The following is a 111,865-nucleotide window of genomic DNA, read 5'->3' on the forward strand; positions in this document are numbered from 1 at the left end:
CCTTTTTCTCCAAGAGTAACTTCTCCGGCCTGACCTCCGGGTCAGACCCAACCCATTCTTAGTCGAAAAAGGTGCTGAGGCACCTTTTTCTCCAAGAGTAACTTCTCCGGCCTGACCTCCGGGTCAGACCCAACCCATTCTTAGTCGAAAAAGGTGCTGAGGCACCTTTTTCTCCAAGAGTAACTTCTCCGGCCTGACCTCCGGGTCAGGCCTCCGAACTTACTCTTTCCCAAAGAACCCGCGCATGAACGGGTACATCTCCATGATCTGCTGGCTTGCAACCTCCTCGTAGAGGCGGTAGGTGATACTCACCGCAAGCAGCAGACCCGTCCCCCCGACCGCGCCTATCACACCGAAGAGGTTCGCGACGACCGAGAGAAGGCCGATGAACACACCGCCGATGACGGTGATCCTCGGGATGTAACGGTCGAGGTACTTCACAAGCACCTGCTCACTCCGCCGATAGCCGGGGATCTGCATCCCACTTCTCTGGATCTGCCGGGCCACGTCCTTCGAGTCGAGACCCGCGGTCTTGACCCAGAAGAGCGCGAAGATTGCGCCTCCGACCACCATGACGGTGATATCAATGCCCATACGCAGCATGATCTCCCATGGAGCGTGCCCAAGCTCGGAAAGCCACCACATCCAGTCCTGCGGCTGGTTGATGGGCGCGATGTACCACATCAGGCCGTTTACCGGCATCTGCCCCTGGAACTCGCCGAAGATGGTTATCCCGGCGTTCGAGAGGAACATCCCGATCATCTGGATGTTCGCCTGCAGCACCCGGACGAGGATCATCGGCAGAACGCTCGCATAGATGAGCTTCACCGGGAATCGCGCACGGGCGCCGCGAACGGCGGTGTGCGCAAGCGGGATCTCAATACGGGTCGACTCCACGTAGACGATGATCATGAAGATCGCTATCGTCGTGATCAGTGCCAGGAGATCCGTGCCGAAGTACTCGAGGAAGTTCGCTCCCGAGGTGCCGATGGCGAACAGCCGCGGGAAGAACCCGATCGGGAAGGGATCGGTGCCCGTCTGCCAGTTCAGGAACCCGTTCACGAGACCCTGCGAGACTCCTGCAACGATGAAGAGCCCCACGCCTGAACCGACACCCCACTTGGTGACGACCTCATCCATCATCACCACCAGCAAACCGCCGAGGCAGACCTGGAGGAAGATCAGGAGCGCGACCGTGAACGCGTTTCCGCCGAAGAACTGCGCGGCCACCGTTGCGTCGGGCATCATCATCCCGCTCGCGACCATGGGGAACGCTTCAACGACGATCATCACGAAGATGAGCAGTTTCTGCAGGCCCATGTATATGACCTGCCCGCGTGCTTCACTGGTATCGATCTGCAGGAGTCCGGCACCCTTGAGCAGCTGCAACACGATTGACGCGGTGACGATCGGCCCGATACCAAGATGCAGGAGCGAACCGCTCGCACCAGCAAGCAGGGCACGCCATAGTCCGAAAATATCCTGCGACTCAGGAGAGAGCCCGAAGATATTGATGTTGGTCAGTGCAAAATAGAGGAGCAGAATCGCAAGCGTCCACATGAGTTTATTCTTGAAGTGGACGTGCCCCTCCGGCCCCCTGACTGCAGGCATCGCTGCAAGGATGGGTTCAAATCTATCCAGCAGATCTCCCATAATTTCACCTGGAAAAGAAGATCAGACGGTCGTTGCCTGACCGCCCATCTCCTCAATTTTCGCCCGGGCGCGTTCCGAGAACTCCCGGGCAGAGATACTCATTTTGTGGGTGACTCTTCCACCGCCGAGCACCTTCTCGATGCCGAGTTCAGCGGCGTCGAGGGCGATGATATCGCCCTCTTGCGTGGCAAGCCCTTCACGAAGCAGCGCTTCGGCCATCTGGTCGATCTCACCGACATCGAGAGCAGATACCGGCACGGAGGTCTTGTTGATAAAACCGTGCTTACCGTTGGCTATCTCGCCCTTCAGGTAGAAGTGAGAGAAGCGGTGATCGCGCTGCCCGGCTCTACCCCGTCCACCCCTGTTGCCGGCGCCACGCCGGTTCTTGTGCGTACCGCCGCCGCAGGTTCGTGAACCCCTGTATTTGGATCTTTTGTTTACGGGCATCAGTCTCACCTCATCTTGTAGAGGAGATCGTTGATCTGGGGGCCGTAGTAGCCGAGAGCTCCACCCTGCTGAAAGGTTCGCTTGATGGTTTTATAGCCCTTTCGTGGGGGGTGCAGTCTCAGCACCGGTTTAATCTCCACCAGATCACGGAAGTTCGTCTCGCCGTTACAGAGCGCTGCCGCAAACTCGTCGATGTCGCCATACGGAGTACGCGCGCGGACGTACTCGTCGGTCAGCTTCTCGTCCCCGGTCAGTCTGCCCCGGGTACGCAGGAGGGTGGCCAGAGTGCCGGCGTCAACCTCTCCATACGCCACGAAGTCCTTCACCTTGCGGATCATGCCCAGGTACGCGGGGGTATCGGGCACGATGACGCAGTGGTTCACGTGGTGCAGGCGGAGCATCTTCAAGGTGTCCTTGATCTCGCGGTTGGTCTTGACCACGCCGCGCACCTGTACTACCGCGTACATCACTCCGTCCCTCCGATCCGAACCATGTTCGTCTGCTTGAGCGCCTCAAACGTCGCCTTTGCATAGTTAATGGTCGTCCGGGTCTGTCCCCGGTTGAACGCCCAGACATCCTTGATGCCTGCAAGTGTCAGGACTTTCTTCGGGATATCTCCGGTCACAAGACCGATACCCTGCGGGGCGGGCTTCAGCGTCACCTTGACACTGCCCGCCTTGCCGGTCACCTCGATCGGGATCGAGTGGGCGGTCTCGCAACCGCATTCCCAGCTCCCGCAACCGCGGGAGACCTTGATCAGATTCAATTTTGCGTTTACGATTGCCTTCTGGATCGCGTTGCCCACCTGGACGTCTTTCCCCTGGCCGAACCCGACGTAGCCGTTTCTGTTGCCGACCACCACGACGGTGCGGAACTTCACACGGCGGCCTGAGTCCGTCATCCGCTGAACCATGTTGATGTCCAGCACCTCGTCCTCCAGGTCGGGCAGAAGGAGATCGACGATCTGGGGCTCCTTGATCGGCCTGCCGCTCGCGAGCACTTCATCGATATTGGTGATCTCGCCTGCGGCGACCATGCGCCCGAGACCGGTGAGCGGAATCCATTCTTCCTGTACGTATGCCATGTCACACCAGCTCCTTCTTGATGGCCTGAGCCACAGCCTCTACATTCGCTACCAGGTTGCCCGCCCGTTCGGGAGCATACTCCGCGATGTGGGCACCTTTGAGCCGTTCTTCATCGGGGAGGATCGGTTCGCCGTAGGGGACGTCGAGACCCGCATCCACCGCTCCCTTGAGGGCGGCAAAGACGCGCGCTCCGGGTTTCGCCCGGGCAAGCCCGATGTCGAGGATTGCCTCGTCATACCCCTCGTTCAGCGCCTTGACCGCGAAGAGCATCCCGGTCAGGTAGGCGGCCGGGGTGCTCGCAGTCGATCCCTCGTAGCCGTAGTCGGCGAGTTCAGCCGAGTATGCAGCCACCAGGGTGCGATCCCCTTTGACCTCGGGAACGACCAGTTGTACGATGACCTGCCGGTTCGTCTTCCGGACGACCATTCTCGGCGTTCCCGACGACAGGAGCGACATCCGCTTGTAGTAGTCAGTTTTGCCCTCGTGCCTTCTCCGGAAGGGCACAAAGTATCTTGGGCCGGTTGCCATTATTTCATCCTCCCTGCCGTTATCTCAATCTGAGCCTCAAGGTGCGACACGCTCCGGAACTGGCCTCCGGAAGCCCGCCGATACATCAGGCGGTAGAGACTCCGGTCGATTGTACCTTCTTCGCGCATCTCGCGCAGAGTGCGACGCTGTGCCCGAATCTTGCGGATCCAGGTCCGCTTGCTGGCGTTCCGGGCTCCGCCGGCACCCTTCCTCCGACCCGGACCTTTCCGGTGACCGTAGGAACGCTTTGCCATCCTTACGCGAGCCCGACCGCGGCTGTTCCCCTTCACGGGGTGCGCGCTGATCGCACCTTCCCCGATAAGGTCGCGCAGGTCGTTTCTTGAGATCGCTGCCTCGATATCGGCCTGACGCTCGGGATCGAACCAGACACGGTTAATCCCGCACTTGAGAATGGCGGCCGCCATTCGCTTCTGGCTGGCGAGATCACTCATCCTCATTCACCTCTTCTTCTTCTTCGGCTGCGGCAGGTGCCTCAGCCGCAGGGGTGAGGTCTTTTGCGTTCAGGACTTTGAGCCCGAGTTCCAGTGCCCGCTCCTGAATCGCTCCACGCTTCCTGTTGCCTACGGAACCCGCGATCCGGATAGCCTGGGTTTCCGGGTTCAGATCCACGAGATCCGTCGGTGTAAAGACCCGTACCTCAGCATACCCGCTCGGGTGCATGCCGCGAACTGCGGCAGGGCTGCCGTATCCCGGCCGGGGGAGGGCACCCTTCGCCCTGAACTGCCGCCTCTGCTTGCTCTGCAGACCGCGCGGACGCCGCCAGACATCTGCCAGTTTCGCTTTGCGGTGAAGGCCCCGCCTCTTGAAGGCAGGCTTGTTGTGCCGGGTGCGGACGCGGATCAGTCTTCTTGTTTCGTCCATTGTTTTCACGCCCTCTCGGTGATGTAAATGCCGTCCTGGAACACCCGGGGATCGCGTTTCGTGATCCTTGTCGCGTGCTCTATGTTTGCGGCCGTGTTGCCCACCTTCTCCTTGTCGATACCGGTGAGAGTAACCTCGTCGTTTCCAATCTTGACGGTGACACCCTCGATGATCTTTGCGATCCGGGGCTGTTTCTCGCCGAGGAAGTTGGTGATCTCGAGGCGGTTACCCTGCTGCTTGATCTGGATCGGGAAATGGCTGTAGACCACCTTCATCCGGTACTCGTAGCCGTCGACGACGCCCCGGATCATGTTCTTTGCATGAGCCTCGAACGTGCCGGTCATGGCAAGGATCCGCTTCTTGTCGGATGCCGTGGAGACGACGACTTCACCGCCTTCGACCTTGAGGTCGATCTGCGGGAAGCGCATGTCGCGGACCAGCGTGCCCTTCGGCCCGGAGACCGTAAGCACACCGCCGTCGAGCGTGACGTCAACGCCGGGAGGGATCTCGACCTGTCGTGTTATTGCCATACTCATCTCCCTCCTTAGTAGACGTAGCCCAGCAGCTGCCCGCCGATCCCCGCGTCCCGTGCCTCTGCATGGGAGATGACTCCCTTTGAGGAGGAGACGATCAGGATGCCGAAGTTCTTCGCGGGAAGGTACTGCGACTCCCAGTATTCCATATCAGCCATCTTCACCGGGAACCGGGGGCTGATGGCGCCACACTTATTGATCGTTCCGGAGAGTTGGACCCGAAACTGGCCGCCGCGGCCGTCGTCGATGAACTCGAAGCCGCTGATAAAGCTGTTTTCCTGCATGACGCGGAGCATTGCGCCGAGAAGTTTGCTGGCGGGTTCTACAATAACCTCGCTCTTGCCAGCGTCTCCGGCATTCTTGATTGTGCTCAGCGCGTCAGCGATTGGATTCAGTCGTGCCATGTTCTCTACCCCTAGTTCATCTTCTTGAAGCCCATCTTGCTCGCCCACTCGCGGAAGCACTGGCGGCAGAAGTAGATGCCGTACTTCCGTACAAGGCCCTGCTTCCGGCCACAGATGCGGCACTCGTTCGCGCCGCGGCCGAACTTCCGTACGTTCTCACCCGTTGCAGGCGCTCCTGACTCTTCCGCCATGCCTTACACCTCCACCTGGTAGCGCTCGCGCATGAACGCGATGGCTTCCTCTTTGTTCACTTTCTGGTCGGCCGGCAGTTTCCTGCGCTCGACGCTTCTTCTTGCAATCCGCACGCCCTTGTACTCGAGCACCAAGTTGACGTCCATGCCGTAGATCCCGATTGTCGGATCGTACGACATGCCCGGGAAATCGGTGTGCTCCTCGATACCGAAGGAAACGTTCCCGGTCCGGTCGAACTGCGAGGGTGAAAGCTGCCGCTCAATGATGTCGAGAGCGGTCGTGATGAACTTCTCGGCGTTCTCCCGGCGCAGGGTGACCTTGCACCCGATGGGTGCGCCCTTCCGGATACCGAACGCCGGCTGGGTTCGCTTCGCGATGGTGCGGACGGGCTTCTGGCCGGTGATCTGTTTTACGAGATCCTCTGCCTTGACCAGCCGCTCACCGCTCTCCCCGACACCCATATGCACGACAACCTTGTCGATGTAGATATCCTTCATCGCGGTCATGCCGAGACCTCCAGTTCGGGTGCTATCGCGGAGCGGCCGACCATGAAGACGTACTCCTCGATGGTCTCGAACCGCTCGCCGGCCGAGTCGTCCGCAAGGATGACACGGTTCGGGACGGAACTTGCCGTCCTGGTGATCTCGATGATTCTCGCGACCTTGCCGGAGTGCTTACCGCCGACGATCATGGCCACGTTGCCTTCCGCGAAGGGGAAGTGGTCGACGATCCTGAACCGCTCTTCGCCGTCTATCCCGAGGGTCACGACGACGGAGTCCTTTGCCTTGTAGGTGTTGTCGGCGAGGATGTTTGCACCGAACGCAAGGTTCAGCTGCACTTTGCCGCCCTTGACCGTGGTCTTGTTCCGGATCTTGCAGAGCCGGGTCTTTGCGGACTCCGCCGGGATCTCGACGGCGCTCAGGTTGCCCCGCACGTCGAACTGGATGCGGTAGTGCTTCCCGAGCTTCGGGATCGAGACGATGTCAAAGACACCAAGGCCCATCCGCGGGTCTTTGCAGGCCCGTCCGTTGACGAGCACGTCCCGCTGGTGCAGGACTTTTTTAACTTCGCTCGCGTTCTGTGCAAGCCCGACATGCTCGCGGAGCCAGACACCGATCGGCAGAGCGTCGGCGTTGTGGGGGCCGGGAGCGGTCTTCATGACGAATTTCTGTACTTTCTTCGGGATGTGCCAGGAGCCTGGCGCTACCAGCCGCTTGAGATATTTGGACATTATGCTCCGCCTCCGAGCCTCTCCTCACGTAGTTTGTCTTTCAGGTTGAGCTTCGTGATCTGCACGTTCGAGGGATCGACCGGCCGGGGAACCTCGGTTCCATCCGCCTTCGTCACCATCACGCCGTGCACGACCAGCCGGCACGTCTTCATGTCAACCGCATCGACGACGCCTTCATCGCCGGTAAAGTCTCCACGGAGCACTTTCACGGTGTCGCCCTTGACCACACGGGTTCTCCGGATGTTGTACTTCCCGCGGAGTTCAGGGGAGAGTGATGCGGAGAGGAAACGGCCCCGGGTGTGGTTCGGTGCGTTGTAACGCGCCTTGCGCTGTTTTCTCGGCTGTTTGCTAACTATGCGTACCATTCTTACCACACCTTACACGATTGTCGTCGCCATCGAGGCGATCTTCGGGAAACGTTCCGCGATCTCGCGGGGCACAGCCCCCTTGATCTCGGTTCCCTTCGGCTCGCCGCGCTCGTTGACGAGCACCATGGCGTTGTCCTCGAACGAGAGACGGATACCGTTCGGGCGGCGGATCTCCTTCTTCTGCCGGATGACCACCGCCTTTTCGAGTTTCCGCCGCATGTCGGGGGTGCCCTTCTTGACGCTCACGGTCGCGATGTCGCCGAGGCCCAGGCAGGGCTGCCGCCGCCGGACACCATGATAATAGTCGACCGAGACGACCTCCACAAGCCGTGCCCCGGTGTTGTCGGAGCAGACCATCCTGGAGCCGGTGGCGAGGGCGCGCGGAATCTTTGCCTGCATCGCCTTCATTCCTGCATCACCTCGACCACAACAAAGTTCGTTGTCTTTGAAAGCGGACGGCACTCCGCAATCCTGACCACGTCACCCACGCCGGCGTTGATGCAGGGCGTGCTGTGGGCATGGTACCGGGATCTGCGTTTCTCGTACCGCTTGTATTTCTTGACGTAGTGGAGGAACTCACGCTCCACAACGACAGTACCGTTCATACGGGCGCTCACGACTTTGCCGGTAATCACCTGGCCGCGTACCGGCAAAGTGCCGTGAAACGGACAATTTGCGTCCTCACATTCCGATTCCGGAATAGGGACGTCCAACCCAATGTTTCGTGCCATTATTCATCCTCGTTTATCTGATGCGCATGCCGATCCGCCGTTCCGGCTGTATCTCCAGGCTCGACCCGTCGACGTCGACGGTCGTGCCGTCGGGGAGCCGGAAGCGGAACACGCTGAACCGTTTTGGTATCTGCTTTTCTCCCCGCCCGGTCAGGATGACCAGGGTATTCCGGGTCTCATCAGTGACGCGACCGGATACCCCGGCATGACCCGGGTTGCTCGCACGGACCACCAGAACGTCCAGCCCGATCAACTCATGGCGAAGGACGTTCTGGGGAGAGATCATGCGTTCCTCCGTGAATTCTTCTCGGTTCGGATGCGCGCAATCGTCCTCCTGACCTCCCGGATCCTTCCGGGGTTCTCGGTGGCACCGCCGGCGCTGACCTTGCCGCGCTCCTGAATCAGTTCAAGAGAGAGTTTCTGCTCCTGCTCGAGGAGTTCGGTGTCGGAGAGTTGCTTCACTTCATGTGCGCGAAAGATTGCCATCTAGCTCTCCTCCTCGTACTCCTTGCCGGAGGTCTCCTCGAACTCTTCCTCGAATACGTCTTCACCGACTTCTTCGGGCTCGACGGGTTCCGCCGGAACCTGCTTTGGTTCGGGTTCGAGGACATCGAAAGCATCTGGCAGCCGTGCATCCGGCGGGACGATCTTGACCTGAACTCCGATGGTTCCGAGCTTCTTGACCGCAAGCGCGTAGCCCTTCTCGACGATCGTCTCACTGGGTTCGCCGCAGTGCTTGATGTAGCCCGCGGTGAACTTCTGCGTCCGTGACCGCGCGCCGGTCAGTTTCCCGGCGACGATGACCTCGCAACCGAGCGCACCGGACTCCATGATCCGGCGGATCGTGCTCGATCCGGCCTTCCGGAAGTACCAACCGCGCTCGAGAGCGTTTGCCAACCTCTCCGCCATGATCTGGGCGCTGAAGTTGGGGTTCTGGACCTGCTGGACTTCCACCTGCGGGGACTCGATATCGTAGTCGGTGGCAAGGTCCTGCGTCAACTGGCGAACCTGCTTGCCGCCCTTCCCGATCACAATACCGGGCTTCTCCGCAAAGATCGTCACCTGGGTGCCGAGCGGCGTCCTGGCGATATCCATGCCGCCGTATCCTGCCCGCTTGAGTTCCTTCGTGAGGAACTTCTCGACGCGGACGTTGCGTACGCCGTCAGTGATAAACTTCTTCTCGATTGCCATTACGCCACCTCGGTCACGACGATCTCGATGTTCACGGTCTCCCTGCGCTTTGGAGTAGCGCGACCCATCGCACGCGGGAAGAACGCCCGGAGGCCACGGCCGGCGTTGGCTGCGGCGTGGTCGATCCGGAGATTTTCGACATCAAGGCCGATGTATTCGGCGTTCTTCTCAACGGATTCAAGCAGTTTGAGGTAGGCCTCTGCCGCCTTGACCGGGTACCGGCCGGCGGGCCACTTCGAGAGCCCCCGCTTGTGAGCGACGTTCCGGTTGAACCGCTTGAAGGGGATGGCCTTCTTCAGTTCCACCACGTCGGCAAGGTATGCCTTTGCTTCGGTGGTAGTCATGTTCTTGATGAACCTGGCAATCTCGATCGAGTGCTTGGGAGAGACGGGAAGTTCGTTCGCTTTTGCGCGAGCGACGTTCTCGCCCTCAATCCTTGCTGAATAACCTGTTCTTGCCATATCCATCACTTCAGCGGTACGTATTTACTCGACCGGGTTGCACCGATACCGGCGCTACCGTGAGCGATCCTCCTGCGGGTCAGTGCAAACTCCCCAAGATAGTGGAAGACCGCCTCGGGCTGGATCTCCACCTTCTGGAACTCCTTGCCGTTGTGGATCTCGATGGTTCTCCCCACCATCTCGGGCATGATGATCATGTCGCGCAGGTGAGTGCGGATCTTCTCATCCCCGGACCTGAGATCGGCGAGGAGTTTCTCGTGCTCCCGGGAGAGGCCCCGGTCAAACTTCCTGCGTGCCCTTGCCGGCATGAGCGGCAGCAGCTCGGAGAGAGCCATCTGCTGCAGGTCCGCAACGGAGTAGCCGCGATAGGTGAACTCCTCGCGGCGCCGCGGCATTCTCTTCTGTGTCTTCTTTGCCATGCTTCACCCCTCACTTCTTCCACTTGCCGGTTCTCCGGGCGGCAACATTCCCGACCTTCCTCCCCGGGGACGTGCCACGGGCGACGGTCTTGGGGCGTCCGCAGTGCTGGTGTCCACCGCCACCGAACGGGTGGTCGATGACGTTCATGCAGACACCCTTGACGCGAGGCCATTTCTCGGCAGAGGACCTGACGTGGAAGTGCTTCTTTCCTGCCTTGACGAACGGTTTTTCGCCCCGTCCGCCGCCGGCAACGATACCAACGGTTGCCATGCAGGCACCGTTGAACCACTTGTTCTTGCCGCTCGGCATCCGAACGCCGACCCTGCCGTCGTCGGCCTTGCCGATGACGAGAGCCTGGACACCGCTCGAACGGACGAATTTACCGCCGTCGTTGGGCTTGGCTTCGACGTTACAGACGTATGCGCCGACCGGGATCTCCCGGAGCGGCAGGGTGTTGCCGTTCTTCACCGCGCCCCCCGTGCCCCAGGAGACCGCATCCCCGACACCGAGCCCTTCGGTGGCGAGGACGTAGACCTTCTCGCCGCTCTCAAGTCTGGCGAGAGCGACCGGTGCGTGGCGGGCCGGGTCGTGCTCGATGTCGACGACGCTCCCGGAAACCAGGACGTCGGTCTTTCCTGCATGTCGCAGTGCTGCCTTATACCGGTGCGACGGTGCACGGTAGGTTGGGCCGCCTTTTCCACGGTTCTGTGCTATGATTCTGTGTCCCATCGTCACTCACCTTACATGATTCCCAGTCGGCTGAGAATCTCTTCAGCCGCCTTCTCGTCCGCAAACGTTACAATGGCCTTCTTCTCGCCCTTCATGGTCATCATCGTACGGACGTTGGCCACTTCCTGCTCGAAAGACGATTCCAGTTCGCGCTTGATGTCCTGCTTGGTGGCATTCCTCTGTACGATAAACTGGAGCTTGCTCTCGCCTTCGAGCATCATCGTTGCTTTTTCAGTAACGAACGGGTGTTTCAGTATCATGAGAACTCCTCCAGTCTCTTGATTGCAGATTCCGTCCAGACCGTCAGGCGCCCAGCCTGCGTGCCGGGGGCCAGCAGCTCGGTGTTGAGCTGGCCGACCGTCACGGCGTCGACGCCCGCAAGGTTCCGGGCCGCCCGGAGCGGTTCGCCGCCGGTGACGATGAGAACGCTCTTGCGCTGCTTGTAGCGGCGGCCACGCATGGTGCCCCGCCCTGCACGGACCTTCCGGCTGCCCTTCGCCCGCTCGACGTCGGCATAGACACCAAGCGCGGTGAGCGCCGTGATGACGTCGCCCGTACGGGTGATCCCCTCAAACTGGTCTTCGCAGACCAGCGGGAGGTCGCCCTCGAAGAGGTGCCCGCGTTCCCTGACGAGGTCAGGGTACGTGCTGGCGGCGACGGCGGACCGGAGAGCTTTGCGCTTCTCCTTTCTGTTGATCTCTTTGACGAGGATCTTCTCGACCTTCGGGGGGTGCGCTGCACGCCCGCCGGTTGCCTGCGGAACCCTGGCCACCTTGCTGCCGTTCTTCAGGCGGGGAACCTGGGCGACACCGCGGCCGCTGCCCCAGGACTCTGCCGAGGTCCGCATGCCCGCGTAGGGGTTTGTCCCGTGCGGCTGGAACCGGGTGCTCTGGAGCGCGAGGACTGCCCGCTTAATCAGGTCGGGTCTGTATTCTTCTTTAAAGATCTCCGGGAGATCGATCTCGTGGGCGATCTCGCCCGTCAGTGTTCGAACCTGTGCCTTCATCGCTGCTCACCCCTGCTGGCTCTGCACGCTGACGAAGTTGATCGTCGGCGTGCGGGCGGTGTGTTCTCCCTGCCGTATCGCGGACCGTATCCGGACCAGCCGCTTGTTCGGTCCCGGGACGGAACCCTTGATCAGCACGTAGGGGCCGCGCACAAGGCCGTAGTGCAGGAATCCGCCTGCCGGCGTTATCTCGTCGCCGTCAGTGCCGACCCTTAAGATCCGCTTGTTGAACTCGGTGCGCTGCTGGTAACCCATCTGGCCTGACTGCGGGACCTGCCACCTGACGTGGTGCGGGTGCCAGGGACCGAGGTTGCCGATGTGGCGCTTCTTGCCGCCGCGGGAGTGTTTCCGCTTCCGGACCTGAACACCCCACCGCTTGACGGGGCCTTCCGTGCCTTTGCCGGTGGTGACGGCGGTCACGTCGACGTACTCGCCGACCTCGAGGTTCCCGGAGATCATGATCTCTTTGCCAAGAATCTCGCTGGCATAGGCGATCTGTTCGTCGAGGCTTCCGCCGGCGATCCGCATTTCCATCAGGTCGGGGACCTTCTTCGGGACGCCGGTGAGTTCCATGGGCCGGGTGTAGGCCAGAGCGTAGAGTTCCGAGACCTTGCCTTCGCCGACGGCGGCCTTGACGGCTTCGAGGGCGGCGGCGGTATCGTGGTTCTTCGGGACGTTGATCCGGCGGGACAACTCCTCATCGAGATCGGTCGTCCACGCTTCGGTCAGCGCGTGCTTTCCGTAGGTGTCTTCACCGTATGCGCGCACGCCGGCCACCCGCATGGGCGGGACTTCAACCACGGTCACCGGCACCATCACGTCCTTGCCTTCGGTGGGGCTGCTCTTGTGGTCATCGACCATGATGACGTGGGTCATTCCCACCTTGTACCCTGCAAACCCCTGCACGGCCGGGGATCCCGTATACTCCGGCCATGAGCCGTAGCGGGGAACCGGGCTTTTTGCCCGCTTTCTCGGGCTGTACGCGAGGGATCCTCTGCGTGGTCTGTGTAAATTCGCCATTTTTCAATCAACCCTTCATGCGTTATAGCGTGCGGCACCGACTGCAGGCTCACTGCAGTGCGATGCGTGCGCCGGGCAGCCGTGCCGGACGGACCGGCACGGAACCCCTCTGGCGAACCCGGATGGGGCGGGATATCGAACGCCACGCCATTGTCGGCGTGGCGTATGGGAAACAGTTGATGGAGGCAGCGGGAACGTGAAGTCACAGGGACGTTCGTCTCCGTGCGCCTCGATCGCTCTCTCTGCTGCCGTCCCGGTGTGCACCGGGTGCATTCCAGTCGTCGCCAATAGATCCTGACACTTCGACGCTCCCGGGAACACTCTTCCCGGAACCGGGCGCGCTGCACTGGCGTTGGCCCAGCGTCTCGATCAGATCCAGCCTGTCATCCCGTTGTGACGAGCACAACTCCATATCGACATCGGCCCTCCGTGAGGAGGGTTCGACCTTCGCTTTGTCTGGTACCTCCTGCACTCTCCGCCGCGAGTCCTCGATCCACATAGGTGCGATATGAGAACCCATTCCGGGAATCAGAGGCGCGTGAGGCGCTTGATCTCCCCCGGATCCGGGCGGAATCGTGCAGAGCGGTTTCTTAAACATTACTTAAAATGGGATATAAACCTTGTTATCGGATCTTTCGGGATTTTGCGCAAAGCGCTTCACCGCTGCAGGCACGGTATCGGTTCACCGGGCTGAACAGCAGGGGAGGGATGAATGAAGGGCTGCAATGACTGCGTTTCCGGTGCATGGCACGAGGCATGCTCCCACGGGTCCCCTGCTCCTGCACGGAACCCGTGTGCGCGCCCGCTAACCCCTATCATCCGAAGTAGAGATCGCCGTCTTTGTTGATGTAGATCTCAACGTCCTCGCGGACCTGCCGCCCCCTGAACCGCTCGGGATTTGCATCCCGAAGCCTGTTTATCAGCGAGATTGTGTCGTATTTGACCTTCAACCCCTGTTTCTCCGCTTCGGTATAGATGTACTCCGGTGCCTTGAGCAGGTCGAGGCCGCTTTTCAGCGTGCAGAGATGCACGGCGTCGAGAGTATAGAGGAATTCAAGCGTTTCACGTGCACGCGAGATGTTCTCAAGAGCAGCTTTTTCGATAGTGCAGACGTTGGCTTTTGAGGTATGGATGATCTCCGCAATCTGCTGTTGCGTCAACCCTTTCTTCCGGTAGCGCAGCACTTCCTTCTGGCGATCGGTGAGCAGACCTTGTTTCATCAATTATATATGGACGGTGTAAATTTAAACACTTTCCCTTAACCCATCCCGTCATTGGACGGGGTTTTCGGGCCATTTCAAAACGTTTATATGAGAACTTGGTGATACTATCGTGTTCTCAAATTTTGAGAGGTGTTAAAGTGGTTGTAAAAGTTGGAATTGCGAAACTGGGAAATATTGCCAGTGGTGTAATGGGTGAACTTCTTCTGGATGAGCGCGCCGACCGTGAGGACATGATCACCTTCATGGCGACCTCCGGTACGAAGCTGCAGCCTGAGGATATCGACCGTGTGGTCAGCAATATGAAGGCATGGGGCCCGGACTTCTGTATCGTCGTTTCCCCGAACGGCGTTCTCCCCGGACCCACCCAGGCCCGTGAAGACCTCGCAGCGGCCGGGATTCCCTGCATCGTCATCACCGACGATGTCACCACCAAGAAGGAGCAGTTCGAAGCGCTCAAGGCGAGCAACTTCGGCTACATCATCATGAAGGCCGACGCCATGATCGGCGCCCGCCGTGAGTTCCTCGACCCCATCGAGATGGCGGACTACAATGGAAACCTCGTCAAGGTGCTCGCCATCACCGGCGCGTTCCGCAAGATGCAGATGGAGCTCGACAAGGTTATCGACCAGGTGAAGGCAGGCAAGAAGGGCGCGGACCTCGCGCTGCCAAAGGTCGTCATGACCTCCGACAAGGCGGTCGACGGCGAGTTCAGCAACCCCTACGCGCTCGCAAAGGCCCGCGCGGCCTACGAGATCGCGCAGTCGGTCGCGGGCGTCAACGTCAAGGGCTGCTTCATGACGAAGGAGTGGGAGAAGTACATCCCGATCGTCTCGAGCGCCCACGAGATGATGCGCCAGGCCATGATCCTCTGCGAGGAAGCACGCGACCTCGAGAAGGGCGCGGACGGCGTCATCCGCAAGCCGCACAAGAAGACCGGCGAGATCGTCTCGAAGACCGCCCTCATCAGCAAGCCCGAGTAATCTCGGCACCACTTCTTTTTTCCGAGTTTGTAGAGTGCGTTACCCGGTAGAGGGTATGCCGTCTGTCTTCGCCGGGGAGCGGGCGAGATCGTGGTCTTCAGGGATTATCTCGATATAGGTGCCTCACATAAAGTGCGACGGGTCAAAAGGCTGGAGCATGAGCACCGCTATGTGCGAGTCACGACGGTTCGGAGCGCGATGGTTCGTAACGCGATGGTTCGTAACGCGATGGTTCGTAAGAACCGGAGCGTGAGCGCCGTCAGGTGCGAAGAACCGGAGCGTGAGAAACCCGAAGGGTTTCGAGTGCTGGCAACAACACAACTGAAATAAAGAAAGAACCCCGTGCAGTGGGCCGTGGGACTATCGCCATAGGGGGGAACGACTGCCGGGACGGCAGGAGTTCGAGCACCGAAGGTGCGAGGCGCGAACGCAGTGAGCGTGAGCACCGTCAGGTGCGAGGAGGGGCTGACGGGGAGTGCGACGTTCCGCAGGAACGGAGCTCGACCACCGTCAGGTGGGGAGGGGGGGGTCTCCCCCCTCCCCTGTCTCCACCTCATAAGAGATATCTAACCCCCACCCCGCCCGGCCTCCGGCCTCCTCCTCCGCACCTTCGGTGCTCAAACTCCTGCTGTTCCAGCAGTCGTTCCCCGCCCCTTGGGGCGGGGGCAGTCATGGCGATATCCGGTGGAAAGCCGTGCCCCAGAGTACCCCTGGGTTGTGACCAGTTGGAGCAGACGAGTGGAGTTCAACAAGACCGAGGGGTAGCCTTACGCCAAAAACTCCATTTTCTGCAGGGTGCGGCAGTTCGTTCCATGGCCGACCGGAGGATGCGGCGGATAGAATATCCAGAACTTGAGTAATACCAGGTACGAACTCATCGCCCAGTAACTGCCACATTCCACCTACGGCGAAAAGATCATCATCCGCTCTTCGGTCATCTCCTCGATTGCGTACCTCGGCCCCTCGCGCCCGATGCCCGAACCCCTGACCCCACCGTAGGGAGCGTGGTCCATACGGAACGTTGATGCGTCGTTGACCACCAGGCCGCCGACCCGGAGTTCCTCAAACGCCTGCGCGATCCTCCGGGAATCGTGGGTGAAGATGCCCGCCTGCAGCCCGTATTCGGTGTCGTTCGCGAACGCTATCGCTTCTTCGAAGGTCTCGTAGGGGGCGACCGTCACCACCGGGGCGAAGACCTCGGTCCGGTTCACCGCCATATCCGGTGTCGTGTCGACAAGGATCGTCGGCTTGAAAAGTGGGCCGTCGCGGGTTCCGCCGACGAGCACCTTCGCGCCCGACGCGACAGCCTCCTGCACCTTTGCAAGCGCCGCGGCGGCGGCATCTTCCGAGATCATCGGACTCACGTCGGTGCCGGGCTTGCGCGGGTCGCCGGTGGTAAGGGCGCGGGCCCGCTCGACGAGCAGCGCGAGCGCCTCCTCGTAGATCGGGCGGTGAAGGTAGACCCGCTGCACCGCGATGCAGGCCTGGCCGGCGTTCGAAAAGGCACCGGCAACGATCCGGTCGGCGGCGAAGGGGATGTCGGCATCTTCGTGAACGATCACGGCCGCGTTGCCGCCAAGTTCCAGCCCGACGCGCTTTTGGCCGGCAATCCCCCTCAGGTGCCACCCGACAGCCGGGCTCCCGGTGAAACTCACGCAGGCGACCCGGTCGTCCCGCACCATCCGCTCCGCAAGATCGGTGTGGCAGGGGACGACGCTGACCGCTTCGGGCGGGATGCCGGCATCAAGAGCCATCTCACCGAGCATCAGCGAAGAGATCGGGGTGGCCGACGCAGGTTTGAGGACGACGGAGTCCCCAGCGCCGATGGCCGGTCCCAGTTTGTGGCAGGCAAGGTTGAGCGGGAAGTTGAACGGCGTGATCGCGAGCACCGGGCCGAGCGGGAACCGGCGAAGGCAGCCGACCCTCCCTTCCCCGGCCGCGTTCCAATCGAGAGGAAGGATTGTGCCGTCGATCCGGCGCGCTTCCTCGGCGGAGACCTCGATCGTCTCCCGTGCACGCACGACCTCGCTTTCGGCGAGAGCGCGGGTCTTCCCCGCTTCGAGCATGATCGTCCCGGTAAGTTCGGCGGACCGTTCCCGGATGAGATCGGCGAGGTTGTAGAGGATCTCAGAGCGGCGGTGAGCCGGAAGGCGGCGGGTGAGGGAGAACCCGCGTTCTGCACAACGGAGGGCGTCCTCAACGTCGTCGCTCCCGGCAAGGCAGACCCGGCCGACGATCTCTCCAGTGCAGGGGAACCGGACGTCCAGGACATCGGTGCTCGTCCGCCATTCTCCGCCGACCAGGAATCCGCGCGGCTCTGTCATGGGAGAGAATTGATGCGGCTCAAAATTAATTTTTGGCTCCGTCAGAGCGCTTCGCGCACCCTCCGGGCGATACCCGGTTGTCGGTAGAAGAGAGGCCCTTGCCGGGATAGTGACAGGTCTTCACGCGAAATGCGACTGCCCGTAGGACAGGAGTTTGAGCACCGTCAGGTGCGAAGTGCGCGAAACCCAAAGCGAGAATGACAACTCCTTCGCGTTCTTCGCGCCTTCGCGTGAGCCGTCGGTGTATGGGTAAACCCGGAGATATTCAACAAACCTTACTCTTTCTCCCGGAAGAGCGCGCCGAGGTCTTCGGGGAGCGTCAGGACGATCGGCTCCAGGTGCAGCCGCTCCATGAACGCCGAGTCGCACATGGAGAGGCTGTTCGGGTTTAACCGTGCGATGATTGAGCAGAAAGCACGATGGCCCTGCCCGGCTGTTCCGGGGGCATCAAAGAAGATCGAGGCGTTGAAGGCGTGCGTGCCGAGGCTCCGGTAAAAGTCGACGACACGGAGGATTCCGTCGGCCAGTGGCTCGATATATGGTTCGAGTTCCTCAAGCGTCGATATCGGGAGGATTCCCCGCACCTCACGCTCGCCGAGCGGGACGGGGTTTGCCGACCAGAAGATCTCGTTCTCGAAGAGAAAACGCTCCGAGCAGCGTTCGCGCTCTACGAGATCGTCCCAGTAGAGACGGCCGCGATCGGCGAGATAGCGGCGACCGCCGGAGATGTAGAGCTCCGCAAGGTGGGTGGGCTCCACATCGGCGATGCCCTGCAGGTGCGGGTGGACGATGCTCGCACCGGCCGACGGGAGGTGGTTCCAGTTGATGCTCGCATATCCAGGAGTTCGAGCAAGGGCCTCTGCCGTTCCGGATATGGCATCGGCGAGACACTTCGCGTCGAACCGGCCGGGCCCGTGATCAGGGGTGATCACCGTGACCACGTGATGCCCGGCGAACGGGTAGAGGTTCGGGAACGTCACGCTCTTCCCGCACCGGAGCCGGCTCCCGTCCTCGAACGTCGGGGTGGAAGTATCTATAGCATCGGGGCAGAAGGGGCAGCCGTCGCGGGATGAAGGCATGGCAGGAGCGGCGTCGATCTGCCTCTCAACCCGGACAGGACTGATCCGGCACCGGATGCCGGTGAGAGATTCCCGGCGGTACTGGAGAATCCCCCGCTCCGTCAGGATCTCGCGGGTAGTGAACATAGCCCTTCATACTCCAGTTGGCGCGCCGAGCGTATAAAACCCTGTCAGGGTTGGCGGCGATGGAGGGCTGAGGCTCGGAAAGAACGCACAAATCGCGGAGATAATCGTGAATACCCGTGAAGCCGGCTCGCATACCGGTACGGCGATGCGGTTCAAAAAAAGGGATAGGCGTTTTCCGTCTCAGACAATGTGCTTGCCGAGGAGGCGGATGGAGTTGGTCATGTCGGGGCCGAGCGGCGAACCGAAGATGATCTGGGTAACTCCAGCCTTTGTGAGGTCTTCGCACTTCTGCTTGACCATGTCGGGGGTTCCGGCGATGGTGAAGGCGTCGATCTCCGCGTCGGTGACAAGTCCGCCGACGGTCTTGAAGTCGAAGCGGCCGAGCGCTTCCTTGATCTTCTCAACGTTGTCCAGGTTGAGTCCGTGGCGCTGGAGAAGCGCGGGCGGGGAGCCGGCGGCGATGAATGCGGCAACAATCTTCGCGGCGTTCCGGGCCTTCTTCTCGTCCCTGTCGATGGACATGGCGGTGTAGGCGCCGACGTCGAACTTCTTCTTGCCGGCCTTTTCCATGGCTCCCTTGATGATCGGGATGGCGACCTCGAAGTCCTTGGGGTTCGAGGCGTTGATCAGGGCACCGTCACCGACCGTTCCGGCGAGCTCGAGCACCTTGGGACCCTGGGCGCCGATGTAGACCGGGATGGCCTTCTTGCCGGGCAGGGTGACACCGGTCAGCTTGGCGCCGTCGTAGTCGAAGAACTCCAGGTTACCGGACTTCTTGACCTCTTCACCGGCGAGGAGTTTCCGGATCTGCTCGACACCCTCTCTCAGGTGACCGACGGGCTTGACGGGGTCGATCGCGAGCTTGGGAAGCGTCGAGAGGTCGCCGGGCCCGATACCGAGGACGGCACGTCCGTCGGAGATCTCGTTTAAGGTAGCCATAAAGGATGCAATGGCTGCCGGGGTGTCGGTGAATGTGTTCATGATGCCCGGGCCCATCTTGATCGAGTCAGTGTTTGCTGCGATCATGGCGAGGGTCGGGTATGCATGACGGTTGTTGTAGTGGTTCGTGATCCAAGCGTAGTCGATATCCTTCGACTCTGCAAGCTTGGTGTACTTCACCACCTGCTTGACGTTGATTGCTCCGGGCACAAATTCAATTCCATATGTAGTCAAGGCTATACACCTCATTGAGTAGTTACGTGCCGGGAGTTATATATATTATCATTTTGTGCTCTCCAAACGACACGTACCGCACAGGTAGTGCAAAATAGAAGGGCGTAACGAGTTCTCCAGGACATCAGGTGAATCCTCTCCCTTACCCGCGAGGAGGCTTCAGCAAGGGGGAGTTAAACCGGAATGCTTAAGTAATGACTTCCCGTGATTGGGCGGAACTCCGCCCCCCCAGAACGTACAGAAATATATATGTCCGTCCGCCCACATATTTATCAGTAGTTTTGGATGATATTCATGCTTCTTTCGCGGCAAAGGCCACTTTGGATATGCGAAGGTGTCTGGTGGGGAGTATAATCTTATGCGAGTGCTGACGATAGGGTTGGGCGGCGCCGGGTCGCGTGTTGTGGATCAACTCTATGACCATGACCGGCGTAGTAAGGTCTACTGCATGAGTGCGGTAGCGATTGATATCGACCCGAACTCCCTGCTGCAACTCCGCCATCTCCCCAATCCCGCAAGGATCTTCTTCCCACGGGTCGATATATCGGGCCGCGCTCATGTCACGGACGTGATCGATATCGAGGAGGTGATGACCCGCCTCCAGAGTATGGATACGATGGAGATCGACGCCATCCTCTTCTGTTGCGGGCTCGGGGGCAGCGTCATCGATATTGCGCCGCCTATCATCGCCGAGATCCGGAAGTCCTACGTGGAACCGATCTTCGCCCTTGCCATACTGCCGTGCCTGGAGGAAGGGAAGCGGGTCTCGGCCAAGGCCGCCGACGACCTCGAAGTGCTCCAGGAACTCGTTGATGCTGTCATCCTCTTCGACAACGAGACCTGGTCGCAGAAGATCAAGGCAGCCGCCGCTGCAGCCGAGGCCGAGAACACCGGCGTCATGGGCCAGCTGCGCCAGATCCCCATAGGGTCGGACCCGAGAACGCACTACAGCATGCTCAACGAGAGGATTGCGCGCCAGATCGGCCTTCTTCTTCGCGCCGGAGAATTCAACGAGTCCGGGCTCGACGTCGCCGAGGTCGTTCTGGATGCCGGAGAGGTCTTGAACACCCTGAAGGGGAACGGGTTCGTCGCGGTCGGCTACGCCACGGAGCGGCTGCCGACCGGATGGCTGAACATCTTCCACCGCCGACAGTCGCTCAAAGACTTCATCCAGGGTTCGCAGGAGAAGGCTGCCCGGATCATCTCCCTCGCAAAAAAAGCGGTCTATGAAGATGTATCGGTTCCCTGCGACCTCACGAGCGCCGATAAGGCGCTGGTGCTGATCGCCGGCCCTTCAGCCGAACTCTCGATGAAGGGGTTCCAGACCGTCCGAAAATGGATCGACCGGAGCATCGCCGGGCTCGAGATGCGGTCGGGGGACTATCCGGTGAAGAACACATCGTTTGTGGGGATCATAATCGTGCTCTCGGGGATATCCAACATCCCCCGGGTCGAGGAGATCCAGGACATCCGGACGGAATACCAGCTTGAATGCGAGGAAGAACGATTGAGGGCGGAAGAAGAAGTGCGGCTGTGTGAAGAGGAGGCGGCCGGCATCGTCCCCGAGGTGCCGGATGACGAGGGCGCCCGGGACTTTGCCTCACCTCTTGAGTCGGCATATCTGGAGGAGATCGGATACATGGTAGAACCAACCACACCGGAGAAGGATGAGATGATCGCGCTCCCGGGCAACGGCGGAAGCGACCAGAAGCGCAGGGATGATACCATCGACATGCTCCCGAAAGCCGAGAAGAAGCAGGACGAAGATCCCGTCGTCCTTCCCCCGAAGCAGGGCGGGAGGGAGATCGATCTCACCGGGTCGGCCTCGATCACCTCGTCGGTGCCCGCCCCGAAGAACGCTACCTTCGGCCTCAAAGGGATCAACATCGAGAAGACGGGCCCAAAAGACGATGCGGTATCATACTCCACAGCCTTAAAGCCCGTGCAGCGGCCGAAAGAGGGGTCGCTCTCCGCAGATGCGGGCACCCCTGATCGCGGGATACAGCGGCCGAAAGAAGGGGTGTTCACGGGCGATCACGTCACGCTCGGCCACGGGATACAGCGGCCGAAGGACAACCTCTTCGATGAAGCCGGCCTGCACATGCGCGAAGGGATGCCCTTACCGAAGGACGGTTCGCTGGGCCAGAAGGGGTTCGCCCGATCCGGCCCCCGCCCGAAGGAGGTCGGTCCCTCGCGCGGAAGGCTCGAGGTGATCGATACGGCCGCCCGGCAGAAGAGCAGTGAGGAGAAAAAAACGGACGACGACACGGACGGCGGGATCACCTGGATCCAGTAGCGTCCGCTATTTTTTCGAACGGTATGGTTCCTGCACCAACCTCGGTTTTGATAGCGTAACCTTTCTCAACGGCGTTCCCTACCATGTTCATGCCGCTGAGCGCAATGACGGAGAGGCGGTAGGGGTGTTTCGGAAGGTTGAACTCGCCGATGCCCCCTCCGGCAGGGAACGTGAAGCCGCACTCCTCCATCAGGCCGACGGTCACCTCCACCCGATACCGTGCGGCCGCCGGCACCGCACGGACGTTTGCAAGCGCGACGCCGGCCCGGGTCGTCACCAGCCGGTTGATCGAGGTGAGTCCGGCGGATATGAAGAGGTGGAGCGGGTCGACCGACGTCCCGCGGTAGCCGATGAGATCGAGGAACCCGGCGGAGCCGTCCTCATCGACGGCAATCCTGCCGGCGTATTCGAGCCTCGTCGGGATACCCAACTTCTGGAGGATGCCGTCCAGGGTGATGCTGCAGGCCGTCATGATCCCGATGTGACCGTCGGGTATGCGGGGATCGGAATCGACGATCCGGTAGGCGTTGAGGAACCCGTAGCCCGTTGCTGCCACCTCGTCGAAGGCTGCCGTGACGCCCGGGAGGTCTTCTTCCCGCACGAAGGAGAGGTTGTAGGCGACGCTGCCCGTGCTGGTCGACGGGTCGAAGGTGCTCCGGAAGGCGAGCTGCTCGAGCCTCGATATGATGAAGCCGAGCCTTTGATCGACGAGCGCGCTTTCGCTCTCGGCGATCCCGGCCTCGGTGAGGAGACGTCCCCGGTTCCCGACCTTCTCCGTAAATCCCATCTCGTCGAGGTACTGGAGATAGTACTGGACGGCGCGGTCGCTCAGGACGAATCCGCGTTCACCCATCTTCTCGCTCAACCGTTTTGCGCCCAGGGGTTCGTGCGATTCCGCGAGAATCCGGAGGATCTCAAGATATTTCCGTTCTGAACGTATCGAGGGGGTCATCGGGTACGCACCGCACCAACACTATCCTGATACCGGCCCTGGTACAGCCGGTCACCGTTCAACACTTCCTGCAGGATCATCTGCACGATTCGGTCGCCTTCAAGAAGGCGGATCTCCTCTGCGCCGGAGTTCGTCAGGCAGAGCGTCAACTGGCCGCGGAACCCGGGATCGACGAACCCCCCGCCGAGGAGGACGCCGCGACGCGCAAGCGAGGAGCGGCACCGGAGGGTCGCCGCGACGTCGTGCGGGAGTTCTACCCACTCGATCGAGGGGACGAGGGTGCATGCGCCGCGCGGGAGCACGGTCTCCTCGGCCGCGCGGAGGTCGTAGGATGCGGGCTGCTGGGATGCATCGTGGTACGGCTCGATGACGAGATCGCCGTTTTCGCGCCGGCAAGCGATTTCGCTGGATGAGAGGATCATTGTATAGGGTACTGACATAAAAACGCTTAATAACTTACGATAGAAACCGAAGAGGGGACCCATGGGGTAGTGGACATCCTTTTGGGCTTCGAACCCAAGGACGCGGGTTCAATTCCCGCTGGGTCCGTTGTTTTTTGAGGGGCGTTGTCCACGCACCCGAATATCGTTACATGAGCCGGATGTATGCCCTGTGCCGCTCTCCGACCGGGATGGGCGCAAAGAGCAATCCGGCACCGGGTACGTCGTCTGCCAAGGCGCGTAGCCAGATCCGGTATTCGTCCGGGCAGTGAACCCTGCAGGGATCCTATGTCTTTGGGGGTACAGGCCCCGGAAGAAGAAGGGTTCAGGGGCCCGGGGACGCACCCCACCTGTTGAAAATAGGTGTCGGGGCCCCTCACTGGATACGGATATACGCGTCTCCGGTCGCCCCGGCACGTACATCCATGGTAATCTTGTCCGAGGAGTCCGCGGTATCCGGTGCGGAACCACGAACCCAGATGATGTACTCGCCGGGCGGGAGGCCCCGCACGTCCAGCGTGGACGTTCCGCCCGTCGTCGTATTCGTGGCGGAGAGCGTGTCGAATTTCACCCAGGTGTACTCGTTGTCGTTGGAATAGAAGACATCCTCCGTCACGTCATATAGACCGGTGTAGTTGAGATCCCAGGCGACCGGGAAGAACTCATCGATCGGCCCCGTGCCTGTGAACACGAGGTCTTTGATCTCCAGCGCCGCAAAGTCCATCCCGGTGTTGTTCAGGGGTACGGCCGTGATGAAGGTGTCGGGGAGTTCAAGCGAATCGGTGCCGTTGTTGAACGAGATCGTCGAACCGGGGCCGAAGATATTGATGTTGCCTTCCGTCTTCACCGCGAGCCTGAAGGTCGTCTCCCAGGTCTGGCCAAGGCGCACGGTGCCGATGTTGAAGGGGAGGTGCGGGTTTGCCGCGGTCCAATTCGGCGTGTCGTCGCGGGTATAGCGGGGTATGATCTCATAATGATCCACCGTTTCGTTGTCGATCCAGCTCTCGATGGTGGTCGATACATCCTCTTCGTGGACGTAGTCGAACACACTGGTCCCGGTGGTTAAATTCCCGTTCACCTCGACGTTCTCAAAGACGACGTCCAGTTCGGTATCGACGCCGGCCTCGGTCTTGAGTTCGCCGGCAATACGCTCGTATATGTCGGTGAGATCGTCAGCGTCAGGGGCATGCTCGTAGAACCCGTCGGTGGAATTAGCGAGTGTTTCCATCGCAGTACGGACATTATCTGGATTATAAGCAAACGTGATCGTATACAATGAGATATTATTTGCAATTGCATAATTTGACATGTTCTGGTTTGTTACCTCTCCTATGCCACTAGGGCAATAGTCAGTTTTTTCATTATTGTAGTAATAGCCATCATAACCGACTTTCGGCACAGTAATCCACCCATACTCAAGCGTACCCCCGAGACCGTCGTAGTATTCATAGTAATCGTACGTAATCGTATTACCACTCCAGGTCCAATCCTGTAAGCCTATGCCGTGCCCCAAGGGAGTTCCATGGTAATTCCAGTCGCCATCGGACATCAAGATAACGGCTTTCACCGCTTCCGGTCGTCCATTATCACGAAGGTGTGATATTGCCGTATAGAATGCCTCTCTCATGTTCGTAGCACCTGTTGGTTCAAGGTCATCGATCTTTGACTCAAGGGCAGCCTTGTCGTTTGTGAGAGGGGCATCCAGACGGGCATCCGACGCGAATGAAACGAGCCCCACCCGGTCACGAGTAGAGTTCATCTGAGCGACAAAGTTGTTCGCTGCATCCTGTGCTGCCTCCATCCTTTCGTTTGAGGTACCGCTGTTCCTGGCGATATCATACTTCATACTCCCCGATCGGTCGATCACCAGCACCACGTCGATCGGATCCGGTTGGAGCGCCCAGCCGTCCCCTTTCAACCGGATTGTGACGTCGACCGTATCGTTCACCGCCACCGTCTCGGGGGAGACCTCCGTCTCCACCGAGAGGTAGGGGTAGTTCTTCCAGGTGAGTTCGATATCCCGGCTGACGTTGCCCCACGTCGCCCGGACGATCGCCGTCCCGGTCGCGGTCTCGCTCCAGCCCGCGACATCCGGATCGGTCGTGAACGCACCAGGGTGGAACTCCACAGTCGCATACCCATCGATGTCGGTCACGCCCGATGCCGCCGCCAGTTCAGGACCCCGGGTCTGCACGTACGGCGTGCAGTCCGTCGATACGATCTCGAACGTCACCGTCTCGCCCTTGACCGGGTTCCCCCTGATATCCATCACCTTGGCCCGGAGTTGCGAAACGGAACCGTCGTTGACGTCCCGGCTCGGCATCGACTGCGGGCTTGCGGAGAGGAGCATGTTCACCGGTTCGGTGCTGGTGAACTCGACGTCCTGCGATGCGCTCGCGCTTGCGTTCGCGGCTGCCGTCGCGGTGATGATGGCTCTGCCGACGGAGTCCTCGGGCCCGTAGGTGATCATCGCCCGTCCCAGTGAACTGGTGTTGAGGAGACGACTCTCCTGCTCATCCGGTTGGTTCAATCGAATCAGTGTGGCGTTCACCCAGATGCCGTGCCCGGAAACAGGGTTTCCGTACTCGTCCAGCAACGTGTAGGTACACGAGACCCTCGTCTTCCCGTCGGCCGGAACCGAACCGCTCTCCGGAACAACAACCTGCGTGATACTGACCGGGTATCCTCCTATCCCGGCGATGGAGATCATATCGCTTCCGATCGGTGCCGGAGGGCGAATCCAGACGAGGTTCTCCCCGGCCACCGTATCGACCCGGAGCGTCGCGGTAGCGTTCCCGACCGCATCCACCGATACTGAAAGCACGTCCACGAGGGACTCCCCATCCACAAACCCTGCCGGCGGGCTCACCGTGAAGAGCACCCTCTCGATCACGTTCCGGCCGTCCACCACATTCCCATACCTGTCCTCCATCCGGACGATGATCTCCGTCGTCTCCCCAACGGTCACCTCAGGGTCGTACCAGGTATTGACGAGCTCATACGGCGCCGCGTGGTCGATCTGCTGCTCACCACTCCCGGTCAGGGGCGCGTCCACCCCATCTGAGACCGTCGCCGCGATCGTTGCTGTCCCGCTCCGTGTCCCGGGCCTGAAGGTTGCCGCCGCCGTTCCGTCACTGGCCGTGATCACGTGCGCGGGCGAGATGCTCCCGTAGGCGCTGTCGACCGCAAGATTCACGACAACACCGGAAACTCCATCGCTGCCGTTTGTGACCAGCACCGTGATGGTCGCGGTCTCCCCGCTCCCCGCCGTCAGCCATTCGCTGCTCGTAACGACCTCAATCGTATCGGGCACCAGGGCAGCGGCCGGAACGGCAAGAAGGAGCAGTCCGGTGATGATTATGCAGGTGCGTATCCACGTACTCATAGATCTCAAAGGGGTCATTTAACCAAACCGACATATAAACATATCTTATTAGTGAAAAACATATTAGATCAAAATAGTAAGATTTTGAAGCCAAATATTAGCTGGATGTGAAAATAATTTGAGATTTACGCGTTCGACTCGAACAACCATGCAGCCGGGCAGGAAATGCTGCAGAATTTGTTTCCCTGCAGGAAAAAACCGTTCTCCTGCTCGAACAGGGCCGGTTCCAGAAGAGGTCGGCACAGGGAGCCGGCAGGGTTCGCTGGTAGGCCGGGTTATATCCGGCCACAGTTCAACTAACTCCGCAAAGAGTCCCCGGTCTTTAGGGCGGGGAGGAATTGCGGCTTCACACCCATGGTAGCAGAGACGACTCCTAGGCCGCTGGTAACCAGTTCGTCCCCGGAAAAGCAGCCTGCCACGATTCTTCGCGGTCAGGCCGGGATGAATGATGCACCGAACGCCAAAAAAGGAGGTGTTCACTCGATCTTGATATAAGCGCGCGATGTGTTTCCGATGTGAACCGGGATGGTCGTCGTATCCACGGCCTCGGGTGCATCTTCGGCCGAAGCCACCAGCCGGATGAGATACTCACCGGCGGGCAGGTTGCTGACGTCCATCAGGGTCTCGCCCTCCGTCGTCGAGCGATTCACCGTCCTCGCCCAGAAGAGCGTCCACGAGAGACCGTTGTCGTTTGAGTAGGCAAGCGCTTTGTCGATATTTCTGGTGCCGTTGTAAGTGACAGTCCAGGTCAGCGGGACGGTGTCGGTGAATGGACCCAATCCCGGATCAGCGAGTTCCACCTCGAGCCAGCGGTTGGTGATCCCCGTGTTGTTCAGGTCGGGGATGGCTGTGATGAAGGTGTCGGGGAGGGTCAGATTATCGTCGTCATCGAACGTGATCGTCGAGCCGGGGCCGAAGATGTTGATGTTGCCGTCGGTGAGAACTTTCAGGCGGAAGTTCGTCTCCCAGGTCTGACCGAGGCGGATGGTGCCGATGTCGAAGTGGAGCTTCTGGCCGCTATCCCACTGGGAGGTCTGATCGATGGTTTCCTCGAACCCGGTCTGGTTGCAGATGTAGGTGGAATTCCCATCGTCGTAGACATAGTCGAAGACATCCGCTCCGGGGAGGTCTCCACCAGTTACATTGACCTGCTCAAAGACAATGTCCATCTTGGTGTCGACGCCGGCCTCGGTTTTGAGTTCGCCGGCGATTTCGGCGTAGACGTTCCGGAGTTCAGTCTCGTCACCGGCCCAGACGTAGTTACCCCCGGTCGCTTTCGAAAGGACGGCAAGGTCGCGCTCGACATTGGAATCCAGTTTCGAAGCGAACCCGATGCTGTAGATCTTCACCCTGTCCGTATCATCACCACTGTTGGCGTACACCGACATGTTCTGGTTGGTGAACCGGCCGTTATCGCAGACTTGTCCCTCATGATACATGTCATGCGGCGAATATCGATACCAACTCAACTGTCTACCCAGCGTACCCTTTGGATCAGGGAGATCTTGATACCACTCGTACTTTTCACTCCCGAAGGCATAGTCAGACCCACTCCAAGGGTAACCAGAGAGAATAGCAGTAATATACTGCGGATATCTTGTTGAAAGATAAGGATCACTATTCGGGTAACCAGTTCCTTTCGCCAGCGGCGAACCGTGGTAGTTCCAGTCGCCGTCCCCCATGAGGATGACTGCCTTGACGGCATTAGACCTTCCGTTCTCCTTGAGGTACTTGATCGCGGTGTAATACGCCAGTCTCATGTTCGTCGCACCGTCAGCCGACAGACCGTTGATCGCTCCCTTGATCTCATCCTTTTCGTTGGTCAGGCTCTGGTCAAGCGTCGCATCAAACGCGAACGAGACCAGTGCCACCCGGTCGCGGGTAGAGTTCATCTGGTCGACAAAGTTGTTCGCTGCATCCTGTGCTGCCTCCATCCTTTCGTTTGAACTCCCGCTGTTCCTGGCGATATCATACTTCATACTCCCCGACCGGTCGATCACCAGCACCACATCAATCGGATCCGGCTGCATCGCATACCCATCCCCCTTCACCCGGATCGTGACGTCGACCGTATCGTTCACCGCCACCGTCTCGGGGGAGACCTCCGTCTCCACCGAGAGGTAGGGGTAGTTCTTCCAGGTCAGAGTAATGTCCCGGGTAACGTGACAGCCCCGGGTGACGTTCTCCCACGTCGCCCGGACAGTCGCCGTGCCGGTCGCGGTCTTGTTCCAGCCCGGCTCCCCTTCGCGGGCGAAAGACCCTGGAGTGAACCCGACGACAGCAGATCCATTGATGGTGACAGCTGACGTCTTGTTCAGTGCCGGAGGCTCGGTCTGTTTGTAGGGGGCAGAACTATTCGATACAATCTCGAACTCCACTGTCTCGCCACTGACCGGATTTCCCTTGATATCCATCACTTTGGCTCGTAGAAGCGCCGGGGCGGAGCCGGGTACGTCCCCGCTCGGCATCGACTGCGGGCTCGCCGAGAAGACCATGTTCACCGGGTCGGTGCTGGTGAACTCGACGTCCTGCGATACGCTCACGCTCGCGTTCGCGGCCGCCGTCGCGGAGATGGTCGCGTTGCCGACGGAGTCCTCGGGCCCATAGGTGATCGCCACCTGACCGTAGCGGTTGGAGTACAGGAGAACGTCCTGCCGCTCTGCCGGCCTCTCCCCCCGCTGTATCGAGGCGTTCACCCAGAGGCCCTGCCCCGGCGCACGGTTCCCGTATTTGTCGAGCAGGGTGTAGGTGAGCTCGATCACCTTATCCCCGTCGGCCGGGACCGAGGCACCGGACGGATCGACTGCCTGTGTGATATCGGCCGGCAGTCCCCCCACGCTGGTGATGGTGAAACTATGGCGCTCAAGCGGCGAGGGGGGCTGGACCCAGACAATATTCCCGCCCGCCATCGCGTCGACCCGGAGCGTTGCGGTGACGTTCCCGGCAGCGTCCACCGGCACCCTGATCTCGTCAGTACCGCCAACGAAACTGGCAGGCGAACCCACCATGAAGAACACTTCCTCGGGAGCGGTACCCTCGGCATTCTCCCGCCTGCCGTCCACCACATTCCCATACTCATCCACCATCCGGACGATGATCTCCGTCGTCTCCCCGGCGGTCACCTCCGGCTCGTACCAGAGGTTGGCAACCTTATGCGCCGCCGCGTGGTCGATCTGCTGCTCGCCGGTCCCGGCCAGGGGTTCGTCCACCCCTTCCGATACCGTCGCCGTTATCGTCGCCGTCCCGGCGACGGTCCCGGGTCTGAAAGTCGCCATGGCCTTTCCGTTGTTGTCCGTAGTCACGTGCGTGGGTGAGATGCTCCCGTAGGCGCTATCGACCCCAAGTTCGACGCCAACACCGGAAACTCCATCGCTGCCATTCAGAACCCACACCGTGACCGGCGAGGTCTGCCCACTCCCCGCCGTCACCCACGAAGTCTCGTTTATTGTGATGCTATCAGGTATCAGCGCACCGGCAGGGGCCGCCAGCAGAAGCAGCCCAACCACCAGACATGCATATGTCCACCTATCCATTCTCCACCGTATGTCATCCTGAAACATCATGCCATATAAAGGTTATCAGTGTGGCAGACCCCTTAGAAAGGCCCTTTCCCGCATAAGTCAAAGATAGCCGTGCAAAATGAACATTCTTTCCATACAACGTCCTGGATATGAAAAATAGATATCACCACCCCGTCATGCACAACAATCCCCCTCCAGAGGCGAATTCGGTCGCCGGATCGAGAGAAAAGCGCACTGTCGGCACCCGAACAGAAGAAGAAGGGGTTGGGGGACTACAGGCTGTCCCGGCCGCGTGACTTGCCCTTATTCTGTCCGGCACGTCTGTGCCGTATCACAAGAACAGCACCGATAAGGATCGCAGCGACAACTCCAACACCGGCCACGAGCACCCAGACGTTGAAATCCTGCTCCATGACGAGCGGGACGGTGAACTCGGCCGTGCCGAGCGGGATATCGGCGTTAACCGAGATGTTCCGGTAGCCGTCACAGGCAGCGGTGACGGCATACGCCTTGTTCGTAACGAGCGCCGTGTTAAGGTGTCCCAGACCATCGGTCACCCCGACGACCTGGCCGTCGATGACAACGACCGCTCCGGCAACCGGGTTGAGGTCGGGGTCTTGCGCGCGGATGGTCACGCTCGCCCGGTCGTAACCGAGTTCGGCGACGATATCCTCTCCCTGGCCGGAGATCTGGCGCGTTTCGCTCCAGTCCTGGTAGCCGGATGCCCGTACCAGGATCTCGTAGGTGCCTGCATGGATGTCGGAGAGAGCAAACCGGCCGTACGGGTTGGTCTTGCCCTTGAGCGTCCCGTTGAGGTAGATCTCCGCACCTTCGATCGGTTTCGTCGCCTCGTCGAAGGCCGTTATCGACATCTGGTATGCCGATTTCGAGAGGTCCGCCGTAAGGAGGACGTTGTCCACCTCGAGATAGCGGCTTTCCTGGTAGGGCTGATAGTCGGGCGCCGTGACCCTGAAGGAATACCTCTTCGCCCGCTCCAGGTGGAGCGGCAGCCTGCCGTCGGCATCGGTCTCCCCGGCGCGCGCGTTGTCGATGTACACCTCCGCGCCTTTGAGGGGAGCAAGCGTCTCGGCGTCCCGGACCTGGATCGCCAGGAGGTCGTTAGAAAAGAGCCAGTACTGGACGACCCTGTCGCTGTTCTCCATCTGCACGGTCTTTGACAGGTCGTAATAACCCGACGCACGGGTCTCGACGTTATAGAGCTCACCCGCCTTCACCGGGAATTTCACGCTCCCGCTGCTGCCGGTGACCTCCGAATCGGAGTAGTCCGCGCCCTCAGCGCGCACCACGGCACCGACGACCGGTTTCAGGGTCGCTGCATCGTAGAGCTCGAACGTGAGGGTCACGTCTTCCCGGACCATTTCGACTTCCATACGGTACTCGTCGTAATCGACGTAGTCTACCCAGTTCCGGTAGCCTTTCCGCACGACTTTCAGGTTCAGGTCCCTCTTTCCGGAATGGACGTAGGAGTAGGTGCCGTCAGAGGCGGTCCTTCCCACGTAATCGCCGTCGACGTATATGGAGGCATCGGCGAGCGCGTCATCGGTCTGCTTGTCGACCACGCTGATGCGCAGGGTGACCGCCTGCGCCGTACAGCAGATAAGGATGCAGGAGATAAGCAGAGCTATGATGAAACGACGTTTCTTCATGCTGGAGTATACTGCGCTTGGAAATTTGAGTGCTTCGGTTTACACCCAGCGTTCATGGGGGATGCGTTCAAGTACCATACCTTCCACAAGCACCGGCATCAACGTCCGGCCGACCTCGATGGCACGCTCGAGCCGCCATTCCCGCTCGGCGTAGATGGTGAAGATTGGGTCGCCCTTCTTGACCCGGGTCCCTTTCTTTGCATGGATATCGAGCCCCGCGCCGTGATCGTAGGGTGAACCGGCGAGCCGGGCGAGCGTGACGAGCGCGCTGTTGTTTAGTTCGATGACGTAACCGTCCTGCGGCGCATTTACATCGAACCCATACTCCCCGGGGACGATATCCTCGGCCTTTACGTTCGGATCGCCGCCCTGGATCTCGATGATCTGCTGCATCTTCTCAAGCGCCTTGCCGCTCCGGAGGATATCGGCAGCCGCCTGGGCACCCTGCCCCGGCCCGGCCTTCCCGGCCATCTCGAGCGCGATCCCGGCGAGGGAGAGGCTCTTCTGGATCAGTGAGTTCGGTTCGGTTGCTCCTTCGAGGACGGCAAGCGCCTCGCGCACCTCGAGGTTCGGGCCGATGGTGTGGCCGACGAGTGACTCCCCGTAACTGAGCGCGCACTCGACCCGCATGCCGAGCCGTTCACCGAGATCGATGAACTCGCGGGCGAGTTTGCGCCCTTCCTGGGCCGTGGCTATCTTGGTGTTCTGGCCGACCGGGATGTCGATGACGACGAGGTCGGCGCCGACGGCAAACTTCTTCGCCATGACGCTCGCGATCATCTGGCCCCGGGCGTCGATGCGGAGCGGGTACTCGTAGGTGATGATCTTGTCGTCGGCGGGGGCGATGTTCGTGGCGCCGCCCCAGACGATGGCGCCGCCGACCTTCTCGGTCATCTGCTGCACTTCGATCGCCGGGAACGAGACGGGCGCGAGAACCTCCATGAGGTCGGCGGTTCCGCCAGCGCCGGTGATGGCGCGGGAACTGGTCTTGGGGATAAAAAGACCGCTCGCGGCGATGATCGGTGCGATCAGGAGGGTGATCTTGTTCCCGGGCACGCCCCCGATGGAGTGCTTGTCGACGATGGGGTGCCGGGTGAAGTGGAGGCGTTCTCCGGTCTCGACCGTGGCCCTTGTCAGGTACTCCACCTCGTCCATGTCGAGGCCGTTGATGTAGGACGCGGTGACGTAAGCGGTGATCTCGCCGGGCGAGAGGACGTCGTCGACGATGTCCCTGACGATATCTATGGTCTCGTCCTTGGTGAACCGGCCGCCGTCCATCTTCTTCTTGATGTGCCGGAGGGATGCCGGCCGCTCGGCGCTCCGGACAATGACAACGGTCCCTTCATCGACGGCAAGCGTCGCGTTCAGCGGGCGGTAGACCCCGATGACACCCGGCTCGATGAGCGACCCGGTGGTGTCGACGTGGGCCTGGGCGGTCTTTCCCGTCGCCTCGTCGGCGACCAGAACGCGGTCGCCGTCGCGGACCCGCATGTTCCTGGCGTCGGTGCTGTGGAGGAGAACCCCACGGTTTGCGATGTCGAGCAGTTTCACGGTCAGTTTCATACGTGTAACCCCATCCTACCTGAAATTGAGGTTTTGTACTACTTAAGGACGGCTGATCGGGGGAGCGGGCAGACGGCATCTACCCGGAGCCCAACATTCCCCGGACTTCTCTCGCGGCGTTTGGTGTGGATACAGATCCCGGCGAAGCACCGGACCGGGAGCTACGCCTCATCCAGGCGAGACGGCGCTTGGGTGAGGTTATAGTGAGAGGGGTCGGGCGGGCTGCTCAGCGGCCCTGCAGTCCAGCAAGGATCTCCGCAACTGCCCGCTTGAACTCAGGGAGATCTTCTCCGGTGATAGCCCAAACGGCCTCCAGGTCCACACTCATGTACTGGTGGATCAGGACGTCACGAAGACCCGCAATCCGGCGCCACGGGATATCTGGATGTTCCTCCTTCAGAAATACCGGAATCTGTTTCACCGCCTCGCCGATAATCTCAAAGTTCCGTATCACCGCGTCCTGTGCCATCGGGGAGTTCATGAACACGTCTCGCCCTTCTCGCGTATAATCCTCAATCCGCTCTATCGACTCGAGGATATGGATGAGATAGAGGCAGTCGTCACTCACAGCGGCACGGCCTCCCGGCAGACGCGATCCCTGATATACCAGTGCAGTCCTTTCTCGGTCACCACGTCGACATCACGGCCAAGCAGGTCTTGCAGATCCTGGGCGAGGGCAATGTGGTCAAGGAGGCTCCTTCCGGGCTCGAACTCGACGAGGAGGTCGAGGTCGCTTGCCGGGGTCTCCTCACCCCGGGCCACCGATCCAAAGACTCTGAGGGTGCGGGCACCATGTCTGGCTGCGATCTCGAGGATCTCATCCCTTCTTTTGAGCAGTTCCGCATGCAGACTCATTCAAACCCTCTCCTGCATCGATCTTATGGAGCAGGGGATATAAGGATTTTCCCGGGTGGATTATTTTTCATCCAATGTTTCACGTAGCACCCCATCAGCTCACGCGGCTGGTGGCACCTCAAGTTCCGGACGTTCCGTCCTTCGCGTTTTTCGCGGCTTCGCGTGAGGTGGCGCTCTGCACGGATCCACACAGATACGGTGAAATGCCCATCAGGCAGCGAGGGGAGTATGCTGATCCTCAGCCCCATCATTCATCCGGATGAGTTAGCTCCCGCAAATCCTGACCGGAAGGCGGCAAAACACAGGTTAAGCCCATGACAATCGGGTCTCTCTTCGGTGCTTTTCAGGGTGAAGCCCGGGGGATTCAAAAGGACCTTGGGCCCAGGACGAACAGCCTGACATCCTGTCCCATACCCGAAATGACGCTCAATAAAACCGACTTGAATAAAAAAATAGGGTTAGTTAGGGATTAGTCGCGACGCAGGACCAGGAAGGCAACCGCACCAAGGCCGGCAAGAGCAAGGAGTGCTCCGAATCCGGGGGACTGGGTGGTGGGGGTAGCTTCGGTGGTCTCGGTCTCGGTCGGGGTCTCCTCAGGCGTCTCAGTCTCGACCGGGGTGGTGGGCTGAGTCGTCGGGACTTCCTCGACTACGTTGAAGTTCGCGGTCGCGGTCATGTCGGCGTCGATGGACTCGACACGGACGATGTACTGGTCGGGCTTGAAGGAGGTTCCATCGACCTCGAACGACCAGGTGTTCACACCGTCGCCCTCCTGGACTTCCGCGGTGCCGGCAACGCTCGCGAAGCCGGAGGCTTCGGTCTTGCTGGTGGGCTGGAATGCCGCGGAGGTGACCTCGATGTTCAGATCGTTGCCGACGGCGAGGTTGGTCGTGCCGGAGATCGTGAACGTGCTGCCCGCAGCCTTGTCACCGATCGCGTCGATGAAGATCTGGGCTTCCTCGATCACGAAGGTGAGCTTCACGTAGGTGTCGTCGACATACGGGGAGTCAAGGGCGTCGATCAGCGCGTTGGCTGCTTCGGATGCCTGCAGACCCACGAGGTTTGCGACGAAGACGTCGGGATTACCGTCGGCGCCAAGTCTGTAGATGCTGTCGCCACGAGCCACAACGCCAAATCCACCACTCATCGGGTGCTGGACGACGACGAAGTACTGGCCGGAAGCGAGGTTGTCGGTGATAAGGCTGTCATCCTCAAAGGTGCCGTCAGTCTCAACGTTAGCGTTGATGACTTCCAGCCGCCCAAAGTCTCCGTAGTAGTTCCTTCCAAAGACCCAGATCTTCACTCCATCGTCCGGGTTGCCCTGTGCAGTTCCGGTGATCACCAGGTCGTCGCCTCTGGCGACGGTGGCGCCACTCGTGGTCGCGGTGATGAACCCGGAGCGGAGCTGGATCGAGGTCGAGGCGTACTTGACGCCAGAGAGGTCGTTCCTGCCCTGTGGGGCTGCAGCAGCGTAGACTGTGTAGCCACCTGCATCAGGGAACCGGTTGAGCATAGCGGTGTTCCACTCATATGACCAGGTGTCGTCACCTTCGACCTCTACATCGGTGAAGTTGTCCTCCTGACCGCTGGTAACAGGGTTCAGGGTCTCAAGACCAACACCGTTGCCGTGAAGGTTCGGGCCGGTCATGAAGAGGTAGACAGTATCGTTGTCAGTGCTGGTACCGGAGAATGTGATCTCCTCGCCGATGTAGTAGACACCGGTGCCGGACGAGGTGATGGTGACCGCACCTTCCTCGACTCTCACTCTGACGCTTTCAGTCCTGACGGTGGTATCGGGGATTGCAGTGCCATTCTTGTCGACGGGTCCCCTGACTTCGATGGTGTAGGTCCGGGCATCGGTCGTAGCGCTGGTGTTGAGCGCTATGGTCCGGGTGCCGCCCGCAGTGGTCTTAACGATCGCTGCAGTCCCGTTATTCACCAGATCGACTACACCAACCTGGTTAGGCGCGATCATCGGCCGGTTGTCAACGTTGGTTGTAACGTTCACCCAGTAGTGCGTCTCCGACTCACCGGTGATGGTCACGGCGAAATCGCTGTTGCGGACGACGTTGTCCTTGTTGGACGTGATGGCGACTGCTCCCGAGACTACATTAAAGGTCACGGCGTTGCTATCCGTCAGGTCAGCAGATCCGCTGGGCCAGACCGCACGGGCGGTGTAGGTACCAAGCGGGAGACCCGTCAGGTTGATAGGGTTTGTCTGCTTCCACTGGTTGGTGCTGAGGGGCAGGCGAAGGGGCTGGCCACCGAGGTTCGTCACCGTGCCGCCGCTGGGCGTGGTAACCCGAACCTCCATGACGGAGTAGTTGGCCGCATCAGCAGTGCCGTTTCCAAGGTCTCCAAGGTTGTGGTTAATCCGGAACCGGATCTTGGTCGCCCGGGTTACGTCCTGGCCGTCCACGGACGTGGTGCCACTCTTTCCGAGGAGAACGCGAAGGTCTGCCGAGGGGTCCTCGATGAGAACAGTTCCTGCGGCATTACCCGGGTTCCTGAAGTCGGTGATAGTGCTGTTGAAAGCATACCATGACGTTCCGGTCGCGGAGCCAACCGCCGTTGCGGTCAGGTCCAAATCGGTAATGTTGGTTACCCGGATAGTCCTCCCAACTGTTCCTGCAGTATCACTAATGCTGCTATAGTATACCAGGGTTCCAGCAGTACCTGTAGAAGCATCAAATACCTCATTTAGATTGAGGTTATCTTCACCCACATAGATGACGTCACCATCATAAACATCCCGCTCTGCCGCAGCCGGTGCAATGACCAGCGCAGCCGCGAGGACCATGGCGATAACCATCAGTTTTGTCATACTCTTCATACTATACCTCCATTTGTGATGACATGAGGGAATGTGAACGCGAGGTACTCGACAGACGTCGAATACGGGTTCACCACGCTCTATACTCCGAATCACGGAATATGTCACAATATTTGTGGAACACTTAATGTATCCTTTGTGGTCGACCGGGGATCCGGCGTCCCTGAAAGGCACCACAACGCGGGAAAACGCCCCGAATGCGCCAGGATCACGCTTCATTCCCGGATCATCGGGGTTCATAGGTATGCGAGGATAAAAATCTTACTCCGGGAAACAACGGGAACTCCCGGCCCCGATGGATCTCCCTCCCCCCGCCACCCGCGCTTACCCCCCATGGCGCCGCATCCGGCCGGCGCCGACCGGACAGGATCACCGCGGGTGCCCGGCACCCCGGCCGGCCGCACCCGACGGCGGCACCACCGGAGCACGTATATATGTGACCCTCCCCAGTGGGGAGCCTTTTCTACCCCGGCCTGCAAACTACTCTCTATGCGGATCATTCGGGCGCCTACGCTCGCACGGGCACACGAACTGGCGGTCAGGACCGTCCTCGAGAAAGGATGGGTGCTGGATACCGAGAACAACGAGGCGACGATCGAGTGCGAGGAGCTCGCGCTCGAGGTGGAGTCGCCGGAAAGCGTTCCCATGGCGAGCCCCGCCTCCCGGTTCCAGCAGCGGTTCCTGGACGTCTACGCCGACAACCTCCTGCACGGCTCCGACGCGAAGTTCGAGTACGACTACCACCGCCGGCTCTTCGACTGGGGGGAACAACTCCGGGTCGCACCGGAGGGCGAGGACGTCCACGTCGACCAGATCGACTACATCGCCCGGAAACTCGAGCAGGCCCCGAACTCCCGGCGGGCGGTCGCGATCACCTGGAACCCGGTCGTCGACGAGAACCTCGACGACTGCCCCTGCCTCCAGCTCGTCCAGTGCCTGCTGCGGGACGGGAAACTCCAGATGAAGGTCGTCTTCCGGAGCAACGACATCCTCTCCGCCGCCGGCTCCAACATGTACGCACTCGTCCGCCTCCAGAAGATGATCGCGGACCGGCTCGGCGTACCCTGCGGGCGCTACACGCATATCGCGCTCGTCCCCCATATCTACTACCGCCGGGATATCAACGACATCGAGCCGTTTTGCAAATCAGGTACAGAGATCAGGCCGGTTGCCGAAGTCTGCCGGGCCTGCGGGAAGTGCCCGCGCTCGTCCGGGGCGTAACCCCCGGCCGTCACTTTAATTAAGATTCAGAAACAACATTTTAGAGCCCAATAGCCCGGTAGTGTAGAGGTCAATCATGCAAGGCTCTGGACCTTGCGACAGCAGTTCGAATCTGCTCCGGGCTACTCGAACCTTTTTCTCCGTCTCCAAACGGCATACACCGGAGGGTGGTATATGGTTGATTACAACCTCGGCTGCACCGTGCGCCTCAACGACGAAAAGACCCTTGCCCTGCTCGCGGGGCTCTACGAAGACGGCGCAATCCGGCATATTCAGGTGCAGGCCGTCCCCCTGGCCCGGCAGTTCTTCCTCAAACGCCTCGACCGGATCGCCGCGACCGGCATCCCGGTCGTCGTCCACGCACCCCACCACGGCCACGGCGTCAACCCCTGCGCCCCCGCCGCCTATGACGATCGTCCGCCCGGCGAGATCGAGGAATATATAGAAGAGGCGATGCGGCAGACCCTTGAGGTCGCCGACACCCTCGACGCAGAGACGATCGTCCTCCACGCCGGCCGGTACGAACCCGGAGGCCGCTTTGCCGCCGTGGAGACATTCGCCGACTTCCTCGACCGCAACGCCGATCCCCGCCTCACCCTCGAAAACCTCCCCGCCGTCTACGCCGGCTACCCTCTCCTCGGCAACACCGCCGAAGACCTCGCGGCGCTTGCAGGCAAAAAGATCACCCGGTTCTGCCTCGACTTCCCCCACCTCGCCTGCACCGCAAACTACCGCCGCCTCTCGTTCGTGGATGAACTGGAACGGTTCGAAGACCTCAACGTGGCCCTCCACCACCTCTCAAACATCCGGCGGGGCTCGATCACCGACGAGCACCTCGCACTCGACCACCCCGACGGCGGCCTCGATCTCGCGGCGGTCTTTACCCGGCTCCGCCGGCACCCGAAAGTCCCGACGACGCTCGAGTACAAGGAGGACTCGGCGGACGTCTACGCCCGGCAGGTGAAGGTCTTTGCCGGGCTCTGGGAAGACCGTGCCGGGGAGTGAATCGCGTCCCTGCCGCATCGGGGTCACCCCGAGGATAACCGACACCGAACCGAATGATTGGTAGCCAGCAGTCGTGATCTCACCGGGCCAGGGAAAGCAAAATCCCATATGCGGGGGCAATCCCATTGAAGTATATAATGATCCTTGAGTATATCGACGCGGCACTCGAACGCGTCAACTACGAGATTATCGAGGACGATGAACCATATTACGGAGAGATCCCGGAACTTCCCGGGGTCTTTGCAACCGGCAGGACGCTGGAAGAGTGCAGGAGAAACCTTGCCGGCGTCATCGACGAATGGTTGATCTTACGGCTCCGGCGCGGCCTCCCGATACCTCCGATCGCCGGCCGCACAGTGGGAGAGATCGTCAGGGTTGATACGGGTGCCGGAGCATAGGATCAGACCCGTCTCATGGAACCAGCTTGTGAAGAATCTTCAGACCCTGGGATTCGAGGGGCCGTGCCGGGGAGGCAGACACCCTTTCATGGTGAAAGGAGATCTTGTTCTAACCATCCCAAACCAGGTCAGAGATCAGCGTCGACCTGCTCGTGCGCATCCTCCGGCAGGCGGGCATATCCCGTGAGGAATGGAGCCGGCTCACCAGGTAGCGATCTATGTCACCTTTTTTGTGGTTGTGAGACTGAACGACCGTCCGGGGACCCCGGATGGCGATATTGACTATATGGGGAAATGGGACAGACGACCAGCCCGATCCAGCCCCTCATCGCGGGAAACGTTAATGTGAGAGCGATCCCCATCTAGAACCTACAGAACTTCCGGGCGCGCCCCGGGGGGTGAGAGCGAGTGAATCATTTTGTCCGGCACGCACTTGAGCGGCTCAAGACCGTCGAGGGTTTCGAGAAGGTCCGCTTCATCATCCTCTACGGCTCCGTTGCCGAAGGGCGGGCGAGAGAGGGTTCCGACATCGACCTCTGCATCTATTACGACGCCGGCCGCGAGGAGGCAGCCCGGTTCCGCTTTGCAGCGCTCTCCGAACTCGCCGACGACCGCTACGACATCCAGATCTTCTCCCACCTGCCGCTCTATGTCCGGACGGAAGTCCTCCGCGGAAAGGTAGTCTACTGTCCCGACGAGCGGTTCCTCTACGATGTCGCGTACCGGACGATCCGGGAATTCGACGATTTCAAGCACCGGTTGTACGACTACATCGGCAAGGAGGCGATGGTGTGACGCGCAAGGTCCGGGATACGGCAATCCGTATCAAACTCCAGGAGATGACCGAGAGCGTCGATATGGTCAAAAAGCACCTCCCCGATTCAGCCGATTCGTTCAGGCAGCTCGGCATCGTAAAAGACGGCATATACAAACGCGCCGAGTACGCCATCGAGAACGTCTTCGACATATGCGCAATCCTGAACGCCGACCTCCACCTTGGCGTCCCCGGCACCGATGAGAACATCCTCGATAACCTCGTGCAGCATGGGGTGCTCACCCCCGCGACGCGGCAGAACGCAAAAGCGATGAAAGGGTTTCGAAACATTGTCGTGCACCGCTACGGGGCAATCGACGATGCCCTTGCCTTCTCAATCCTGGGGGAGCATATCGGCGACTTTGCTCTCTTCAGGCAGGAGGTTGAACATTTTCTGCAGTCGGTGAACGAGTGAAAGGAACCATACGGCTCTCTTCCAGACCCGGCCATACCGTAGACTCCCGGCACGATCAGCCATCGCTCTGGACGCCCATGAGCCTATCACGACCGGCTGAAGGGGCGCTCATGCCAGAAGCGCCGCGATGATCCCGGTCAGGAAGATCCCGTCGAACGTCCCCGCCCCGCCGATACTCGCCGTCGGCGCCCCCAGTTCCGCGATATGGTGGAGGTTTAAGAGGTCCGCACCGATCAGGGTGCCGAGCGTCCCGCTCACGTAGGCGATGATCACCGCCGCGGCCGGGACGCCGCCCGCAAAGAGCGAGAGGATCAGCGCCGCAAAGAGCGCCGCGAGCGGCGGGATGAAGAACGGCGTCGCGATCCCGAGCCCCGGCACCGGGCGGGCGACGAGTTTCGTTACAACGGTCACGACCGCGACCCCGGCGAGCGCAAGGGCGAAGAGGTGGTAGCCGTTGCTGATCACGACCGACTCGTAGAGCAGGTAGAGCGATATCGCCACCGGGATGAGGGCGCCGCCGACGTTGATCGCGAGGACCGTCCGCTGCGCCTGCTGCGGGATGCGGTAGAGCCGCCCGTACATCACGGCGTAGCGGTCGTAGGCCGGCACTCCCGGCCGGCCCTCAAGCGTCCTCACCGGGATGTTGATGAAACTCCCGATCAGCGTCAGGAAGAGAATGAAGAGCGCCTGCCACCAGGAGAACCCGAGCCGCGTGAACGTCGCCCCGATTGCCGTCAGAAAAAGGATCGGAAAGACGATGACTGCGAGGAGAAAGAGAGCAAGCAGTCCGAAGAAGAAAAGAAGCATCAGCGGGGAGAAGGGGTTGAAGACGACCCGGTCCATATGAAGGAGTCGCCCTCCCCTCTAATATATACTACTCACGGAGGGTGCAGACGATCGCGGCGTGGTCGTGGTGGTAGGGGTCGAGCCACCGGACGTCCACGACATCGAGATAGCGCTCAAGCCCGGCCCGCGCCCCGGCGAGCACCTCAGCCGGATCCCGCCGGACGTCCACGCTCCGGGTCTTGAGCATCAGGATGAGGTGGCCTCCCGGTTTGAGGAAGGGGAGGTTCCGCTCCGCGATCTCGACCTGGTTGGGCTGCGCCACGTCCTGGTAGAGGAGGTCCACCGCCTCCATGAACGGCGCATACTCCTCCGGGCGGCTCGCGTCGGCCATGATCGGGACGATGTTTCGCCTCCGGCGGGCCACCTCGAGGAGGTCCTGCATCGGCCGGGGTGCAAACTCCACCGCGTAGACGGTCTCGACGTAGTCGGCGACGTGCGAGACCGTGGTTCCGTTCGCCGCACCGAGATAGAGCACCCGCATCTCGGGCGTGAGTTCTACCCCGCCGCCGAGGGTGTAGAGCGCCGCAAGCTTGCTCCGGTAGGGGTCCCAGACCCGGTAACCCTCAAGTGTCCGCTCCCCGTAGACCCCCCCCTCGCCGGCCGAGACCAGCACGTTCCCAAGCCACTTCATCATGCCTCAACCCCCGCCTCGTCGATCCGCGCCTGGGCGTCTTTGAGGAACTCCGGCACCGCCTCGCCCCGGTAGTAGTCGAGCCGGGCGGCGATGGCGAGTTTCGCCGCGAGCACCCGGGCCACCCGTCCCCGCACCGGTCTCGGCGCGTTGTGGACCCGCCGGTGCTGGAAGATGATCCCGTGCTTGGGCGGCGGCGTCCCGCCCCGGAGGTGGGAGAAGAGGGCCCGCTCCGAGCCGATAACCTGGATGGTGCTCCCCGGCATCTTCGCGAGCGTGGGAAGCCCCCCCGCACGAGAGAGGAGCCGGGCCGCGACCAGCCCGCCGATAAGGGCGCTCGTATTCGGCATCACCTCATCAGCCCGGGCCGAGACCGCCCGCATCAGGCGGCTCCTCGTCCCGGCGAGCCGGTCGATCTCGTCGGCGACGTCCGAGAGACCCCCTCTCGCTCCCTTCCGGATGATCCCGAGCATCTTCTTCGCCGGGAGGGAGCGATACTTCCGGGAGAACGACGGGTTCGTGACCTGGTACCACTCCGCGGCACGCTCCTGAAGAAGGTTGATGACGTTGTCGAGCTCGTCGAGCATCCTGACCATCTGGAGGAGTTCGACATCCCGGCCCTGGTAAGATTGGGCGATCTTCTTCCGGGCAAGGGCGGTGCAGACGGAGCGGAGCAGGCCGACATACTCCTCACGTGTCCGGACGGCCCCGCAGTCCCGGGCGGTCTCCCAGTCGATAGGAACAAAGGAATCCATACCGGTGCGGAGCGTGGTCGCCCGCTCCGCGAGCGCGGCCGGATCGGTGCCGGCCGGCCGGCACCCCTCCTCGTCGACGTCCCCGAACCAGTAGCGCTGTAGCATGGTACGGTATTGGGAGGCAGTCGATATAAGAGCGTCAGGCAAGACCGAAGGAGTAGACCATCACCGGGACCATGATCGCACCCATGCAGTAGACCCGGCGGACGTTGACGAGGGACGGAACGCAGCCGACCGCCGTTGCGAGGAGAAGGACGAGACCCCCGAACGGGCCGCAGAGAAAGAGGGAGAGGAGAACAACAAACGCGATGACGCCGTAGTTGAGGTTCGTGGTGTTCAGGCCGGAGAACCGACCGGCAGTGCGCGAGAAGAGAAGGGTCAGGAGGTAGGCACCGACCGCGGCTATCGCACCCGCGAGGAGGATGGCGGTTGCCGGCGGCATCTCCTCGAGCGCCGATATCGCCGCCATCACCCCGTTTCGCGTCCGGGATACGGCGTAGAAAGCCGCAAGCCCGAGGAAGGCGTTCACGGTGTTCGCGGCGCTGGTCGCGAGGATGTACTCCCGGGGGTTGGAGTCGTAGCCGACGACCGAGGTGAGGAGGGCGTTCGCTGTCGCGCTCGAGAGGCCCGGGAGCCAGCCGACGAGAGCGCCGGCAGCCGAACCGAGGAGGGAACCCCGACGGACGGCGCTCCGGGAGAGGTCGAATCCCCGGAACTGCTGCTCCGGCATCGCCCCGTGCGACGCCTTGAGGAGAACCGCGATCCCGAAGAGCCCGGAGAGGAGAGGCATCAGCACCCCGGACTCCCCGCCCGCCGGCCAGGCGAGGAACGCGTAGCCGAGAGCGAAGAGCCCGAGGATACCCGAGACCGCGAAGACCGCAAGCGCCCACCCGGGGGATTCCGAGACGACGATGAGGTAGCCGGCGACGGCGAGAATGACAAGGCCGATGCCCCAGTCGATCGCCGGCTGGAGGGCGGGGAGCACCAGGACAAAGGCAAGCGCGAGTGGGAGCGAGAGGGCGACACCGGTGGCGCTCCCGAGGGCGGATATTCGGACAGCCTCCTCGCCCCGGCCTTCGAGGCAGAGGGCGTGGGCGGGGAGAACCGCAAGCGAGGTGTCGGCGTCGGGGATACCGAGGAACGTGCTCGGGACGCAGTCGAGAAACGTGTGCGTAACGAGGGTGGCAAACATCGCAGAAGCGACGACCACCGGGTCGAACCAGGCGAGCAGGAACGCCTGGAGCGAGAGGAGGACGCCTGCCATGGTGTTTGCATGGATGCCGGGAACAAGGCCGCTTACGGCGCCGCAGCCGATACCGACGGCGGCCCCGAGCACGATACCGAAGAGCACGCTAATTAACGGTCGGGGCGGACGGGGATAAACCAACCGGATTGCGTCCCCCGATACAGTCATATTCCACCGGGACGAAGGTTGTAGCGATGAAGATCGCCATCACCCGGCTCGAGAACAAGGCGGCGGGAGACCGCGCCCTCTGCGCGACGTATGGTCACGACTGCTACACGGTCTCGCCGCTCCGGGCGGATATGCGGCCCGACCGGATCGATACGTTCGTCGAGGCCGTCCACCGCGGCGAGTTCGACTGCCTCTTCTTCTCAAGCGCCCTCCCCGCCGCGGTCGTCGGGCCGAAACTCGAACGGTGGCCCCGGGTGATCGCGATCGGGCCCAAGACCGCCGAAGTCCTCCGGGGGTTCGGGATCGAGGCGGAAGTCCTCCCCTCGTTCTACTCCCGCGACTTCGTCCCCTACCTCGGCGACTGGCTCCGGGGCCGGACGGTCGGGATCCCGCGGGCCGACGTCCCGAACCCGGGTCTCCTCGATGCAATCGCCGCGGCCGGGGGAACCGTCCGGGAGGAGCGGGTTTACGCCCTCGTCCCAACAGGTGCCGAACTTGCGCTTGACGGCGCCGACGCCGCCATATTCACGAGCGCCATGTCCTACCGGGAAGCCCGCTGGCGGCCCCGGGACGACCTGCTCCTCGTCGCCATCGGCGATATCACCGCGGATGCCATGCGGGCCGGGGGGCATCCTCCGACGGTCGTCGGGGACGGGTCACTCGCAGGAACTCTTGAAGCGTTGAACCGCTACGCGGAAGGCAGGTGAGACGGTTGACCGGTCAGGACTATTCCGTCCCGGAATCCGGGATCGTCGTCATCGACAAACCGCGCGGGCCGAGCAGCCACCAGGTGACTGCCTGGGTCGGGGATATCCTCGGGCGCCGGGTGGGCCACGCCGGAACGCTCGACCCGCAGGTATCCGGGGTGCTCATCGTCATGTTCGGCGGCGCCGTCCGGCTCGCCCCGGTCCTCCTCTCACACAACAAGGAGTACGTCTGCCTGATGCGCCTCCACGGCGACGCCTCCCGGGAGGCCGTTGAGCAGGCGGCAGAGGAGTTCACCGGCCGGACCTACCAGCGGCCGCCGAGAAAGAGCGCGGTGAAGAGGAACCTCCGGATCAGGAAGATCCAGGAGATCGAGATCCTGGACATGGACGGCCGACTCGTCCTCTTCCGGGTCAGGTGCGATGCCGGAACCTACATCCGGACGCTCTGCGTTCACCTGGGCTACGCTATCGGGACCTGCGCCCACATGGAGGAACTCCGGAGGATACGCTCGGGATCCTTCGACGAGACCGTGGCCGTCACGCTCCATGAACTCGCGGATGCTGCTGGAGCCGCCCGGGAGGGCAACCCTGAACCCCTGCAGGGGATGATCCTCCCCCCAGCGACCGCCGTCGCCGATCTCGCGAAGGTCGTCGTCCGCGACACCGCCGTCGACGCCGTCTGCCACGGTGCGGTGCTTGCCGGGGTGGGGATCGTCGGGAAGGAGGGCGGGTTTGCAAAAGGCGAGACGGTCGCGATCGTGACGGAGCGCGGCGAACTCGTGGGGCTCGGGAAGGCCCTCGTCGCTTCGTCGGCGCTGAAGCCCGGGGAGCCGGGGTTCGTCGTCGCCCCCACCACCGTCCTGATGCGGCCCGGCACCTATCCCCGCGGCTGGAAGGCGCACGCCGGGGCGTAAACGGAGGTTGGCGGCCCACGCGGGAGCTACTATTAATAGAGTATCCCGCCAACTAATGATGCACATTGCTGAGGTAGTCTAGACCGGTAGGGCGCGGGCCTGGAAAGCCCGTGGGGCGTTGAGCCCCTCGGGAGTTCAAATCTCCCCCTCAGCGTTTTGAACACAAACTCGATTCTTCCATCACACCTTTCACGAAGGGCATTCTGCAGCTTCCTGTCGCAACCCCCGGGGATTTACCCTTTAGCGTGAGGATTGCCCGGTCCGCCCCCCCTTCACCCACAGGTTAACATGCAGAAAAGCTACCCGTGGAGGATGATACCATGAAGATCCGGGTGAGCAGGAATGGTCCATACATCGTGACCGGGAGTGTCCCGCTCATGGTGATGGAGATCTCCCACGATGATGAAGGCGACTGCCGTTCATGGCAAAAGGTACGGGAGTATCCTCTGCAGGAGCAGTATACCTTATGCCGCTGCGGGCATTCGAAGAACAAACCCTTCTGCGACGGGACGCACGCGAAGGTTCACTTTGACGGTACCGAGACTGCCGGAGACGAACCGTATCTTGAGAACCCCACCGTAATCAGAGGGCCGGAACTGGAGCTGGCCGATTATAAAGGGCTCTGTGCGCACGCACGGTTCTGCCTGCGTGCCGGGGGGATCTGGAGCCTCACGGGGCGATCCGATATCCCGGACGCCCGGGACACGGCGATAGACGAAGCGTGCAACTGCCCCTCCGGCCGGCTCGTTCTCCGTGACCGAAAGACCGGTGAGACGCTCGAGCCTGTTCTTGAACGATCCATTGCCGTGATCGAGGATCCCGCCAGGGGTGAACATGGGCCGCTCTGGGTCCGCGGCGGGATCCCTGTCGAGTCCGCTGACAAAAGACCCTACACGGTCAGGAACCGGGTTACCCTCTGCGGGTGCGGAAGATCCCGGAACAAACCGTTCTGCGCCGGGGACCATATCGGGCATTGAGAGGAGGGAGTCCTCCTCCCGGCAGAGACATTTCGGGGAGAGTTCATTCTGAAAAAGGTATCCCGCGAATCCCCTGTGTCAGATCGATATCCCGACCAGCATCATCGAGAACAGCACCAGGTCATAGACGGTGTGCGTGATCGCCGACGTCGTTGTGTTCGTATACCGCCGGATATAGGCGAACAGAATCCCCGCAAAGAAGACCGAGACGAGGCCGTCCCAGCTGTACTGGAATGCGTGGAGCGACGCAAAGAGGAGCGCCGGCAGGAGGATGCCGAACCGGGGCTGGAGCAGGCCGCGGATGCTCACCTCCTCGCCGAACCCTGCCGCAACGGACGCCACAATGATCCCGGGGACCGTGAGCGTCCCGGCAAAGAGCAGGTTGACGGCCTCCATATCGGTGACCGGGAGACCGAGCCAGCCCACCAGCATCGCGAGCGCCAGGTCAATGAAATGGAAGGCGGCAACGAGCACGAGACCCGCACCGACGGCGAAAACGACCTCTTTCCCCGTCGGGCGGACAAGTCCGAGCCGCTCCAGGGTCTCGCGCCCTGTCCGCCGGACAAACGCCCCGGCGATGAAGAACGAGCCGAGGAGCGTCCAGAAGAGGGTATAGGCGTTCAGCGTGACCGTCTCCGCGAGGAGGTCCCCGGACTCGAGCAAGAGGTCGAGGAACGTCTCCGAGAGGAAGGGCGGCACCCCCGTCACCAGGAGCGGTATGGGAGGGATGAGGATCATGGCGAGGATGACCACGAGCGCGACCGTATGGAGGAGCGAGTCCGGGTCGAACGGGAGATACCCCGCGAGCCATCCCCTGAACCGGCGTGAAAGCCCGACGAGGCTTGCAAATCCCGCGACGAGGGCGCCGAGGAGGAGAAGCGCAATTTCCACGGCCATAGCAAGGTCGACCGTCTCCGGATCGACCTCCTCGGCCTCGAGCACCTCCCCCGGCAGGATCGCTATCGCCCCGATCCCTGCCGCAACGGCCGCAAGCCCGGCCACCAGGACGAGCAGCCAGAGGACGGCAACCCACCAGAACGCAGGGTGCCGGGTCCCGGCGAGATAGACAAGCATCGCAAGGATGACAAAGAGCGCCACGTCGAGCGCCGAGGTGAGGAACGCTCCCGCTTCCCCGCCGACCTCTCCAAAGGCCGCAACCAGGAAGATGAGACCAAAGAAAGCGATCAGCAGTTCGGGAGTGTGACGACGGAAGAATTCCGGCAACATCGCAACATCTGTCGACCGGCGGCATAAAGAACGTAACTCACCGCCACGCGAGTCTCCCGAAGGCAAGCCAGCTCAGGATCCCCGTAACCCCGAGGAACGCCGCCAGCAGAAGGAAGATCGCCGCCAACGGCCACCGGTCGGCGAGGACGGCTCCCGTAAACGGCCCTGCCGAGAGCCCTATGGCGAAGAAGGTGTTGTACATACCGTATGCGGCGCCCTGTGAACCGTGGTCGCGGTAGATATCGGCGAGGAGCGGCATCGTCGGCACCACGGCGCAGCTCAGCGCGATCCCCAGCACGAAGACGGCGGCAGCGGTGAGCGGGATGACACCCGCCTGCATGGCGGCGACAGTCGCACCCCCCGCGAGGAGAAGGCCGCCGCCGATGAGGTAACGGCTGCCGCCGTACCGGTCGAAGATCCTTCCTGCAACCGGCTGGGCGAGGATGGCCGCAACCGCCAGCACCGCAAAGACAGCCCCGATCGTCGCCGGGGACGCGGAAAAGGCTGCATGCAGGTAGACAGGGAGGTAGGGGTCGAAGACACCATATGTCCCGGAGACCGCGACGATCACGACCGCACAGGCGGCGAGCGGGAGGAGTGAACCCCGGGGCAGCATCGGAGAGCGGCCCATGCTGCCCTCCTGCCTGCAGGTGCGCACCGGTATGGCGAGAACCACGAGGCCTACGGATGCCGCCAGCACCGCCGGGACGAGGAAGGTGGCGGTGTAGCCTGCATACTCAAAGAGCAGCCCCCCGGCCACCGGCCCGAGGATCGTCCCGACCCCGACCGCCGAGAGCGCGATGCCCATCTTCTCCCCGAGCCGGGCAGGGTCGCAGGTATCGGCGAGGAGCGCAAGCCCCGCCGACCAGGTGGCCGCGGCCGAGACTCCCTGAACCGTCCTGGCGGCGATCAGGTGGGTGATCGTGGTCGAGAAGCCGAAGAGCGCCGTCGCGAGAGCCAGGAGGAGCATCCCGCCGACGATGAGGGGGCGGCGGCCCACCCGGTCGGAGAGGAGGCCCATCGGGATGGAGAACAAGAGGAGCATGGCGGCGTAGATTCCGAAGATGACCCCGATGACCGATTCGCCCACACCGAACCGGGGAGCGTACTCGGGAAAGACCGGGATGAGGAGACCGTAGATCATCATGTCCATGAAGATGACGAGCACGACCAGTACGAGGATTGCGTCCGGCGACGCGGCGATACGGTTCCTGAGTGCGCGAAGCCGGTGCGGCTCCCTGGTTGTCATGCTGATTCATCTCCACGCGGCGAACTGCTCTCCCCCGTAGGTTGGCGCCGCCGGGTTATATCGGTTGCAGAAGAAGATTTTGCCGGGACCGCCTCACCGGATTCCACGGTAGTAGGCGAGCTCGCGGGCATAGGGGCGGAACGCTTCAACGAGCGCCGCCGCTTCGTCGTCGGGCAAAGGACCGCTCCGGCCGGCGGCGGCAAGCGCCTGCACCTCCGCGGGCGTCGAGCAGCCGACGATCGCGACGGAGATCTCCTGGGCGAGGGCATAGCGGATGAGGACTTCAGGCGTCACCCCGGCATCGGGGACGAGGTAGTTCGACCCGCCGAGCACCTTCATCCCGATGACCGCGACCCCCTGTTCCCGCGCGGCAGGCAGCGTCGAGGAGAGGAACCCCCCGAGCGCCCCCTCAACCGGGTTTATGGGCATCATCACGGCGTCGACCGGCCAGCTCTCCACCGCGTGCGCGAGGACATCCGGGTCATGGTGCCCCGTCACCCCGATATGCCGGACGATGCCCCTCTCCTTAGCCTCGACAAACGCCTCAAGGGCACCGCCCGCCCCCTCGATCTCCCGGATCTCGGAGAAGGTCCGGACGTCGTGGATCTGCCAGAGATCGAGGGTCTCGATGCCTATCCTCTGGAGGGTCTCCAGGAGATCCATCTCGGCGCCCGCGTGTCCCCGACTCGCCGACTTGCTCGCCTGGAAGACCGGTGCCCGGAGGTCGGGGCGACGCACCCAGACCTCGCCGTAGTAATCCTCGCTCCCCGCGTAAACCTTCGCCGAGTCGAAGTAAGTGATCCCCTGATTGATGGCCTCCATGATGACGGCGTTTGCCTCCGCATGCCGCCCGTATGTCCTGAGGATGCCCTCTCCCCCGAGGCCCACCTGGGTAACCTCGCGCCCCGTCTTCCCGAACCTGCGTTTCGTGAGCCCCGCCATGGGCCACACTATCCCCGCTCGCGTATAAAAAATTTGAGCACGGAACCGGGGAAAAGGTTATGCAACCGGTCGCCCTCGGGAACCCGAGGGAGGCATGTGCCGACGATCACCTGGTTTAACATACCGGCCGCCGAGACCGAACGAGCGCGGGCCTTCTACGAGGCGGCCTTTGCCTGGGAGATAGAACCGTTCCCGGGGATGGAGAGCGCCTTTCTGGTGACGACCGGAGGAGTAGACGGCGAGATCTTCCCGCGGGCCCGCCCCGACGAGACGGTGACAGTCTTCATCGGTGTCCCTTCCATCGATGAGTACGTGGCCCGGATCAAGAGGGCCGGTGGAGAGGTTGTTGTCTCAAAGACACCGGTACCGGGCCGGGGTTACTTCGCCATCTTCCGGGATACCGAGCGAAACCAGCTTGGCCTATGGGAGGACGACAGCGGCGTGGGTTGACCGGACGGCCGCCGCCCCCGGCACGATCCGGTTGATGCGCTGCGACCCTCAATACGTTCCGAAAAATCTCTTTTCGATTGCGAAAGACATCCCATGGGCTCATTTGCCTGGAGGGTTTTTGGGAAAACTCTGATGCCGGTACCACCGGGTGTAACGCTGCTGCGAACGTTTCCCGCCTTGCATTCCGGTTTTTTGGCCAGGGATAAAGTTTATTTACCCCAAGAAGCATCGTCCACCGCATGAAGAGGATGTTTGGTATCCTTGTTCTCATGGTGATCGCGAGCATCATGATTGCAGGATGTGTGCAGCCAGAGGGGAACGAAACGGTAACACCCGGAACGACACCGGGACTCACCGAAACCCCGATGGAGACAGCAGAGGAGACGCCGGCAATAACAGAGACCCCAATGGAGACGGAAACTCCGATGGAGACAGAGACCCCAATGGAGACAGAGACCCCAATGGAGACAGAGACCCCAATGGAGACAGAGACCCCAATGGAGACAGAGACCCCGATGGAGACAGAGACGCCGGCGGGAAATGAGACGCCGGCGGGCACGGAAACACCGGTGGGAACCGCAACAACCGTTGCTGCAGGTGTGACGGAGACCCCGCCGGGAACGCCGGCAGCGGCGCCCGTCGTCGCTGACGAGACCATTTCCATCACCGACGGCGGATTCGTGCCGAATTCGCTCACCGTTCCGACTGGAACCACGGTGGGATGGACCAATGACGCCACGTCGGATCAGACCGTTACAGGCACCGGAAACATGTCGTTCTTCAGCTCCGACCTGCTCCAGCCGGGCGACTCGTACAGTTACACCTTCACTGGCACAGGCAACTACACCTACCAGTCACAGACGTCCGGATCTACCGGGACGGTCATCGTCACCGCCAACACAACCGCCTGAACTCCCTTTTTCCCGCCGATGATCGTAAGGGAGCCGCAACACTCCCTTACGATCGCCGGAACATCCCGGCCGCCTCAACCAGCCGGTCTGCAAAACCCTCCGGGAAGTACGCGTGGGTGTACTGCCCGACCGCGTTCTGCGCGATGAGCCCGTCCCGGCCGCCGTCGATCCCCCGGCCCCGGAGGAGTTCCAGGGCGAACCGGGCGTCACGAGCGCAATCGAGACGTGAATAGTGGAACTCGTGGCCCCGGAAGGCCGAGCCCGGGGCAAGGACCGGGGCGGCCCCGGCAACCCGGGCCTCAACGTATCCGAGGGCCTGGATGCGGCCCGTCATCTCCGCCGCCGCCGGGAGGACGCCGGCCATCGGGTAATCGCCCTCATCGGTCGTGAGCCGGTCGGTAAGGTAGACGAGCCCGCCGCACTCGGCGTAGACGGGCATGCCGTCGTCGACCGCCCGGCGGACATCTTCCCGGCACCGGGATGCGGAGAGCGCCGCCGCGTGGAGCTCCGGGTAGCCGCCCCCGAGGTAGAGAGCATCCACGTCCGGGAGCCGGTCGGTCATCGGCGAGAAGAAGACCGGTTCCGCCCCCGCCCGCACGAGCCGATCGAGGTTCTCCGCATAGTAAAAACAGAACGCCGCATCGCGTGCGACACCGATCCGGACTTCCGCCTCCGGGCGGGCGGGGTTCTCCGCCGGCGCCGGGAGAGGCGGGGCCGACCGGGCGAGGTCGATGATACCGGAGAGGTTGCACGTCTCCTCCACCACCGCGCCGAACCGCGCCATCATCCCCGTCTCGGCCGCCATCGCGAGCCCGAGGTGCCGGCTTTCGACCACAAGATCCTTTCGGCGCGGGATTCCCCCGAAGATGGGGAGGGTTTTCGTCTCCTCGATCATGGCAAGGTGGCGTGGGCTCCCGATCCGGTTGAGGATGGTTCCGGCGACGCGGACGGCCGAATCGAACCCCGCGTAGCCCCGGATCATAGCGTGGACGCTCCGTGACGCGCCCCCTGCGTCCACCACGAGAAGAACCGGAGCGTTGAGAATCTTTGCGACGTGCGCCGTGCTCGCGATATCGGTTCCTTCGAGCCCGTCGAAGAGCCCCATCGCACCCTCGACAACGGCGATGTCGGCCCCGGCAGAGGCCCGGACGAACGTCTCCCGCACCCCCGACTCCTCCATCATGAACGGGTCGAGGTTGCGGGACGTCCGGCCGCAGATGGCCGAATGGTGCGTGGGATCGATGAAGTCCGGGCCCACCTTGAAGGGCTGGACGGCGAGTCCCCGGGCGGCGAGCGCCGCCATCAGACCGCTTGCAAGCGTGGTCTTGCCGCAGCCACTGTGGGTTCCCGCGACGACAATCACTGGAATATGGCGCATAACGTTCCTCTAGTGTTGAATACCGCAGGAGATAAATATGACCGGAGATAACCAGGGTACATCAAATTAGTTTACCTTAGGTAAACCATATTTGTTCTGCTCGCCTCTACGGCGGCAGCCACCGGTGATATCATGCACATCATGGAAGGATTCTTACCAAGCCCCTGGTGGGAGATCTGGATTCTCATCTCCCTGCCCTTCGTCGCCATCGGACTGTACCAGCTGAACAAACTTGTGCAGGAGAAGCGGGAAACCCTGCCGCTCCTTGCGGTCGCAGGCGCCTTCGTCTTCGTCCTCTCCTCGCTCAAGATCCCCTCGTTCAACGGGAGCTGCTCCCATCCCACGGGGACGGGGCTCGGGGGCATCCTCTTCGGCCCCTGCATCGCCGCCGTCCTCGGGCTGATTGTCCTGGTCTTCCAGGCGGTCTTCCTCGCGCACGGCGGGATCACCACCCTCGGGGCGAACGTCTTCTCGATGGGGATCGCGGGGCCGGCCGTCGCCTACCTCATCTATAAGGCCGGAACCCGGGCGGGCGCAAACACCTACGCGACGGTCTTCATCGCCGCAGCCCTCGCGGATCTCGTCACCTACGTCGTCACCTCGGTTCAGCTCGCGCTCGCCTTCCCGGGAACCGCCGGGTTCTTCGGGGCGTTCTCGGCATTCGCCGCGGTCTTCGCCGTCACCCAGGTGCCGCTTGCCATCATCGAGGGCGCGGTCATCATGCTCGTCTTCAAGTACATCGTCCAGCTCAAGCCCGAGATCCTCACGCGCTTGAACCTCCTCTCCGAGAGCACCGTCCAGAAACTCCGGGAGGCCGCGGCATGAAGCACGGCATGGAGCTTGCGGTCGCCGCGCTCATCGTCATCTTCGCCGCCGTCTTTCTCTTTCAGGACGCCGCGATACAGGCAACCCTCGGCGACGGGGAGGAAGCCTGGGGCGGGGCCGACGGCGAGGCCGCCGGGCTCATCGAAGCCTCCGGCTACGAGCCGTGGATCGAGCCGTTCTGGGAGCCCCCGAGCGGCGAGATCGAGTCGCTCCTCTTCGCCCTGCAGGCTGCCATCGGCGCCGTGATCATCGGTTACGTCTTCGGCTACTGGCAGGGCAACAGGAAGGCCGCCTGATTATTCCGGCAGTCCCGCAAAGAGATAGGGGGAGACGCAATGTACGAGGTGCTTGAAGACTATGCCCAGACCAATAACCTCCGGGAGACGAGTGTGGAGCTCAAACTCTTCATCGGGCTTGCAAGCATCCTTTTATGCGTCTCGTCGCCGGGCCCCGTCGCCCCCCTGCTCGTCGCGGCCTCGATGAGCGCCGCCGTCCTCGCCCTCGCGAAGATACCGGCACGGTTCTACGCGAAACTCCTCCTGGTGCCGGTCTCGTTTGCAGCGATGAGCATCGTCGTGGTTCTTTTCATCACCGGCGGCGGGACGGTGCTCCTGGAGGTTCCCGGTCTCCCCCTCGCAATCACGGCCGGCGGTGCGAACCTCGCGCTTCTCCTCCTCGCGCGGGTCTTCGGCGGGATGTGCTCGCTCTACTTCATCGCGCTCACGACGCCGATGACCGAGATCTTCGATATCCTCCGGAAACTCAGGGTTCCCGCCGTACTCATCGATCTTGCCATGCTCACCTACCGGTTCATCTTCATCCTCATCGAGGAAGCAGGCCAGATCTACCGCTCGCAGGTGATGCGGCTTGGTTACGGGAGGTTCCGGGAGTCGGTGCGGTCTTTCGGAATGCTCGCCGGGGCGCTCTTCATCAGAACCTGGGAGAGCGGCGAAGCCCTGGTCCTTGCGATGGACGCACGCTGCTACGACGGCAGGCTCGGCATCCCGGGCGATTCCCGGCCGATACCGGTTCCCGCGCTCGCGGGGGGTTTCCTCTACCTCTCGGCAGTCCTCGGCGTCTCGCTCTTCACCGGTGGGGTGGTCATCGTATGACGAAAACGCTGCTCGAAGCCGAGAACGTCACCTACACCTACCCAAACGGCCCCGTCGCCCTTGCCGGGGTGAGCGTCCGGATCGAGGCGGGCTCGAAGACCGCACTCGTCGGGCCGAACGGCGCCGGGAAATCGACGCTTCTCCTGATGCTCAACGGCATGCTCCGGCCGGCCTCGGGCGTGATCCGGTTCGACGACCGGCCGCTCGCCTACGACAACCGGAGCCTCCGCGAGCTCCGCCGGCGGGTCGGGTTCGTCTTCCAGAACCCCGACGTCCAGATAGTCGCCCCGACCGTCGAGCAAGACGTGGCCTTCGGGCCGGTGAACCTCGGCCTCCCCCCCGACGCCGTCCGGGAAGCGGTGCGGGACGCGCTCGGCTACGTCGGGCTCCGGGGCTACGAGAAGCGGCCGCCCCACCACCTCTCCGGCGGCGAGAAGAAACGGGTCGCCATCGCGGGCATCCTCGCGATGGAACCGGCGGTTCTCGTCTTCGACGAACCGACCTCCGCGCTCGATCCCGCAAGTTCGGAGGAGGTGATGGAACTCCTCGACGAACTCGCCTCCGGCGGCCGGACGGTGCTCGTGTCCACCCACGACGTCGAGCTCGCCTACCACTGGGCCGACTCGGTCGTTCTCATGGAACGGGGAGGCGTCCTCGCCCGGGGGCCGCCGGAAGCGGTCTTCTCCGACCACGCCCTCCTCGCGTCCGCCAGGCTGAAACCTCCCGCCCTCCTCGACCTCTACAACGAACTCAACCTGCGCCGCGTCATCGACCGGGGCGTCCCCCCGAAAAGCGTGCTCGAGTTCACCGACCGGATCGAGCGGGCGATGCACGGCCACGCCCCGGCCAGGGACGGAACCGGGAGAATTTACCTCTGCAACGCCGATCTGACCGGGGGCGACGAGGTGCGGCGGCTCATCAAGCAGGGAACGGTCGAGCACGTCGGGGCGATGGGCACCCGCGCGAAGGAGTTCGCCAACCGGGAGCGGATCCTCCTCGACTACACCTACGGTGTCATCGACAAATGCATCTTAAAAGCCCTCATCGGGGAGAACTCGCTCATCATCACCACCGGAGGCATGGTCGAGCACGTCCACCGCCGTATCGGGGAGTACAGCGCAGAGAGCGGACGGACGCTCGCGGTGACATCGGTCAGGGAACCGGAGGAGATCCCTCATCCGAACAACGAGCGCATCCCCTCCTGACAGGCGTGCCGGCGCTCCAAACTTGTTTTTCCGGCGCTCACCAACTCCCCCGGGAGAAGGTTAATCCGGTGCCGATGCCCGAAGGGTACCTATGATGCTCGAAGAGGTGCTGCACCGGATATCCAAGCAGGCGAAACGGAAGCGGATGACCCTGCCCGACCACAAAACAAAGATTGTCTGTACCATCGGGCCTGCATCGCGCTCCCGGGAGGTGCTCGCCCGGATGCTCCTCGCCGGCATGAACGTCGCCCGGCTCAACCTCTCCCACGGATCGTTTGATGAGCACCGGGAAAACATCCGAAACATCCGGAGCGCCGCGGAGGATACGGGGCTCCCGGTCACGATCCTGCTCGACCTCCCGGGGCCGAAGATCCGGGTAGGCACCCTGGCAGAAGAACCCATGATGCTCCAGAAGGGCGAAACCGTCACCTTCGTCTCCGCCCCGGCATCGAGCGATCCATCCCGGATCCCCGTCGACTTCGACCAGTTCCCGCAGCTGGTCTCAGAGAGGAGCACCATCTTCCTCAACGACGGGTTCCTCCAGCTCCGGGTCGACGAGATCGGCGAAAGAGATGTCCGGGCGACGGTGGTCATCGGCGGCCCCCTCCTTTCGCGCAAGGGGATGACTCTCGTCGGCGGCGGGGGGATCGTCGCCCTCAGCGCCGTGACCGACCGGGACCTCGAGTGCATCGAGTTCGGGCTTGCCGAGGGGCTCGACACCTTCAGCATATCCTTCATCCAGCGGGCGGAGGACATCCTGAGGGCCCGGGAACACGCCGCCCGATCCGGGAAGTCCATCCGGGTAATTGCAAAGATTGAGCGGCAGGAAGCGCTCGCAAACCTCGACGAGATCCTCCAGGAGGCCAACGGGGTCATGATCGCCAGGGGCGATCTCGGCGTCCAGACGCCCATCGAGGAGGTTCCTGCGGTGCAGAAACGGATCATCCAGAAGGCCAACATCCTCGGCCGGCCGGCGATCACCGCCACCCAGATGCTGATGTCGATGACCGACAACATCCGGCCCACCCGTGCAGAGGTGACCGACGTCGCGAACGCCATCCTCGACGGAACCGATGCCGTCATGCTCTCCGAGGAGACGTCCATCGGGAAGTACCCGGTCGAGACGGTCGCGATGATGGCGAACATCGCCCGGTCGACCGAGGAGAAGCGCTCCCTTGTCGGGGCGGGATGTACCCCGCTTGAATACTTTCGGCGCGGGAAGGGGCGCGAGGAGATCACCGTCAACGACGTCGTCTCCTTAAACGTCATCGAGGCACTGGACGCGCTCGGCATCCGCTACGTGCTGACCCCCACCCGTTCAGGGAGCACCCCAAGAAACATCTCCCGGTTCAAGCCCGTGGCCTGGATCCTCGCGTTCACCCGGAACCCGAGCACCTTCAAGTTCCTGGCGTTCACCTACGGGGTATGCCCGTTCCTGATCCGGAGCGAGAAGGAGTACTGGCACGGGGCGATCCTCGACTCGATCCGGGACTCGGGGCTGATCTCGCCCGGTGAGCGCGTGGTGCTGACCGAGGGGGTATCCCCCGGACGCGAAGGGACCGATTCGCTCATCATCCTCACGGTCGATTGAGCGGCGGCCTTCGGATCCCTCCCGGCACGACAAACCCTATCCCGGCGGAGGGCGAACACTCTTCAATCATGGCCGTGCTTGCTTCGGGGGAGCGGGAAGTCTCGGAGAGGGACAACGTGCTCAAAGAGAAGACCGCACGCCTCTCGGTCGCATCAAACTCACTCCTTGTGGTGGCGAAACTCGCCGTCGGCATCTCTATCGGATCGGTCGGTATCATGTCCGAGGCGATCCACTCCGCCATCGACCTGGTGGCCGCTGTCATTGCCTATTTCTCGGTTCGCCAGTCGGCCCGCCCCCCTGACGAGTGCCATACCTTCGGGCACGGGAAGTACGAGAGCATATCGGGGCTTCTCGAAGCGGTTCTGATCCTCGCGGCGGCTCTCCTGATCATCAACGAAGCGGCGAGAAACCTCCTTGGTGGCGAGGAGACGCTGAACATCGAGGGGCTCGGGCTCGGCATCGCCGTCATGCTGCTCTCGGCCGGGATAAATTTCTACGTCTCTTCCCGGTTGATGACGGTAGCGAAGAAGACCGAGTCGATTGCGCTCGAGAGCGACGCCTGGCACCTCCGGACGGATGTCTACACCTCCGTTGGGGTCGTCATCGGGCTCGTCCTGATCCGGCTGACCGGTCTGGTGGTACTTGATTCGCTCATCGCGCTCGCGGTCGCCGCCATCATCCTCCGGGCGGCTTTCGATCTCATCCGGCGCTCGTTCGAAGATCTCGTCGACAGAAGCCTCCCCGCCGACGAGGAGAACCGGATTCGGGAGATCATCAGCGGGCACTGCACGGACGCCATCGGTTTTCACCGCCTCCGGACGCGCCGGTCGGGGCCGAACCGGTTCGTTGATCTTCACCTGGTCGTCCCGCGGACCGCAACCCTTGAAGAGGCGTACGGCATCGTGAAAATGGTGGAGGACGACGTCCGGCGGGAGTTCCCCCGGACGAACGTCACAATCCGGGTTCAGCCCTGCACCGGCGAAGACTGCGCCGACTGCGGGGTCTTTACCACCTGCCCGGAGTGCGACCGGCCCGCGCTCTCTGGGAAGGAAAAAGAGTGGGAGTAAAAGGCCGGGGTTTCTACCGCCAGGAGAAGAGGCTCCGAACCTGCATCTCCTCGCTCGCAAGAGTCCTCAACCGATCCTGCCCCTGCTCGATCGTCCGGACCTGCTTCTGGAGCATCGTCCGGGTTGCGTCATCGCAGGTGGAGTTTCCAATCAGGTATCCGAGTTCCGCGGTCCGCTCCCGGTTGCGCTGCGCCTCCTCCTCAATCAGCCGGGCGGCTTCTGCATCGCCGCCGAAGAGGAACCGCATGAAGGCGTGCCGGGCCCGGATCTGCTCCTCGGCCCGGACGGTCTTTTCAACCGAGTTGTTGATCTCCCGGGCGATAGCGGAGACGTTCTCTCCTATGCCGCCGGTCTGGTTCCCGGCACCGAGCAGGGCATGGACGGCGAGCCTGACGCGGTCCCGATCGGGAGCCCCATCTCCCGACCGGAGGGGCGTGTGCTCTGCGGCCCGCTGCTGCACTCTCTCCCCGGCGGTTTCGCTACCTTCTTCCGCACGGACGGTTCTGTTCTCCTCGATCCTCGCCTGCTGTTCCCCCGCGGGCGTCGCGTTCACCGCGCCATACCCGGCCTGTGCTTCCCCCGGGCCGCTCTGGGCACCGGAAGCGGCGGACGCGAACCCCGGAAGGAGGAGGAAGACGATCATGGCTGCTGCAACGATGCGTTTCATCGATCCTCACCTCTGTTGGAAGAGAGATCGGGAACGGACGTATATACAATAATTGAACCGCCTGGTTCGACACTCTCAGAGCAGTATCGTGAGGGCGATGCAGGCCGCGACCGGGACGACGAGATTGTCGTCCACGGGACTCGCCAGTTCGGCGACGGCCGCGGCCGCCGCGGTCGCGAGGGCAACCCCGGGCGGGACGAGAAGACCGAGCACGATCGCCGTCGCTGCAAACCCGGCGAGTGTGCCTTCGAGCGATTTGTGATTGTAGATCCGGGTTTTGCCGAACCGGACACCGGCAAGGGTGGTGACACTGTCGAGGAGCGAGAGCGCGACGAGCCCGACGAATGCGACCTCTTTTGCAAAGAAAGCAACGCAGAAGAGCGCTCCAAGCGCAAAGAAGAGCGCTCCTTTCCCGGGGGCGGCGTCCCGCCGTTCGAGACCTGCGATGATCGAAGAGATGACCGGGATGATGTAGCCCTGGGAGAGGGCGTCGGAGAGGATGAACCCCGCGAAGAGAGCGAGCACGAGGACGGAGAGGACGAGATCGCGGTCGAAGAGGAGGACGAATCCCGCGATCCCGAGACCGAAGATGAGGTGGACGACCTGCCGGAGCGACTCGTGCATCACTCCAGAGGTTGGCACAGAACCGGTTAAATTCTCTGGCAGCGGATACGGATCACGGCGGTTAAGTAGCCAGGGAGCGCATATTTCAGCAGGAGGTGATGGATGGAGCCTTCAACCTATACCGGAGAGAACGCCGCGGAAGCCAGGGATATGGACGCAGTGGCGCGATTTTACGTCAAATGCGCACTCTGGCTCGGGGTGCACGATCCGGCCTTCGTGGATGCCTACTTCGGTCCGGCGGCGGTGCGGGACGAGGCGCTCGCGGTTACGGTTCCACCGGACCGCATCGCCGGATACGCCGCAGACCTCCTTGCCACCCTGGACAGGATCGACCCCGACCGCCTGGAGGAATCCGGGCGCACACGCCATACCCACCTCCGGGAGATGATCCGGGCGCTCGAAATCCGTGCCGGAATCCTCGGGGGGCAGAGCCTAGCCTTCGATGCCGAGATCGAGGCACTCTACGGGATTGCAGCAACGGAGGACGATCCCGACTGGTACGATGAACCGCACGCAGTGCTCGATTCCCGTCTTCCCGGAAACGGCGACCTCTCCGCCCGCTACAGGGCGTTCATGGACTCGTTCGTCATCCCTCCCGAGAGGCTGGAACCGGCCTTTGCGGCAGCGTTTGCCGAAAGCCGCCGCAGAACTACCGAACACCTGCCGCTTCCGGCAGGGGAGCGGCTCGAGATCAGTTACGTCGCCGGGGAGCCGTGGGAGGCTTTCATCCGTTTCCTCGGGGACGCAATAAGCCTCGTCCGGGTGAACGCCGATCTGCCCGTCACCGTCGACCGGGCACTTGCCTACGCCTGCCACGAGGGCTACCCCGGCCACCATACGATGCGGGCGATCCGGGAGGCGGCACTCGTCCGTGCCCGGGGCTGGATCGAGCACTCGGTCGTCACCCTCGCGTCGCCGCTCGCGACAGTCGCCGAAGGGGCCGCCGTGCTCGGGGAGGAGATGATCTTCCCCGGTCCCGAGCGCGTGCGGTTCTTCGAGGAAGGTCTCTTCCCCCTGGCCGGGTTCGACCCGGGGAATGCCGATCTCTTCGATGCGGTCGTTACTGCGTCCACGGTTCTGAACCTCACGGGAAACGCCCGGGTGGCCCGTGGGTACCTCGGCGGCGCACTGTCGCGGCAGGAGGCGTACCGGCTCCTCCAGGACGTCCTGCTCCTCGACCCGGAGGCGACGCAGGCGCGTCTCCGGTTCATCGAGGAGTTCCGGGCGTACCCGGTGGCCCTCGCTCAGGGCTACCGGGTCGTCCGGGACTACGTCGGAGACGGTGCGGACCGGTGGGAACGCTTCGTCCACGCCCTCACCGAGCCGCTGCTCCCTGGAGACCTCACCTCGAGCGGCAGTCTCGGATGAACGACCGGGCCTCTTCGTCGGCGATCGCATAGGTCGCCTGGGCATCGAGCGCGACGACACGGAGGACCACCGCGACATCATCGAGACGCCGTTTATGATCGCCGCGAACGTGCTTTCTCACCTCGCGCAGGGTCTCGAGCGCGGTCGCGACGTTTGCGATCGTGCATAAGGCACTCTCCCGGGTGCCGGCATCGACAACGGGGAGGGCACGGGGCGGCCGGGTGACGGGGACAGGGGTCATGCTACCTATCCTTGCGCTTCATGAACTTGAACCTGCTGGAACCCCTGCAGATAACGTATTAACCCCAAAACCCCAATCTGAATTGAGTATCTCCCGGTCGGAGATCAACTTATGAGCGCAGACAATACGACCAATATACCCGGACCGGAGGACTGGAGAGACCTCCTTGCAAATCCCTACCTTGCAGGTCCCATAAAATTCGTCCTCCCGTTCGTCATCGCACTGGGCATTTTTGCTGGGCTTTACCTGATCGAGTCCTACCACCAGTTCCTCGTCATCTCGGGGCTGCTCGCCGCCTACTTCTTTCCCCCGGCCGGGAAGGAGTCGATCATTCCCATCGCGATCATGATGGGCTACCCCTGGTGGCTCGTCACCCTCGCTATTTTCCTCCTCGACGTGGCCGTCTCCCTCTTCGTCGTCTGGAACTTCGACCTGGCCCTGAAGATCCCGCTCATCGGCCGCCTCCTCGAAAGCGGGATGACAGCGGGCCGGACTTACACCGATGCCCGGCCCTGGCTCCGGCGGTTCTCGACGGTCGGGCTCATCCTCTTTGTCTTCTTCCCGCTCCAGGGAACCGGGGCGATGAACGGGGCGATCCTCGGCAGGCTGCTCGGGCTGGATATGTACCGGGTTTTTTCATGCGTCTGTATCGGATCGCTTGCCTCCAGCCTCGCCCTCGCCCTCGGCTCCGACGCGCTCCTGGACGTCTATCACCAGAATCCGATGTTCGGGATCGGCATCCTGGCCGCGATCGTCGTTGCGGTTCTGGCCGCCGTCATGGGATGGCGGATCCACAAGGGGCGGCTCCGGGAACGGATTCCCCGGTAACGGCACGTTTGACGGAAGAGCAATTTCGCAGACCTTAAATTTTCCGCCACCTATTTCCCTGTATCAAGTGATTTTGATGAATTCTCAATTATACCCGTGGATTGTTGCCGCTCTGGCGGCTCTGGTCGCCGTCGGCGCCGGTTTTGCTGCGCTGAACCAGCCGGCGCCGACGGCCGCCTCCGCGGCCGATGAGGATGCTGCGACACTCCTCATCCACCTGCAGTCCGACATCACAGCGGCGCTCGAGGCCCTGGACACCCGCATGAGCCATGCCGCGTTCGAACTCGGAAAGACCGATCTCTCCGACGCCCGCGCTCGCGGAATCCTCGCGAACCTCTCCATTGCCGACCCGTCGATCGTCGACTACTCGGTCAGCGGCGCGAACGGCACGATCCTCGCCGTCGAACCGGCGGCGTACCGCGACATCGAGGGTGCGGAGATCAGTGGTCAGGCCCATGTCCGGCACATCCTCGCGACGAAGCGGCCGATCATGAGCGAGGTTATCACGGTCGCAGAGGAGATCCCGGCGGCGGTCATTACCGCACCCGTCTTCACGAACGAAGGGCTGTTCGTCGGGTTCGCCTCCGCCGTCTTCCGGCCAGAGGCCCTGATCGCAGGCATCGCCGGCCCGGCGGCGAACGGCACCCCGTACCAGGTAATGGTCGTCCAGACGGACGGGAGGGTGATCTACGACACCGACCCGGCCCAGATCGGGAAGATGACGTTTGAAGACCCGCTCTACGCCGATTACCCGGATCTGCTCGACGTTGCCCGCAGGGTTGCCGGCGAGCGGTACGGCACCGCGGAATACGGGTTCGCTGCCGACGACGGAGAGGCGGTGCAGAAGGAGATTACCTGGACGACGGCCGGGCTCCACGGGGTAGAGTGGAGAGTGGCGGTGATCCGGGCGGTTGAGTAAGCACCGCCACTGCTGAATAATCACACGCTCTTTTTTTTATCGAACGCCTACCGACCTCCTGCTCACCACAACCTATAACATGCCCCGTGTCCCCACCGCCGCCGCTCAGGCAGGGCATTCCCACTCCATCAGTCCGGATTCCTCAAAACCGCCGCACCAATTGAAAGGGCCTTGGAGCGGGTGCTCACCTGCGGCATTCAATGAGGTGTATTCGAATGAAACGTATATCGAACCTCTGCATCCTCGCGGCAGCTCTGGTCTTCCTCTGCGCCGTCCCGGCCGGGGTGCTTGCCCAGCAGGGCGGCCCGGGACCGATCGAAGTCAACGGCTCCAGCTTCGTACCAGAGCGCCTGGAGTTCAGTGAAGAACTGCTGGACGACCTGAACCTCCCCGAGGGCTTTGAAGTGAACGTTTTTGCGCGAGATCTGGTGAAACCGAGAATCATAACGGTCGGTGACGACGGCACGGTCTACGTCACGCAGCCGGAGGAGAGCCAGGTGACCGCCCTCCGCGACACGGACGGCGACGGCGCAGCTGATGAAGAAGAGGTCGTTGTCTCCGGCATCGAGTACCTGCACGGCATCACGTATCACAACAACAGCCTCTACCTTGCGACGCCGACAGAGATCTACGTCGCCGCGGTCGGTCCGGACGGCAGCGTCGGCGATGCCGAGCTCCTGATCAACGGACTCCCCGACGGCGGGCAGCACCCGAACCGCACGCTCCGCTTCGGCCCCGACGGCCGGCTCTACGTCTCGGTGGGGAGCAGCTGCAACGCCTGCCCGGAGCAGAACCCCGAGTACGCGACCATGCTCCAGATCGAGGACACCGAGCGCCGGATCTATGCCGAGGGGCTCCGGAACACCATCGGGTTCGACTGGCACCCCGAGACCGGTGAGTTCTGGGCATTCGACCAGGGCTCAGACTGGCGGGGCCCGGACCGTCCCCCTGAAGAACTGAACAGGATCCAGGAAGGAGGAAACTACGGGTGGCCGTGGTGTTACGGGAAGCAGCAGATCGACACCGTCATCGCACAGGACCCTCCGAACATGACCCGGGAGGAGTTCTGCTCCATGAGCGTGCCGTCCTACCTCGAGTACCAGGCGCACAGCTCGCCGATGCAGTTTGTCTTCTACGACAGCGAGCAGTTCCCGGAAGAGTACCAAAACGACGCCTTCTTAACCCTTCGTGGTTCGTGGAACCGCTACCCGCCGGTTGGCTACAAGGTGGTGCGGGTCCAGTTCAATGACGCGGGTGACCCCGAGGGGTTCGAAGACTTCATGACCGGGTTCCTCCATGACAACGATACAGCCTTCTCCGCCAGGCTCTGCGGCCTTGCAATTGCAGAGGACGGGTCGCTGCTCGTGGGCGATGATACCAACGGCGTGATCTACCGGGTATCCTACGCAGGAGCGGACAACACAACGACCGGATAGAGCACCCATGGGAGCGGGGGCCACAACCCCTCTCCCGTTTCACGACCGGGCCGGTGTGCCGTCCGCTTCCCGGAGCAGGAATACAAACGCTGCCCCTTCCTCAGGATGGCCGGGCACCCGGTCTTCCACCCAGATCCGGCCGCCGTAGCGGTCGATCAGGATCTGCACGAGATACAGCCCAAGACCCTCACCCACGCCCCGTTGCTGCTTCTCGTAGCGGTGAAAGATCTCCTCTTTCTGGTCGTCCGGGACGCCCCGGCCGGTATCCGCGACCGTCACCCGGACAAACCCTTCCTCCGCCGCCTCGACACGGACGGTCACGGCGACGCCGGGGCCGCCGTGCTTGACGGCGTTGCCAATCAGGTTCGTAAAGACCTCGCAGAGGAGGTCGTCGGCAACGATCTTGCGCGACGTGCCCTCGTAGTGGATGGAGACGGCCGGGAAATGATCAACCTCAGCCAAAATGACCGCATCGAGGTCGGTCGGCCGGAGCGCGGGCGATCCAGCGTGAATCCGCCGAATCTTGGAGACAAGGCCGAGGATCTCGACGCTCTTTGCTATGCTGCGCTTCAGGTTTGCCGCGTATCCGGCCGCCTCGCCCTTCACGGAGTCGACGAGCAGGTCAGCATAGAGGTTCGAGACGTTCTCGGTGTTCCCGATGTCGTGGGTCAGGATATCGAGGTAGAGGTTCGCCTCCCGGTGAGCGGAGGTAAGATCCCGGTGTACCCGGGCGAGCTCCGTCTCAGCCTCCTTTCGCCCGGTGACGTCGCGGATGCTGCCGCCCCGGTAAAGCGGCCGACCGCCGGGATCGCGGATCACCATGAGGTGGTCTTCAAGCCAGCGGTACTCTCCGTTTTTCGCCCGGAACCGGTATACGAGGAGTCCTCTCCCCGAGGAGGCAGCGGTGTTCAGTTCCGCCTTGACCGCCGGGCGATCGTCGGGATGAACGCGCTCCATGACCTCCTCAAGGTTCATCACAGCCATCTCCTCCGGGGTGAAGCCGAGAATCTCCTCGATGGTCGGACTCACGTAGTCGTAACGGTCGGCCTGGAGGTTGCGCCGGTAGGCCGCGTCGAGCGAGTTCTCAAGAACCGCCCTGAACCGTTCTTCACTCTCGCGCAGGGCATCCTCCGCCCGTTTGCGCTCCGAATCGTCGTAGACATAACCCTGGACCTCGAGCAACTCGCCGTCCGCGCTGAAATATCCGACTATATTTTCTACAACGTGAATGCGCGTCCCATCCCGGCGCTTCCGGATCCGGCCCTCGTTTTCGACTTTCCTGTCCCTTTGCAGGCGTGCCAGGAGCGTCTCCCGGTCACGGCGATCTTCATAGAGCTCCAGGATACTGGTGCCCAGTGCGCCTTCTATGGAAGCAAACCCGAACATCCTGACGAACGCCGGGTTGCAGGCGAGTATCCGGCCATCCGCAGTGGTGAGGAAGTCCCCGGTGAGATCGTCCTCGAAGAGGCGCCGGTAACGTTTCTCGCTCTCCTGCAGACCGTCCTTTACGGACTGCAACGTAGCGTTATCGCGCCGGAGCAGCTCATTCTCGGCCAGAAGGCGGGCCATGCGTTCATGAACCGCCCGCTCCGGCGCTGCAGCGCGTGACGCACTCTCTGGGTTCTCTGAATGTGCCACCATCCAAACTCCCGTGACCGTTGTACTGCTGATAGTCAATTTCTCGTTTGTCTGAACTGTATTAATGCTACCTCCCGGCGGCCGCCCGCACGAACCAGGAGAAGGACGGGGCTATAACGAGTATCTTATGCTCGTACGACCAACGTGAATACGTTGCAGCCTGCAGGGGAAAGCATGAGGTTTGAGGAGATCAACGGCAACATCTTCTACAACGGGGACTGCATCGCGGGGGCAAGAGCACACATTCCCGACGGCTCGATCGACCTGATCGTCACCGACCCCCCTTACGGCATCAACGGTGACCGGCTGCACCAGCACTACAACCGTGACGAAGCGTTCGTCGTTGACGGCTACATCGAGGTTCCCGCATCCGATTACGGGGAGTTCAGCAGAGACTGGGTCCGCGAAGCCGAACGGATATTAAGGCCGGGCGGGTCGATCTACATCGTCTCGGGCTACACGAACCTCTACCACATCCTCCACGCGCTGCGCGGGACACACCTCCGTGAGGTCAACCATATCATCTGGCGTTACAACTTCGGCGTCTACACGAGCAGAAAGTACGTCTCTTCCCACTACCACATCCTCTTCTACGAAAAGCCGGGCGGCGAGCGGACGTTTAACCTGGAATCGCGCTACGGGGCCGGGGAGCGGGGGCCGGACAACGGGTCGCTGAACTACCGCGACCGCGAAGACGTCTGGTGCATCAACCGCGAGTACAAACCGGGGCAGGCGAAGAACAAGAACGAATTGCCGACGGAACTGCTCGTAAAGATGATCCAGTACAGCAGCAACGAGGGCGATCTCGTCTGCGATATGTTCCTCGGCGGATTTACGACGGCAAAGGTGGCTATCGGCCTCAACCGCCGGGCGACCAGGTTCGAGGTCTCAAGGCAGGTCTTCGACCTGAAGATCGCAGAACTGCAGGACACCTCGCCGGGCTGCCTGCTCCCCACGCTCCGGACACCCCGGACCGGGGAGCCGGCGAACCGGGGCAAACCCTGGACGGACGCCGACCGCGACATTCTGGTCTCCCGGTTCGCCGCGCTCATCGCGTCCGGCGAGACGAAGAAGAGGGCGGTCGAGATCCTGGGAAGAGAACTCGGCCGGGGCCGGTGGGCAATCGAGAAGATGCTGAAAAAACGGTTCGGTTGAAATGCTTTCCACAATCTCTGGATAGTACCCGATTACCAGTAGAAGTTAGTGACGTGGCCTCACGCGAAGGCGCGAAGTCTGGATAGGCACTGATGGACTCCTTCGCATTATTCGCGTCTTCGCGTGAATCGGTGACGTATAGATAATCCGGAGGTGATTCGCCCTCCGAGGGGGTGGTTTAACAAAGCCCAAAAGCAGGGTGCTCGGACGGGCGGCAACGGTGCCTGAAACCAATGCAGGGTACAGACAACGCTAATGCCCTTCAAGCCCAACCTCTCTTCCAGCATTCATCCCGATGAGAAGAGACTGATGGCAACACCCACCGCACGACCGTTCCTCAAGTGGGCAGGCGGCAAGGCGCAACTGCTCGATGCGTTCACCGCGAGAGTTCCGCGGGAACTCACCGAGGGAACCCTTCCGGTCTTTGTCGAACCGTTCATGGGGGGTGGGGCGGTCTATTTTCACTTCAACAGCACCTTTGCGTTCAGGGAGTGCCACCTCTTCGATATCAACGAGGACCTTGTCCTCGCATACACCGTCGTAAAAAACAACGTCTCCAGCCTCATCGAGTATCTCCGCGACGTCGAAGACGAGTTTCTCGCAAAAGACGATTCCGGGCGGAAGGACTACTACTACACTATTCGGGATGCGTTCAACCGCGAGAGAGAGGAGATCGATTTTACCAGGTACGGCGACGCGTGGGTCGAACGGGCAGGACGGTTCATCTTCCTCAACAGGACGTGCTTCAACGGCCTCTACCGGGTGAACTCCCGGGGCGGGTTCAACGTCCCGTTCGGCAGGTACAAAACGCCAAAGATCCTGCATGAAAAGGTTCTTTCAGCCGACTCGCTCGCGTTCCGGAACACGACCATCCATCTCGGCGACTTCATGCAGGCGGAGCCGTACATCGCGGAGGACACCTTCGTCTACTTCGACCCGCCCTACCGGCCGCTGAACCGGACGTCGTCGTTCACGCAGTACTCGAAGAACAGGTTCTCCGACGAAGAGCAGAGGCGTCTGGCGGAGTTTTACGCACGCTGCGACGCAAAAGGGGCGAGGCTGATGCTGAGCAACTCCGATCCGAGAAACGTCGACCCGGACGACACGTTCTTCGACGACCTCTACGCCGGGTATCGTATCGACCGGGTTCCGGCGAGGCGGGCAATCAATTGCGATGGGACGAAACGGGGAGAGGTTCACGAGATCATCGTCATGAACTACCCGCCGGCGTGATCGCGGGAACCCGAACCGTCCCAAAACTATAAGGTTTCGCCGGGGTATGCGGCGCTCATGACGTTTCAGGAGATCAACGACGACCTCTGGGAGATCGTCCGTAGACACCTCCCGCCCCAAAAACCCCATATCGGCAGACCCCGGCGCGATCCCCGGAACCTCTTCAACGGGGTCCTCTACGTTCTCACCACCGGGTGCGCCTGGAGCGACGTCCCGGCAAAATACGGGACGAAATCGACGGTGCACCGCTACCACCTCGAACTCTGCAGGCGGGGGGCGTACCAGGCGATCTTCCTCGATCTCCTCGGGTCGGGCTACGAGTTCCGGAAAAAAGAGAGCACCGCGGCGGATCTCGCGGCTTCCACAGCGTAGAATATGTGGTTCCAACCGCCTGCGGAATAGCGTGACGTTCAGTATTCCACAGATCTCTTCGCGTTCTTCGCGGCTCGCACCTGCGGTGCTCATGCTCCGGGCCGGATGGAACGTCGCGGCTCGCACCTGCGGTGCTCATGCTCCGGGCCGGATGGAACGTCGCGGCTCGCACCTGCGGTGCTCATGCTCCGGGCCGGATGGAACGTCGCGGCTCGCACCTGCGGTGCTCATGCTCCGGTTCTAACGAACCATCGCACTTCGAAGACCTTCGGTCTTCTCAAGCTCCGGATGCCCCATCCGTCGCACTTCGCGGCTTCGCGCTCTTCGCGCTCTTCGCGTGAGATCTCGGCACTACGCCTACCGTCACCTCACGCGAAGGCGCGAAGAACGCGAACTCCGGTGTCCAGGTGTTACCAACCCCTCGATACCGAATTGTACGAAGCCGCATTGCTCAGTGCCGGGCACCGAAATTAGTGAATCACTGAGACTTCAAACCCAGAAGGGGGTGCATCGCCTATCCTCGGGTGACGTATCCGGATCGGACACCCTCTAAAACTCTCCCGCCACCACCACGAAGAGGTCGCCCCGCGGTGCCGGGGGCTGTGCCGCCGTCCCGACGGCGATCCGTTCAGCCGGGTAGCCGAGGTCCTCGCAGACGGCAACCCGGGTCTGGGCCATGAGGGCGGCCGCGAGCGCCCCGACATCGAAGGCCGGGTCAGCGATGAGGAAGACAACCTTCCCCCGGATGACCTCCTCCCGCGCCTCCGCTATCGCCCGGGCGTGATCCTTCCCGTGGGCGGAGACGACCGCGGCCCGCGCCAGCGGAACCTTCAGGCGGGCGAACGCGACCTGAAGTGAGGATATCCCGGGAACCACATCGCCCGGGAGATAACCGAGCCCCGCAAGCATCGGGTCCCCCGTCGAGAGGACGACCGCATGATCGGGGAGGGAGCGGAGACCCCGGTAATCCTTAATCTCGTAAACCTCAGATCCCGGCGGGATGGCGTCGCGGGCAAGCGCGATCGCCCGTGCTGAGCCGTAGACGAGCGTCGCACACGCGATGACGCTTGCCGCCTCCGCAGTCAGCATGCCGGGACCGCAGCCCACCCCGACGATCTTCACGGCGACTCCCCGATGATCCGGCCGTCGCGGTCAACGATCACGACCCTGATGTGAGGGTAGCGGGCACGGAACGCTGCAAGTTCCCGGCGGACCGTCTCCTCCCAGAGCGGGGTCGCCGAGAGTTCCTCTACCGTCGCGCACCCGCTTCCCTCGAGAACGTCAGGGTTCATGAACTTCAGGATCAGGCCGGGCAGCCCGCAGATGACCGCATCGCCGTCGACCGCCCGGAGTGCCTCCTCGAGTCTGTTCCCGACCAGAATCGCCTCATGGTCCGGGAAGAGGAGACGGGAGTAGCGCAGGCCGAGCCGGCCGGTCGTCAACACGACCGCTCCGGGAACCCGGGCGATACGGTCGATCACCCCCTCCGTCACGTGGTCGTCCCAGGGCTCCACGAACCCGGTCGTCCCGAGGACGGATATCCCCCCATGCACCCCTACCCGGGGATTCAGCGTCTTCTGCGCCACCTCCGCCCCCCGGGGGATGGTGAGGATGACCGTCGTCCCGGATAGGTCCGCCTCCTCCACCGCCTCGTCGATGGAGCGCCGGATGCAGTCGAGCGCCGGATCGCTGATCGCGGGCGTCCCCCGCAGGTGGCGGGGCGTGTCGCGGGCGAAACTCCCGATACCCTCGCCGGGAACAAACTGGACGCCGCCCGAGAGGGAGGGGGCCGCCATCGCGATGAACTCAAGCCCCCCGGTCACATCCGCGGTGTAGTCCCCGGCGTCCTTGCGGCAGGACGCCTGCCCACGGTAGCCGTCGACCGGGAGCCGAACCGCGATGCCGCAGGGGAGGGTGACGTCCACCTCTCGAACAGTCTCGCAGGCGAGCGAGAGAACCGCAGCCTTACAGGCCGCGGCCGCCGTCGTCCCGGTCGAAAAACCCCGGCGGAGGATTGTTCCCGATGCGGTCAGGACTGCAAGACCGCGCCGGACGTCGTCGAGAAGGTCCGGGGAGCGGCAGGCCGCCACCCATGCCCCGGGATACTCGAAGTCAGTAACCGGGTCCCGCATGACCTTCACGCTCAGCAAGAATCGTGATGATCTCGTTTATCGCTGCTACCGCGACCGGCGTCCCGCCCCGGGTGCCGGCGTTCGAGACCGACGGGACGTCGAAGGCGCGGAGTTCCTCCTTCGACTCCGCAGCGTTCACGAACCCCACCGGGGTTCCGACGACCAGTGCCGGCCGGACTCCTTCCCGGATCAGGTCGCAGACGACGAGAAGCGCCGAAGGAGCGTTCCCGATCACCACCACCGCCCCTTCCAGCCGGTCGCGCAGGGCGAGAAATCCCGCCGAGGTCCGGGTGATCCCGCGCTCGCGGGCGATCTCCTCGCCGTAGTCGAGGGCGCAGAAGACCTCGCTTGCGTGCCCGCGTTTCAGGATGCCCGCCTGCACCATCCGGATATCGACAACGATGGGTGCCCGCCGGGCAAGCGCGGCAACCCCGGCCTCGGCAGGATCACCGCAAAAGCGCATCAGGTCGGCCATCGCGAAGTCACCGACCGCGACCGAGCACCGCTGCCGGATCCGGTCCTCGAGTGTGGCGTTCCCCACCTGCTCACGGGCCAGGTTCCGGCTCGTGCTCGCTATCGCGTAGGCCTCCGGCGTGACCGCCGCAAGGTCAGTATACGTATTTCCGGTGGTATCCCCGGGGCGTGATGATTCCTCTTGCACCATTCTCATCCCTCCAGATCCTCGTCTCTTCTCCGCCGACAAAGACGATCGAATGCATGTCCACGAAGGCGAAGTGATCGTCAAACTCCCCAAGCGTCGTGATCAGCCGTTCCTCCCCCTCCCGGTAGGCGTTTTTGATAACACCGACCGGCGTCGTGTCCGGGAGGTGGCGCCGGGCAGTCGCGACCGCCGCATCAAGGTTGTGCGGCCTTCCTCTTGAACGGGGGTTGTAGAGGACGACCGGCACCCGCATCCGGAACGCGAGGTCGAGCCTCCGCTCGATCTCCTCCCAGGGGGTCAGGAGATCCGAGAGGCTCATCGTGACGTAGTCGCCCGAGAGCGGCGAACCGAGCCGTGCCGCCGCCGAGACCGCGGCCGTGATCCCGGGGACGACCTCGACCGTGACTGGCGAGCCCGACCGTTCCGCCACCTCAAGCACGATGCTCGCCATCCCGTAGACCCCGGCGTCGCCGCCGCTCACCATCGCGACGACGCGGTCGCGCGCGAGGTCGAGCGCTTTTGCCGCCCGGTCGACCTCCTTGCCCATGCTGCTCCGGACGACCTCTTTTCCGGCGAGCATCGGCTCGACGAGATCGAGGTAGAACCCGTTGCCGATAACACAATCGGCCTCGCCGAGGGCTTTTAAGGCCCGGGGCGTCATCTGCAGCAGGTTACCAGGACCGGTGCCGACGATGTAGAGTCTTCCTCCGCTATCGTGCGATTGCAACAGTGACACATCCATACGTCTGTTTGACAAGAACCAGTTCTTTTCGCTTCGCGATCGCGAGAGCCGCAGGTTCCGCGACCCCGGCGAGCCCTATGAGGGAGGCACGCGAGGGCGACGGGGCCGCCTCCTCATTAACCGTATCATCGTCTAAGAAGACGAGGTTGCCGCCGAGTTCCGCGACGCCATCAATGAGCCCCGTCTCGCTGCGCTTCTTTATGGTCGTCGCGTAGACGAGCACCTCAACAGGCGCGATCCCGGCAAGTCCGAGTGCCCTCCGGACAGCAGCCGTCACCTCGGCCGCGCCGACGCCCTTTTTGCACCCGACGCCGACGACGTAATCGCCCTCCCGGACGAGGAGGGAGACGGCCGGGCCAGCGACGACGATCCCGGGGCCGGTGACGGCATAGAGGGGCACGTCACCGTCCAGCATCGCGGCGTTCACCGCCCGGGTGGAGTCGCGGTTCACGACATCGCAGCCTTTCTGGGCGGCAAGCCCCTCGACCGACTCCCGCCCCCGGGTCTCGGTCGCGGTCGTGATCACCGGTTCTATCCCGAGAGCGGCGAGTTCCCGGGCAAGGTCGTTTCCGCCGTGGTGCCCGCCGACGACCGGGACGGCGTAGCGGAGATCCGGGCCGACCACCACCACCGTCGGGTCGCGCCACTTGTCGGTGAGGAGGGGCGCGACCCCCCGGACGGCGATCCCGGCCGACATCACGGCGACGACCCGGCCGTAGCCGGCAAACGCCGCCCGGAAGGCGTCCGGGCCGTAAGGAAGGACGTCGGCACCGAGAGCATCCGCAATCCTGCGGGCGTCGGGGAGGAACCGCTCGAGCGCGATCACGACAGTCCCGGTCATGAGTAGAGGACCGACCTCCCGAACCCGGACGTTGCCCCTTCAACGGCCTTCCCGATGATGATCAGCGCCGTCCGCTCGATCCCGGCCGCCCGGGCCTTTGCCGCGATGTCGGCCACCGTGCCCCGGACGACCTTCTGGTCGGGCCAGGAAGCGTGGTAGACGACCGCTGCCGGGGTCTCCGGCGGGCACTCCGCCCGGGCGAGAACCTCTTCCATCCGTTCGGTCCCGAGGAAGACCACCATCGTCTGCTCGAGCCGGGAGAACTCGGGGATCAGATCGGTCTCAAGCGTCGCCCCTGCCGGGCGGGTGACGACCAGGCTCTCGGAGACGTCGCGGAGGGTGAACTGGGTCTTTAAGGCCGCAGCGGCCGCAAAAAGCGACGAGACCCCCGGGACAATCTCAGCCTCGATCCCGCGCCGCTCGAGTTCCGCCATCTGCTCGACGATAGCGCCGTAGAGCGCCGGATCGCCGGAATGGAGCCGGACGACGAGTTTGCCGGCCCGGACGTGCTCCTCGACGGCGTCCACGATCTCCGGAAGCGTCATCCCCCAGCTGTCGAGCCTCACGCCCGCGCCGGACTCCGCGACAAGCTCCGGGTTCACGAGCGAACCCGCGTAGATGAGGACGTCCGCCCGGCGGAGGAGATCCATCCCCCGGACGGTGATGAGATCGGTCGCCCCCGGCCCCGCACCCACGATGTAGAACTTATGCATGCGGCCGCCTCGCAAAGAGGATCGAGAAGTAGTCGCTCATCTCGGGGAGATCACCCCCCCGGTAGACCCGCTGCTCCGGCATGAACATCCGCTCGACGAGGACGAACTCCGAGTAGCCCTCTTCCGAGAGAGAGGCCGCGAGCGCCGCCGGCTTCCTGACTTTCATGAAGATCCGCGATTCCGGCCCGTTCCCGTCCGAGACGAGGAAACCCCCGGCCACCGGAACGTTTGCGACCGACGCAAACGCGGTGATGGAACTGATCCCGGGCTCGGTCGCGAACGTGATCTCCGGGTGGCGCTTAGAAATCACCTCGCAGAGCCGTGAGAAGGTCGAGTAGAAGTTCGGGTCGCCGATGATCCCGAATACCGCAAGGCCGCTTCCGGCGTGCGGCGCAATCCGGTCGGCATTCTCTTCCATGCACGTTCGGATGTAATCCTCGTCGTTCGTCATCGGGAAGTTGAGGACGACGGCATCGGGGCGGTACGGCCGCACCAGGTCAAAGGCAAGGTTTCCGGGGACAAAGACCGCCTCTGCATCGCCTAGAAGCCTGACCGCCCGCAGGGTCAGGAGTTCCGGGTCGCCGGGCCCGAGCCCCACGCCTACGAGCATCCGGCACCCCCGACGACGATGTAAACGGGGTTGATGGGTTTGAACATCACCCCGCCGGCGATCCCGGCCGACCGCGAGACCTGGAGGTGGACCGCCTCAACGAAGATCCCGAGGCGCTGCATGCTTGCTATCGCTTCGTAAAGCGTCCCGACCATCACTGCGTTCACGACGATCTTCCCCCGCACCTGGTCGGCGAGGAGACCGAGGACCTCCGGCAGGCGGCGGGACCCGCCGACGAAGGCGGCGTCGAGCCGGCCGATGTCGGCAAGCACGTCTACCGCGTCGCCCTCGAAGAACTCGATGTTGCCTCTGCCGGCGCGAGCGGCTTCGGCCCGGGCATACGCGACCGCCTCCGGCCGCCTGTCGATCGCGTAGACCCGTTCCGCCGTCTCCGATACAGCGACGGCGATCTTTCCCGTCCCGCACCCGATATCGGCCACCCGGTCGCCCGGACGGATGCCGAGTTTTGCGAGCGAGACGGTCATGACCTCGTCCTGTGTCGGCCCACCCTTCAATCCCATAGCATTCACGTTACCCTAATTAATTTGTGTTAACTTCTATAAAATAGCGTAGTGACTGCCTTACCGACCGGGTCGGGGCGGCCCGGAACGGCGGGCCATAGATTTGGCGTCAGGAGCGGAGAATCTGGTGCTGCAACTCGCACGAGGAGCATAAAGGTTTTTGCGACGACGACGACATTATGAGTACAATGCTCAGGATAAACCGAGACAAGTGTGGATATTGCGGCACCTGCGTTGCAGTCTGTCCCGAGGACGCGCTCGAGCTGATCGACGCCTACCTCAGCCTTGAGCGGGAGTGCATCGGCTGCGGGATCTGCGCGCGGGCGTGCCCGCTTGGAGCACTGGAGGTCGTCCATGAAGAGTAGTTACGATATCCTCGTCATCGGAGGCGGCCCCGCCGGCGCTCTTGCCGCGAAGACGGCAGCAGAAGCCGGGAACTCGGTCTGCCTCATCGAGAAGCGCCCTGCCATCGGCACGCCCGTCCGGTGCGCGGAGGGAATCGGGAAAGAACTCTTAAAAGAGTTCGTCAAACCCGATCCCCGCTGGATCTCCGCCGATATCGAGAGTGCCCGGATCATCGCCCCGAACGGCACCGCCATCCGCCTCGATCAAGCCCAGGCGGGAAACGAGGTCGGCTACGTCCTCGACCGGAAGGTCTTTGACCGGGAACTCGTCTGGCAGGCGGCCGAGGCCGGAGCGGACGTCATCGTCAAGACCCGGGCGACCGTGCCGATCATGGAGAACGGAGCGGTCCGGGGCGCGAAGGTGCTCTCCGCCGGCGTCCCGGCAGATATCCGGGCCGAGGTCGTCATCGCCGCAGACGGCACGGAGGCACAGTTCGCCCGCCGGGCCGGTCTCGACACCACCGTTCCCCTCCGGGAGATGATGAGCTGCGCTCAGTACGTGATGACGGATATCGATATCAACGCGGGTTGCACCGACTTCTTCCTGGGCAACGAGATCGCGCCCGAAGGCTACCTCTGGATCTTCCCAAAGGGTAATAGGACGGCAAACGTCGGGATCGGTATCTCCGGCCGGAAAAGCCGGGAAGGAACCCGGGCAAAGGACTACCTTGATCGGTTTGTCGCAAAGAACTTCCCCAACGGAAAGACGATCGAGGCGATCGCGGGGGGGGTTCCCGTCTGCCGGCCGCTTCCCTGCACGGTCGGTGATGGTCTTCTCGTCGCCGGCGACGCGGCGAGAGTCGTCGACCCCATCACCGGGGGCGGGATCGGGAACGCCATGTATACCGGACGGCTCGCCGCTCAGGTGGCCTCAAGGTGCATCGAGGCGGGCAACTGCTCAAAGGAGGCCATGATGCCCTACGACACGGAGTGGCGGGCATCAAAGATGGGCGCAGGCATCGAGCGGAACTACAAGGTCAAAGAGTACTTCGTCACGCTCGACGATGCAAAACTCAACGCCCTCGCGGACTCGATTGCAAGCATCAGCTTCAGTGAATTCTCGGTCCTGGCGCTTATCAAGGAACTGATCAAGCGGAACCCAAAACTGCTCCTCGAACTCAAAGCACTCAAAGATACGCTATCCTGAGCGTATCAACTGCTTGTTGAGGGTCTTTAAGGTCTCCCTCTCCGCCTCTTTTTTCGTGAACACCGTGATGACGTCGCCCGGCCGAATACGGACGGTGCCGCTCGGGATGATGAGATCGCCCCCGGCACGCCGGATGGCGATGAAGACGAAGTCCCGGACTTCGAGTTCGCGGATCTCGTGGTCGACGATGGGAGCGCCCTCGTCGGCGACGATCTCGAAGATGGTGCCGCCGGGGATCGAGGCGACCTGCTGGAGGTTCGGGCTCTTCGCCCAGTAGTAGAGCCGGGTCGCCACCAGCTCGTCGGGATTCTCGCTGATCCTCACCCCGACCTCGTTGAAGAGATCGGAGTGCTCTTTCTGGTTGACGATCGAGACGACGTTGCCGACGTCGTAGCGTTTCGCGAGCCAGCAGGTCATCAGGTTCACGGCGTCGTCGCTCGTCGTGGCGACCAGAGCGTCGGCCCGGTCGATCCCCGCATCCTCGAGCACCGATTTGTCGGTCGCGTTCCCGGTGATGGCGAGAACGTCGTAGTGCTCCAGGATGTCGCTCGCGCGTTCCTCGTCCTGGTCGATCACCACCACGGAGTCACCGGCGTTCACGGCGATCGCAGTCAAATTCCGGCCGATTCCGCCAAGGCCGACGATGATCGTGTACATCCATCTGGATTCAACCGTCAGCATTGAAATACCTTGCGAATAAACCAGCTTGTGTGATCTGCGGGGTTGACGAAGCGGGGAAAGGCTCGGTTCTCGGCCCGATGGTCGTCGCTGCCGTCGGGTGCTGTGAGATCGAGGACCTTGCGGCCCTTCCCATACGGGACTCGAAGGCGCTCCGGCCAAAACAGCGCGAGGAGCTCTACGAGATCCTTTTCCGCGATTTTTCAATAGCGATCGTCACCATCGACGCCGCCGGGATCGATGATGCCCGGAGCAAGATGAGCATGAACACTTGCGTAGCCGAGCTTCATGCCGAGGCGATCATGGGGCTCCAGCCGGAGTACGCCTATGTGGACGCCTGCGACGTGAACGCGGAACGCTACGGCCGGACGGTTGCGGGGCTCCTCGACTATCCCTGCGCGATCGTCGCCGAACACCACGCCGACGCCCGGCACAAGATCGTCGGTGCAGCAAGCGTCGTCGCGAAGGTCACCCGTGACCGGGCGATCCGGGAACTCAAGCAGCAGTACGGAACGATCGGGAGCGGCTACCCATCCGACCCGGCGACCATCGAGTTCCTCCGAAGTTACATTCGGGAACACGGGAGCCCGCCGGCCTGCGCCCGCCGGAGCTGGAAGACGGTCACGAACCTTTGCCAGACAACGATGCAGGATTTTTCATAACCAGGAAGGTTTTATGCCCCCCGCGTTCTAACCGTGAGTGATGAACTGGCTCCAGATACTCCTTCTCCTCGTCGCGGCATACCTTCTTATTGCCTATTACATCCGCGAACGGGGGCTGTTTAAGGATCACGTCATGTTCTTCGGCCCGATCCTCGCCATAAAGACCGAACGGGTCGGTTTCTTCGACTGGTTCCGGAAGTTCGGGACGATACTCCGGGCCTACGCGACGCTTGGCGTCTTGCTGGTTGTCGTCATTTCGGCCTTCATGACCCTCGCCCTGCTCGTCGCGGTTCCCCAGTATCTGGTGCATACCCCGGAGCCGACCGGGATCTACGACCCGAGAAACCTCCTCGCGATACCCGGTGTCAACGAGGCGATCCCGATCACCGCGGCCGTCTTCCTCGGCCTCCTCCTCACGATCGTCATCCACGAGTTCGGCCACGCCATCCTCGCCCGGGTCGAGGATATGCGGGTGCGGAGCATGGGTCTCCTCATCGCCGTCATCCCGATAGGAGCATTCGTCGAACCCGAAGAGGAGGACGTGGAAGCGGCGAAGGGGATGCCGAAGATCCGGATGTTCGGCGCCGGGATCACGAACAACATCGTCATCGGCCTCGCGTGCTTTGTGGTGATGTTCCTCCTCATGGGAATGGCGACGCCCCTTGCGGTTCCGCTTGTCCAGGGGGTCTACCAGGACTACCCGGCGGACGACGCGGGGCTCCCCGGCTACTCGGTCATCACGAACATAAACGGCGTTCCCGTGGCAAACCAGGAGGAGATCGCGGCGCTCATGGACGGGACACGGCCGGGAGAGGCGGTCACGCTGACGGCCGAGAAAGACGGGGTCGAGAATACCTATACACTCACCCTGGCCGAATGGCCGGAGGTGCTCGACGGTGATCAGGACTCGGGGTTCATGGGAGTCTACTACTACAGCGCTCCCGCGGTGAAAGAGCATATCGGGAATATTGCGGATCTCGGGCTTCTCGCACCCCTCTACCTGACGATAGCCCCGATCGACGCCTTCATCCAGGGCAACACACAGCAGCTCGGGATCCTGCTCACCGACACCCCCGAGCAGATGGCCTGGCAGGAACCGTTCCCCCTCTTCTGGGGCACGGTTCACCTTCTCTTCTGGACAGGGTGGTTCAACCTGCTGGTCGGGATGTTCAACGCCATACCGATCGTCCCGCTCGACGGCGGCTACATGATGAAGGAGGGCGTGGAACGGTTCTTCGAGCGCCGGGGCTGGTCTCAATACGCACAGAAGGTCGTCGCCTCGATCAGCGGCTTTGTGACGGTGATGCTGATCCTCCTCATCACGATGCCGATGATCGTCGCGGCGCTGCGATTCGTGCTGGCGATGGGATAACCCTTTTTTGCCCCCCTACCCGTCCAGGGCAGCGCAGAAGGGGCCATTAAGTATCTCAAGAACGAAGATCGCCATCAGGCGATGATATGATCCCCAATCCCGGAGCACCGCGGGCCTCAACATACTTTGATGCCGATGAGGTTCTTCAGACCCCCGACACAACCGATAGCCTGCAGGCCATCGTCACCCACGCCACCGATGCCATAGCGACCCATACCGCCAGTGTTGCAGACCCGTCGCCGCTAATAGGGGGATTCAATTTTCTCATGAGCATTGCGCTCATTTACGTTGCCGTATCGCTCATCAGCATTATATTCGGCAGACGCTGAAGACAGATTCGTTGCATCAAAAAAAAAGTCAGGGATGGTATCGGCACTCAGGCGCCGATCCACTCGAGCTCCGGAGCGGCGTCTGCCGACGTGATGCCGTACTGGACGACCGGCACCCACCGGTAGGCGTCCCCATCGGCACCCACCGTCCAGAAGGTGTAGTGCGCATTCGACAGGTCGCCGGCACCGTTCAGGTGCGCCGGCCCGAACAGGGGGCCGCCGGATTCCCCTGCGGTTCTCTCGAGTGCGGCCTTCAGCATGGCGGCATCCGTGGTATCGGTCTCTATCCGGGCCAGGGTGACGATCCAGAGCGCATCATAGGTCGCGAGGCCGTACCCGTCGGGATGCCGGCCGAGGAGCTCCCGCATCTTCTGGATGGTGGCCGTGTTCGACGCAACACTCTCCTGGTTCCAGAGCGCCGGGGAGGTAAACCGTGTCTGCTCCGCAAAGCGGGCGGGCTCGCCCGTCACCAGTTCATCGAGGAGGACGTTCCCGTCGCACCCGTACCACCGGATCTCCGGCAGGTTCTCTGTCGCGAGAGCCGCCTCCATGATCCTGTCCGCCTCGTCGAGGCTGACCAGGTAGACGGCGACGTTCTCTTTCCCGTGCACCGCGATCGCCTCGGCCACCCGGGCATCGAGGTCCGCCGCTATCGCGCTATACTCCTCCTGCTCCGGCGTATACCGGGCGCCGTCGAGAACCTTGCCGCCGCCTCTCACAAACGCCGCCGTCGTCAGTTTCTCCAGTTCGTCGCCCCAGACGTCGCCGCGCCAGACCGGCAGGATCACCGTTACTCCCTGCTCTCTCAGGTAGTACGCCATGACGTCGGCCTGGTAGGTGTCCGGCGGCACGAACCGGTAGACGTTGTCGCCCACAATCGCAAGCGACGGCGCCGTGCTCATGGTGCTGGCAATCAGGATCCCGTGCTCGTCGGCATACGTCCGGATCGCCTCCAGTTCGGCGCTGGTGCCGGGGCTGATAACAATTCTCGCCCCCTGCTTTTCAAGCGTCTGGAGTTTCGCGAGCGCGATCGCGGGATCGGCCTTTGTGTCCTCGACGATTATTCCGACACGGTGATCCGACCCGATCGAGACCAAGTAGTCGTTGATGTCCCCGGCCGCCACCTCGAGGGCGACCCGGCTCGCTTCCCCGCCCCCGGCGTAATCACCGGTGAGAGGCAGGAGGGCACCGACAACGATGTCCTGCACTGCCTCTCCCTGCTGTCCGGGACCGGCCTCTGTGCCGGTGCACCCGCAGGCGAAGACAACCGCTGCAAGAAGGGTAATCACGAATGCTGCTGAAACCTCTCTCATAGGATTTACTTTATGAGAAAAAGAATAATCATTTCGTTTTGAAGCGTAGACGCACGGCAGATTAGACCCGAAAATAGCCTTTCAGGAAATATTTCACCCGCAGGCATCGAAGGCCGCTCACGCCGAGCGCGTGCCCGACCGACGCGGATGGTGACGGGATGCGGTCGAGTCCAAAAACAGGCGAGGAACGGGGCTTACAGCCCCTCCTCGTCTCCCTTGCTGATCAGGTCCCGCGACTTCTTCTGCATCTCCACGCCGATGTCGGTATCGATGCTCTTGACCGCCTCCTCCGCGGTCCGGACCACGTCCCTGCCCGGAACCTCCCCGAGAATATCCTCCGGCGGGAGTTCCGTGCCTTCCGGAACTTCGGGTGCCTCGGTCGTGGCGCCGAGGTACTCCGCGGCCTGCTTCACGACGCTCGAGAGCTCGAACGGGAATATGATCTTCGTCGCCTGGCCCTCGGCCATCTTCTTCAAGGCGTCGAGGGAGAGGACGGTGATCGCCCGCCGGTCCAGCGGCCGGGCGCCGACCGAGAGGATGCGCAGCCCCTGCGCCTCGCCCTGCGCCTGCAGGATACGCGACAGCCGCTCACCCTCGGCCCGCAGGATCTTGCTCTGCCGCTCGCCCTCGGCCTCGAGGATAATACTCTGCCGGCTCCCCTCCGCCTTGAGGATCGCCGCCCGCTTCTCGCCGTCCGCACGGAGGATCGCCGCACGCCGCTCACGCTCGGCCGCGGTCTGCTCGGTCATCGCCTGCTTGACCGCACCCACCGGGTCGACCTCCTTGATCTCCACCCGCTCGACTTTGACGCCCCAGGCATCGGTCTCCCGGTCCAGGATGTCCCGGAGACGGGCGTTGATGACGTCCCGGTTGTAGAGGACCTCGTCGAGTTCCATGTCGCCGATGATCCCGCGCAGGCTCGTCTGCGCCAGCGCCACCGTCGCCGATCGGTAGTTCATCACCTCAAAGTAGGCCTTCTCGGGATCGATAATTCGGACATAGACAATCGCGTCGACGTTCGTCGGGGAGTTGTCCTTCGTGATCACCTCCTGCCGCGGGACGTCCATCACCTCTGTGCGGAGGTCGAGTTTCCTGACTACCGTGATCAGCGGGACGACCCACCGGAAACCGGGGTTCATCCTCCCGATGTAGCGTCCCAGACGGATCTGAAGTCCTTGTTCGTAGGGCTGTACGATCACCACGCCACGGGCGAAGATGATGATGATGACGATGATAAGAAAGACCGTGATAAGCCCGGTCCATGGAAATTCTCCGGTAAAAAGCATCTTAAACTACCTCCTTCACGACGACGTGCACCCCTTCGGAACGCACGACAATAACTTTTCTCCCGACCGGGATCTCTCCCGATTCAGATCGGGCGCTCCATTCCATGCTCCCCAGCCGCACCTTCCCCGTGAGCGTCTCCGCATCGACCGCTGCGACCACCGTCCCCTCGAGGCCGACAAGCGAGTCCCGGGAGAGGGTCGTCGGCGGTTCCTGACCTGGCGTGAGGCGGCCGTAGAGCCATACGGTGACCGAAGCCGCCACAATCGCAGCGAGGACCCCGACGACGAGACCCCAGGGAGACGTGAGGATGTCGACGCCGAGGAGGAGGAGAACCCCGAGAATGATCATGACCGTCGCGGGGACGGCGATGAAGAACCCGGGCTGGTAAACCTCCACCAGGAGCAGCACCGCCCCGAGGACGATCAGCATCCAGCCGAGAGTGATCCCCTCTGCAAGCATGCAGAGTGAGTTGGCTTTTGGCTATAAAAGCCTGCTGAAGGATGTTTTCAACCGAGATCCATCACCGGCGTGATCCGGGGCGGCACGGCGCGTTCGACCGTGAGCGGAACCCCGGCGGGCGGGGAGACCCGGATATGGAACTTCTCGCCGGGCGCAAGCGGCCGGGAGGGGTAGACGACCAGGTCGAACTGTTCCCCGGGCTCAAGGAGCGTGTCGTCGTCCGCCTGCATAAACGGGATCGTGTGCCCCATCCGGACGATCGTCCAGGTCCCGGGTGAAACCGGCGCTCCGGTAGTCCTTCCGAGGCGTTCAGTTCCTTCGGGGGTAGCGACCTCGACCGTGGCGCGGCCCATATCGACGCTCCCCATATCGCCGACGAAGAGACGGACGCTGCAGGAGACCGACCCCATGCGTGACGGGTCGGGCCGGTCGCAGACGAGGGCGACGCCGTCGACGGACCGTTCGCCAAGCGCGTAGCCGTAGACTTTCCCGGAGACCATCAGGCATTCCCCGGTCTCCTCGAGGGCTGTGTAGACGAGACCCCCTGGAGGGCCGGGGGGAGCGTTCAGGATGTGAACCGCACATATGGCAACCATGACCGCCACGACGCAGAGGATGGCCCCTTCGAGCGCCGTGAGACCACCGTCCGCCGAATCCACACTGGATCCCCACTGCAGAGGATATATACCCCAGCGTTACGTGCCCGGGCCGTACCGGGCAAAGAATGCCGGGGCGCCGAACGAGACCCAGGCACCGGCAGCGGCGGCCCGGAGGTACTGGAAGAGATAGGCAGCGAGAACGGCGTCTTGCGGGACGAAGAGCCCGAACCCGTACCAGATTACCCCGGCCACAGCGAGCCCGAAGATGTAGCGGAACAGACGCACCGATCCCTTCCCTCTCGCGCACATGCTCCCAGGATAGCGATCCGCCGCCGCACCGGCCGCAAACCCGAAGAAGAGCCCCGAGGCCGTGATCGCGTCCAGGATGTCGAGCGGGTGAACCGGCTCCCCGGAACGCTCAAGCGCCCCCGCCGCCCAGGAGGCGGGAACCTCCCAGTCCCCGAGGGCCGCAAGAGCACCAAACGAGGCCAGTGCCAGGGCAAGCGATCCTGCAAATGCGGCAAGCACCTGCCCTGAGAGGGGAAGGGCGGCGATCCGGCGGCCGACCGGTTTCTCGAGAGCAAGGAATCCGAGGAGGATGGCGACGCCGAACGCCCAGCCCGCGAGGACATCAGTCGGGAAGTGAACCCCAAGAACAACCCTTGATACACCGATGAAGAAGGCCATTCCGATGGCGAAGACGGTGAACCACTTCCACCGGGCGTCGGCAGCGAGCAAACCCCAGAACGACGCCGAGCCCTGAGCGTGCGCAGACGGCAGCCCGAACGACGGGTGACTTCCGAACGCCCTGACCTCCGGGCTGACCCAGTAGGGGCGGGGGAGGTGAAACGCGACCTTGAGGGCCTGGTTGAGCCCGCCGGATATCCCCATAAGGAGGGCCAGACGGAGTCCGAGGCGCGTGTCCCAGCACCAGTAGAGGACCGCGATGACGAGCAGGTATAACTCAGGCTCCCCGAGGAACGAGAAGAAGAGCATCGGCGCTTCGAGCCACGTCGCGTGGGTCTGGAGTGCCTGGATGAGAGCGAACTGGATATCCGTCATACGCTGCCTGCCGGTACCGCTTCCCGGAACCCGTGAAAGCGGTCGATTAAGATCTTCCGTTCATGACCGCTTCCGGGACGTGAATCGTGGGGAATGCGTCGAGGAGTTCCCGCGTCAGCTCGGCGCCGATCGACGGCTGGACGGACTCGAGCCAGAGGAAGAACCCCGCCATATGGGGCGTCCTTCGGCTCTCGAACTTGAACCCGCCCGTCTTGTTCGGCACCATCTTGAGGTAATCCTTCTTGTTCCGGGATCGCAGGTAGATGATCGGCCGGTACTCCGGGATATTCACGGCGAGGACAACCTTCGAGAACTGTTTCTGGATCGTATCCGGGTCGTAGGTCTTCCCCTTGATGCGGATGGGGTACCGGGCATCGAGCATCCGGACGGCGGAGGGGTAAAGTCCCCCGAAGAGGACTTTCTTCACGATCGGCGGGATCTCGTCCGGGGTGCCGAGTTCCCCGACGCCTTTCTTCGAGGTGACGGTGGAGATGATGCTCTGCAGCCGCTCGTCATGCAGTTTCTTGTAGTCGAACGGCCGGCGGGGCGGCATGTCCTTGATGGATATCAGTTTTTCGTGCTTGATCCGGCGGGTAGGACTCCTTTTTAAGTCCCGCTGCCGGATAAGGGCCTTCAAGTCCTCGCAGGTCGGGGTGGTGAGGAGAACGTTGTCGGGTTCCTTGAGGAGACGGCGGACGACCGCCGTCCGGGAGATATCGACCGAGGAGATGAGGAGGAACGGCACGGTAGGCTGCCCGTAGAGGTAGCCGAAGAGTTGTTTTTTGTAGCGGATCTCCGCCTCGAACTCTTTTAGGTCGGCAGGAGACGTGATGATCTCTCCAAACGTCAGCGCCCCGGTATGATCGACGAGCACAAGATCGACCTCGGCGAGATCCTGGCCGTTCCCCCGGACCTTGATATCCCCGATGTTTGAGTAGAAGAGCCCGTTCTGACCGAGTTGCGCACGCCGGACTTTGGCGGGCCCGTCGGCACCCCGGGCCACGACGGAGAGGATGAGGTCGGTCTGCAGAGAGAGATCAAGGATCATCTCGTAGACGATCGCCTCGAACCACCGCCCTTCAGCGGTTCGCATCTCAGGGATATCCTCTGAGAAGAGCTTTTTTCGATCCGCGGGGCGCAGGTGGCGCAGCGCTCTCATGATGATCGCCCGCGTCGGCTGGAGCGAGCTGAAGTTTTTGTCGAGCCACGTAATCATTTGCAACATTCGTTTCACACAGCCGGGTATTGTTATCGTATTGTGGACCGGATAGGGGTCAGAGCACTTCCTGACAGGGAAGTCTATCATTCTATGAGTGCTCATAGAGTTTCCGGTCTCCAGGACTATGAAATTACGCATGGTCTCAAAACCAGGGAGGGCGACCGGGGAGGGAAAAAGAGGAGAGTTTCGATGCCGTGCAGCGCCCGAATCAGACCGTCTTGATCGCTTCGTCGAGCGGCATTGCCGGCACGACGTGGGCAACCCCATACGAACTGAACGCCGTGGCTTCCCGTCCCCGGTGACCCCGTCACTCGTAGCGGAGCGCCTCGATGGGGTTCAACTGTGCCGCCTTCCACGAGGGGTAGAACCCGGCGATGACACTTGTTCCGATGCCGAACGCCATTGCGAAGGCGACATACCCGATCACCACGGAGACAGGAATCCCGGCCTCTCCGGAGACGGCGAAGTCGGCGAAGAGAACGCTTATGGAGGCAGAGGCATAGTAGGCGACCACCGCACTGATGGTGCCGCCGATGATGCTCCCCAGGATCCCGAGGATCAGGCTCTCGTAGAGGAACATCCGCAAAATCTCCCGTTTCCGCGCCCCGATGCTCCGCACCAGCCCGATCTCCGCCGTCCGCTCCGTGACCGATATGATCATGACGTTCAAGATGCTCACGCTCGCGACGAGGAGCGATACCCCGCCGATACCGAGGAGAAAGATGTTCATGGCGTCGAGAGTCTCGTAGTAGATCTCCAGGATTTCGCGTGAGTCCAGGACGTCCACGACCTCTCTCCTGCGGTTGATCTGCTGGTCGATGGAGGCCTTAACATCCTCGATTGCGGAGAGATCGCTGACCTTCACGATGACCTGGCTGTAGTCCTGGTCACCGTGCCGCTCCGTGTACCAGTCCTCCGTGACGATGACGGCGTAATCAGGATTGATATCGATGCCCATCCCCCGCTCCGCCGCGATCCCCACGACACGGACGCTCTCGCCCCCGATCTCGATGCGACTCCCGGGGTGTAGGTTAAGTTCATCGGCAAGGAGCGAACCCACCATCACCCCCGAAGACCTCCCCTGCGGATAGAGGCCTGCCTCCCATTCGAGCAGGAAGGGTATATCGGCTGCGGGCATGGCGTATATCGTCGCATAACCACTCGTATCCCGTACCTGCAGCCGATCCGATGCAAGGATCATTGGGACGACGCGGTGCTCTCCCGCGGCCCTCTCTATCAGTCCCACGTTCTTCGTGGAGATGCTTGCCGCAAGGGTGTTTCTGGGATCAAACGGGTCGCCGCTCGATGCTGCGCGGTGAGGAGTGACGAGCACGGTGTCGCTCACGTCCGAGACCATACCCCCGACGAGCGTCGAGAAACTGCTGCCCATGATACCGAGGGAGGCGATGGCGACGACACCGATGATGATGCCGACCGTTGCGAGAAACGAACGGACTTTGTGCCGCTTGAGGTTACGCACCGCGAGATTGATAAAGATCATATCCTGCCACCTCTATTTCTGCCTCATCGCATCGACCGGGGTGAGCTGCGACGCTTTCCACGCCGGATAGAACCCGGCGGCGATACTTGTTCCGATGCCGAACGCCATCCCGAAGACGATGAACCCGATCGCGCTCTGGTCGAAGAGCATGAGATTCTCGCCGAAGGTCGTCCCGGCCGTGGCGACCTCGATAAAGACGACGCTGATCAGGTAACCGAAGGCGGTGCTCAGAAGACCGCCGATGACGCTTCCGATGACCCCGAGGATCGCGGCCTCGTAGAGGAACATCCGGAGGATCTCCCGGCGCAACGCCCCGATGCCTCTCATGACGCCGATCTCGCGGATACGCTCGGTCACCGAGATGTACATGACGTTTAAGATGTTGACGGCGGCGATGACGAGGGCAATCCCGCCGATGCCGAGGAGGAATATCGTGATCTGGTCGTAGATCTCCTCATACTGCCCGAGCATCTCGCGCGAGTCGGACACGTCGACCACCTCCTCGCGCCGGTTGATCCGGCTCTCGATAGCCTCCTTTACGGTGTCGATCTCATCGACATCGCCCACCCGGACGATGACCAGCGGGTAGGAGTCTTCCGTCCCGAAATGGCTCTCGTACCAGCCGTCGGGGACGACGATCGCATAATCCGGGTTGATATCGAACCCCATCCCCCGCTCCGCAAGCACGCCCGCCACCCGGACGTCCTCGCCCCCGATCGCGATCCTTGAACCCGGGGCTATGCCGTACTCCCGGGCCAGGTGGGCCCCGACAAGCGCGCCCGCCTGGTTCTGCCGGAGGTGTTGCCCCTCCGCGATGGTCAGAAGAATGGGTATATCGTCCGGTGCGAGCCCGATGATCTGGGCATACCCGCTCTCGCCGCGGCCGAACTCAACCTCGTCCGCCCCCTGGAGCACCGGGATCGCCCGGTGCGGGTTTGCCGCGCGCCGGATCTCTTCGACCTCGCGGGCGGGGATGGCAGCGTCCACGACGGTCCTCGGGTCTCCGGCGAAGGTTCCGCCGATCGCGGTGTGCGGCGTGACCACGACGGTATCCCCGACGTCGGTGATGATGTTCGCGACGAGGAGGTTCATGCTGTTGCCCATGACGCCCATCGAAGCGATGGCGACGACACCGATGACGATCCCGATGATCGAGAGCGCCGAGCGTGCCCAGTGCCGCCGCAGGTTCCTTGCCGCGAACGAGAAGAACACTACGCCACCTTCCCGTCGACGAGGCGGATCGTGCGGTCGGCGTATTCGGTCATACGTGGGTCATGGGTCACCATGACGACGGTCTTGCCCTCCTCGCGGTTCATCCGCTCGAGGAGGGTCATGATCGCGGTGCCGGTCTTCGAGTCCAGGTTTCCGGTCGGTTCGTCACAGAGGAGGAAATCAGGGTCGTTCACGAGCGCTCTCGCGATCGCCACGCGCTGCTGCTGGCCACCGGAGAGCTCGCCCGGCTTATGGGTGAAGTGGGTCTTCTCGATCCCGACCGCCCGGAGGACTTCTTCCGCCCGTTCCCGGGTGCCGTTCTGCCGGCCCTTCAGGATCAGGGGATACTCGACATTCTCGACGATCGAGAGGAGCGGGATCAGGTTGAACTGCTGGAAGATGAACCCGATGTGATCCCGCCGCAGCAGGGTCAGGTCGTCATCGTCCATCCCGCCGATCCTCTTTTCGGCGATGGTGACCTCGCCCGAGGTCGGGACGTCGAGAGACCCCATGATGTTTAAGAGCGTCGACTTCCCCGACCCCGAGGGGCCCATGATCAGGACGAACTCCCCCTCCTCGATGGCGATATCGACACCGTCCAGCGCCACGACGTCGCCCGCCGGGAGGGGGTAGACCTTCGTCACGTTCTCGAAACTGATGACTGCCATCGTCGTTACGTCCGCTTCCAGAAGTAATAGATTGCCCCGCCGACCCCGAGCGCGACCAGCACCACGACAATGATCCCGGTGACCGGGAACCCGCCGTCTTCCCGCTCGTCGAGCGGGGCGGCTGCGTTACCGAGCCCGACCATCGTCGTCGCGGTGTAGCGGTTGCCGTCGTCGTCCCGGTACTCGACGACGACCGGGATCTCCGCCACACCGGCACCGGAGCGGAACGTAACCTCAAACGACGAAATGTCGTCGGGGTCGAGTGTCCCGACAACGTAGACCCGGAAGGGGTCGGTGGGCGTCGCGGGCGCGCCGGGGGTGATCAGCACCGACCGGGCGGATTCGAGGCCGGCGTTCGTGACGTCGCCCACGATCCGGTAGCCGCCGGCGATCGGCGTGACCTCGACGTTGGTGATGACAGGGTCGGCCTGCCGCTTGTCCTCGCCGAACGCGACCGGCAGCATCAGGTCGGCGGTGTGGGTGTTGATCCCGTTGCGCCAGACCACCTGGAACGTGACGTCCGTCTCCGCGGCCGGGGTCAGGTTAAAGGTGACCATCCCGGACGCATCAGGGGCAAGGGTGCCGATGAACCCCCCGGTCGGGGTTACGGCAAACCCGCTCCCCTGCGGGACGACCTGGACGCCGGACGCGGCGTTCGGTCGCGGGTTACCGACCCGGACGGTGATGTCGGCCGTCCGCGACGCGGAGAAGGCGTCCGGCTTCTCGATCACCGACGCGCTGAGCGGGGTGTTCTCGACCTGGACCGGAACCGGATAGCGCAGGCTGCCGGCGTCCCGGAAGTCGAGCACGAACTGGGGGTAGAACGTCCCCTCGCCCCCGTCCGCCCGGACGGTGAAGGTGAACGTCTTGCTGTTCCCGGCGCCGAGCTCCCCGACCGAGGGGTAGGGGTCGCTCAACGGCACGACCCCGCTGCCGTAGAGCCGGGCGCTCCGGATCGCCACGGTATCGGCACCGGTGTTCTGGATCACCACCGTCAGTGTCCCGGTGTCCCCTTTCATCAGGACCGGGGGATCGAGCGACGAGGAGACCACGGTGACGTCCGCAGGGGCGGCGCTGGCCACAGGCACAAGACTGCAGAGCAGAGCAAGCAGCCCCAGGAGGACCACCAGGCCGGGGTGCCCCTTCCTGCCTTCAGCCGACAGGCGTTTGCCGACCATCATTTCACTCCCTTCGTCATCATCTGTCTGTTATAGTCATTCGGATTCCGCACCGGGTGGCTCCCCCCTGAAGCAGCCGGTTCTCGTATGTCTTTCATACTAATGGGTACGGATAGACCGGAAATTTAGTATTCTCCCGTACATGAACGGGATTTATAACGAGGGGCGCCCCACGCAACGTATGCGCAAGATGATCATCGAGGTCTGCCTGAAGGATATGCTGAAGGGGCTGCTGATGGATGCACCCGCTACCGGCACCCGGGATCTCATCCAGGCGATGGAGCGGTTCATGGACGGGATCGAATCCATAAAACCCGTTGAGATGCTCAAAGTAGACCTTGAGCGGGGCGAGAAGGTGGTGGTCGCCGATATAACGATGAAAGAGGGATACACCATCGACGACATCGAATTCTCGGAAATTCTCGGATCCATCGAGGTGCTCAAGACCAAGGGTCGGACCCACACCTGTTTTGTGTGGTATGTTGTCCAGGACGGGTTTCTGCGGCAGAAAATGCACGAGTTCGCCCTGGATGTTATCTGGACCTCCTCCACGTACAAGCCCCACAACGTAATCGCCTACACCTGCATCGGCGACGCCGAGAACCTGAACAAAGTTCTCCGTCTTATGTCCACCTACGGCGAGGTCCGAAACGTTATCTTCGAGGAGGCCACTTTCTCCGAAAACCACCTCCTTTCGCAGCTCACGCCCCGGCAGAGAGACCTGTTGATCGCGGCGAACAGGTACGGTTACTACATGTATCCCCGAAAGATCAACAGCCAGCAACTGGCAGAAAAACTGGGCATCAGCAAAGCCACCGCGATAGAGCACCTGCGAAAGGCAGAGGCGCGGCTCATCTCCACGCTTCTTACCGGCTACTGACGGATTGCTTCAGGCATGCAGAAAAAACCGGTTCGGGCGGCGGCTCAGCCACGCCCGGGGTCGCTGCCGTTGCCGCCGCAATACATGTAGATGGCAGATCACCGGTTTTCGGAGGGATGATCCATCCAAAGCATCAAGTCTAGGTGGTATCGTTCTTGCGTTCTGCTCTCATCGGTTCTCACCTGAGCAGCCTCCTCAATGGCGGATATGCCCCGCCTGGCCCGGCGTTCCGACCACCTCAGCGCGGGATCGGTTCGCCGTACACGCTTGACCCCGGCAGGGCGGCTGCTCCCGTGAACGGTCTTGCGAGGAGAGGTGGACTCTCACTCGCCGATCAGTATTGATGAGTCCGGCGATTCAAGATTTCCCCATACATATACGGGTCTCACCGGCAACGGGCCCTGCGAAAGAAACATCACCCGAACCACCCTCGTGCAGGTTGGAGAAGTCAGACCACCCTCCCGTCGACGATCCGGATCGTGCGGCGGGCGTATGCGGCGATGTTGGGGTCGTGAGTGACCATGACGATCGTCTTTCCTTCGCGGTTCTCCCCGGCGAGAATTTCCATAATCGCCGTGCCGGTCTTCGTGTCCAGGTTCCCGGTCGGTTCGTCGCAGAGGAGGATGTCGGGGTCGTTCACGAGCGCACGGGCGATGGCGACGCGCTGCTGCTCGCCGCCCGAGAGCTCGCCCGGCCTGTGGGTAAAGAGAGTGTCGTTGAGGTTCATCGCCCGCATGACCTCGAACGCCCGGTGCCGGCTCTCCTCCCGGTCGGTAGTGAGGATGAGGGGAAACTCGACGTTCTCGACCGCAGAGAGCAGCGGGATCAGGTTGAACTGCTGGAAGACGAAACCGATGCGGTCGCGCCGGAGCCGGGTGAGGTCGTCATCACCGAGTCCCGATATATCCTGCCCGGAGAGATAGATCCTCCCGGCTGTAGGGACGTCGAGACAGCCCATCATATTCAGGAGTGTCGACTTCCCGGAGCCCGAAGGGCCCATCACGGCGATGAACTCGCCCGGATCGACGGTAAGCGTGACGCGGTCGAGCGCCACGACGTCGCCTGCCGGAAGGGAATAGATCTTGCTGACCTCCTCGAACCGGAGGATCGGTTCGCCGCTCACCGCCGCCGCCTCCGGACATACCAGAGGGCCGCGAGGCCGGCGGCGACGACGACCAGCACTACGGCGACAACGGCCGGAGCGGGTAGCCCGGCATCTGGGCCTTCTTCTGCGGTGCGGTTCTCGAGCGAGATCGGCCGCTCGACGGAGTAGGGGTTGCCGTCGTCGTCCCGGTACTCGATGACGAGCGGGATCTCCTCCACAGTTCCGTCGGTCCTGAACGTAACCTCGAACGTCGAGATGTCGTCGGGATCGAGCGTTCCAACGACGTAGACCCGGAAGGGATCGATGGGCGCCGCGGGTGCGGCCGGAGATATGGTGACCGAACGGGCGGGCTCGAGCCCTGCGTTCATGACGTCACCCGTCGCCCGGTAGTTCTCGCCCTCCACGGCGACTTCGACGTTGGTGATGACGGGGTCAGCCTGCCGCTTGTCCTCGGCGAACGTGACCGGCAGCACGAGATCGGTGGTATGGGTGTTGATCCCGTTGCGCCAGACCACCTGAAACGTGACGTTCGTCTCTGTGGTCGGGGTCAGGTTGAAGGCGACCATCCCGGACGCATCGGGTTCGAGGGCGCCGATGAACGCGCTACCCGGCGTGACGGGGAAATCCGCGCCCTCGGGGATCACCTGGACACCGTAAGCGGTGTTCGGCCGCGGGTTGCCCACCAGGACGGCGACGGCGGCCGTCCGTGACGTGGAGAAGGCATCCGGCCTCTCGAAGACCGACGCCTCAAGCGGGGTGCCGTCGACCCGGACAGGAACCGGGTGGCTGAGGGTTCCGTTCTCCCGGAGATCGAGAGAGAACCGCGGGTAATACGTCCCGCTGGGAGCGTCCGCCCGAACGGCGAAAGTGAACGTCCGGTTGAGACCGGCCCCGACATCTCCGACCGAGGGATAGGGCTCGTCCGTCGGGACGACGCCGTCACCGTAGAGGCGAGCACCGCCGAGCGGGAGAGTGTACGGGCCTGTATTCTGCACGGTGATCGTGACGAAGCCCGCATCGCCCGGCATCAGGACTTCCGGCTCGATGGCAACGGACGTCACCGTCACGTCTCCCGGGGCTCCCACGGCCGGAGAGACGAGGAGGCATACCAGGACGAACAGGACGGGGAGAGGATGACCGGATTCCATGCGAGAGAATGGAGAGAGCCCTACTTCAACGTTACCCCCGCACCACCCGGAGGCCAGCATAAAACCTTTGACGGCAGAGGGTGATACCTCTGGAGACAACCGTTGCCCCGCCGGGGTTCCGAGGAAAACATGGGACAGAACAAGATCATCATCATCGGCCACAAACAGCCAGACACCGACAGTATCTGCAGCGTCATCGGCTACGCCGAGCTCCGCAACCGCGCCGAACCGGGAAAATATATTCCTGCCCGGTGCGGGGAGGTAAGCCCGGAAGCGAAGTTTGCGCTCGAGACGTTCGGCGTCGAGGCACCGGTCTACGTAGCGAGCGTCGAACCCACCGTATCGGATATACCGCTCGACACCCGGAGCGTCCGCCAGGATGTCCCGACGGTCGACGTCGCCGGCCTGATGGACACCTACGACATGCGGAACATGCCGATCACGGACGGCGACGAGACCCTGGTCGGCCTCGTCAGCGAGTACGGCCTCGCCCGGGCCTACGTCCGGAAGAATCCACGGGAGCAACTCTCCCTCATCCCGATGCCGCTCGAGACCCTCGCCCGCATCCTGGATGCCCGGATCGTCGTCCCGGCGCGCGAGACGCTCGGGGAAGGCCGGGTCTACACCGTCATCGACGCCCTGCACGTCACCCTCTCAAGGATGACGCCCAACGACATCGCGATCGTCGGGGACAACGAACCCGCCCAGCTCGCGCTGATATCGGCAGGAGTCGCCGCGCTCATCATCGCCGAAGGGGCGCCGGCGGGCGAGCGGGTGATCGATGCCGCACGGTCGAGGGGTGCCTCAGTGCTCGCGACGACGCTTGACGCGTTCAGCGTCGGCAAGATGATCAGCCTCTCTCTCCCCGCGAGCATGATCATGGAGACCGATATCCCCACGGTACGGCTGGAGGACTCGCTCGAGTATGCAAAAGGGATCGTCTCGAACTCCAAGTTCAGGACGGCCTGCGTCGTCGGGGAAGACCGGCAGCACATCGGGCTCGTATCCCGGACGACGCTGATGCAGGAGGTTCAGAAGTCGGTGATCCTGCTCGACCACAACGAGTACTCCCAGGCCGTGGACGGGATCGAGCAGGCGGACATCCTCGAGATCATCGACCACCACCGCCTCGGCGCGATCTCCACCTTAAAGCCGGTGAGGTTCCTCAACGACCCTGTGGGGTCGACCTCGACGATCGTGGCGAACAAGTTCATCGAGGCGTGCGTGGAACCCACGCCGTCGACCGCCGGGCTCCTTCTCTCGGGGGTCCTCTCGGATACGATGGTGATGAAACTCTCGACGACCACCTCCGCGGACATCCGGGCGGCCGACTACCTCGCGGCGATCGCCGGGGTCGACCCGGCCGAGTATGGCCCGGAACTGATCCGGAAAGGCATGGACCTCGACGCCCTCCCCAAGGACGAACTCCTCACCCGCGACATGAAGCGATACAACCTCTTCGGGCGGAGCATCATGGTCTCGCAGGTGATGACGTCATCGTTTGAGTTCGCAGAGACCCACGCCGCTGAGATCCGCGCAGAACTGGATCACCTGAGGACGACGATGGGAGTCGACTGTTTCTTCGCCCTCTTTACGAACGTCTTTAGTAACGCAAGCGACCTCTTCGCCGCCGGGGACGAGGCCTGCATCACCAAACTGGATCTCCGGGACCAGCCCGTCCGGCTCGAGGGCATCATGTCCCGCAAAAAAGATTTCATCCCGAAGTTCGGGCAGATGTTCCGGCAGCTCTAGCATCAAGCCACTTCCCTTCGCGGCTTCGCGTGAGGCCAGGGCGCGTAGATGTTGACAGGGTCTCACGCGAAGCCGCGAAGAGCGATGGGCGGAACGCCCGGAGCTTGAGCACCACAGGTGCGAAGAACGCGAAGTTCGGTAGAGGGGTACTGTAATGCTCCTTCGCGGCTTCGCGTCCTTCGCGTGAGGCCGTATCATCGCTTATAAACCGTTAACTCACGCGAAGCCGCGAAGAACGCGAAGTTCGGTTATCCGAGAGGGATTCCCCTTCGCGGCTTCGCGCTCTTCGCGTGAGGTTCTAGCGTTACCCTCTGCTATCAGATCACTCGTTCTTCTTTTTGAGCATCCCCGCAGCGTAGCGCGCGAGCCCGTAAACGCCGTCGGTCGAGGGATGGACCTCGACGATATCGTCGAAGTCGTCGACGGTGATGCCTCGCTTCATCAGGTAGCCGACGTAGGAGAGGAGGATCGACGCCCCGGGGACGGCGGCAGACGCCCCGATCAGCCGGCCGGTCGCGGGATCGACCCGGACCTGGGCAAGCCCCGCCCAGCCCCCCGCGACATCCCAGAACGATCCGGGGCCCGCGGGGGCGGGGGCCGAGAGAGTGATGCCCTCGGCACCGGCACCGGTCGCGGCGAAGGCGTAATCGTAGCGGAGGCTCATCGCCTGCGGGATGCCCTCGTAGTTCATGACGGTCTCGCGGCCGAGGATGTTCTCGGCCGCCACCACGCCCTCCCTTCGGGCCGCGGGGGTGAGGTAGGGCGGGCCGATGACGTCGCCTGCGGCGTAGACCCCCGGAACACTCGTGCGCATCCTCGTGTCGACAACGACCGCGCCGTCCGGGCGCTTCTCGAGTCCCTGGAGCATCTCCGAGTTGGGGACGAGCCCGGTTGCAAGCAGCACGGCATCGGCCACGATCTCCTCGCCGTCGGCGAGAAGAACCGAGCTGACCCGTCCACCGCCTTCGATACTGGAAACGGCGGTCTCTTCACGGATGCCGATCCCGGCAAGGTCGCGGAGCGCAGCGGAACGCATCTTCTCGTCGAGATCGCGGAGCAGCCCGTGCCGGGCGATCATCTCGACTTCGACCCCGAAGGCGTGGAATACATGGGCGAACTCCGACGCCACCACCCCGCCGCCGATGACGACCATGCGGCGCGGGAGATCGGGCATGGCGGGGAGTGTCTGGTAGGTATAGACGCCGGCAAGATCGGTTCCGGGGATATCAGGGATTGCCGACCGCGACCCGGTGGCTGCGATGACCGCGTCGGCCCGGACCTCCTCGTCGCCGATGAAGACACGGTTCCCCTCCAGCCGGCCTTCTACGCCGTAGACCACCTCGACCCCGGCCCGGCGTGTTTCCGCATCGAGAACCGAAGAGAGTTTCTCCTGAACCTCGCAGATCCGCTTTCGGATCGCCGGGTATGAGACGGCCGGCACCGAATCGAGGATGCCGAGGTCCCTCTGGGTTCTGGCGCACTCAATGAGCCGTGCAATTTCGTTTAAGGCGCAGATCGTCATGCACCGCTCGTGGAGGCACTGCCCCCCGATGCTACGCTGCTCGACGAGCCTGACCTCCTTCCCCGTCTGTGCGAGGTGCATCGCCCCGAGCCTTCCCGCGGGCCCGCCGCCGATGACAACGATCATGGTTTATACCTACAGCAGTTCGACGCCTTCGTCCATCGGCATCGAGAGAACCTCGCCGGTGAACCCGTTGACCTCAACGATCTTGCTCCCGCCCCGCACCTGCCAGACAGGCACGTAAACGGTTTCGAGATCGACGGTGATGTTGCTCCGGTCGGGTTTGAGAGTCTTTTCTTCGTAGAAGATGGCGTCGCCCTTCTCGTAGCGGAATCGGATCCGCTGGGTGAGCCGGTCGACGACATCCCGCACGAGCTGTTCCTCCACGTCCTCCCGCACGAGCCGGGTGGAGACGATCTCGGAACCGAACGGAACCGGGCCCCGCTCGATGTCGTCTGGATTGATCTCCATCTTCAGGCCGTTGATGGCGTTGATCGCCCCGGCACCCTCGGCGTCGAAGGAGACCAGCCGGTCTTTCACTTCGCGCTCGCCGGTGCTCACGTAGCGGTAGTTCCAGTATGGGATGAACCGGCACTTTGCCTTCCCGTGCACCCCGGCAATGCCGCAGGCGCGTTTCTCGGCCACCTGCACCGGGAGGTGGGGCAACTCCGGCCCATCCTGCGGCTCTTCCTCCACCGGGACGGGAGAAGCCTCGATCTGCCCCCGGCGGGCAGTCCGGGCCGGCAGAGGAAGATCCAGGATCAGGCTCTGCCCGAGCACATCCGCAAGCGCCGCCCTGCCCGCGTAGCGGACGAACTCATCAGGCCCCCACCGAATGCAATCCTCCGTCTGCACCGCCGAATCGAGGGTGAAAAGCAGTTTCCTGCAGATCCAGTCGTCTTCGCCGGTGCGCAGGCGATAGATCATCGAATCGAAGTTCTCAATCGTCTCCGGATCGTCCGAGCAGAGCACCACCAGGGCGTCATCGCTCCCGACCGCAGAGAGATCCAGCGGGTCGCCGACCTCCTCAACGTCGTAGGATGCCGCGGCAAGGATCCGCTTCAACACGTTCCGGGCTTTCTCCCGAGTCCCACTCTCCATTCATCTAACAATACCACAGGGAGATAGAACAAGTTTTCCCCTCCATCGGCCGGATAGGCGGAGTGCAGAACCCGGGAGTCTGCCGGGCGGGCAAATGGAACTGCGCATTATCAGCGCAGGGGGCAACCCCGGGCGAAAAAAACGATAATAGGCCCTAAACAGGCGTGATTAAGCAGATAAAGTGTGAAAGCGACACCGTCACCATAGGAGCGCGAGCCCCATGCCCCGCTCCCGCACGTTTTGAAGGGAAAGTGCCTCAACCCAATCACCAGGTGCGGCGCCAACGTGCCCGTTGAGGTGCAACCTCCTCTGCACGGAGCACCTGTCCAGGGCCGAAGAGTATGCTGCCGGCGATAATATTGGCGGCGCGAGGAAATGGAGGTGGACGACCCGGGAGAGTTGCTCCGCATGATCCTGGTCCCGTTCACAGCCGGTCTCATCCCAATCCCGTCTCGTCCCCACCAAACCTCCTATATCGCCGAACCTCCAACACTCTCCCAGGAGAACGGGGAGGAGTTCATTGACAACCGGCAGCCGGATAGTCCTGCACGTGGATATGGACAGTTTCTTCGCCTCTGTCGAGGTCCGCCGCGACCCGGCCCTTGCCGGAAAGCCGGTGATCGTGGGTGCCGACCCGAAGGGAGGGGCGGGCCGCGGGGTCGTGAGCACCTGCTCCTACGAGGCCCGCCGCTACGGGGTGCACTCCGGCATGCCGATTTCCCGGGCGTTCGACCTCTGCCCGCACGGCATCTACCTCCCGGTGGATCGCGCCTTCTACGCCAGAGCCTCAAACGAGATCATGCTGATCCTCTCCCGGCACACCGGGAGCATCGAGCAGGTGAGCATCGACGAGGCCTACCTCGACGTCAGCGATGCCGGGAGTTTCTCTGCGGCGGGAGCGCTTGCCGCCGCGATCAAGCGGGAGGTCCGGGAAGAGACGGGGCTCACCTGCTCGGTGGGAGTCGCTCCGGGCAAGGCCGTGGCGAAGATCGCCTCCGACTACCAGAAGCCCGACGGGCTGACGATTGTCCGCCCGGACGAGGTCGCCGGATTCCTCGCCCCTCTGCCGGTGGGGAGGATCCCCGGGATCGGGAAGAAGAGCGGCGAGGAACTCCGGCAGGCGGGCATCCTGACCGTCGGCGATCTTGCATGCCGCGACGTCCAGGAGGTCATTGCCTTGCTGGGAAGACCCGGCGTTCGGGTGCACCGCCTCGCCCGGGGCATCGACGACGGCGAGGTTCAGGGCAGGGAAGGGTGCAAGTCCATCTCCCGGGAGACAACGTTTGATGCGGATACGGCCGACCCGTCGATCCTCGCGGGAACGCTCGCCGAACTTGCGGACGATGTCGCAGAGACGCTCCGTGTCGAGAACCTCCGGTGCCGGACCGTCACGGTCAAGGTCCGGTACCGCGGCTTTCAGACGCACACCCGGTCGCGGACGCTCCCGCGGTTCACCGCCGACCCCGTGGTGATCCGGCAGGCCGCGTCCGGGCTGCTCGAGCCGTTCCTTAACGGCGAGCCGATCCGGCTCCTCGGGGTCCGGCTCTCGGCGCTCGAGGGTGGGCAGACCCGGCAGACGTCGATCGACGAGTTCCTCTCCTGAACCGTCTCCCGAAGCGAATGTTCTTTATTAGGGGTGCGCATTACGCTCTGGCATGCCCGACCTCTGGACGGTGCTCCTCGTCGCCGTCGTCCTCCTCCTCTTCGCAGTGCCGGTCGTCCAGCAGCAGGTGACCCGTGCCCGCCGCCTGCGGGCGATCCGGGACCTCGAAGCCGAGCGGCATACCCGGGTCATCGCCCTCATCCACCGGCAGGAGCGGATCGGGTTTCTGGGCATCCCGCTTTTTCGCTACATAGACATCAACGATTCCGAAGAGATTCTCCGGGCGATCCGGCTCACCACCCCGGAGATGCCGATCGACTTCGTCGTCCACACCCCCGGCGGTCTGGTTCTCTCGTCGGAGCAGATCGCGATGGCGCTCCGGCGCCATAAGGGCAAGGTGACGGTCTTTGTTCCCCATTACGCCATGTCGGGCGGAACACTCCTGTGTCTCGCGGCCGACGAGGTGGCGATGGACGAGAACGCCGTGCTCGGCCCGGTCGACCCCCGGATCGGGGAGTACCCCGCGGCATCGCTTCTGCGGGTTCCGCGCCTCAAACCCCCGGAGGAGATCGACGATGAGACGTTCGTCCTGGTCGATATCGCAGCGAAAGCCCAGACCCAGATGCGGGAGTTCGTGACCGATCTCCTCCAGGAGCGGATGGACGCCGGGCGGGCCGACTGTCTCGCACGCCTGCTCGCTGAGGGGACGTGGACGCACGACTACCCGATCACCTTCGAGCAGGCCCGGGAACTCGGGCTCCCCGTCACGTCAGGCATGCCTGCCGGGATCTACCGGCTGATGGATCTCTTCCCTCAGGCGATGCCCCGCCGCCCGTCGGTCGCCTACGTCCCGATCCCCTACCGGGAAGAGAAGAAGGGGTGACGGTTTGCCGCAACTCCCATAAAACCAATTTTTCTGTCCCGGCGCCAATACTTCACTGTCCGCGGCGCACGCTCGTAGCCGTGCCGGACAGGGAAGCAGTAATGACGACTACAACGACAATGCGCCTGATTTTCGTGTGCCTGTGTGTCGCGGCGGCGCTCCTCTCCGCCGGATGCATCGGTGAAGAGGGGCCTTCCGCAGGGCAGACGGCCACGGAGTTCCGGAGCGAGACCTCCAGTTACGACGATCGTGTGGAGTTCCGGTTCGTCCCGGACTCCGATGAACCGGGAACTTACAGCACAACCTATACGATCGAGCGGGACGTCTCGTGGGGTACGACGATCGAAACCCGGGAGAACGTGCGATACGAGGATATCTCCCGCACCAGCCCCATCGAGATCGTCGTCCCGCGCGAAGAACCCCCGGACGGCGTAGCGCTTGAGATCGAGATCCGAAACACTGCAGGAGACGTCCTGCACCAGAGCCGGACGTCCATGGCCCCTGCAGCGCCCGCCCCGACACCGCCGTGATCCGCGAGATGGATGGACATCCCACCCCTTATCCCATCCCGCGACCCATCCTCTCTGGATCGTGAGTATCGAAATTCAACTCTGCCTGGATGCATTCGATCGTTCGCGGCCCCCCCTTTGCGGAGACAATCCCGACCGGAACGGTTTTCGCCGGCTCTGCTGTCGGTGCCCTTTTGCCGTGAGGGGCAGGGGCCTCATTTATTGCGAACGCTTCGAGACCCCCATCCGGGCGCGGGACAAGTACGGCCTCCCGGGGTGGAAGGAGATTCGCAACGCTGTGCTTGAGCGCGACGGCCAGCAATGCTCTGTCTGCGGCGGAGAGCAGGACCTCCACATCCACCATCTCGACCGCGACCCCACGAACGACGGCCTCACAAACCTCATCACGCTCTGCGGCATCTGCCATGCCCGGGTGCATACCGAGCTCCGCCGCGAGGGCGGGGCAAGGAGGGTGGCGCGGGTGCTTCCGGCAGCACGGCGTCGTTTGAGGTGACGCGTCCGGCAGGACTCCCCTGAAAGGCGGCAGGTCTACCTGCCGGTCCGGCTACAGGGGTAACGGTTATATGATATGCGCGCTACCAGTTGCGTGACCGTGGGGGGAATGTCCAGCGTGAGTATTACCGAGAGACTCTTCGGCAGGAGCGATCCCGAAGCCCGGGAAGATGCCTGCACTGATACCACAGTGAGCAGGAAAGCCGTCTCCCTTGCCCAGCAAGGGCGGTTCGGCGAGGCGATCGGTTGTTTCGACCAGGTGCTCAAAGATGATCCGGCAAACGTGAAGATGTGGAACAACAAAGGAGTCTTTCTCGATCTCCTGGGGCGAGACCAGGATGCCCTCGCCTGCTGGGATAAAGCTCTCTCGATCGATCCGGATTTTGCTCCCGCCTGGGTCTCACGGGGGATGCTGCACCGGCGCCGCAACCGCCTCGAAGAAGCGCTCGCCTGCTACGATCGGGCCGTGGAGCTCAACCCGGACTCAGCGGTCGCCTGGTACAACCGGAGCGGCGTCTTCGTCGCGATGCGCCGTCTGGACGATGCAATCACCTGCTACGAGCGCGTTCTCGCGATCGACCCTCACTTCGTGGCAGCCTGGGCGGATCTCGGCTACGCCCACTTCCTCCAGCACCGGCACGAGGAGGCGATCGGGTGTTACGACCGCGCCATCGCCGACGATCCTGGAAGCGTCCGGGTCTGGAGCCTGAAAGGCGGCGCCCTGTATGCGCTCGGCGAGTACCGCAAAGCGCTCGAGTGCTTTGATAAGGTGCTCGCGATCGATCCGAAGTACTCCGCTGGGTGGAGCATGAAGTGCAGCGTCCTCTACCACCTCGGCATGTACCGGCACGCGCTTGCATGCGCCGATAAGGCGCTTGAGATAAACCCCTCCTGCGAGCTGACCGCACAGGTCAGAAAGATGCTCCTCTCTCTTATCCAGAAGTGGTGACGGCCCTTACCCTTACCCTCCCCCTCCCGGATCGTTTCGGAAGGTTGACGCCTCCGGCCGTCCAACCGCGAATCACTGCGCCGGACGTCGGGAACTCTCCCCCGGGGGAGAGTCCGACCGTCTATTACCCGGCGGCACCAACAGATGGATGTAGTCCATGCCGGTCGATCAGATCCCCATAGGCACGTTCTCGCGGATCACCCATCTCTCGCAGAAAGCGCTCCGTCTCTACGACGAACGAGGACTCCTCATCCCTGCGGCAAGAGACATCTGCACGGGATACCGCTACTATACTTACGACCAGATTGAGCGGGGTATTCGCATCCGGCACCTGCTCTGGCTCGGGTTCGGCCTCACCGAGGTCGAAGCCATCCTCGAAGCACGGGAACGCGGCGATGCCGGGACGATCCAGGAACACTTTGCACGGCGTCTCGCTGAGAACGAACGGGATATCGGGCGGCTGTATGCGATTGCAGAGGCCCTGCGCAGACAACAGCAGGACCCGTTCAACGGAGGCTTCAGTATGTCCATCACCGAACCTGTTATCAAGGATATCCCCGCCCTGCGAGCGCTCAGCCTCAGGGAGCGGGGTGTTTACCAGGAAGTGATCCCGAGAATGATCCGGGAACTCTTCACGCACGTCTGCCCTGAAGACGGACGGCAGCCCGCTGCAAGGGTTGCCGGGCCGATCATGTTCATCTGCCACGACGAGGAGTACCGGGAGGCGGACGCGGATATCGAGGTGGCAATCCCGATCACCGGCCCGGTCAGCCTCGAGGAAGCGATTGCCGGGGTCGTGACCCTCCCGGGCGGGCGATTCGCCTCGGTGCTCCACACGGGCCCCTATCCCGCCGTAGGAAAGGCGTACGAGCGGCTTTTCGCCTACATAAACGAGCACGGCCTTGTGCCGGCCGGCCCTTCGCGGGAACTCTACCTCAACGACCCCGCCGAGGTGCCGGAGAAGGAACTCCTGACCGAGGTCCAGTTCCCGGTGGAGAATCTTCCCCCGTCCCCCTGACGGGGTCATCCCTCCTCCGGGCGGACCTCGAAGACGTGGCGGCCCCACCCGGGGATGTCGAGGAAAAGCCCGGGAGAGAGGAGCCCCGCACCGTCCCGACCGTATACTGCCTCCCCGATGAGATCCCGGAGCCGGACCGTCTTCCCCGCGAGGTCCGCCCAGGGGAACGGGACGTAACACTGGCCCCGGTCGGGAGCGTAGTTGACGGTGACGATGAAGCGCTCTCCCCCGCGCTCCCAGGCGAAGGCGATATACCCATCGTGAGAGGGGTTGCCCTCCCAGGCCGGGTTGCAGTCGAGGAGCCGCCACTCACCGTCCCGGAACGCCGGCAGGCGCAGGCAGGCAACGAGCCGCCGGTAGAACTCTTCTACGGCCGGGTCGGCCGGGTCTTCCGGATCCCGGCAGAGGTGGACGGGGGTCTTCTTGTGCCGGCCGGAGAACTGCCCGCGGTGAAAGAACCGCAGACCCGGTGAGAGAAAGCCGAGGACGGCGGCGGCCCGGTGCTGTTCCGGCAGAAAGACCGACGCCGCCCTATCTTCATCGTGGTTCTCGATGAACCGGACGGACTTATTCTGGTATTCGAGATCCGCCCAAAAATGCTCCCGCACCGGCCGTGCCGCTCCGTCCCGGAGCCGGTCGTAGAGGCGTTTGTCGTAGGTGTAGTCAAACCCCTGCTCTTGCAGCGTCCACTCGAGATCCCAGTAGACCTCCGCCATGAAGGTCAGCCCCGGGTGCTCTCTGTGGACGCTGTCGATTGCGCGGGGCCAGAAGGGCTCCATCTCCCGCCCCCAGGTTCGGCGGAAGACTTCCGGGAGGACGAGCATCGCCATATCGCACCTGAGGCCGTCGCATTGCCCTCCAATCCTCCGCAGTTCGGCGATCATCGCGTCCTGTAGGGCCGGGTTGCCGTAATCGAGCTGCAGGGTGTCGGGCCAGCCGCCGGAGTAGGGGTCCCGGCCGTGAGCGGAGACGGCCGATCCGCCGGGTTGGTTCACTCTGGTGAACTCCTGCGGGTTGCGGGCGAGTTCCTCCGCTGTGCCGTGGACGTAGTAGTCCGGGTGCTCGCGCACCCAGGGGTGGTCGGGGGCGGTGTGGTTCGGGACGAAGTCGAGCATGAGGCGGAACCCCTCTCCGTGAAGGCGCTCGCGGAATCGGGTAAGTTCCTCCGGTTCCCCGAGGTCGGGGTGGAGCGAGTAGCCGGTGACGGCAAAAGGGGATCCGCAGATGTCCTCTTCGCTGAGATCGGGGAGCAGGCCCCGATACCCGGTGAGCCACTGCTCGTTCGAGCGGGAGACCCGGAGTGCGGCCTCCCCGGTCTCCCAGACCCCCATGAGGTAGACCCACGAGAAGCCGCATTCGGCAATCTTCGCGATCCAGGTATCGGGGACGTCGTCGAGCGTGAGGCGGCGCCCGGCTATCCTCGCGAGCTGCCGGAGCAGAATGCGGGCGTTGACCTCGTAGAGGGCGGGGTAGCGGGGGGTGTGGGTGTTCATGCCATCTCTCCCGGATCTCGGGGCGGATAGAGGTATCCCTGCTCTACCAGATAGCGGAATGGAGGTCGTCATCACGCAAAAACCCCCGAAACGACCGGGTGCCCTGCACCGCGTCGATGACCAGCGGTTTCGTCGCCCTCATGAAGGCCGCGAGCGGTGCATGCATCCGAACGTCGAGAGAGCGGTAGACGAAGTTTCGGAGCGCTGTCTCCGCCCGCAGTTCAGGGATGAGGCGCCGATGGAGGAGGGCGGCGTAGGTTCCGGCGAGCGGTGCTCCGGCGGCCAGGTGGCGATCGATGGCGTGGGCGGCGAGTTCCGCCGTCCGGTGGGCGTAAAAGATCCCCTCCCCGAGGAGCGGGGCCGTAAACCCGGCCGCATCACCGACGAGAACCGTCCCCTCATAGGCCGGCGAAGAGACGTAGTTCCCGAGCGGCAGGGAGTATCCCGCTGGTTTCCGGTCGGCGAACGCGGAGAACCCGACGGTCTTGAGGAACGCCCTGAACGTATCGCGGAGATTGTTCCCGTTTGCCGATAGCAGTCCCCCGATCCCCACGATGATCGCCTCCCTGTTCGGAAAGACCCAGCCGTAGCCCCACCGGCAGGCGGCAAGAACCAGGTGGGGCGTCGCGAGGTCGTCATCCAGGCGGATCGGCCCGTCCTCGTCTACGAGCGCCTCCGCCTCCCCGCGTGGGATCGCGAGTTCCAGCGTCCACCCGAGGTTGCTCTGCCAGCGCTCCCTGTCGACGACGCCCTCCGGGAGGGTCCGTCTGACCCGGCTGTGAACCCCGTCCGCCCCGACGATCACCCGGGCGGAATACCGGTCGCCGTCCGACGTCGTGACGGTCCGGCGGGCGTGGTCGATCCCTGCTGCTTCCGCGCCCGTGTGGACTTCCGCCCCTGCCCGTGCCGCCATCTTTGCAAGAAAAGCGTCGTAGCGTTCCCTGCCGGTGAAGTAGACCGGTTCATCAAGGTCTTCGGCGAAGATGCGCCTGCTCCCGATGTAGAGCGCGTACCCCGTCCCGGTGAAGTCGATCAGCCCTTCCTGCCGGAGGGCCGGAACCGGGAGGGAAAAGACCCGGTCGAGAAACCGGACGGTCTTCTGGCTGAGGCAGCCCCCGCAGATCTTGTTCCGCGGATATGCCTCTCTCTCAAGGAGCGCCACGCTGTGTCCGGCCTCCGCGAGCAGGCAGGCGGCGGTGCTCCCGGCGGGTCCGCCGCCGACGACGACCGCATCGTATTCGGGCCGACCCTTCATCTCCTCTCTCCTCGCGATGGTAGAGTCCGGCAGAGGTCATATCTCTTTCCCCCGGAAGAGGAGACCGGTCCCGGACACTTTCACCCTCCGCGGAGCAGGCTCTTTTACTTACGGGCCGATGCTTCCGGTATGTCCGTCGCGGAGCAGAAACTCACCTACCTCACCACGGCCGGACGTTTCGACATCTGCAGCCCGGGCGAGTGCCTGCAACTCCTCCCGGTCGCGGTCGAGACCAGAGAGGTCTCTCCAGCGCCGGAAATTCTGCCCGTTCCGCTCGATACCCTTCGTGCATCCCAAGAAGCCCCTGACGGTCTCGAAAACCCGAATGCGCGAACCGTGGTCGGCCCCTATATATCCTACAACCGTCGGACGGGCGGGTGCGGGCGGATGTTCAAGATGCTTCTCAACGGCACCTGCTCCTACGACTGCGCCTACTGCCCCGTCCGCCTCCAGCGTGAGCCGGTAAGTTACTCCCCCCGGGAGTTCGCCGATACCTACCTCCGCCTCTGGCGGGACGAACTCGTGGAAGGACTCTTCCTCAGTTCCGGCATCCCCCGGGACGTCGACTGTGTGATGCACGACCTCGTGGAGACGGGGGAGACCCTGCGGCGCCGGGGCTACGACGGCTACCTTCACCTGAAGATCCTTCCCGGCGCAACCCGGGCGGACATCCACGACGCCGCACGCGTGGCCGATCGGATCAGCATCAACCTGGAGACGACCTCGCCCGACCGCCTCGGGGGTATCGCCGGGGTGAAGGACTACCGGCAGGATATCCTGAAGCGCCAGTCGTGGGTAGCGGAGGAGAAGCCCGGCGGTCACACCACGCAGTTCGTCGTCGGGGCTGCGGACGAGACCGACGCGGAGATCCTCTCCTGCCTCACCGACCAGTACCGGCGGGTCCGGCCTTCCCGGGTCTACTTCTCGGCGTTCCGCTCCCTCCCCCGGACTCCCCTCGCATCGCACCCCGATACGCCGGCGTGGCGGGCGCGGCGGTGGTACCAGGCCGACTACCTGCTCCGGGATTATGGGATCACGGCCGACGAACTCCGGGCTGCCCTCGACGAGGAGGGGTTCTTCGCAAACCGCGACCCGAAAGCGGTTCTTGCGGCCGGGAACGCGCCGGTGAACGTCAACCTCGCCCCGCGCCGCGACCTCCTCCGCGTCCCCGGGATCGGGCCGAAGGCCGCGGACCGGATCCTCAGCCTGCGGAGGGTGCGCCCGTTCACCGGCCCGGCCGACCTTACGCGTGCCGGTATCCGGGGGAAGGCCGCCGGGTGCCATCTCGTATTCAGTGAACGGGACACCATTCAGACGAAACTCTTCTCGTAACTGCCGATCCGGTTTTTGAAAAAAAGTGGGGTTACCTGACCTTCCCGAACTCCGTGCTCACGTCTGCGGCCGACCGGTAATCTTTCTCCTCGAATCGCTCGAGCGCCGCGATCACGGTCTCCGGCGCATCGTTCTTCCGGGCGTGGGTTATGAGGTCCTGCCTGCCCGCCGGGTAGTCCATGCCCTTGAGGTAGACCTGCAGGTCGGCGGCCGAAAGGTGAGTCAGAGACGGCTGCCGCGCCCCGGTCTCGCGAACCTCCCCGGACGGCGTCTCGATTCCAGTCGGCTGTCGGGTGCGGGCCTCCCCGCCGAACTCCGCGCTCACGTCGGCAGCCGAACGGTACGTCCGGTCGGGGAACCCTTCGAGCGTCGTGAGTACGCTCTCCGGGGCATCGTTCTTCCGGGCGTGGGTAATGAGATCCTGTCTCCCTGCCGGGTAGTTCATGCCCGCAAGATAGACCTGCAGGCCTGCTGCCGAGAGACGCCCGGGAGCGGGTTCCATCGTCGTGGGCCGTTCGGGCTCACGTGGCGTGGTTGCGGTAACGGGCACCGTCGTCGTGACCCTGCCCACTTCCACGTCCTCGGCCTTCATCATGGACTCAAGCGTGGGCGCATGCGCCTCCGTCACCGGCCGGGTCTCAACCTCCTCGACAGCAGTCTCGCGGGGCGGAGCCGGCGTTACGGGCACCGCCGTCCGCTCCCGGGTTTCTTCCACCTCCTCGGCCCGTATCGCCATCCCTTCCCGGGGCGCCCGCTCCCGCACCTCCACCCGCTCCGTCGTGACGACCTCGCGGGGCGGCGGCTCTGTCTGGGTCACGGCCCGGGCCTCCTCCTGGCTCGGCGGGCCCATGGGGCGTCTCGACTCGATCAGACCCCAGTTCGCTTCTCTCGGCCAATCCCCCTCCGAGAACCCGGGTTCGTTCTCGAGCCGGTACTTGCTGATGTTCACCAAGAAGACATCGTCCCCCGGCCGGTAGACCATGGCCTCGATGGGGATTGCGAAGTGCTTCGCTCCAAGGCCGAACATGCCACCCGTCCTGAGCACCGCGTATGCCACTCTTCCCGTGGGCAGGCCGACCCGCAGGCTCGATATCTCGCCGAGGTCATACCCTTCCGGGTTCTTCACCCGTTTCCCCACAACATCTTCGGATGAGAAGAACTCCTGCCCCTCCGTCCTTCGCACCTGCTGCTCCAGAATCGTTTCAGCCATTGCAACCACCATATCCCTGGCGTGTATTCGAAGGCGATCTTCACCTTCGCGCAGAGCGCGCGATGCGTGTTTCGACTATTTAACAGTTCCCCGGTTCCGGTACCGGGGTACCGGCGAAGAGTTCTCCGCCGCAGAAAGGGTGTGCCGGGGAGGTTGGGTGAGGTGTTTCCCGGCTGCTGCCCGTAGCGGCGGATCCGCTCCGTCACCTGACCTTTCCAAACTCCGTGCTCACATCTGCCGCCGACTGGTATGTCCGGTCGGAGAAGCTCTCGATCGCCGTGATCACGTCCAGGGGAGCGTCGTTCTTCCGGGCCTGGGCGACGATCTCCTGTTTACCTGCCGGGTAATCCATACCCTTGAGGTAGAACTGCAGGTCGGCGGCGGAGAGATGGGTACGGGGTGGTACCGTCCTCCGGGCCGCGGGTGCCTCCTCGACAGGGGTTTCAGGTCGAACCACCTCCTCTCTCCGGACCTCCTCTGCACTGATCTCGGGCTCCGGCCGCGTCTCCATCCCGACCGGCTGTTCCCCGCGGACCTCCCTCCCGAACTCCGTGCTCACGTCGGCGGCCGACTGGTATGTCCGGTCGGAGAAGCCCTCGATCGCTGCAATCACATCCTGCGGGGCATTGTTCTTCCGGGCCTGAGCGGCGACCTCCTGCCTCCCTGCCGGGTAGTCCATGCCCTTGAGGTAGACCTGCAGATCGGCTGCAGAGAGATGGGTGCGGGGCGGTACCGTCCTCCGTGCTGCGGGTGCCTCCTCGCGGATCTCCTCCACAGTAGTCTCGCGGACCTCCCTTGCAGGCACCTCGATCCCGGTCGGCTGCCGGGTGCGGGCCTCGCTGCCAAACTCTTCACGCACGTCGGCGGGCGACCGGTACGCCCGGTCGTTGAAGTTCTCAAGTACCGAGACCACACCCTGCGGCGCGTCGCTCTGCCGGGCCCGGGTTATGAGATCCTGTTTGCTCGCCGGGTAGTTCATGCCCGCCAGATAGGTCTGCAGGCCGGCGGCCGAGAGACGCCCGGCGGAAGGCCCCGGGGTCATCAGTGACCGTTCGGGTCCCGTTGCCGGCCGAGCCTCCATCGTGGCTGCCGGTTCTCTCCGGACCTCCTCGACGACGGTCTCACGGGGTGGCGTCTCGACTATCCGTTCCCTCCTGACCTCCCTGACGCCGGCCCCCGAGGGCGGCGGGCCCTCCGTCATCACCGGCCGTTCCTCGACACGCTGCGTTGCCGGTTGACCTCCCCATCCGGCTGCGACCGTCTGGACGGGCGGCGGCGTCGGAACGATCCGCTCTCCGCCAGAGGGCGTAGTCTCCGGCGGTGCCGCAGTCTCTGCCGCCCGGGACGGCGGCACCTCCCTCTCTGTTACCGGGACCGGGGGTGCCGCTGCCGTTGCCGCAGCCGCACGTGCCGGGGGCGGTGTCCGAACCAGATTCCAGTTCGCCTCGTTCGGCATCCTGTCCCGGGAGAACCCCGGAGAGCTATCCAGTGTCCGCTTGTCCGCGTCCACGATAGCGCTCCTTTCACCGGGGCGGGTCTGAACCGCCTCCCAGGGGATGGCGAAATGCTTCTCGCCGAACCCGAGAATCCCACCGTAAGAGAGCACGGCGTACGCGATGCAGCCGCTGTCGCGGTCTATCGCGACATCACTGATATCACCGAGGTTTTCTCCTTCTGTGTTTCGCACCTTGATGTCGCGGATGTCGTACGCACGCATCAGGTTCACCGTCTCCTCCCGCCGCGGCCTGGTCTCCAGTACCGATCCCGTCTGTTGTTCAGCCATCGTATCTCCCTCCAACTATTCTCGAAGGGGTATCCCTTCAAGGCGGGGGAGTAGAGGATCGAGGATACTTAAGGGTTTCCGGCTCAGAGAGATCGAGCTGTTTCAGCCAGGAGAAGGAAGAATGGGGGCGGATGCCAGCCCAAACCTTACGGCCGGGCGTAACGGAGGATGAGCTCGGTCGCCGCCCTGATATCCTGCCCCTGCTTCCTTGCCTCGGCGAGGTAGGTGTTGTAGACCTCGTCGGTCACGAGCCGCAGCTGCGGGCGGAAGAGGTCGGCGTGCATCATCAGGTCAAAGCACCGCGCTTCGCTCTCGGTGAGACCGAGCGCCCGGTACTCCCCGGTGTGCGGTAAGAATGCCGGGTTTTTGTCACGGGGCGTCCTGACCACGAGGTCGGCGAGCGGTGTCGCCGGGATAGGCTCGGCGCTGCTCACGAAGACGTCGTCGAGGGAGAGCGCAGCGATGAGATCCTTCGTCGCCTCGTAGTCCCGCTCCGTCTCCCCGGGGTAGCCGACGATGAAACTCCCCGCAACCCGGAGGCCATGCTCCCGGCACCGCTCCACCGCCTCCTTGACCTGCCGGACGGTCGCGCCCTTGCCCATCAGCCTGAGCACCCGCTCGCTCCCCGACTCGATCCCGAAGAAGACCCACCCGATGGTGTACTGC

118 protein-coding genes and 3 tRNA genes (1 of these 121 cut by a window edge) are annotated in these 111,865 nt (G+C 62.8%); 44 read left to right on the forward strand and 77 right to left on the reverse strand.

The window, feature by feature from the left end; all coding sequences use genetic code 11:
* Positions 1-219 precede the first annotated feature (219 nt).
* From secY to FGW20_RS04870, 24 genes are read right to left on the reverse strand one after another with little or no spacing between them, the layout of a single operon-like run.
* Complete coding sequence (gene secY / locus FGW20_RS04755) at positions 220-1,653, reverse strand: preprotein translocase subunit SecY (protein WP_301676952.1); 1,434 nt, start codon at positions 1,651-1,653, stop codon at positions 220-222.
* 21 nt (positions 1,654-1,674) lie between these two features.
* A complete protein-coding gene (locus tag FGW20_RS04760) occupies positions 1,675-2,100 on the reverse strand; it encodes an uL15m family ribosomal protein (RefSeq protein WP_301676954.1) in 426 nt (141 codons plus the stop codon).
* A gap of 5 nt (positions 2,101-2,105) precedes the next feature.
* Positions 2,106-2,567: a 50S ribosomal protein L30 gene (locus FGW20_RS04765; RefSeq protein ID WP_301676955.1), complete on the reverse strand. Its 462-nt coding sequence runs from the start codon at positions 2,565-2,567 to the stop codon at positions 2,106-2,108.
* A complete protein-coding gene (locus FGW20_RS04770; RefSeq protein ID WP_301676956.1) occupies positions 2,567-3,184 on the reverse strand; it encodes a 30S ribosomal protein S5 in 618 nt (205 codons plus the stop codon). Before FGW20_RS04770 ends, FGW20_RS04765 begins: the two co-directional genes overlap by 1 nt.
* A gap of 1 nt (position 3,185) precedes the next feature.
* Positions 3,186-3,713: a 50S ribosomal protein L18 gene (locus FGW20_RS04775; RefSeq protein ID WP_301676957.1), complete on the reverse strand. Its 528-nt coding sequence runs from the start codon at positions 3,711-3,713 to the stop codon at positions 3,186-3,188.
* The gene (locus tag FGW20_RS04780; protein ID WP_301676958.1) at positions 3,713-4,165 is read right to left on the reverse strand and encodes a 50S ribosomal protein L19e; all 453 of its coding nucleotides are present in this window, start codon (positions 4,163-4,165) and stop codon (positions 3,713-3,715) included. The genes FGW20_RS04775 and FGW20_RS04780 overlap by 1 nt, the downstream gene beginning before the upstream one ends.
* Positions 4,158-4,595, reverse strand: coding sequence for a 50S ribosomal protein L32e (locus FGW20_RS04785; RefSeq protein ID WP_301676959.1), 438 nt, complete (start codon positions 4,593-4,595; stop codon positions 4,158-4,160). The genes FGW20_RS04780 and FGW20_RS04785 overlap by 8 nt, the downstream gene beginning before the upstream one ends.
* Before the next feature lie 5 nt (positions 4,596-4,600).
* A complete protein-coding gene (locus FGW20_RS04790) occupies positions 4,601-5,125 on the reverse strand; it encodes a 50S ribosomal protein L6 (RefSeq protein ID WP_301676960.1) in 525 nt (174 codons plus the stop codon).
* Between the two features lie 14 nt (positions 5,126-5,139).
* Positions 5,140-5,532, reverse strand: a complete 393-nt coding sequence (locus tag FGW20_RS04795) for a 30S ribosomal protein S8 (protein ID WP_301676961.1) — start codon at positions 5,530-5,532, stop codon at positions 5,140-5,142.
* An 11-nt stretch (positions 5,533-5,543) separates the two neighbouring features.
* Positions 5,544-5,723 (reverse strand): 30S ribosomal protein S14, encoded by a 180-nt coding sequence (locus tag FGW20_RS04800; protein WP_048180222.1) that lies wholly within the window; start codon positions 5,721-5,723, stop codon positions 5,544-5,546.
* A gap of 3 nt (positions 5,724-5,726) precedes the next feature.
* Positions 5,727-6,230 (reverse strand): 50S ribosomal protein L5, encoded by a 504-nt coding sequence (locus FGW20_RS04805; protein ID WP_301676962.1) that lies wholly within the window; start codon positions 6,228-6,230, stop codon positions 5,727-5,729.
* Entirely contained in the window at positions 6,227-6,955 is a 729-nt protein-coding gene (locus FGW20_RS04810; protein ID WP_301676963.1) for a 30S ribosomal protein S4e, read from the reverse strand. Before FGW20_RS04810 ends, FGW20_RS04805 begins: the two co-directional genes overlap by 4 nt.
* The gene (rplX, locus tag FGW20_RS04815; protein WP_301676964.1) at positions 6,955-7,320 is read right to left on the reverse strand and encodes a 50S ribosomal protein L24; all 366 of its coding nucleotides are present in this window, start codon (positions 7,318-7,320) and stop codon (positions 6,955-6,957) included. The genes FGW20_RS04810 and rplX overlap by 1 nt, the downstream gene beginning before the upstream one ends.
* A gap of 12 nt (positions 7,321-7,332) precedes the next feature.
* On the reverse strand, positions 7,333-7,731 hold the full coding sequence (gene rpl14p, locus FGW20_RS04820) for a 50S ribosomal protein L14 (protein ID WP_301676965.1): 399 nt from the start codon (positions 7,729-7,731) through the stop codon (positions 7,333-7,335).
* Positions 7,728-8,054, reverse strand: a complete 327-nt coding sequence (locus tag FGW20_RS04825; RefSeq protein WP_301676966.1) for a 30S ribosomal protein S17 — start codon at positions 8,052-8,054, stop codon at positions 7,728-7,730. Before FGW20_RS04825 ends, rpl14p begins: the two co-directional genes overlap by 4 nt.
* 13 nt (positions 8,055-8,067) lie before the next feature.
* On the reverse strand, positions 8,068-8,340 hold the full coding sequence (rnp1, locus tag FGW20_RS04830; protein ID WP_301676967.1) for a ribonuclease P protein component 1: 273 nt from the start codon (positions 8,338-8,340) through the stop codon (positions 8,068-8,070).
* The gene (gene rpmC, locus FGW20_RS04835; protein WP_301676968.1) at positions 8,337-8,540 is read right to left on the reverse strand and encodes a 50S ribosomal protein L29; all 204 of its coding nucleotides are present in this window, start codon (positions 8,538-8,540) and stop codon (positions 8,337-8,339) included. Before rpmC ends, rnp1 begins: the two co-directional genes overlap by 4 nt.
* A complete protein-coding gene (locus FGW20_RS04840; protein ID WP_301676969.1) occupies positions 8,541-9,245 on the reverse strand; it encodes a 30S ribosomal protein S3 in 705 nt (234 codons plus the stop codon). It abuts the gene before it with no gap.
* The gene (locus tag FGW20_RS04845; protein ID WP_301676970.1) at positions 9,245-9,706 is read right to left on the reverse strand and encodes a 50S ribosomal protein L22; all 462 of its coding nucleotides are present in this window, start codon (positions 9,704-9,706) and stop codon (positions 9,245-9,247) included. Before FGW20_RS04845 ends, FGW20_RS04840 begins: the two co-directional genes overlap by 1 nt.
* Before the next feature lie 5 nt (positions 9,707-9,711).
* Positions 9,712-10,125, reverse strand: coding sequence for a 30S ribosomal protein S19 (locus FGW20_RS04850; protein ID WP_301676971.1), 414 nt, complete (start codon positions 10,123-10,125; stop codon positions 9,712-9,714).
* A 10-nt stretch (positions 10,126-10,135) separates the two neighbouring features.
* A complete protein-coding gene (locus FGW20_RS04855) occupies positions 10,136-10,855 on the reverse strand; it encodes a 50S ribosomal protein L2 (RefSeq protein WP_301676972.1) in 720 nt (239 codons plus the stop codon).
* A gap of 11 nt (positions 10,856-10,866) precedes the next feature.
* Positions 10,867-11,115, reverse strand: a complete 249-nt coding sequence (locus FGW20_RS04860) for a 50S ribosomal protein L23 (RefSeq protein WP_301676973.1) — start codon at positions 11,113-11,115, stop codon at positions 10,867-10,869.
* A complete protein-coding gene (rpl4p, locus tag FGW20_RS04865; RefSeq protein ID WP_301676974.1) occupies positions 11,112-11,861 on the reverse strand; it encodes a 50S ribosomal protein L4 in 750 nt (249 codons plus the stop codon). Before rpl4p ends, FGW20_RS04860 begins: the two co-directional genes overlap by 4 nt.
* A gap of 6 nt (positions 11,862-11,867) precedes the next feature.
* Entirely contained in the window at positions 11,868-12,881 is a 1,014-nt protein-coding gene (locus tag FGW20_RS04870; protein WP_301676975.1) for a 50S ribosomal protein L3, read from the reverse strand.
* 29 nt (positions 12,882-12,910) lie between these two features.
* On the opposite strand from FGW20_RS04870, the gene FGW20_RS04875 reads away from it, so the two are divergent.
* Entirely contained in the window at positions 12,911-13,081 is a 171-nt protein-coding gene (locus FGW20_RS04875) for a hypothetical protein (protein WP_301676976.1), read from the forward strand.
* 615 nt (positions 13,082-13,696) lie between these two features.
* On the opposite strand, the gene FGW20_RS04880 is transcribed toward FGW20_RS04875, so the two are convergent.
* On the reverse strand, positions 13,697-14,101 hold the full coding sequence (locus tag FGW20_RS04880; protein ID WP_301676977.1) for a Tfx family DNA-binding protein: 405 nt from the start codon (positions 14,099-14,101) through the stop codon (positions 13,697-13,699).
* A 140-nt stretch (positions 14,102-14,241) separates the two neighbouring features.
* On the opposite strand from FGW20_RS04880, the gene FGW20_RS04885 reads away from it, so the two are divergent.
* Both FGW20_RS04885 and FGW20_RS04890 read left to right on the forward strand, forming a co-directional pair.
* Positions 14,242-15,084, forward strand: a complete 843-nt coding sequence (locus FGW20_RS04885; protein WP_301676978.1) for a F420-dependent methylenetetrahydromethanopterin dehydrogenase — start codon at positions 14,242-14,244, stop codon at positions 15,082-15,084.
* Positions 15,085-15,216: 132 nt separating this feature from the next.
* Positions 15,217-15,414: a hypothetical protein gene (locus FGW20_RS04890; protein WP_301676979.1), complete on the forward strand. Its 198-nt coding sequence runs from the start codon at positions 15,217-15,219 to the stop codon at positions 15,412-15,414.
* Between the two features lie 572 nt (positions 15,415-15,986).
* Here FGW20_RS04890 and FGW20_RS04895 read toward each other — a convergent pair.
* The 3 genes from FGW20_RS04895 to FGW20_RS04905 form a co-directional block, all read right to left on the reverse strand.
* On the reverse strand, positions 15,987-17,408 hold the full coding sequence (locus FGW20_RS04895; protein ID WP_301676980.1) for an aldehyde dehydrogenase family protein: 1,422 nt from the start codon (positions 17,406-17,408) through the stop codon (positions 15,987-15,989).
* 275 nt (positions 17,409-17,683) lie between these two features.
* Positions 17,684-18,613, reverse strand: a complete 930-nt coding sequence (locus FGW20_RS04900; protein WP_301676981.1) for a galactose-1-phosphate uridylyltransferase — start codon at positions 18,611-18,613, stop codon at positions 17,684-17,686.
* Positions 18,614-18,793: 180 nt separating this feature from the next.
* Positions 18,794-19,801, reverse strand: coding sequence for a 5,10-methylenetetrahydromethanopterin reductase (locus FGW20_RS04905; RefSeq protein ID WP_301676982.1), 1,008 nt, complete (start codon positions 19,799-19,801; stop codon positions 18,794-18,796).
* Positions 19,802-20,144: 343 nt separating this feature from the next.
* Between FGW20_RS04905 and FGW20_RS04910 the strand changes: the two genes are divergently transcribed.
* Complete coding sequence (locus FGW20_RS04910; RefSeq protein WP_301676983.1) at positions 20,145-22,082, forward strand: tubulin/FtsZ family protein; 1,938 nt, start codon at positions 20,145-20,147, stop codon at positions 22,080-22,082.
* Here the strand turns inward: FGW20_RS04910 and FGW20_RS04915 are convergent.
* Positions 22,066-23,034 carry a DUF128 domain-containing protein gene (locus FGW20_RS04915; RefSeq protein ID WP_301676984.1) on the reverse strand — a complete coding sequence of 323 codons (969 nt, stop codon included), beginning with the start codon at positions 23,032-23,034 and terminating at the stop codon, positions 22,066-22,068. The genes FGW20_RS04910 and FGW20_RS04915 overlap by 17 nt on opposite strands.
* The gene (locus FGW20_RS04920) at positions 23,031-23,456 is read right to left on the reverse strand and encodes a dCTP deaminase (protein ID WP_301676985.1); all 426 of its coding nucleotides are present in this window, start codon (positions 23,454-23,456) and stop codon (positions 23,031-23,033) included. The genes FGW20_RS04915 and FGW20_RS04920 overlap by 4 nt, the downstream gene beginning before the upstream one ends.
* Before the next feature lie 55 nt (positions 23,457-23,511).
* Between FGW20_RS04920 and FGW20_RS04925 the strand changes: the two genes are divergently transcribed.
* Positions 23,512-23,583: transfer RNA gene (locus tag FGW20_RS04925), tRNA-Arg, on the forward strand.
* Between the two features lie 267 nt (positions 23,584-23,850).
* Here the strand turns inward: FGW20_RS04925 and FGW20_RS04930 are convergent.
* From FGW20_RS04930 to FGW20_RS04960, 7 genes are all read right to left on the reverse strand, one after another.
* Positions 23,851-26,859 carry a VWA domain-containing protein gene (locus tag FGW20_RS04930; RefSeq protein ID WP_301677101.1) on the reverse strand — a complete coding sequence of 1,003 codons (3,009 nt, stop codon included), beginning with the start codon at positions 26,857-26,859 and terminating at the stop codon, positions 23,851-23,853.
* 476 nt (positions 26,860-27,335) lie between these two features.
* Positions 27,336-30,392: a VWA domain-containing protein gene (locus tag FGW20_RS04935; protein ID WP_301676986.1), complete on the reverse strand. Its 3,057-nt coding sequence runs from the start codon at positions 30,390-30,392 to the stop codon at positions 27,336-27,338.
* 260 nt (positions 30,393-30,652) lie between these two features.
* Positions 30,653-32,047 carry a carboxypeptidase regulatory-like domain-containing protein gene (locus FGW20_RS04940; RefSeq protein ID WP_301676987.1) on the reverse strand — a complete coding sequence of 465 codons (1,395 nt, stop codon included), beginning with the start codon at positions 32,045-32,047 and terminating at the stop codon, positions 30,653-30,655.
* Positions 32,048-32,086: 39 nt separating this feature from the next.
* Positions 32,087-33,610 (reverse strand): AMP phosphorylase, encoded by a 1,524-nt coding sequence (locus FGW20_RS04945; RefSeq protein ID WP_301676988.1) that lies wholly within the window; start codon positions 33,608-33,610, stop codon positions 32,087-32,089.
* A gap of 226 nt (positions 33,611-33,836) precedes the next feature.
* On the reverse strand, positions 33,837-34,178 hold the full coding sequence (locus FGW20_RS04950; RefSeq protein ID WP_048114147.1) for a HepT-like ribonuclease domain-containing protein: 342 nt from the start codon (positions 34,176-34,178) through the stop codon (positions 33,837-33,839).
* Positions 34,175-34,465 (reverse strand): nucleotidyltransferase family protein, encoded by a 291-nt coding sequence (locus tag FGW20_RS04955; RefSeq protein WP_048114148.1) that lies wholly within the window; start codon positions 34,463-34,465, stop codon positions 34,175-34,177. Before FGW20_RS04955 ends, FGW20_RS04950 begins: the two co-directional genes overlap by 4 nt.
* A 469-nt stretch (positions 34,466-34,934) precedes the next feature.
* Positions 34,935-37,298, reverse strand: coding sequence for an MEMAR_RS02690 family S-layer glycoprotein (locus FGW20_RS04960; RefSeq protein WP_301676989.1), 2,364 nt, complete (start codon positions 37,296-37,298; stop codon positions 34,935-34,937).
* A 489-nt stretch (positions 37,299-37,787) separates the two neighbouring features.
* Between FGW20_RS04960 and FGW20_RS04965 the strand changes: the two genes are divergently transcribed.
* The 6 genes from FGW20_RS04965 (at position 37,788) to hepT (ending at position 41,151) form a co-directional block, all read left to right on the forward strand.
* Positions 37,788-38,519 (forward strand): thymidylate synthase, encoded by a 732-nt coding sequence (locus FGW20_RS04965; protein ID WP_301676990.1) that lies wholly within the window; start codon positions 37,788-37,790, stop codon positions 38,517-38,519.
* Between the two features lie 52 nt (positions 38,520-38,571).
* A tRNA-Gln gene (locus FGW20_RS04970) sits at positions 38,572-38,644 on the forward strand.
* Positions 38,645-38,693: 49 nt separating this feature from the next.
* Entirely contained in the window at positions 38,694-39,524 is an 831-nt protein-coding gene (locus tag FGW20_RS04975; RefSeq protein WP_301676991.1) for a TIM barrel protein, read from the forward strand.
* A 137-nt stretch (positions 39,525-39,661) separates the two neighbouring features.
* Positions 39,662-39,922 (forward strand): type II toxin-antitoxin system HicB family antitoxin, encoded by a 261-nt coding sequence (locus FGW20_RS04980; protein ID WP_301676992.1) that lies wholly within the window; start codon positions 39,662-39,664, stop codon positions 39,920-39,922.
* A gap of 408 nt (positions 39,923-40,330) precedes the next feature.
* Positions 40,331-40,717, forward strand: coding sequence for a type VII toxin-antitoxin system MntA family adenylyltransferase antitoxin (gene mntA / locus FGW20_RS04985; RefSeq protein WP_301676993.1), 387 nt, complete (start codon positions 40,331-40,333; stop codon positions 40,715-40,717).
* Positions 40,714-41,151, forward strand: coding sequence for a type VII toxin-antitoxin system HepT family RNase toxin (gene hepT, locus FGW20_RS04990; protein WP_301676994.1), 438 nt, complete (start codon positions 40,714-40,716; stop codon positions 41,149-41,151). The genes mntA and hepT overlap by 4 nt, the downstream gene beginning before the upstream one ends.
* A gap of 108 nt (positions 41,152-41,259) precedes the next feature.
* On the opposite strand, the gene FGW20_RS04995 is transcribed toward hepT, so the two are convergent.
* The 4 genes from FGW20_RS04995 to FGW20_RS05010 are packed head-to-tail and all read right to left on the reverse strand — an operon-like array spanning position 41,260 to position 44,734.
* The gene (locus tag FGW20_RS04995; RefSeq protein WP_301676995.1) at positions 41,260-41,994 is read right to left on the reverse strand and encodes a DUF1614 domain-containing protein; all 735 of its coding nucleotides are present in this window, start codon (positions 41,992-41,994) and stop codon (positions 41,260-41,262) included.
* A 31-nt stretch (positions 41,995-42,025) separates the two neighbouring features.
* Positions 42,026-42,628: a fibrillarin-like rRNA/tRNA 2'-O-methyltransferase gene (locus FGW20_RS05000; RefSeq protein ID WP_301677102.1), complete on the reverse strand. Its 603-nt coding sequence runs from the start codon at positions 42,626-42,628 to the stop codon at positions 42,026-42,028.
* A complete protein-coding gene (locus FGW20_RS05005; protein WP_301676996.1) occupies positions 42,628-43,488 on the reverse strand; it encodes an NOP5/NOP56 family protein in 861 nt (286 codons plus the stop codon). Before FGW20_RS05005 ends, FGW20_RS05000 begins: the two co-directional genes overlap by 1 nt.
* 34 nt (positions 43,489-43,522) lie before the next feature.
* Positions 43,523-44,734 (reverse strand): tripartite tricarboxylate transporter permease, encoded by a 1,212-nt coding sequence (locus FGW20_RS05010; RefSeq protein ID WP_301676997.1) that lies wholly within the window; start codon positions 44,732-44,734, stop codon positions 43,523-43,525.
* Between the two features lie 89 nt (positions 44,735-44,823).
* Between FGW20_RS05010 and FGW20_RS05015 the strand changes: the two genes are divergently transcribed.
* The 4 genes from FGW20_RS05015 (at position 44,824) to FGW20_RS05030 (ending at position 47,395) form a co-directional block, all read left to right on the forward strand.
* Complete coding sequence (locus tag FGW20_RS05015) at positions 44,824-45,504, forward strand: uroporphyrinogen-III synthase (protein WP_301676998.1); 681 nt, start codon at positions 44,824-44,826, stop codon at positions 45,502-45,504.
* 5 nt (positions 45,505-45,509) lie between these two features.
* Entirely contained in the window at positions 45,510-46,418 is a 909-nt protein-coding gene (locus tag FGW20_RS05020; protein WP_301677103.1) for an RNA-guided pseudouridylation complex pseudouridine synthase subunit Cbf5, read from the forward strand.
* 67 nt (positions 46,419-46,485) lie between these two features.
* Positions 46,486-46,572 (forward strand) — tRNA-Ser (locus FGW20_RS05025).
* 166 nt (positions 46,573-46,738) lie between these two features.
* The gene (locus FGW20_RS05030; protein ID WP_301676999.1) at positions 46,739-47,395 is read left to right on the forward strand and encodes a CDGSH iron-sulfur domain-containing protein; all 657 of its coding nucleotides are present in this window, start codon (positions 46,739-46,741) and stop codon (positions 47,393-47,395) included.
* Between the two features lie 78 nt (positions 47,396-47,473).
* Here the strand turns inward: FGW20_RS05030 and FGW20_RS05035 are convergent, their stop codons facing one another.
* The 3 genes from FGW20_RS05035 to FGW20_RS05045 form a co-directional block, all read right to left on the reverse strand.
* Positions 47,474-48,622, reverse strand: a complete 1,149-nt coding sequence (locus FGW20_RS05035) for a CPBP family intramembrane glutamic endopeptidase (RefSeq protein WP_301677000.1) — start codon at positions 48,620-48,622, stop codon at positions 47,474-47,476.
* Positions 48,623-48,659: 37 nt separating this feature from the next.
* The gene (locus tag FGW20_RS05040; RefSeq protein WP_301677001.1) at positions 48,660-49,871 is read right to left on the reverse strand and encodes an MFS transporter; all 1,212 of its coding nucleotides are present in this window, start codon (positions 49,869-49,871) and stop codon (positions 48,660-48,662) included.
* A 93-nt stretch (positions 49,872-49,964) separates the two neighbouring features.
* Positions 49,965-50,813 (reverse strand): aldo/keto reductase, encoded by an 849-nt coding sequence (locus tag FGW20_RS05045; protein WP_301677002.1) that lies wholly within the window; start codon positions 50,811-50,813, stop codon positions 49,965-49,967.
* A 96-nt stretch (positions 50,814-50,909) separates the two neighbouring features.
* On the opposite strand from FGW20_RS05045, the gene FGW20_RS05050 reads away from it, so the two are divergent.
* Together FGW20_RS05050 and FGW20_RS05055 are read left to right on the forward strand one after the other, a co-directional pair.
* Positions 50,910-51,263, forward strand: a complete 354-nt coding sequence (locus tag FGW20_RS05050; protein WP_301677003.1) for a VOC family protein — start codon at positions 50,910-50,912, stop codon at positions 51,261-51,263.
* A 239-nt stretch (positions 51,264-51,502) separates the two neighbouring features.
* The gene (locus tag FGW20_RS05055) at positions 51,503-52,174 is read left to right on the forward strand and encodes a cupredoxin domain-containing protein (RefSeq protein WP_301677004.1); all 672 of its coding nucleotides are present in this window, start codon (positions 51,503-51,505) and stop codon (positions 52,172-52,174) included.
* Between the two features lie 46 nt (positions 52,175-52,220).
* Here the strand turns inward: FGW20_RS05055 and FGW20_RS05060 are convergent, their stop codons facing one another.
* Complete coding sequence (locus FGW20_RS05060) at positions 52,221-53,552, reverse strand: cobyrinic acid a,c-diamide synthase CobB (RefSeq protein ID WP_301677005.1); 1,332 nt, start codon at positions 53,550-53,552, stop codon at positions 52,221-52,223.
* Between the two features lie 132 nt (positions 53,553-53,684).
* Between FGW20_RS05060 and FGW20_RS05065 the strand changes: the two genes are divergently transcribed.
* From FGW20_RS05065 to FGW20_RS05090, 6 genes are all read left to right on the forward strand, one after another.
* Complete coding sequence (locus FGW20_RS05065) at positions 53,685-54,377, forward strand: energy-coupling factor ABC transporter permease (RefSeq protein ID WP_301677006.1); 693 nt, start codon at positions 53,685-53,687, stop codon at positions 54,375-54,377.
* Positions 54,374-54,673 (forward strand): energy-coupling factor ABC transporter substrate-binding protein, encoded by a 300-nt coding sequence (locus FGW20_RS05070; RefSeq protein ID WP_067078664.1) that lies wholly within the window; start codon positions 54,374-54,376, stop codon positions 54,671-54,673. Before FGW20_RS05065 ends, FGW20_RS05070 begins: the two co-directional genes overlap by 4 nt.
* A 39-nt stretch (positions 54,674-54,712) precedes the next feature.
* Positions 54,713-55,489: a cobalt ECF transporter T component CbiQ gene (gene cbiQ / locus FGW20_RS05075; protein ID WP_301677007.1), complete on the forward strand. Its 777-nt coding sequence runs from the start codon at positions 54,713-54,715 to the stop codon at positions 55,487-55,489.
* Positions 55,486-56,694: an energy-coupling factor ABC transporter ATP-binding protein gene (locus FGW20_RS05080; protein ID WP_301677008.1), complete on the forward strand. Its 1,209-nt coding sequence runs from the start codon at positions 55,486-55,488 to the stop codon at positions 56,692-56,694. The genes cbiQ and FGW20_RS05080 overlap by 4 nt, the downstream gene beginning before the upstream one ends.
* 91 nt (positions 56,695-56,785) lie before the next feature.
* Positions 56,786-58,285, forward strand: a complete 1,500-nt coding sequence (pyk, locus tag FGW20_RS05085; RefSeq protein ID WP_301677009.1) for a pyruvate kinase — start codon at positions 56,786-56,788, stop codon at positions 58,283-58,285.
* A gap of 68 nt (positions 58,286-58,353) precedes the next feature.
* A complete protein-coding gene (locus FGW20_RS05090) occupies positions 58,354-59,352 on the forward strand; it encodes a cation diffusion facilitator family transporter (RefSeq protein ID WP_301677010.1) in 999 nt (332 codons plus the stop codon).
* Between the two features lie 13 nt (positions 59,353-59,365).
* Here the strand turns inward: FGW20_RS05090 and FGW20_RS05095 are convergent, their stop codons facing one another.
* Both FGW20_RS05095 and FGW20_RS05100 read right to left on the reverse strand, forming a co-directional pair.
* Positions 59,366-60,019 carry a hypothetical protein gene (locus tag FGW20_RS05095; RefSeq protein WP_301677011.1) on the reverse strand — a complete coding sequence of 218 codons (654 nt, stop codon included), beginning with the start codon at positions 60,017-60,019 and terminating at the stop codon, positions 59,366-59,368.
* Between the two features lie 75 nt (positions 60,020-60,094).
* The gene (locus FGW20_RS05100) at positions 60,095-60,643 is read right to left on the reverse strand and encodes a diacylglycerol/polyprenol kinase family protein (RefSeq protein WP_301677012.1); all 549 of its coding nucleotides are present in this window, start codon (positions 60,641-60,643) and stop codon (positions 60,095-60,097) included.
* A gap of 102 nt (positions 60,644-60,745) precedes the next feature.
* Here FGW20_RS05100 and FGW20_RS05105 point away from each other — a divergent pair, with 102 nt between their 5' ends.
* Positions 60,746-62,011: a hypothetical protein gene (locus FGW20_RS05105; protein WP_301677013.1), complete on the forward strand. Its 1,266-nt coding sequence runs from the start codon at positions 60,746-60,748 to the stop codon at positions 62,009-62,011.
* On the opposite strand, the gene FGW20_RS05110 is transcribed toward FGW20_RS05105, so the two are convergent.
* Positions 61,986-62,252, reverse strand: a complete 267-nt coding sequence (locus tag FGW20_RS05110) for a hypothetical protein (protein WP_301677014.1) — start codon at positions 62,250-62,252, stop codon at positions 61,986-61,988. The two genes, FGW20_RS05105 and FGW20_RS05110, sit on opposite strands and share 26 nt — an antisense overlap.
* A 111-nt stretch (positions 62,253-62,363) precedes the next feature.
* Between FGW20_RS05110 and FGW20_RS05115 the strand changes: the two genes are divergently transcribed.
* The 3 genes from FGW20_RS05115 (at position 62,364) to FGW20_RS05125 (ending at position 65,435) form a co-directional block, all read left to right on the forward strand.
* Entirely contained in the window at positions 62,364-63,080 is a 717-nt protein-coding gene (locus FGW20_RS05115; RefSeq protein WP_301677015.1) for a small multi-drug export protein, read from the forward strand.
* A gap of 76 nt (positions 63,081-63,156) precedes the next feature.
* On the forward strand, positions 63,157-63,999 hold the full coding sequence (locus FGW20_RS05120; RefSeq protein ID WP_301677016.1) for a cache domain-containing protein: 843 nt from the start codon (positions 63,157-63,159) through the stop codon (positions 63,997-63,999).
* Between the two features lie 215 nt (positions 64,000-64,214).
* Entirely contained in the window at positions 64,215-65,435 is a 1,221-nt protein-coding gene (locus FGW20_RS05125) for a PQQ-dependent sugar dehydrogenase (protein ID WP_301677017.1), read from the forward strand.
* 39 nt (positions 65,436-65,474) lie between these two features.
* Here FGW20_RS05125 and FGW20_RS05130 read toward each other — a convergent pair whose 3' ends face one another.
* Positions 65,475-67,076 (reverse strand): PAS domain-containing sensor histidine kinase, encoded by a 1,602-nt coding sequence (locus tag FGW20_RS05130; RefSeq protein ID WP_301677018.1) that lies wholly within the window; start codon positions 67,074-67,076, stop codon positions 65,475-65,477.
* Positions 67,077-67,247: 171 nt separating this feature from the next.
* Between FGW20_RS05130 and FGW20_RS05135 the strand changes: the two genes are divergently transcribed.
* From FGW20_RS05135 to FGW20_RS05145, 3 genes are all read left to right on the forward strand, one after another.
* The gene (locus FGW20_RS05135; RefSeq protein WP_301677019.1) at positions 67,248-68,228 is read left to right on the forward strand and encodes a DNA-methyltransferase; all 981 of its coding nucleotides are present in this window, start codon (positions 67,248-67,250) and stop codon (positions 68,226-68,228) included.
* Positions 68,229-68,537: 309 nt separating this feature from the next.
* A complete protein-coding gene (locus tag FGW20_RS05140) occupies positions 68,538-69,461 on the forward strand; it encodes a DNA adenine methylase (RefSeq protein WP_301677020.1) in 924 nt (307 codons plus the stop codon).
* 57 nt (positions 69,462-69,518) lie between these two features.
* Positions 69,519-69,833 (forward strand): transposase, encoded by a 315-nt coding sequence (locus tag FGW20_RS05145; protein WP_301677021.1) that lies wholly within the window; start codon positions 69,519-69,521, stop codon positions 69,831-69,833.
* 549 nt (positions 69,834-70,382) lie between these two features.
* On the opposite strand, the gene FGW20_RS05150 is transcribed toward FGW20_RS05145, so the two are convergent.
* Genes FGW20_RS05150 through cbiT form a run of 8 tightly spaced genes read right to left on the reverse strand, consistent with a single transcriptional unit; the run spans position 70,383 to position 76,053 of the window.
* Entirely contained in the window at positions 70,383-70,955 is a 573-nt protein-coding gene (locus FGW20_RS05150; protein ID WP_301677022.1) for a cobalt-precorrin-7 (C(5))-methyltransferase, read from the reverse strand.
* Positions 70,952-71,965: a cobalt-precorrin-5B (C(1))-methyltransferase gene (locus tag FGW20_RS05155; protein ID WP_301677104.1), complete on the reverse strand. Its 1,014-nt coding sequence runs from the start codon at positions 71,963-71,965 to the stop codon at positions 70,952-70,954. Before FGW20_RS05155 ends, FGW20_RS05150 begins: the two co-directional genes overlap by 4 nt.
* Positions 71,946-72,626, reverse strand: coding sequence for a precorrin-8X methylmutase (locus FGW20_RS05160; protein ID WP_301677105.1), 681 nt, complete (start codon positions 72,624-72,626; stop codon positions 71,946-71,948). Before FGW20_RS05160 ends, FGW20_RS05155 begins: the two co-directional genes overlap by 20 nt.
* Positions 72,574-73,368, reverse strand: a complete 795-nt coding sequence (gene cobJ / locus FGW20_RS05165) for a precorrin-3B C(17)-methyltransferase (RefSeq protein ID WP_301677023.1) — start codon at positions 73,366-73,368, stop codon at positions 72,574-72,576. The genes FGW20_RS05160 and cobJ overlap by 53 nt, the downstream gene beginning before the upstream one ends.
* A complete protein-coding gene (gene cbiG / locus FGW20_RS05170) occupies positions 73,337-74,209 on the reverse strand; it encodes a cobalt-precorrin 5A hydrolase (protein WP_301677024.1) in 873 nt (290 codons plus the stop codon). The genes cobJ and cbiG overlap by 32 nt, the downstream gene beginning before the upstream one ends.
* On the reverse strand, positions 74,206-74,922 hold the full coding sequence (locus FGW20_RS05175; RefSeq protein ID WP_301677025.1) for a cobalt-precorrin-4/precorrin-4 C(11)-methyltransferase: 717 nt from the start codon (positions 74,920-74,922) through the stop codon (positions 74,206-74,208). Before FGW20_RS05175 ends, cbiG begins: the two co-directional genes overlap by 4 nt.
* Positions 74,915-75,532, reverse strand: coding sequence for a cobalt-factor II C(20)-methyltransferase (locus FGW20_RS05180; protein ID WP_301677026.1), 618 nt, complete (start codon positions 75,530-75,532; stop codon positions 74,915-74,917). The genes FGW20_RS05175 and FGW20_RS05180 overlap by 8 nt, the downstream gene beginning before the upstream one ends.
* On the reverse strand, positions 75,523-76,053 hold the full coding sequence (gene cbiT / locus FGW20_RS05185; RefSeq protein WP_301677027.1) for a precorrin-6Y C5,15-methyltransferase (decarboxylating) subunit CbiT: 531 nt from the start codon (positions 76,051-76,053) through the stop codon (positions 75,523-75,525). Before cbiT ends, FGW20_RS05180 begins: the two co-directional genes overlap by 10 nt.
* A gap of 188 nt (positions 76,054-76,241) precedes the next feature.
* On the opposite strand from cbiT, the gene FGW20_RS05190 reads away from it, so the two are divergent.
* Together FGW20_RS05190 and FGW20_RS05195 are read left to right on the forward strand one after the other, a co-directional pair.
* Positions 76,242-76,418, forward strand: a complete 177-nt coding sequence (locus FGW20_RS05190) for a 4Fe-4S binding protein (RefSeq protein ID WP_301677028.1) — start codon at positions 76,242-76,244, stop codon at positions 76,416-76,418.
* Positions 76,408-77,604, forward strand: coding sequence for an NAD(P)/FAD-dependent oxidoreductase (locus FGW20_RS05195; protein WP_301677029.1), 1,197 nt, complete (start codon positions 76,408-76,410; stop codon positions 77,602-77,604). The genes FGW20_RS05190 and FGW20_RS05195 overlap by 11 nt, the downstream gene beginning before the upstream one ends.
* Here the strand turns inward: FGW20_RS05195 and FGW20_RS05200 are convergent.
* A complete protein-coding gene (locus FGW20_RS05200; protein WP_301677030.1) occupies positions 77,596-78,261 on the reverse strand; it encodes a potassium channel family protein in 666 nt (221 codons plus the stop codon). The genes FGW20_RS05195 and FGW20_RS05200 overlap by 9 nt on opposite strands.
* 53 nt (positions 78,262-78,314) lie before the next feature.
* Between FGW20_RS05200 and rnhB the strand changes: the two genes are divergently transcribed.
* From rnhB to FGW20_RS05215, 3 genes are all read left to right on the forward strand, one after another.
* Complete coding sequence (gene rnhB / locus FGW20_RS05205; protein WP_301677031.1) at positions 78,315-78,944, forward strand: ribonuclease HII; 630 nt, start codon at positions 78,315-78,317, stop codon at positions 78,942-78,944.
* 40 nt (positions 78,945-78,984) lie between these two features.
* Positions 78,985-80,316: a site-2 protease family protein gene (locus FGW20_RS05210; protein WP_301677032.1), complete on the forward strand. Its 1,332-nt coding sequence runs from the start codon at positions 78,985-78,987 to the stop codon at positions 80,314-80,316.
* Positions 80,317-80,402: 86 nt separating this feature from the next.
* Positions 80,403-80,645, forward strand: a complete 243-nt coding sequence (locus tag FGW20_RS05215) for a hypothetical protein (RefSeq protein WP_301677033.1) — start codon at positions 80,403-80,405, stop codon at positions 80,643-80,645.
* A gap of 47 nt (positions 80,646-80,692) precedes the next feature.
* Here the strand turns inward: FGW20_RS05215 and FGW20_RS05220 are convergent, their stop codons facing one another.
* From FGW20_RS05220 to FGW20_RS05265, 10 genes are all read right to left on the reverse strand, one after another.
* The gene (locus FGW20_RS05220) at positions 80,693-81,958 is read right to left on the reverse strand and encodes an ABC transporter substrate-binding protein (RefSeq protein WP_301677034.1); all 1,266 of its coding nucleotides are present in this window, start codon (positions 81,956-81,958) and stop codon (positions 80,693-80,695) included.
* Between the two features lie 194 nt (positions 81,959-82,152).
* Positions 82,153-83,244: an SPFH domain-containing protein gene (locus FGW20_RS05225; RefSeq protein ID WP_301677035.1), complete on the reverse strand. Its 1,092-nt coding sequence runs from the start codon at positions 83,242-83,244 to the stop codon at positions 82,153-82,155.
* Between the two features lies 1 nt (position 83,245).
* A complete protein-coding gene (locus FGW20_RS05230) occupies positions 83,246-83,704 on the reverse strand; it encodes an NfeD family protein (RefSeq protein WP_301677036.1) in 459 nt (152 codons plus the stop codon).
* Between the two features lie 47 nt (positions 83,705-83,751).
* The gene (locus FGW20_RS05235) at positions 83,752-84,363 is read right to left on the reverse strand and encodes a hypothetical protein (RefSeq protein ID WP_301677037.1); all 612 of its coding nucleotides are present in this window, start codon (positions 84,361-84,363) and stop codon (positions 83,752-83,754) included.
* A 36-nt stretch (positions 84,364-84,399) separates the two neighbouring features.
* Entirely contained in the window at positions 84,400-85,365 is a 966-nt protein-coding gene (locus FGW20_RS05240; protein WP_301677038.1) for a phosphatase PAP2 family protein, read from the reverse strand.
* 46 nt (positions 85,366-85,411) lie between these two features.
* Complete coding sequence (locus tag FGW20_RS05245; RefSeq protein ID WP_301677039.1) at positions 85,412-86,581, reverse strand: hypothetical protein; 1,170 nt, start codon at positions 86,579-86,581, stop codon at positions 85,412-85,414.
* 310 nt (positions 86,582-86,891) lie between these two features.
* Positions 86,892-88,085 carry an ABC transporter permease gene (locus FGW20_RS05250; RefSeq protein ID WP_301677040.1) on the reverse strand — a complete coding sequence of 398 codons (1,194 nt, stop codon included), beginning with the start codon at positions 88,083-88,085 and terminating at the stop codon, positions 86,892-86,894.
* A gap of 12 nt (positions 88,086-88,097) precedes the next feature.
* Positions 88,098-89,297: an ABC transporter permease gene (locus FGW20_RS05255; protein WP_301677041.1), complete on the reverse strand. Its 1,200-nt coding sequence runs from the start codon at positions 89,295-89,297 to the stop codon at positions 88,098-88,100.
* Complete coding sequence (locus FGW20_RS05260; RefSeq protein WP_301677042.1) at positions 89,297-89,965, reverse strand: ABC transporter ATP-binding protein; 669 nt, start codon at positions 89,963-89,965, stop codon at positions 89,297-89,299. Before FGW20_RS05260 ends, FGW20_RS05255 begins: the two co-directional genes overlap by 1 nt.
* A gap of 5 nt (positions 89,966-89,970) precedes the next feature.
* Positions 89,971-91,146: a COG1361 S-layer family protein gene (locus FGW20_RS05265; RefSeq protein ID WP_301677043.1), complete on the reverse strand. Its 1,176-nt coding sequence runs from the start codon at positions 91,144-91,146 to the stop codon at positions 89,971-89,973.
* 178 nt (positions 91,147-91,324) lie between these two features.
* Between FGW20_RS05265 and FGW20_RS05270 the strand changes: the two genes are divergently transcribed.
* Positions 91,325-92,023, forward strand: a complete 699-nt coding sequence (locus FGW20_RS05270) for a helix-turn-helix domain-containing protein (protein WP_301677044.1) — start codon at positions 91,325-91,327, stop codon at positions 92,021-92,023.
* Between the two features lie 448 nt (positions 92,024-92,471).
* Here FGW20_RS05270 and FGW20_RS05275 read toward each other — a convergent pair whose 3' ends face one another.
* Both FGW20_RS05275 and FGW20_RS05280 read right to left on the reverse strand, forming a co-directional pair.
* Positions 92,472-93,146, reverse strand: coding sequence for an ABC transporter ATP-binding protein (locus FGW20_RS05275; RefSeq protein ID WP_301677045.1), 675 nt, complete (start codon positions 93,144-93,146; stop codon positions 92,472-92,474).
* Positions 93,143-94,276 (reverse strand): COG1361 S-layer family protein, encoded by a 1,134-nt coding sequence (locus tag FGW20_RS05280; protein ID WP_301677046.1) that lies wholly within the window; start codon positions 94,274-94,276, stop codon positions 93,143-93,145. Before FGW20_RS05280 ends, FGW20_RS05275 begins: the two co-directional genes overlap by 4 nt.
* A 129-nt stretch (positions 94,277-94,405) precedes the next feature.
* Between FGW20_RS05280 and FGW20_RS05285 the strand changes: the two genes are divergently transcribed.
* Entirely contained in the window at positions 94,406-96,028 is a 1,623-nt protein-coding gene (locus FGW20_RS05285) for a putative manganese-dependent inorganic diphosphatase (RefSeq protein WP_301677047.1), read from the forward strand.
* 322 nt (positions 96,029-96,350) lie between these two features.
* Here FGW20_RS05285 and FGW20_RS05290 read toward each other — a convergent pair whose 3' ends face one another.
* Both FGW20_RS05290 and FGW20_RS05295 read right to left on the reverse strand, forming a co-directional pair.
* Positions 96,351-97,676 carry a dihydrolipoyl dehydrogenase family protein gene (locus tag FGW20_RS05290; protein WP_301677048.1) on the reverse strand — a complete coding sequence of 442 codons (1,326 nt, stop codon included), beginning with the start codon at positions 97,674-97,676 and terminating at the stop codon, positions 96,351-96,353.
* Positions 97,677-97,685: 9 nt separating this feature from the next.
* The gene (locus FGW20_RS05295) at positions 97,686-98,651 is read right to left on the reverse strand and encodes a hypothetical protein (RefSeq protein ID WP_301677049.1); all 966 of its coding nucleotides are present in this window, start codon (positions 98,649-98,651) and stop codon (positions 97,686-97,688) included.
* A gap of 520 nt (positions 98,652-99,171) precedes the next feature.
* Between FGW20_RS05295 and dinB the strand changes: the two genes are divergently transcribed.
* The 6 genes from dinB (at position 99,172) to FGW20_RS05325 (ending at position 104,126) form a co-directional block, all read left to right on the forward strand.
* On the forward strand, positions 99,172-100,254 hold the full coding sequence (gene dinB / locus FGW20_RS05300; protein ID WP_301677050.1) for a DNA polymerase IV: 1,083 nt from the start codon (positions 99,172-99,174) through the stop codon (positions 100,252-100,254).
* Between the two features lie 52 nt (positions 100,255-100,306).
* Positions 100,307-101,137, forward strand: a complete 831-nt coding sequence (locus FGW20_RS05305; protein WP_301677051.1) for an SDH family Clp fold serine proteinase — start codon at positions 100,307-100,309, stop codon at positions 101,135-101,137.
* A gap of 101 nt (positions 101,138-101,238) precedes the next feature.
* Positions 101,239-101,667 carry a hypothetical protein gene (locus FGW20_RS05310; RefSeq protein ID WP_301677052.1) on the forward strand — a complete coding sequence of 143 codons (429 nt, stop codon included), beginning with the start codon at positions 101,239-101,241 and terminating at the stop codon, positions 101,665-101,667.
* Positions 101,668-101,944: 277 nt separating this feature from the next.
* On the forward strand, positions 101,945-102,160 hold the full coding sequence (locus FGW20_RS05315; protein WP_301677053.1) for an HNH endonuclease: 216 nt from the start codon (positions 101,945-101,947) through the stop codon (positions 102,158-102,160).
* Positions 102,161-102,268: 108 nt separating this feature from the next.
* A complete protein-coding gene (locus FGW20_RS05320) occupies positions 102,269-103,108 on the forward strand; it encodes a tetratricopeptide repeat protein (protein ID WP_301677106.1) in 840 nt (279 codons plus the stop codon).
* Between the two features lie 157 nt (positions 103,109-103,265).
* On the forward strand, positions 103,266-104,126 hold the full coding sequence (locus tag FGW20_RS05325) for a MerR family transcriptional regulator (protein ID WP_301677054.1): 861 nt from the start codon (positions 103,266-103,268) through the stop codon (positions 104,124-104,126).
* Between the two features lie 5 nt (positions 104,127-104,131).
* Here FGW20_RS05325 and FGW20_RS05330 read toward each other — a convergent pair whose 3' ends face one another.
* Both FGW20_RS05330 and FGW20_RS05335 read right to left on the reverse strand, forming a co-directional pair.
* A complete protein-coding gene (locus FGW20_RS05330) occupies positions 104,132-105,619 on the reverse strand; it encodes an alpha-amylase family glycosyl hydrolase (protein WP_301677055.1) in 1,488 nt (495 codons plus the stop codon).
* Positions 105,620-105,662: 43 nt separating this feature from the next.
* The gene (locus FGW20_RS05335; protein ID WP_301677056.1) at positions 105,663-106,874 is read right to left on the reverse strand and encodes an NAD(P)/FAD-dependent oxidoreductase; all 1,212 of its coding nucleotides are present in this window, start codon (positions 106,872-106,874) and stop codon (positions 105,663-105,665) included.
* A gap of 129 nt (positions 106,875-107,003) precedes the next feature.
* Between FGW20_RS05335 and FGW20_RS05340 the strand changes: the two genes are divergently transcribed.
* Positions 107,004-108,206, forward strand: coding sequence for a radical SAM protein (locus FGW20_RS05340; RefSeq protein ID WP_301677057.1), 1,203 nt, complete (start codon positions 107,004-107,006; stop codon positions 108,204-108,206).
* A 31-nt stretch (positions 108,207-108,237) separates the two neighbouring features.
* Here FGW20_RS05340 and FGW20_RS05345 read toward each other — a convergent pair whose 3' ends face one another.
* The 3 genes from FGW20_RS05345 to FGW20_RS05355 all read right to left on the reverse strand — a co-directional run.
* On the reverse strand, positions 108,238-109,416 hold the full coding sequence (locus FGW20_RS05345; protein WP_301677058.1) for a DUF2795 domain-containing protein: 1,179 nt from the start codon (positions 109,414-109,416) through the stop codon (positions 108,238-108,240).
* A 202-nt stretch (positions 109,417-109,618) separates the two neighbouring features.
* On the reverse strand, positions 109,619-111,199 hold the full coding sequence (locus FGW20_RS05350) for a DUF2795 domain-containing protein (RefSeq protein WP_301677059.1): 1,581 nt from the start codon (positions 111,197-111,199) through the stop codon (positions 109,619-109,621).
* A gap of 146 nt (positions 111,200-111,345) precedes the next feature.
* Positions 111,346-111,865 carry the 3' end of a methyl-coenzyme M reductase glutamine C-methyltransferase gene (locus tag FGW20_RS05355; RefSeq protein ID WP_301677060.1) on the reverse strand. It continues 788 nt past the right edge of the window, so the window shows 520 of its 1,308 coding nt (coding positions 789-1,308); its start codon lies off the right edge, out of view; it ends in the stop codon at positions 111,346-111,348.

This window comes from Methanoculleus methanifontis, from assembly GCF_030464365.1.
Lineage (GTDB): Archaea > Halobacteriota > Methanomicrobia > Methanomicrobiales > Methanoculleaceae > Methanoculleus > Methanoculleus methanifontis.

Coding starts and splice junctions, on each gene's coding strand:
- secY (WP_301676952.1), bottom strand. CDS start 1,653: ATGGGAGATCTGCTGGATAGATTTGAACCCATCCTTGCAGCGATGCCT.
- FGW20_RS04760 (WP_301676954.1), bottom strand. CDS start 2,100: ATGCCCGTAAACAAAAGATCCAAATACAGGGGTTCACGAACCTGCGGC.
- FGW20_RS04765 (WP_301676955.1), bottom strand. CDS start 2,567: ATGTACGCGGTAGTACAGGTGCGCGGCGTGGTCAAGACCAACCGCGAG.
- FGW20_RS04770 (WP_301676956.1), bottom strand. CDS start 3,184: ATGGCATACGTACAGGAAGAATGGATTCCGCTCACCGGTCTCGGGCGC.
- FGW20_RS04775 (WP_301676957.1), bottom strand. CDS start 3,713: ATGGCAACCGGCCCAAGATACTTTGTGCCCTTCCGGAGAAGGCACGAG.
- FGW20_RS04780 (WP_301676958.1), bottom strand. CDS start 4,165: ATGAGTGATCTCGCCAGCCAGAAGCGAATGGCGGCCGCCATTCTCAAG.
- FGW20_RS04785 (WP_301676959.1), bottom strand. CDS start 4,595: ATGGACGAAACAAGAAGACTGATCCGCGTCCGCACCCGGCACAACAAG.
- FGW20_RS04790 (WP_301676960.1), bottom strand. CDS start 5,125: ATGGCAATAACACGACAGGTCGAGATCCCTCCCGGCGTTGACGTCACG.
- FGW20_RS04795 (WP_301676961.1), bottom strand. CDS start 5,532: ATGGCACGACTGAATCCAATCGCTGACGCGCTGAGCACAATCAAGAAT.
- FGW20_RS04800 (WP_048180222.1), bottom strand. CDS start 5,723: ATGGCGGAAGAGTCAGGAGCGCCTGCAACGGGTGAGAACGTACGGAAG.
- FGW20_RS04805 (WP_301676962.1), bottom strand. CDS start 6,230: ATGACCGCGATGAAGGATATCTACATCGACAAGGTTGTCGTGCATATG.
- FGW20_RS04810 (WP_301676963.1), bottom strand. CDS start 6,955: ATGTCCAAATATCTCAAGCGGCTGGTAGCGCCAGGCTCCTGGCACATC.
- rplX (WP_301676964.1), bottom strand. CDS start 7,320: ATGGTACGCATAGTTAGCAAACAGCCGAGAAAACAGCGCAAGGCGCGT.
- rpl14p (WP_301676965.1), bottom strand. CDS start 7,731: ATGAAGGCGATGCAGGCAAAGATTCCGCGCGCCCTCGCCACCGGCTCC.
- FGW20_RS04825 (WP_301676966.1), bottom strand. CDS start 8,054: ATGGCACGAAACATTGGGTTGGACGTCCCTATTCCGGAATCGGAATGT.
- rnp1 (WP_301676967.1), bottom strand. CDS start 8,340: ATGATCTCTCCCCAGAACGTCCTTCGCCATGAGTTGATCGGGCTGGAC.
- rpmC (WP_301676968.1), bottom strand. CDS start 8,540: ATGGCAATCTTTCGCGCACATGAAGTGAAGCAACTCTCCGACACCGAA.
- FGW20_RS04840 (WP_301676969.1), bottom strand. CDS start 9,245: ATGGCAATCGAGAAGAAGTTTATCACTGACGGCGTACGCAACGTCCGC.
- FGW20_RS04845 (WP_301676970.1), bottom strand. CDS start 9,706: ATGGCAAGAACAGGTTATTCAGCAAGGATTGAGGGCGAGAACGTCGCT.
- FGW20_RS04850 (WP_301676971.1), bottom strand. CDS start 10,125: ATGGCAAAGAAGACACAGAAGAGAATGCCGCGGCGCCGCGAGGAGTTC.
- FGW20_RS04855 (WP_301676972.1), bottom strand. CDS start 10,855: ATGGGACACAGAATCATAGCACAGAACCGTGGAAAAGGCGGCCCAACC.
- FGW20_RS04860 (WP_301676973.1), bottom strand. CDS start 11,115: ATGATACTGAAACACCCGTTCGTTACTGAAAAAGCAACGATGATGCTC.
- rpl4p (WP_301676974.1), bottom strand. CDS start 11,861: ATGAAGGCACAGGTTCGAACACTGACGGGCGAGATCGCCCACGAGATC.
- FGW20_RS04870 (WP_301676975.1), bottom strand. CDS start 12,881: ATGGCGAATTTACACAGACCACGCAGAGGATCCCTCGCGTACAGCCCG.
- FGW20_RS04880 (WP_301676977.1), bottom strand. CDS start 14,101: ATGAAACAAGGTCTGCTCACCGATCGCCAGAAGGAAGTGCTGCGCTAC.
- FGW20_RS04895 (WP_301676980.1), bottom strand. CDS start 17,408: ATGACAGAGCCGCGCGGATTCCTGGTCGGCGGAGAATGGCGGACGAGC.
- FGW20_RS04900 (WP_301676981.1), bottom strand. CDS start 18,613: ATGTTCACTACCCGCGAGATCCTGACGGAGCGGGGGATTCTCCAGTAC.
- FGW20_RS04905 (WP_301676982.1), bottom strand. CDS start 19,801: ATGAGGTGTATAGCCTTGACTACATATGGAATTGAATTTGTGCCCGGA.
- FGW20_RS04910 (WP_301676983.1), top strand. CDS start 20,145: ATGCGAGTGCTGACGATAGGGTTGGGCGGCGCCGGGTCGCGTGTTGTG.
- FGW20_RS04915 (WP_301676984.1), bottom strand. CDS start 23,034: ATGACCCCCTCGATACGTTCAGAACGGAAATATCTTGAGATCCTCCGG.
- FGW20_RS04920 (WP_301676985.1), bottom strand. CDS start 23,456: ATGATCCTCTCATCCAGCGAAATCGCTTGCCGGCGCGAAAACGGCGAT.
- FGW20_RS04930 (WP_301677101.1), bottom strand. CDS start 26,859: ATGAGTACGTGGATACGCACCTGCATAATCATCACCGGACTGCTCCTT.
- FGW20_RS04935 (WP_301676986.1), bottom strand. CDS start 30,392: ATGGATAGGTGGACATATGCATGTCTGGTGGTTGGGCTGCTTCTGCTG.
- FGW20_RS04940 (WP_301676987.1), bottom strand. CDS start 32,047: ATGAAGAAACGTCGTTTCATCATAGCTCTGCTTATCTCCTGCATCCTT.
- FGW20_RS04945 (WP_301676988.1), bottom strand. CDS start 33,610: ATGAAACTGACCGTGAAACTGCTCGACATCGCAAACCGTGGGGTTCTC.
- FGW20_RS04955 (WP_048114148.1), bottom strand. CDS start 34,465: ATGAGTCTGCATGCGGAACTGCTCAAAAGAAGGGATGAGATCCTCGAG.
- FGW20_RS04960 (WP_301676989.1), bottom strand. CDS start 37,298: ATGAAGAGTATGACAAAACTGATGGTTATCGCCATGGTCCTCGCGGCT.
- FGW20_RS04965 (WP_301676990.1), top strand. CDS start 37,788: ATGCGGATCATTCGGGCGCCTACGCTCGCACGGGCACACGAACTGGCG.
- FGW20_RS04975 (WP_301676991.1), top strand. CDS start 38,694: ATGGTTGATTACAACCTCGGCTGCACCGTGCGCCTCAACGACGAAAAG.
- FGW20_RS04980 (WP_301676992.1), top strand. CDS start 39,662: ATGATCCTTGAGTATATCGACGCGGCACTCGAACGCGTCAACTACGAG.
- FGW20_RS04995 (WP_301676995.1), bottom strand. CDS start 41,994: ATGGACCGGGTCGTCTTCAACCCCTTCTCCCCGCTGATGCTTCTTTTC.
- FGW20_RS05000 (WP_301677102.1), bottom strand. CDS start 42,628: ATGAAGTGGCTTGGGAACGTGCTGGTCTCGGCCGGCGAGGGGGGGGTC.
- FGW20_RS05005 (WP_301676996.1), bottom strand. CDS start 43,488: ATGCTACAGCGCTACTGGTTCGGGGACGTCGACGAGGAGGGGTGCCGG.
- FGW20_RS05015 (WP_301676998.1), top strand. CDS start 44,824: ATGAAGATCGCCATCACCCGGCTCGAGAACAAGGCGGCGGGAGACCGC.
- FGW20_RS05030 (WP_301676999.1), top strand. CDS start 46,739: ATGAAGATCCGGGTGAGCAGGAATGGTCCATACATCGTGACCGGGAGT.
- FGW20_RS05035 (WP_301677000.1), bottom strand. CDS start 48,622: ATGTTGCCGGAATTCTTCCGTCGTCACACTCCCGAACTGCTGATCGCT.
- FGW20_RS05040 (WP_301677001.1), bottom strand. CDS start 49,871: ATGACAACCAGGGAGCCGCACCGGCTTCGCGCACTCAGGAACCGTATC.
- FGW20_RS05045 (WP_301677002.1), bottom strand. CDS start 50,813: ATGGCGGGGCTCACGAAACGCAGGTTCGGGAAGACGGGGCGCGAGGTT.
- FGW20_RS05055 (WP_301677004.1), top strand. CDS start 51,503: ATGAAGAGGATGTTTGGTATCCTTGTTCTCATGGTGATCGCGAGCATC.
- FGW20_RS05060 (WP_301677005.1), bottom strand. CDS start 53,552: ATGCGCCATATTCCAGTGATTGTCGTCGCGGGAACCCACAGTGGCTGC.
- FGW20_RS05065 (WP_301677006.1), top strand. CDS start 53,685: ATGCACATCATGGAAGGATTCTTACCAAGCCCCTGGTGGGAGATCTGG.
- FGW20_RS05070 (WP_067078664.1), top strand. CDS start 54,374: ATGAAGCACGGCATGGAGCTTGCGGTCGCCGCGCTCATCGTCATCTTC.
- cbiQ (WP_301677007.1), top strand. CDS start 54,713: ATGTACGAGGTGCTTGAAGACTATGCCCAGACCAATAACCTCCGGGAG.
- FGW20_RS05080 (WP_301677008.1), top strand. CDS start 55,486: ATGACGAAAACGCTGCTCGAAGCCGAGAACGTCACCTACACCTACCCA.
- pyk (WP_301677009.1), top strand. CDS start 56,786: ATGATGCTCGAAGAGGTGCTGCACCGGATATCCAAGCAGGCGAAACGG.
- FGW20_RS05090 (WP_301677010.1), top strand. CDS start 58,354: ATGGCCGTGCTTGCTTCGGGGGAGCGGGAAGTCTCGGAGAGGGACAAC.
- FGW20_RS05095 (WP_301677011.1), bottom strand. CDS start 60,019: ATGAAACGCATCGTTGCAGCAGCCATGATCGTCTTCCTCCTCCTTCCG.
- FGW20_RS05100 (WP_301677012.1), bottom strand. CDS start 60,643: ATGCACGAGTCGCTCCGGCAGGTCGTCCACCTCATCTTCGGTCTCGGG.
- FGW20_RS05105 (WP_301677013.1), top strand. CDS start 60,746: ATGGAGCCTTCAACCTATACCGGAGAGAACGCCGCGGAAGCCAGGGAT.
- FGW20_RS05110 (WP_301677014.1), bottom strand. CDS start 62,252: ATGACCCCTGTCCCCGTCACCCGGCCGCCCCGTGCCCTCCCCGTTGTC.
- FGW20_RS05115 (WP_301677015.1), top strand. CDS start 62,364: ATGAGCGCAGACAATACGACCAATATACCCGGACCGGAGGACTGGAGA.
- FGW20_RS05120 (WP_301677016.1), top strand. CDS start 63,157: ATGAATTCTCAATTATACCCGTGGATTGTTGCCGCTCTGGCGGCTCTG.
- FGW20_RS05125 (WP_301677017.1), top strand. CDS start 64,215: ATGAAACGTATATCGAACCTCTGCATCCTCGCGGCAGCTCTGGTCTTC.
- FGW20_RS05130 (WP_301677018.1), bottom strand. CDS start 67,076: ATGGTGGCACATTCAGAGAACCCAGAGAGTGCGTCACGCGCTGCAGCG.
- FGW20_RS05135 (WP_301677019.1), top strand. CDS start 67,248: ATGAGGTTTGAGGAGATCAACGGCAACATCTTCTACAACGGGGACTGC.
- FGW20_RS05140 (WP_301677020.1), top strand. CDS start 68,538: ATGGCAACACCCACCGCACGACCGTTCCTCAAGTGGGCAGGCGGCAAG.
- FGW20_RS05145 (WP_301677021.1), top strand. CDS start 69,519: ATGACGTTTCAGGAGATCAACGACGACCTCTGGGAGATCGTCCGTAGA.
- FGW20_RS05155 (WP_301677104.1), bottom strand. CDS start 71,965: ATGCGGGACCCGGTTACTGACTTCGAGTATCCCGGGGCATGGGTGGCG.
- cobJ (WP_301677023.1), bottom strand. CDS start 73,368: ATGGATGTGTCACTGTTGCAATCGCACGATAGCGGAGGAAGACTCTAC.
- cbiG (WP_301677024.1), bottom strand. CDS start 74,209: ATGACCGGGACTGTCGTGATCGCGCTCGAGCGGTTCCTCCCCGACGCC.
- FGW20_RS05175 (WP_301677025.1), bottom strand. CDS start 74,922: ATGCATAAGTTCTACATCGTGGGTGCGGGGCCGGGGGCGACCGATCTC.
- FGW20_RS05180 (WP_301677026.1), bottom strand. CDS start 75,532: ATGCTCGTAGGCGTGGGGCTCGGGCCCGGCGACCCGGAACTCCTGACC.
- cbiT (WP_301677027.1), bottom strand. CDS start 76,053: ATGGGATTGAAGGGTGGGCCGACACAGGACGAGGTCATGACCGTCTCG.
- FGW20_RS05190 (WP_301677028.1), top strand. CDS start 76,242: ATGCTCAGGATAAACCGAGACAAGTGTGGATATTGCGGCACCTGCGTT.
- FGW20_RS05195 (WP_301677029.1), top strand. CDS start 76,408: ATGAAGAGTAGTTACGATATCCTCGTCATCGGAGGCGGCCCCGCCGGC.
- FGW20_RS05200 (WP_301677030.1), bottom strand. CDS start 78,261: ATGTACACGATCATCGTCGGCCTTGGCGGAATCGGCCGGAATTTGACT.
- FGW20_RS05210 (WP_301677032.1), top strand. CDS start 78,985: ATGAACTGGCTCCAGATACTCCTTCTCCTCGTCGCGGCATACCTTCTT.
- FGW20_RS05215 (WP_301677033.1), top strand. CDS start 80,403: ATGATCCCCAATCCCGGAGCACCGCGGGCCTCAACATACTTTGATGCC.
- FGW20_RS05220 (WP_301677034.1), bottom strand. CDS start 81,958: ATGAGAGAGGTTTCAGCAGCATTCGTGATTACCCTTCTTGCAGCGGTT.
- FGW20_RS05225 (WP_301677035.1), bottom strand. CDS start 83,244: ATGCTTTTTACCGGAGAATTTCCATGGACCGGGCTTATCACGGTCTTT.
- FGW20_RS05230 (WP_301677036.1), bottom strand. CDS start 83,704: ATGCTTGCAGAGGGGATCACTCTCGGCTGGATGCTGATCGTCCTCGGG.
- FGW20_RS05240 (WP_301677038.1), bottom strand. CDS start 85,365: ATGACGGATATCCAGTTCGCTCTCATCCAGGCACTCCAGACCCACGCG.
- FGW20_RS05245 (WP_301677039.1), bottom strand. CDS start 86,581: ATGATTACGTGGCTCGACAAAAACTTCAGCTCGCTCCAGCCGACGCGG.
- FGW20_RS05250 (WP_301677040.1), bottom strand. CDS start 88,085: ATGATCTTTATCAATCTCGCGGTGCGTAACCTCAAGCGGCACAAAGTC.
- FGW20_RS05260 (WP_301677042.1), bottom strand. CDS start 89,965: ATGGCAGTCATCAGTTTCGAGAACGTGACGAAGGTCTACCCCCTCCCG.
- FGW20_RS05265 (WP_301677043.1), bottom strand. CDS start 91,146: ATGATGGTCGGCAAACGCCTGTCGGCTGAAGGCAGGAAGGGGCACCCC.
- FGW20_RS05270 (WP_301677044.1), top strand. CDS start 91,325: ATGCGCAAGATGATCATCGAGGTCTGCCTGAAGGATATGCTGAAGGGG.
- FGW20_RS05280 (WP_301677046.1), bottom strand. CDS start 94,276: ATGGAATCCGGTCATCCTCTCCCCGTCCTGTTCGTCCTGGTATGCCTC.
- FGW20_RS05285 (WP_301677047.1), top strand. CDS start 94,406: ATGGGACAGAACAAGATCATCATCATCGGCCACAAACAGCCAGACACC.
- FGW20_RS05290 (WP_301677048.1), bottom strand. CDS start 97,676: ATGATCGTTGTCATCGGCGGCGGGCCCGCGGGAAGGCTCGGGGCGATG.
- FGW20_RS05295 (WP_301677049.1), bottom strand. CDS start 98,651: ATGGAGAGTGGGACTCGGGAGAAAGCCCGGAACGTGTTGAAGCGGATC.
- FGW20_RS05305 (WP_301677051.1), top strand. CDS start 100,307: ATGCCCGACCTCTGGACGGTGCTCCTCGTCGCCGTCGTCCTCCTCCTC.
- FGW20_RS05310 (WP_301677052.1), top strand. CDS start 101,239: ATGACGACTACAACGACAATGCGCCTGATTTTCGTGTGCCTGTGTGTC.
- FGW20_RS05320 (WP_301677106.1), top strand. CDS start 102,269: ATGTCCAGCGTGAGTATTACCGAGAGACTCTTCGGCAGGAGCGATCCC.
- FGW20_RS05325 (WP_301677054.1), top strand. CDS start 103,266: ATGCCGGTCGATCAGATCCCCATAGGCACGTTCTCGCGGATCACCCAT.
- FGW20_RS05330 (WP_301677055.1), bottom strand. CDS start 105,619: ATGAACACCCACACCCCCCGCTACCCCGCCCTCTACGAGGTCAACGCC.
- FGW20_RS05335 (WP_301677056.1), bottom strand. CDS start 106,874: ATGAAGGGTCGGCCCGAATACGATGCGGTCGTCGTCGGCGGCGGACCC.
- FGW20_RS05340 (WP_301677057.1), top strand. CDS start 107,004: ATGTCCGTCGCGGAGCAGAAACTCACCTACCTCACCACGGCCGGACGT.
- FGW20_RS05345 (WP_301677058.1), bottom strand. CDS start 109,416: ATGGCTGAAACGATTCTGGAGCAGCAGGTGCGAAGGACGGAGGGGCAG.
- FGW20_RS05350 (WP_301677059.1), bottom strand. CDS start 111,199: ATGGCTGAACAACAGACGGGATCGGTACTGGAGACCAGGCCGCGGCGG.